Genomic DNA, 115,343 nt, shown 5'->3' with positions numbered 1-115,343 from the left:
CGAACTGGACGCCCACCAGCGTCCCGATTACCACCAGCAGGTCGCCGGCCGCGGGCATCCGGTCGAGCCCCCAGCGCCGCCGCAGATCACTCGTAAACGGCCAGGTGATGGCGACGAGCCAGGCGGTGGGAATGAGGGCTGCGTAGAGCGCGACAGAACCGCCGACGCCCATCGAGGCGCGCGGCGGACGGGCCGGCGGCCCTCGCTTCTTCTTGCGCTTTGCGATGCGCGGCGCATCTTCAGCCGCTATCTCCGGATCCGGGTTGTCCCCGCCTCCGAGCAAGGTCTGACCGCCTTCCCTCACCTGCACGACGATCTGCCAGGCGAACAGAAGGTTCAGATAGACGAGCAGAAGGGCGGAGGTCATAAACGTGACCTCCTTGGTGGCGAAGCTCAGCGCCAGGATGCCGGCAATCAGGTACAGGTACAGCGACTTCCTTTCGGACAGGTAGCGCCACGTGCAGACCACGATGGCAAGCGTCCAGAAGCCGATGTAGATGTCGTTGCGGGCAAAGCGGCTGAAGAAGAGGAGGACGGGCGAAAAGGCGAGGAGCAGCGCCGCCACCAGCGCTCCAACGCGTCCTATGTGGCCGCGCAGGAAGTAAGGCAGCCCGACGATCGCTGTCCCGAAGATTGCCGGCAGCAGGCGACCGGTGTAATCGCTCGGACCGCCGTCGATCCAGTTGGTGATAAACGGGGCCTGGGCCACGAAGTCCGCGGCTTTGAAAATGAAGGCGTTAAACACGAACTGGAACGGCCCGTGCATCATCGGGTCGTGTTCGTAGCCCCTGCCTTCGTAGAGATACCAGCTGTACTGGGCGTGAAGACTTTCATCGTGGTTGTAGGCGCGGGAACCGAGGTCCCACAGCCGCATGCCCGCCGCGACCGCCATCAGCAAGACGAAAGCGCCGATCTCCCAGTAGCGGGGCCAGTTGGCCTCAAGCCAGAGCCTCGCCCGGGTCAGCGGGGCCTCCTCGACGACTGCCGCCGGCTCGTCAGAAACCGCCATCAGCAGTGGCATCTCCTTCGCGAACAGTATACGGGGAGATATGACATCGCTCTACCCTTCATGCTTTAGGGACGCGCCTCGCCCGCAGTTGTTCCCCTCACCTGGTAGACGACCACGTCCCCCGATTGGTATACGGGATCGAGCATGCCGGCAAACTTATCGAGGGCGGCCGCGCTGTAGGTCCGTCGCTCCAGCGTGCCCACGTAAACATAGTCAATCCCGTAGCCGGCGATTATCCGCCATGCTTCGTCGGCGTCCTCTGTGCTGTACAGCCGTTCGACATCTTCCTGACGACCCGCGAACGGCTCGTAGCTGCCGCGCCACTGCCGCTGGTGCGCCGGCCAGGCGAGGATGGTGGGAATACCCGTCCAGCCCGAGATGCGCCCGGCGATCCCGTACTCGTAGCCGACCTCCTCGCTGCCCACCATCTCGACCATCACCGCCGAGCGGTCGGCGTTCTCCTCCAGCCAGCGAGCCGCGGCATAGTCGTCCGGATAGGCCTTTCTCGACCAGGCCAGGCCGTCGAGCGTCCGCTCTCCGTCGAAGTCGTTCGTCCTGCTAAACGTGCCGCCCAGCGGGTACAGCATCGCGGGGGCAATCAGCAGGACGGCGCCGGCCGCCCACGCGCTCTGCCAGCGCACCCGTACCTGCGGGCGAGGCAGCGCCCAGCGCGCCACCAGGTAGTACAGGGCGAAGCCACCCCCGGCAGCAAGCAGTATCCACGCCTGGTAGTAGAATTTGAAAACGGTGTTCATGCGGTTGCCGAAGACATCCTTGACGAAGAAGAACTCGGGCCCGACGATGAGGAGTACCGCCAGCGCGCTCAGCGCCAGCGAGACGACGACCGGCATCTCCCGTCCGTCCGCTTCCTTCGCTTCGATCTCCCGCAGCAACGTCATCAGGAGCAGCGAAAGCAGCGCGAGGAGAATTGCCATCGTCAGCCAGGCGCTTCCCCTCTCGGACACGGCATCGCCCAGGCTGCCGCCGGCCGCGTTCGCGAACAACCAGAGGAACACAACCACTCCCGCCGGCACGAGCGCCAGGAGATCGCGGTCACGCAGGGGCTGTCGGCGCAGCGACGCCGCCAGCCTCTGCACGGCGAACGGGATTACGATGACGGCAAGCGGCCCCCACATGATCAGGGCATGGAAGGGAAGCGTCCCCATCTCCGAGACGGGCGCGATCCCCTCTGCCTGGCTCGCGAAGCCGAACTGGGGCACGAACGCCTTGTGATACGGCACGTATGCAAGCACGGACGCGATGACCAGCGGCGCCGCGAAGCCCGCGGTGGCAAGGATGAGACGCCTGTCCCAACGGCCGAGGGTCAGGTAGTTGCGGACCGCGGCCACCACGATCAGCAAAAACAGAAAGGTCGGGAAGTCCCACGTGTTAAGGAACGAAAGCCCGCCCACGAGCACGGCGAAACCCGCGAGCAGCCACGTGTGCCTCTCCCAGAACGAGAGGTCGAGCGGCTCCGGTTCTTGCAGAAGGCGCACCGCCGCGCCCAGCGTCAGCACGACGAACGGTATCGACATTACGTGCGGGTGAAGGTCGCCGAGAAGAAAGCTGAAGAAGGGGAACTCGGTGATCGTCTCCGGGGCGTCAGGCGGGACGATACGAGCGGCACGCCACCACCACCAGTGCTGGCTGGGATACCAGCCCTCGTTGTCCCGCACCGCCTGGAGATTCTTGATGTCGACCCATTGCCAGAACCCCGTGGAGCCCACGTTGTGGGCAGCTAGGAACTCGAAGAGCCCTTCCAGGTTGCCCATCACAAGCAGCAGCACGGAAGCGGCAAGCCCGAAGAACAGCGGGCGCGGCAGCAGCGGAACGCTTCGTGCGGGAGCGACCGCCGGATTGGACTTTTCTCCGGCGGCCGGACGGTCGTGGATAGCGACGAGGTTGTACACGAGGCCGAAGACGGCGACAGCGGCCAGGGCGGCGATCATCGCCAGGCCCAGGTTGTAGCCGACGCTCGTCTCGACCTGCGCCAACTTGCCGATCATCGCGACCAGAAAGTAGCCACCGTAGTAATAGCTTATAGCGTGTCCCGAGAGCCACGGGTCGTTGGGAGGGAAATGCTCGCTGCGGGCGGAGGCGTTCAGGAACGCGAAGTCCATCGGCTTCTCCGTCCCCGCGATATCGGGCGTATAAGAGCGGAGGAAAGCAGCGACGACGAAGGCGACGAGGAACAGCCCTTCGATCGTGAGCAGTGGCTTCCACTGCCGCTGTACGAAGGCGATCAGCTCGTCCTGCTTTCGCCGGGCGACGATTGCGGCGGCGACACCGACGATTAGCAACGTCCAGACGATCCCGCCGAAGGTGTTTCGCAGCACCCACGCCGAGCCTAGTATCCAGAAGACATATCCGACAATGAGAATGCCGAAGACCTTGGCGAACGCGTAGCCGCGGTCGGGCAAACGGGGGAAGAAAAGGAAGACGAAGGGAAAAGCAATGAGACCGATAACGGTGACGGCCAGCCACCAGGAGAGCGTCTCAGCCATCTTCCCGCCTTCGCCTTACCTTAATAACACAAACGCTAAGTGCATCAAAATGGAACGTTAGCAGACGGCAGGCTAGCGGAAAAGGGCTTCAACGAACTCCTCAGGCGAAAACAGGCTCAGGTCCTGCAAACGCTCGCCGGTGCCGATGAACCGCACGGGGATGCCGAGCTGGTCGGAGATGGCAAAGACAATGCCCCCCTTCGACGTGCCGTCGAGCTTGGCGAGGCAGATGGCCGTGACGTCGACCGCTTCCATGAATGCCTTCGCCTGCGTGAGGGCGTTCTGCCCCGTCGTCGCGTCGAGCACGAGCAGCACCTCGTGGGGCGCGTCCGGGTGCTTGCGCTGGATGACGCGCAGTATCTTCCGCAGCTCTTCCATGAGGTTTGATTTCGTGTGCAGGCGCCCCGCCGTGTCGATGATGACGACGCCCGCGCCCCTGCGGTCGGCCGCCTCCAGCGCGTCGAAGACGACGGCGCCCGGGTCGGCGCCCTGCTTGTGCGCGACCACCTCCGCGCCCGCGCGCTCGCCCCACTCCTTCATCTGCTCGACGGCGGCGGCGCGGAACGTGTCGGCGGCGGCGACGATGACCCTGCAACCGTCCTCGCGATAGGCGTGCGCCAGCTTTCCGATGCTTGTCGTCTTGCCGGTGCCGTTCACGCCCACGACCAGTATCACCGCCGGCGGCCTGGGCGGCTCCTCGGAACCATCGCGCCAGAGGGTACCACGGGGCGGCGTCGACCTCAGAATGTCGACGAGCTCCTGCTTGAGAGCGTTGCGCGCCAGCGCCGGGTCCTTCACCCGCTCGCGCTCCACCAGGTCTCGCACGTCATCGAGCACCTTCTGCGTGGTGGCGACGCCGGTATCGGCGGCGATAAGCAGCTCCTCGAGTTCTTCCCAGAGTGACTCGTCAATCTGCGACCGATCGAAGAGGCCGCCGAGGCGCGAGAACCAGCTCTTTCGCGTTCTCTCCAGCGCTTGCTCGGTGGTATGGGCTTCTTCTTCAGGTTCAGGGGAACGGCGGAAGAGGGGCAATGCGTGGGCCTTTCGTTCGCGGGGTTTAACAAATCATAGCATCGGGCGGATAGCGGAATCAAGGAGAGCCTGTCGTCGCGTTCGAAGCCAGACGGTGCTTGCTTGCAGCCGGACCTCCCGTTGGCAGATAGACGCCGCGATGCTTGCGGCCCGACGTTGCATCAGCAGAAGGGCAACCGCGCCGCTTCACTCCAGGGCGCAGGATTCATCCTGCAGAACCGTATAACAACGGACGCCTGCTCGACCATCCGTTTGTCCGTTTTCTATCCGTTGACAGGTCGCCGCTGCTAAAATGATGGCAGCCGGGGTATCGGGAACGTCCGAGACACGCGGCCAAGGAGCGCAGCCATGACACTCAAAACAGGTGACGAATACATCGCTTCCCTGAAGAAACTGGGGCTCGAAGCGCAGATCCTCGGCAAGAAGACCGGCGACCCGCAGGAGCACCCCGTGGTCGCGCCGTCCGTGCGCGCCGTCGCCGCCACATTCGATTGCGCCCACAGCGAGGAGAGCCGCGCTCTCTTCCGCGTCCGCTCCTCCCTGACCGGCGAAGAGATCAACCGCTTCACCCATCTCCATCAGTCCGCGCAGGACCTCATCGATAAGGTGCTGATGCAACGCTACTGCGGCAACGTCACATCCTGCTGCTTTCAGCGCTGCGTCGGCCTCGACGCCGCCAACGCCGTCTTCAGCGTGACCTACGAGTGCGACCAGGCGCACGCCACCGACTACCACCGCCGTTTCCGCGATTACTGGGCGCACGTGCAATCGAACGACCTCGTGGTCGACGGGGCGATGACCGATCCCAAGGGAGAGCGCGGCAAGCGCCCTAAGGAGCAGCGCGACCCCGACCTCTACCTGCGCGTCGTCGAGCGGAAGAGCGACGGCGTCGTCGTGCGGGGCGCGAAGCTGCACCAGACGGGCATGCTGAACTCGCACGAGATCATCGTCATGCCGACGATAAACATGCGCCCCGGCGAGGAGGAATGGGCGGTATGTTTCGCCGTCCCGACGACCACGCCGGGCATCCGTTACATCTACGGACGCCAGGCCAGCGATACGCGCAAACTGGAGGAGCCGCCGTTCGACATCGGCAACCTGCGCTTCGGCGGCCAGGAGGTGATGACGGTCTTCGACGACGTCTTCGTGCCCGAGGAGCGCATCTTTCTCAACGGCGAGGTCGACCAGGTGGGCAAGCTGGTGGAGCGCTTCGCCGCCTACCACCGGCAGAGCTACGGCGGCTGCAAGGTCGGCGTGGGCGACGTGCTCATCGGCGCGACAGCGCTCATCGCGCGCATGAACGGCGTCGAGAACGCGGCCCATATCCGTGACAAGCTGGTCGAGATGGTCCACCTCAACGAGACGATGTTCTCGTCCGGCATCGCCTGCTCGGCGCTCGGCCACCCGACGGCGGCGGGCAACTACGAGATCGACATGCTGCTCGCGAACGTCTGCAAGCTGAACGTGACCCGCTTCCCCTACGAGATCGCGCGCCTGGCGACGGACATCGCAGGCGGGCTGCTGGGCACCATGCCCTCGGCGAAAGACCTCGACGACCCCGTCTCCGGCGCTTACATCCGCAAGTATTTGGCCGCCGCCGAGGGAACGGACGTGACCGACCGCATGAAGGTCCTGCGCCTCATCGAGAACCTGGTAGCGGGCGCGGGCGCCGTCGGCTACCTTATCGAGTCGATGCACGGGGCGGGGCCGCCGGCGGCGCAGCGCATCATGATCGGCCGTCAGGGGGACATCGAGGGTAAGATCGGCCTAGCGAAGCGGCTGCTGGACATCGCGTGAGCCCACCAGCCACGACAGCACCGCCGGTGATCGCCACGTGCAGGAGGAGCCATGGAGACCTACAGCACCATCGTCAGCAAGCGCGACACGCGCCAGTACACAGACAGGCCCATCTCCGACGAGTCGCTGCGCCGCATCCTCCAGGCGGGGCGCATGGCCGGCAGCTCCAAGAACTCGCAGCCCTGCCGCTTCATCGTCGTCCGGGACGCTGAGCGCAAGAAGGAGCTATCGGCCTGCGGGCAGTTCGCAGCCTACATCCCGAGCGCGCCCGTCGTCATCGTCGTCGCCATGTCGCCCGATGGCCGCGACTTCGACGCCGGACGCGCGACCCAAAACATGATGCTGGCAGCCTGGGCGGAGGGAATCACTTCCTGTCCCGTCACTCTGCATGACGCCGCCTGCGCGCGCCGCGTCCTCGGTCTGCCCGAGGGCCACTGGGTCGCTATAGCCATCCCCTTCGGCTATCCTCCGGAGGGCGCGCTGCAGACGTTGGGCCAGCGCCGTCTGCCGCTGGAAAATCTCGTCCACTACGAGCGCTGGTAAGAGCGCTCAGGGCGTTCCGCTGCTCCTCCTACAAGACGCGGATAGCCCGCACGACTAGCCGGTTGCTGTAGTTGCGTGTGGCCGGGTCGAACGTCCCTCCGCAGGTGACGATTGTCAGTATGTCTTCGCCCGTCCTCACGGCAAACCGCGAGAAGTTGTCGTTGTGCGGTATCCAGCTCGTCCACTGCACCGCGTAGCGCACGAGCGTCCCATCGAGCAGATAGACGTCGATTATGTCGCCGGGCACCAGTTGCCGCAGGTCCCAGAACACGGCCGTGTAGTGGGGATGGTAATCGACATGGCCGGAGAAGAGGGCGTTCGTCTTCGGCACGCCGGGGAAGCCGCCCATGCCCGGGTACATGCCGAAATCGTACCAGATGACGTCAAAGCGGCCGTTGGGCGAGCCCATCACGCCATCGGGCCCCACGACGCGCACGTTCACCGGTGCGTTGACGCCGATACGGGGGATCACCATCCTCATGCCTGCCGGCGGCGCCTCGCCCGTGCCCGTGCCGCAGGCGGGAGTAGTGAATGTTCCCGCGAAAGACGTGTACCACTGCCCGTCTATGAGCGTATTGATGCGCCAGTGATGGACCGCGTTCGGCACAAGGCCCGGCCAATAAAGGCTGTTCTGCGTCAAAGGCATTGGACCAACGCCCAGGAATTGACCGGGCGGGAAGGTACTGTGAAAGCTCAGGTCAAGATACTGGATTCCGTTGCCCGTCGACGCAGGTGTCCAGTGGAAAGTGACATCGACAAGACCCGGGCTCGTCGCGCTGCAAACCTGCTCAACCGGCCCCACGGACGCCCATTTGCACCCCATGAGGGCGAAGGCCGGCAACACCGCAAGCAGCCCCAAGAATAAGAACCTTCGCTTCATGATCCACCCCCCTCGTTAGAAAGATGCTCCCACAACCTTTTGGGGACGTGCAGACGTCGGGAAAACAGAACGCCTCGCCACGTTTGCCGAATCGTATCACGTCCCAGAATCTACAGGGAAGACGGAAAACCAAGTCCGACGAAAAAAAGCCGCCGCTCTGCCGCAGCCGTACACCGGCCGCTCCCACCCGCGCCCCCCATCGAATACGCTTGACACCTCCCGACGCTCTTTCGGACAATCTACTCACTCGACATGACGACCGCTTTCGCCGGAAGGAGGCCCGCTTGAACCCCGATAACGCTGCCGCCACCGTCCGCTCATCCCTGGGAGAACTCCCTCTCGACTCCTCCGGCGCGCCCATCGGCGCCGCCCGCATCGATCCGCAGAAGTCGTATGCTGAGATTCCCGCGCTCCTGAAACAGGTGATCGACGAGGACAGCGCCGCCGCCTGGGCGTCGATCAGGGAGAAGATCGACTACACGTATGAGGGCATCGACGCCGCGCTCGGGTCGCTCGATGAGGCGACCGGCTTCGACGCGTGGCTGCGCGACGAACTGCGGTGCGGCAAGAAGCTGCTGTTCAAGCCCAACCTGGTCACGCCCATGTGCATCGACCCCATCACCCACGGCGAGGGACTGGGGCTGGTGGCCTGCACCGCCTGGCCGTTCGTCGCCGCCCTCATGCGCTGGTTCCACGACAGGCTCGACGTCTCTTACCACCAGATGGCCCTCGGCGAGGCGCCAAGCGCCCTCTCGGGCATGGCCGGCAGGTTCAGCATCCTCAGCGGCAAGCGCGTGACCACCGAGGCTGCGATTGAAGGACGCAGCGGCGACTTCTACGGCGGATGGGGCTTCTACTTCGTTCGCCGCTACCTGGCAGAGACGCACGATTCCTCGCATGATGACGACCCCATGAAGGGCTACGAGGACAGCGTCGAGGGACGCTACCTCCCGCCCGGTCGGGCGAACGACCGCCTCCCCGTCTACGACCTCAACCGCATCCAGGACATCCCCTCGAAGGGGCGGGACATACCCGTACCTCACCCCGCAAACTTCGACAGCATCACCATCCACAAGGCGGTTGTCGGCGGAGAGCCCTCCGATGACGCCGACATGCGCGACTATCCCGGCTGCGTGCTCGTCAACGTCCCCAAGCTCAAGGTGCATGCCCTCGCCCTCCTCACCAACGCTGTGAAGAACCTGGGGATAGGCCTCTACCCCATGGAGGCGGCCGGCAACGACGATGTCGCCAGCACGCAGTGGAAGTACAGCTCGCCGCTGGCGCCGGTGCCCGGCATGAAGAGCCGCGTCCCCCACGCCGTCTGGGTGCTGGAGGCCGATGACGAGACCGGCCTCCCGAAACGCGACGCCGCCGGCAATCTTATGGCAAAGCGGACTGAAGGACTCTCCGGCACGATGGTCGACATCATCGAGGCCGTCCAGGACCAGGGTGTCTTCATCATAAACGCGGTGGACGCCATCGAGGCTACGAACGTCGACCACACATCCGGGATCATGGGGCTGAAGGCGCCGGAGGGGTACGTCTTCGCCTCCCTCGACGCCGTCGCCCTCGACCTCCTGTGCGCGCGCTACATGTTCAAGACGGTGCCGGCGGCAGAGGCGAGGCGCATCCAAAAGGAGCGGGGGCTTGCCTCCGAGTTCCTCCAACGCGTGCCGCTGCCGCGGGTCGATGGGCAGAACATAGTCACCGATACCGGCGTGGACTCACCCCTTTCGCGCTACAAACTGTTCGACTATGCGCGCAAGCGGGGCATCGGCGGCCCCGACTATCATGTGATCGGCCGTGACCTGGTCGCGGGCGGACGCCTCGCCTCGCTGCAGGGGCACCTGGGCCGGGTCGACGGGTCGCGGTTCGACGAGCTCATCACCGATACCTTCTTTTTCGATGCGAGCAAGATACTCTGGGACCTGCAAGCGACGGTGCTCGCTTATGCCGCCGCCAACGACGCCCTCACCGGCTCCGACTACCACCGCTCGTTGGTCCGCGCCTTCGACGAGAACGGTGACGGCGTCATCGATTACGACGAGATAGGAAAGAAGGGCATCGTAGAGGTGATGCTCTTCAGCGGCGGCAGCGGTGTCCACCTGATGGCAACCGATCCGGCAGGCATGCTGCGCGGCGCCTTCCGCTCACGGGCCAACACCATCCGGTGGGGCCGCCCGGAGTTCAACCAGGGCGGCATCGACGTGCTGAAAGAGTACCAGGATGCCGCGCTGGCCATGATCGCGTACAGGATGTCGCAACTCGAAGCCGAGGCGGCGGACCCCTTCTGCCCCGGGCTGACGTGGGGCAACGGAAAGTGGCCGACCGTGCAGCTTGCCCGCCACATTGCGCTCGGCAGCACGATTTACGGTCTCGGCTACCCGCTGAGCATGAACATCATGTCGCTTTACGGCGCCGCTTTCCAGCATGCCGATAGGGTCTACAACGGGGGACGCTACACAGGCGACTTCTCTCTGCTCGCCGATCCCGCCAGCCTGGACAACTACCTGAACGACGTCAAGGCGGGCAAAGACGCGCTGCCGTTTACGCTGTACGTCCCCAGCGGCTATGGCCAGTGCGCCGGCGGCCCGGCGCCCAACGTCGTCGAGACGGACGACGTCGAGATGATGTTCTCGGCCGCGTTCGCCGGCGGACAGGAGATCTGGTAGGCGCAGCCCAACTGAGGGGCACGCACCCCTTGACAGGCCTGAATGCGAAGCATAGACTTAACTTAGGCCCGGAAAACCGGGGAGCTCAATCCGAAAGGAGGGATGCTCATGGTGAAAGACCGGGTTCTTTGGGGAGTGTGGCAGGTTGACTCTTAGGGCCCTGCCCGGACGGGCAGGGCAGCGAAAGCCAAGGCCCCACTTTCGCGGCGACAACCGCCCATTTCTCAACTGAAGGGCGCCGAAAAGGGGGGTTCTCCCCCTGATGGGGCCGAAGGCAAACATGAAGGCCGTATCCAAAAGATGCGGCCTTCTTTTTCATTTCGTCGCGCTGTCGTCAGGCTTTCTCCGTTACCTTGTATTCCAGCCGCTTTCCGAGCATCAGCCGTATTTGCGCGTCGAGAGCCGGCAGCGCCGAAAAGAAGAACGTGATCGCCGCCATAAGAAACCACTGCCCGTACTGCACCGGCAGCAGCCACAGAGGGAAGTGCCGCGGGCGCGGTGGGCGCATGAACGTGTCGTAGCCGGCCATCACGGCCAGGGGCACGATGCACGGAAAGAGTATCTTCGCCGAAAGCGGGCTGAACCATTCCGGCACCGCGTCCATCCCAATGACGATAGCCACCACCGCCGGTATGAGACGCCCCACCGTGATAAGGAACCACTGGCTCGACCACAGGACGTGGTTCTCAAAGACGCTCCACGTCCTCCGCAGCCGCTTCAAGAGCGGTATCTCAGGGTGGGCGAAGCAGTTGCGGACCGCATAGGAAATATCGATTGCGCCCCAGCAGTGGCGCCGCGCTTGCTCATAGTGGGCGAAGAACGTCTTGAAGTAACCCTGGCTGCGGACCCCATCGTTGCCCAAAGGTAAGTGGATGGGCTCGACCTCGACTTCTCCGTTCAGACGGAAAAAGCACTTCAGGAACATGTGCCAGTCTTCGGGGATCACGTCCACGTCCCAATAACCGACTTCGTCGGCCATACGAAGACTGAGGCTGTACGTGGACTGCGGGAAGCGCACGGCGTACCGGCGCGTGAGCCGCACAAGATGGTTAAGCGAACCGAGGGCATTTGGCAGCCGCAGCGGAGCCGGCACATCCCAGATGTTGTTGTAGAGGAAGACGGGCGCCTGCCAGAAGCGGCGGTACCGCTGAGGGTGAGTGGCGAACTTGTAGGTGAGGCAGGCGTAGTAGTTGACAGGAAACTGAGTGTCCGCGTCGCAACTGGTGACCGTGAGATGATCGATATCGTAGCCCATCTCGTCCACGAACTTCCGTTTCGCGTGACGGGCCGCCCACGCTTCGTTGGAGGACTTCCCGCGGACCTCGCCGTGAATGTTGGGCGGATGGAACGTGGCAAGAAAGAAGCCGAAACGTTTCCCGTACTTCTCCTCGAGCACGGCTGCCTTGTCCCTCGCGCCCTCCTCGGCTCCCTCGAGCGCCAGGACGACGAATATCTGCCTTCCGCCGAGCGACTGGCCGGCGAGTGTCTCCAGCGTCACGGAGAGCTTTTCGATGCTTTCCTTATAACTGGGGATGATGACCACGTGGCGCACGTCTTCCCAGCGGAGGTAGGCTTTGCCCGCCGCCTTCGCCGCTTCGTAGCGTTCGCGCCAGTCCACCTTTGCTTCCCGCTTGAGCACGGAATGGCCTCGCACGATATGGATGGCGCCGTTGACCGACCGCCACAACCAATAGACATCGAACGCAAGCAGCATGATCGCCAGGGGCAGCGGCACCAGGAACGTGCCCCAGACGAGCGACGTGATGAGGAACAGCGCTGCCGCGCCGGGAAGAATCTCGAGGAGCCGCTGCGCGAGCCGTTCGCGCAGCTCTTTGCCCACCGGGAAAGCGATGGCGTCGGCGCCGGGAAGGGCGACCTGCGGCGCAGGCCACGTCGCACTAATTGCCGCCGGCCCTGTGACAGCCACCGCATCACGCGCAGACGCGAGGAATGGAGACGGCCAGGAGCGGGAGGGGACGGCTGCAGATAGCAGCGTACGTTCATCGAAGGTGATTGCTTGTGGCTCCGCGTCCTCGAGTGCCGTTGGCACGTCAGGGTCGCGCGCCGGCATCCAGGCCCGCGCGGGGGGCGATCCGGAGGAATCGCTTGTATCGCCGTGTCTTATGGCATGCACTGTCCTGCCCTCTCCTCTTGCTTCGCTTCCATGCCGAGGGATTTCGGGCAAGAAAAAAAGGTCGGTGGCCGACCTTTCACACGCCTACGAGGTTAGCTGACGGGTTAGGGCCGAAAGGCTGCCCTTCCCGGCTCCGCCGGGATTAACCCCCCAATCTGGTTCCCCCGTCCGCGATTGCTCGCGATTCGGCGACTATGTTTATGTCGAGCTCCAAGGCTCCCGTATATACTACGCAAGCAGCTTCCCCCTGTCAAGACCTGCCGGCCCACCGCCGCCGCCCGGGCCAGTGCCGTCACCGGCCACCGCCAGCGGTCAGGGCTGCTTGAGGACGGCGCCCGTGCTCGCCGACGTCACCAGTGCCGAATACCGGCGCAGGTAAGGCAAGACATTCTCCTTTACGGGAGGCGACCACTCGCTGAGCCGCCGCTCGATCTCCGCCTGCGGCAGCCGCACGTTCAGCGTCTTCGCCGGTATGTCGATCTCGATGACGTCCCCCTCTTCGACGACCGCGAAGGGTCCGCCATCCATCGCTTCCGGCGAGACGTGGCCGATGGCGGCGCCTTTCGTCGCTCCCGAGAAACGCCCATCGGTCACGAGCGCCACCTCGGCATCCTGCGCCATGCTCACGATGGCGGAAGTCGCCCACAGCATTTCGCGCATGCCGGGGCCGCCCTTCGGCCCCTCGTACTTTATGACCACCACCTCGCCGCTCCGTATCGCGCCCCCCAGGATAGCGTCGCGCGCGTCCTCCTCGCAGTTGAAGACGCGGGCGCGGCCGCTGTGCCGCATCATCTCCGGCGCCACCGCCGACTGCTTCACCACCGCGCCCTCGGGAGCGATGTTCCCGCATAGTATGGCCAGCCCGCCTTCCGGATAGAACGGGTCGGCCGCCGGCCGGATGACGCTGCGATCCAGCACGCGCGCCTCCTCGATGATCTCGCCCACGGTGAGGCCGCGAAGGGTCATCGCATTGAGGTGCAGCAGCCCCTTGCCGGCGAGTTCCTTCATGACGCCCTGGATTCCACCCGCCTCGTAGAGGTCCTCCAGGAAGTGCTGGCCGGCGGGGCTCAGATCGCAGAGGCGAGGCGTGTTGCGGCTGATGCGGTCGAAGGTGGCGAGGTCGAGCTCGACGCCCGCCTCGTTCGCTATCGCCATCAGGTGAAGGATCGTGTTGGAGGAGCCGCCGATGGCCATGTCGACGGTGATGGCGTTCTCGAACGCCTCGTGGGTCAGGATTGAGCGCGGCAGAATTTCTTCGCGGAAGAGCTCCATCACCCGCATTCCGCTGTACTTCGCGAGCTCGCGGCGCTTGCCGTAGACGGCGGGAACCGTGCCGTTCCACGGTAGGGCGAGCCCGAGGGCTTCGGCCATGCAGTTCATGCTGTTGGCGGTGAAGAGGCCGGCGCAGGACCCGCAGGTCGGCGCCGAGCGCTCGACGCCGTCGAACATCTCCTCCGCCGTCAACTCGCCTTTGGCGCGCCTGGCCCCCAGCTCCGCGATCTTGCTCACGTCCAGGCGCTCGTCGCGGAACTTGCCGGCGAGCATCGGCCCCCCGCTGATCAGTATCGACGGCACGTTGAGGCGCGCCATCGCCATCATCATGGCGGGAGTGATCTTGTCGCAATTGGTGATGAGCACCATTGCGTCGAGGGCATGAGCAAGCATCATCGCCTCGATGGAGTCGACGATGAGCTCGCGGCTGGGCAGCGGATAGCACATGCCCGCGTGACCGTTCGCCCAGCCGTCGCAGATGCCGATGCTCGGGAACTCAAACGGGGTGCCGCCGTACGCGATGACCCCTTCGCGGACTGCCTGCGCCACCTGATCGAGGTGCTCGTGCCCCGGGATCAACTCGTTCTGCGAGTTGACGACGGCGACGAACGGCTTTTCCATCTCCTCGCGCGTCCGTCCCATCGAGACGAAGAATGGGCGACGCGACTTCACGATATCGCTTCGCATCTGACGCTCCTTCCCCCTAGCGCGGATGCCTCAGTTTAGCCCTTCCTCGCTTCATTGAAGAAGGGGATGCTAGAATGTTGGCCGGGACCGACGCTTGCCGGTGAGGGATCCGACGGCGAAGTGAGAGCAGCGAGGGACGCCATGAATCGTGACTGGAATGGGAGGCGGGCCGGAACAAACGCGCCGCTCTGCCTGACAGCCGTGCTGCTGCTCGCCGGCGCGCTGCTCCAGGCCTGCGACGGAGACGGCTCGGGCGCGCCTTCGCCCACAGCGATGGTGCCCACCGCCGCCGATCCATCGCTCCCCGGCCCCTATCCGATCGGCGTCACGGAGCTTACATTCATCCGGGAGTCGAGCACGACCGGCGAGGAGCGCATTCTCAAGACCCTTGCCTGGTATCCGGCAGACGAGAGCGCGCGCGAGCAGCTAGTAGAGCCGTCGCTCGGCGGCGTAATCGACGCGGAGATAGCGACCGACGGCGCGCCGTTCCCCGTCATCATCTTCTCCCACGGCAGCGGCGGCATCCCCCAGCAGTCGACGTACTACACGGGACACCTGGCAAGCCACGGCTTCGTGGTCGCCGCGCCACCGCATCCGGGAAACACCCTCAACGATTGCTTCCCCTGCCGCGAACAGGCGGGACTCCTCGACTCGTTCCTCAACCGTCCCGATGACGTCCGCTTCGTGCTCGAATCGCTGCTGGCGCTGAACGGCGACACCGAGTCCATATTCTACGAGGCACTCGACTCGGAGCGCGTGGGCATGAGCGGCCACTCGTTCGGCGGCCTGGTAACGATGCAGCTTGCGCAGGAAGACAGCCCGTTCTCGGCTGCCCTGGCGATGGCGCCGCCGGGAGGGAGCCTGGCGAACCTCACGATCGACGTCGCCGTTCCCACGCTAATAATGGGCGGGCGTCTCGACAGGGCGACGCCGGCGGAGCAGCAGGAGGACTACTTTGATGCGATTGAGGGCGTCCCCCACTTCCTGCTGTTGTTCCCGCAGGGAGGCCACCTATCGTTCAGTGACGTCTGCGTGCCCGCGCTGGGCGGCTGCGAGGAAGGGCTGTCGCAGGAGAGGGCGCACGAGTTGATCAACTTCTACGCCACTGCGTTCTTCAAGACGTACCTGACGGGGGAGAAGGGTTACGAGGACTACCTGACGCCGGAGGCCGCGGCGGGAAACTCCGACATCGAGTTCTTCGCTTCGGTGCCCGACTAGGCCGCTAGCCTCCCTCTTCTGTCTCCTCCACGTCCGGCGTCCGTCTCGCCCGACGCCGCTTCTTCAGCCCCGTCAGCGCATCGAGGGAGATGACGCCGGGGCCGGTAAGAGCAAGCGCGCCGAAAGCGCCGGAGAGCGCAGCCGGGAACTCGTATCCCCCTTCGCCGTAGAAGCCCGTCCTCCAGTGCACGTACTTGATCGCGACCGCGAGGTCGAAGATAGCGACGGCCGCCGCCAGCCTCGTCTTCAGGCCGAGAACGATTGCGAGGCCGCCGAAGAACTCGCCCAGCCCGGCCAGATAGGCGCCGACGTACGGCTGCGGGATGCCTATCGATTCGAAGAACGCGCCGGTGTTCCGTGGCCCGCCGCGTTCCACCGCCCGCGGAAAGTTAGGGCCGAAAGCGGCTGTTAATACTTCGGGCGCGCGCTTGCCGGCCCCGCCGAAGAGCTTGGGGTAACCGTGCGCCGCCAGCGTGCCGCCCGCGACGAGCCGCAACAGGAGGAGTCCCAGACTGCGCATCTCTCACCTCCGCTTACATTGTCGGACGATAGGGGACGGAGAAGACCGATGAGAAGCATACGCGAAGGCTGTGCAACGGCCGTGAGGGCGACGCTTTCCTGCGTGCCATTTGCGTGAAGAGAAGGCCAAACGGCAAGACAACCCTGGGCCTACTTGCGGAACAGCTCTAGAGAGTGTTGCCGCGACCACCTGCCCTGAAGTCACCGCCGGATCTTTCGGTCTGACTCTTCCGAAGCTATTCCTCTCGCCACAGCGACGGCCCGTCTGCTAGACTTCGGGCGAATTCCATGGACGAGCAGTTGATCGGCGTAGACGTGGGCACGACGGGCCTCAAAGCCGTCGTCGTGGGGCCGGACGGCCGCCTCCTGGGGCAGGCCAGCGCCCCCTACGATACGCTCCGGCCCCAGCCGGGCTGGACGGAGCAGCCGCCCGAATGGTGGTGGGAAGCCTGCCGCTCGGTGCTGGGAGCGCTTCGCGCAGGCGGCGCGCTCAGGCCGGAAGCAGCCATCGCCATCGGCCTCACGGGACAGATGCACGGCTCCGTCTTCCTCGACGAAGCGGACCGCGTGGTGCGCCCCGCGATCATGTGGAACGACCAGCGCACCGCCGCCGAGTGTAAAGAGATCGAGCAGCGCGTGGGACTCCAGCGTCTCATCGACCTTACGGGCAACCGGGCGCTCACCGGCTTCACGGCGCCCAAGCTCCTCTGGCTGCGAAAGCACGAACCGGAAAGCTACGCCCGCACACGCCACCTGCTGCTCCCGAAAGACTACGTCCGCCTGCGCATGACCGGCGAGCGCGCCACCGATGTCGCTGACGCCTCCGGCACCCTCCTCTTCGACGTCCGCTCGCGGAAGTGGTCCTCGGAGGTCGTCGAGGCGATCGAGGTGCCGCCGGAGTGGCTGCCGCCGGCGCTGGAGTCGCCGCAGGTCAGCGGGCGTCTCACTCCACAAGCCGCGAGCGCCCTCGGGCTGCCCGCGGGCATCCCCGTCGTCGCCGGCGCGGGCGACCAGGCGGCGGGAGGCGTCGGCAGCGGCGCTGTCGAGGAGGGGGTCATCACCGCCAGCCTGGGCACCTCCGGCGTTGTCTTCAGCGCCACGCTCCAGCCGCGAGTCGACCCGCAGGCCCGCCTGCACTCGTTCTGCCACGCCGCGCACGGACTGTGGCACCTCATGGGGGTCATGCTGGCCGCCGGCGGCTCTTTCCAGTGGCTGGCCGATACGCTGCGCCCGTTGGCGGAGGGCGAAAGGATGGAAGAGAAGCTGAGCGTTCTCGCCGCGGGGGCCCCGACGGGCTCCGGCGGGCTCGTGTTCCTGCCGTATCTCGCCGGCGAACGCACCCCCCACGCCGATCCCTTCGCGCGGGGGGCCTTTGTCGGCCTGCGGGCGGAGCACGGACTACCGCACCTCGCGCGGGCGGTGATGGAAGGCGTCGCCTTCGGGCTGCGCGACTCGCTTGAGCTAATCCGGGAGATGGGCGTATCGGCTACGGAGGTCCGCGCCATTGGCGGCGGCGCCCGCAGCAGGTTGTGGCGCCAGATTCTGGCCGACGTCTTCGCCTGTCCTGTCGTCAGCCTTGAGGCCGATGAGGGGCCCGCTTTCGGCGCGGCGCTGCTGGCCGGCATCGGCGCGGAGATCTTCGCGAGCGTGTCGCAAGCCTGCCACACAACGATACGGTTGGCGGAGCGACTGGAGCCGGAGAGGAAGGCCGTCGAGGTCTACGAGGGGCTGTACCGGCGCTACCGCGAACTCTATCCGCTGCTCCGCGACACCTTTCACGCTCTGTCCGGCTTCGACGCCGCTTCCGGCCGCTAGACACTGTTTCGACGCGAGGGCCATGCCAGATCTTTTGAAGGCGGCGCTGCTCGGCATTGTGCAGGGACTCACCGAGTTCCTGCCCGTCTCGTCCACCGGGCATCTCGTCCTCCTGGAGGACTGGCTCGACGTGTCGCAGGACAGGTTCGGGCTCACCTTCGACGCGGCGATCCACCTCGGCACGTTGGCGGCAATCCTGGTCTACTTCCGGGGCGTTATCGTCGGCCTGGCCGTCGCCTGGGCGCGCAGCGTCCGGTCGCTGCGGTGGGACGCGCACAGCGACTCGCGTCTCGCATGGTTGATCGTGATCGGCTCGGCGCCGGCGGCCGTTCTGGGTTTCTTTTTCGAGGACATCGTCGAAGATGAGCTGCGTGAACCGGCAGTGGTCGCAGTCACGCTGATCCTGTTCAGCGGCATCCTTGTGCTGGCGGAGCGCCTGGGCGAGAAGCAGCGCGACGCGACGCGTCTGGGCGTTGCAGGCGCGCTGTTCGTGGGGTTTGCGCAGGCCGTGGCTTTGATACCCGGCGTCTCGCGTTCCGGGATCACAATCTCCGCCGGCCTGTTCGCAAAGCTGAGACGTCAGCAGGCGGCCTTTTTCGCCTTCCTGCTCTCCGCGCCGATCATCGCCGGCGCCGGCCTCAAGCAGGTCTTCGACATCGTGGACGAGGTGCGCGGCGGTCTGCTGGACGGCGACGACCTGGCGTTCTTCCTCACCGGCCTCGTCCTCGCCGCGGTGACCGGCTACCTGACGATACGCTTCCTGCTCGCCTTCCTGCGAGAGCATAGCCTTTACCCGTTCGTCGCCTACCGATTGGCGCTGGGCGTTGCCCTCCTGCTGGCCATCCCCCTGAGCTAGCTCCGTGCTGCGCGCCGCTTGCCTGCGGCGGGACGCCGCTTCAGCCGATGCGTCGTTTCGGTGCTTGCGGCGAAACGCCACTTGCGGACTGAGACAGCGTTGTGCAATCATTCGGGCATCGTTCGGGCACAGCGCTAAGGAGCGACCATGTTTGTCGAACTGAACACAACACTCAGTGAGGAAGAGCGCGCCGTAAGAGACCAGATACACCGGTTCGCCGAAGAGGTCATGCGGCCCGCCAGCATCGCCCTCGACAAGCTCGCGGACCCGGAGGACGTCATCAAGGAAGGGTCCATCTTCTGGGATGTCTTGCGGCAGCACTACGAGCTGGAGCATCACCTCAGCAGCATGCCGGAGGAGCTTGGCGGCTCCGCCATGCGGGGCGTAGCGGCGAGCATCCTCGCCGAGGAGATGGGATGGGGCTCCGCCGACTTCTCGATCTGCTTCGGCGTCGCGGGAATGCCGTTTTCCATGGCGCTGATGGCCTCGCAGCTTACCGGCAACCAGCGCTTGATGGACGAGTTCGTGATCCCCTACACCAAGGACCGGCAGGGCAAGTACATCGGCTGCTGGGCCATAACCGAGCCCCAGCACGGCTCCGACTGCCTCGCGTTCAACCTCGGCGAGGTGAACGACTCGCGCACCGCCTTCGACACATACGGGCGCAAAGACGGCGACGATTGGATCTTGACCGGGGCCAAATCGGCATGGGTCTCCAACGGCACCATTGCCACCCATGCCATGATGCATTTCGCCATCGATCGCTCGAAAGGAATGCCGTCAAGCGCAATCGCCCTCGTCCCCCTCGACCTGCCCGGCGTGTCGAGAGGGAAGCCGCTCAACAAGCTGGGGCAGCGCGCGCTCAACCAAGGCGAGATCTTCCTTGACAGCGTCCGCATCCCCAAGGACTACGTCTTTGTCGACCAGGATCTGTACATTCTGGCCGCCGACACGATTCTCGCCGCTGCCAACGGCGGCATGGGCTCGCTGTTTACCGGCGTTGCCCGCGCCGCTTTCGAGGAGGCGATGAACTACTGCAAGCAGCGCGTTCAGGGTGGAAAATGCCTCTGCGAGCACCAGCTGGTGCAGCGCAAGCTCTTTGACATGTTCATCAAGGTGGAGTCGTCACGGCAACTGGCCCGCGCCGTCGCCGGCTACAACTCGCAGGCGATGCCGCCGCTCTCGCGCCTCGGGATCGCCGCAAAGGTCTACGGCACCCAGGTGGCGTTTGAGGTGGCCAGCGACGCCGTGCAGCTCTTCGGCGGATACGGGCTATCGAAGGAGTTCTACATCGAGAAGCTGTTCCGCGACGCCCGCGCCTCGATGATCGAGGACGGCGTTAACGACGTCCTGGCTCTGGCCGGCTCGCGTCAGCTAATCGATTCCTGGCTGTAGCAACCGCGCGCCGCGAACAAGCGGCCGGACTACGCCAGCTCAACCGCCACCTGCAAATAGTCCAGGGGGATCTTCCGTTTGACGTCTTTCACTTGACTGAAAGGCGTCAAACATATCTCATCTTTCACCTGCCCCACGATAAGGTCCCGCTTGCCCTCGATGAGCGCATCCACGGCGCTGACGCCGAGCTTGGTCGCCAGAACGCGGTCGGTTGCCGTCGGCCTGCCGCCACGCTGCACGTGGCCCAGCACCGTAACGCGCGACTCACGTTCAAGTTGCGGCTGAACGCGCTGGGCGATAGCGAAAGCGCCCCCCGCGACATCTCCTTCGGCTACGACGACGAGTATGCTGCGGGCCCTGCGCGCGCGGGCGCTCTTCAGCCGTTCCAGCAGTTTCTCCGTGTCAGATGCTACCTCGGGAACGAGAATGGCATCGGCGCCGGATGCGATACCCACTTCAAGCGCGATAGCGCCCGACGCCCTGCCCATGACCTCGACGAAGAAGACGCGCTCCGTCGCCTCTGCCGTATCCCTTATCCTGTCCACGGCCTCGACGGCGGTGTTCACGGCGGTATCGAAGCCGATCGCGATGTCCGTCCCCGCCATGTCGTTATCGATCGTGGCGGGGATGACAACCGTCGGCACTTCCCACTCGCCGGTAAATGCCATGGCCCCCAGCAGGGTGCCGTCGCCGCCCAGGGCAACGAGGCCGTCGATCCGGTTCTGCCGGATGACGGCGGCCGCCTTCGCGCGGCCCTCCGGCAAGCGGAACTCCTCAGACCGGCCCGCGCCCAGAAAGATGCCGCCCCTCTGGATTATGTTGCTCACCGACCGGCGGCTCAGACGTCTTACGCGCCCCTCGATGAGTCCGCCGTAGCCGTCGTATACGCCAAACGGCTCGAGGCCGTGTCGCAGGGCCCGGCGCACGACGGCCCGCACGCAGGCATTCATCCCCGGGGAGTCCCCACCGCTTCCGAGCACAGCTATGCGCTTCATCGCTTTCCAGCCTTTGCTGCTAGTCGCCCGCGCCGTCGGCGGTCGCGCCGCTGCTATACGTCGAGCAGGCTCGCCAGCAGGCGCATCTCATCTCTGATAAGCCTCGGCGTCAGGAAATGCTTGCGCACGTGCTCCTGGCCCGAGCGGCCCAGCGTCTTCCGCTCCTCCGGGGCCGACAGGAGGTGCAACACCCGCTCCACCATCTCATCCGTGCTGTCGACCAGGTAGCCGCCGGCGCCGCCTTCCATCTGGAGTGGTATCCCGCCCGCCCGGTTGGCCACGACCGGCGTCCCCTTCCACAGGCTCTCCGAAATCACCAGCCCGAACCCCTCGCGAATCGATTTCTGCAAAATGACGGTCGACAGGCGCTGAAAGGCGTTGACCTCCACATCGCCCACGCCCACCAGGTTCGTGCGCACGTGGATATCGGGGTCCCCCTTGGTCGCCTCCGTCACCTGCTTGTGGAGGTCCCAGCCCTGAGGATCATCCAGCGCCATCGAACCCAGCAGCGCGAGCTGCAGTCCCGGCATCTCCTTCCGTATAAGGTTGAACGCTTCTACCACTCCCATCGGGTCCTTCCAGGGGTCGAAGCGGGAGACTTGCGTCAAGAGCGGACGCCGCGGGTTCACCCCCAACCAGAGCAGGATCGTCTGGCTCATGTCCTCGGGAAGGGTCATATTCTTGGGGCTGACGGGGTCGATTGCGGGCGTGATTATCTCAAGACGGGGATGTTCCACTATCGGCGGGACGAACTCACGCATCGTGAACACGATAGCGTCGTATTCGGATATGTATTCGAGGAGAAACAGGAGATGCTCTTCATGAGGACTGGATGTGTCGATGTGGCAGCGCCACACCCATTTGGCCCGGCCGTTTTCCCTGAAGCGACGCATCGCTAGTGGCTGCGGGTCATGAACAACGATGACGTCGTAGTCGTCCTCAATCTGCTGCGCGTTCAGCCGGTTATAGTTGAGGTAGGTCTCGCGAGCGCTGCTCGTGAGATCAATTCGTGCTCCCTGGAGCGCGTTATGGAACGACTTCGTGATAGTGAAGAACTCCGGTGCCCCGGAGATCAGAAGCCACTCCGCGTCAATGCCGAGGCCGCAGTAAATCGGGACGATGGAGCGAAGGAGTTCCGACACACCGCCGCCGAAAGGGGTCGCGTTGATGTGGGCGATGCGCCGTCCCTTCAACCGGTTCGCGAGACTTCGCACCTCCTGCGCCAGTTCGCGGTCCGTGTAAGGCTCGTAGGCGCCAAAATCGACAGCGCCAACGTCCACCTGTTCCAGCATGCGAATCCTCCCTGATGGCCTGGTCGTGCTCCTTCTTCCTATCTTAACGCCTTTCCGCTGTCAAGTAGCTGCCTGGGCGCGCGCCGCCGGCCGTCGGATGGCGATATAATTGAAATCGAAACCGCATGTCGTTAGGGAGGAGCCCGATGCAGCAGCGAGCGCGAGTCCGAAAGCCCCCTCCACACGAAGTCGACGTCCTGCTCCGCGACGGTTCAACCGTCCATCTGCGGCCCATAAGTCCCGATGACGACGAGGCGATGATCGCCCTCTTTAACCGCCTCAGCCCGCGAAGCGTCTATCTGCGGTTCCACCACGTGATTCGCGAGATGACGCGCGATGAGGTGAGGCGCTACACGAACGTAGACTATGAAGACACCTACGCCTTGGTGGCCACCTTAGGGGAGCCGCCGGACGCTAGGATAATCGCCGTGGGTCGCTACTCGCGGCTGGGCAATTCCGACAGGGCAGAGGTGGCCTTCGTCGTGGAAGACACCTATCAGGGACGCGGCATAAGCTCGCATCTGCTGCAGCAGCTCGCGATCGCCGCCAGAGAACACGGCATTCGCATCTTCGAGGCCGAGGTGCTGGCCGAAAATCAGCTCATGATGGAAGTGTTTCGCGATAGCGGTTTTCCCCTCGAGACCACGTTCGAGGACGGGACGTTCCACGTCGTGTTCTCGATTGAGGAGACCGCCCAGACGGAGGCAAAGACCGAGCTGCGCGAGCAGATCGCGGCTACCGCGTCGATCCGCGCCTTCTTCTACCCTTCGCGGGTAGCCGTCATCGGCGCGTCGCATGAACGAGGGACCATAGGGGCAGAGATCTTTCACAACATCCTCCGCGACGGCTTCAAGGGGATAGTCTACCCCGTCAACCCCAACTGGCCGGTCGTCGGTTCGGTCCGCGCTTATCCTACCGTGCTGGAAGTGCCCGACGATGTCGACATGGCGGTGATTGCCGTGCCGGCGGAGCATGTCGTCGAGGTTGCCGGGCAGTGCGCGCGAAAGGGGGTGCGCGCGCTCGTCGTCATATCGGCGGGGTTCAAGGAGATCGGCGGCGAGGGCGCGGTGCGCGAAGACGCCCTGCTCGCCCGGGTACGCAGTTACGGCATGCGGCTTGTCGGGCCCAACTGCATGGGCGTCCTTAACACCGACCCCGAGGTCAGCCTGAACGCTACCTTCTCGCCTGTCTTCCCGCCGCGGGGAAACGTCGGGCTGCTGTCGCAGAGCGGCGCCCTCGGGCTGGCCCTGCTCGATCACGCCCGAAAGCTGAACCTCGGCCTGTCGACTTTCATCAGCGTGGGCAACAAGGCCGACGTCTCGGCAAACGATCTCATCCAGTACTGGGAGCAGGACGAGTCGACGGACGTCATACTGCTCTACCTTGAATCGTTCGGCAACCCGCGGAAGTTCGGCCGCATCGCGCGCCGCGTCTCCCAGACAAAGCCCATCGTCGCTGTCAAGAGCGGACGCACCGCCGCGGGCTCCCGCGCCGCTTCCTCGCACACCGGCGCACTCGCCGGCCTCGACGTGGCGTCGGAAGCTCTCTTCGAACAGGCGGGAGTGATACGGACGGACACCCTCGAGCAGCTTTTTGATGTCGCGACTCTCCTCGCTCACCAGCCCATACCCAAAGGCCGGCGCGTCGCCATTATCACCAACGCCGGCGGGCCCGGCATCCTTGCCGCCGACGCCTGCGAAAACCTCGGCCTCGAGCTGCCGACGCTCAGCCCCCGGACTCAGGCGGCGCTGCGCGGGTTCCTCCCGCGGGAGGCGGCCGTGTCCAACCCTGTCGATCTGCTCGCTTCAGGCACCGCCGATGATTACGGGCGCGCCTTGCGCCTCCTCTTCCAGGACGAGGGCATCGATTCTCTCATCGTCATCTATATTCCACCGCTGGTCACCAGGCCGGAGGCTGTCGCTAACCGCATCTGTGAGGCGGCGAGCGAGTTCTGGGGCCGCAAGCCCATCCTCACCTGCTTCATGAGCGCGGCGGGGGCGCCGCGGGAGCTCAGTCCGGAGGGCAAAGGCTTTATTCCATCTTTCGCCTTCCCCGAAGACGCTGCGCTGGCGCTGGCCAAGGCCTGCGGCTACGCGGAGTGGCGCGCCAAGCCGAAAGGGACCGTCCCCAGGCTTTCCAGCATCGACAGCGCCGCCGGTCGTTCCATCGTCGACGCCGCGCTCGCGAAAAGCGACGGCAGCGCGTGGCTCTCCTCGACAGCCGCCGCCGGCCTGCTGCAGGCCTACGGCATCCCTTCCGCGCGCGTCGCCATCGCGAGGACCGCGGAAGAGGCCGCCGCCGCCGCAAAGGAGATCGGCTTCCCCGTAGTCGTCAAGATCGCCTCTTCGACGATCCTGCACAAGACCGATCTCGGAGGCGTCATCCTTGACCTCCGCTCCGAAGAGGAGGTCCGCGGCGCGTTCGAAGCGATCGAAGAACGCCTTCGCGCCGCCGGCCGTCTCTCCGAGATGGAGGGCGCAGTGGTGCAGCAGATGGTATCCGGCGGCACCGAGGCGATAATCGGGGTAACGCAGGACCCATCGTTCGGCCCGCTCATCATGTTCGGACTGGGCGGAATATACGTCGAGCTATTGAAGGACGTGGCTTTCCGCATCCATCCCCTAACGGACGTCGACGCGCGGGAGATGGTGGAGTCGGTGAAGGGGTTTCCCTTGCTCCGCGGCTGGCGGGGCGCCGAGCCCGCGGATATCGCCGCCCTTGAGGACGTGCTGTTGCGCGTTTCCGCGATGGTGGAGGATGTCCCCGAGATCGGCGAGATGGACTTGAATCCCGTGAAGGTGCTCGCCGCCGGCCGCGGGTGCACCGTCGTCGACTCCCGCATTCTGCTGAAGCAGGTCGAGCCGGGCCCCTGGTCTGCCTGAGAGCTGACGAACCGCCGGCGAGCCATTCTGCCCATCGCCTTGCTGCCGCGCTGCCTCCGACGGGGCGAATCGTTCATATTCCACTTATTGAACCGCTTAAACGCTTGACCAAACTCGATTTGCCCTTTAGAATCTCGCTAAGCTTCATTGCCTCAGAGGCAATGCCTGCGCTGGTCCAAGGCGCAGTCAAGTCGGCAGTAATCCAGAAGGGAGGTCAAAGGAAAGCATGCATAGAACTACTAGGGGGAGCAGTAAGGCAAAGCGCTTGCTTCTGGTCTTACTGACTCTGGTCTCGCTGTTCGCCCTCGTCATGGCGGCGTGCGGCGAGGACGAAGAAGAGGCAGGCGAGACGCCCTCGGCCGAAACGCCGTCCGGCGGCAAGACGCCCGCCGCAGAAGGCACGTTAACAATCGGTATCCTTTTCGACTTCACGGGCGACCTCGCTGAATTCGGGCCTAACATGGAGAACGGCGCCAAGCTGGCCGCCAAGCACATCAACGACGCCGGCGGCGTGCTGGGGAACGACATCGTGCTCAAGCGGGCCGATTCGCAGACAAACCCCACGGCCGCAGTACAGGCCGCGCAAAACCTGGTGAACACGGAGGGGGTACAGGCGATAGTCGGCTCGCTCTCCAGTGGCGTTACGCTGGCGGTGGCGGAGGCCGTCACTGTGCCAGAAGGGATCATTCAGATCTCCCCGGCTTCCACGTCTCCCGCTCTCAGCGCGGTCGATGACAATGACTTCCTCTTCCGCACAACGCTGTCCGACGCCGCCCAGGGGCTCGTCCTCGCCCAGCTGGCCAACGAGCTCGGCTACAAGAAAGTCTCCACTATGTACGTGAACAACCCCTATGGCGAGGGGCTGTCCGAGAACTTCAGGGCGGCATTCGAGGAGCTTGGGGGCGAAGTGCCCGCCGAGGTGCCTCACGAGCAGGAGCAGGCCTCGTACCTGTCAGAGCTTCAGCAGGCGGCTGAGGGCGACCCCGATGCTCTCGCCGCGCTGAGCTATCCTCAGAGCGCGACCGTTTACCTCAAGGAAGCGATCGAAAACGACCTCTTTGACACGTTCCTGTTCTGCGACGGCACGAAGTCAGAGGACATCGTTGAGGCGGTGGGCGCTGAGAACGTCGAGGGGATGTACGGCACTGTTTCGGCAGCGGCGGAGATCCCGGCGCAGTGGCGCTCCGAGTTCGAGGCCGAGTTCGGCGAGCTCCCGCCTCTGCCCTACATCGCTGAGTCCTACGACGCGGTGATCATGATCGCCCTCGGGGCCGCGAAGGCGGGCTCCCTCGATCCGGCGGAGATCCGCGACGCCATGAGGGAGCTTAACGACCCCAACGGCGAGAAAATCGGCCCGGGCGCCGCAGACATTAAGAAGGCGCTGGAGCTCATTGCCGAGGGCAAGGCGATCAACTACGAAGGCGCTTCCGGCTTCAACGGCTGGGACGAGAACGGCGACGTGCCTTCCGGCTACATCGAGATCTGGAAGTACGAAGGCGGCGAAATCGTCACCGTGCGCACCGAGCCGGTGACCGTCGAATAGTCGCGCCACGATAAGAAGCTAGCGGCCCGGACTCTCTATCCGGGCCGCTACTTTTCCTCTGTGTTCCCGAAGCGCTACCCCGGTTCGCCGCTTCCGACCGGCGCTACCGCCGCCCCTTCTTCTTCCTCCGTCTCCCTGTGCTTCACCTCCTTGTCCTCCTTCCCGGCAAACAGCGACACTACCTTCTCCTCGCCCAGAAGTCCCTTCGGGCGCAGCAACAAAACAATCACGATGAGGAGCCCGATCAAGAGATTGCGCACGTAGAAGATGCGCGTTTCCAGCGCTTCCCCGGAGTGCCCGATAATCCAGTTCGTCCTGTCCCATATCAGCCAGACAACGAACGCTCCCAGAATGGCGCCCTTGCTATTCCCGCTGCCGCCAACGATCAGCATCACCCAGATGAGGAACGTGCCGAAGAAGGGCGTGAACGTGTCGGGCGTAATGGCGCGCACGTAGTGGGCGTACACCGCGCCCCCGATGCCCATGATCACCGCCCCGAAGACGAACGACTGCATCTTGAACGAAAACACGCTCTTCCCGCTCGCCGCCGCCGTGATCTCGTCCTCGCGGATCGCCCGCAGGACGCGGCCCCAGGGCGAACGGATCCCGCGCTCGATGGCGACGTACACGAGGATGACAATAACGACGACGATCCCCAAATAGATGTACTTGTAGTCGGACGGGTCCACCAGATCATGCAGCGGCTGCGGGATGCCGATCATCCCCCGCGTGCCGTTCGCCAGCCAGCGCTCGTTGATGAAGATGCGCCGCAACGTCTCCGCGACGCCGATGGAAGCGATGGCAAGGTAGTCCTCACGCAGGCTGAGGGTGGGTATACCGATGATGAACGCTATCACTCCGCATGCGAGGCCCGCACCCATTACGCCGACAACAAACGGCAACTCGTACCCGCCGATGTACTCGACGTACTGGCCGGTCGAAGGGCCCTTCGTCAGGATGGCCGTGGTGTAAGCGCCAACCGCGAAAAACCCGGCGATGCCGAAGTTGAAGATGCCCGTGTAGCCCCAGTGAACGTTCAGGCCGAGGGCAAATATGGCGTAGATTCCCACCAGAATCAGGAACGAGGCCAGGTAAGAAAGGCTGAAAAAGTCGGTGAAGAAGTCGATCATGCCTTCGCTCCGAAGAGACCCGTCGGCTTGAACAGCAGGATCGCGAAGAGCAGCATGAACGCCACCGCCGGTTTGTAGGCCGGCGATAACCACTCCGTCGACAGTTCCTGTGATACGCCTACGATGAGCGCCCCTACCAATGCGCCCTGCGGGCTGCCCACGCCGCCAAGGATCGCCGCCGAGAAGAGGGGCAGCAGGAAGATGAAGCCCATCTCCGGCATCAGGTGCGACTGAATCCCCAGCAGAACGCCTGCCAGCCCGGCGAGCGCACCGCCGATCGCCCACGTCCAGATGACGACTTTCTCCGTATCGATTCCCGACACGCGGGCCAGCTCCATGTTGTCAGCGGTGGCGCGCATCGCCTTCCCCAGCTTCGTGCGGTAGAGCAGCAGATAGACAAGCGCCATCACGCCCAGCGCCGCGCACCCGATGAAGGCCTGGTCGGGCTTGAGGCGTATCCCCAGTGGCAGGCTCATCGCCTTCTGTATGCCCAGCACGTAGAACTGCTGATCAGGGCCCCATAGCAGGTAGACCATGCTCCGCACGACCATCGCCATGCCCAGGGATGACATCGCCAGGATGACGAGCCCCGCCTTCCGGTTGCGCAGCGGGCGGTAGACAATGCGGTCAATGGCGACCGAGAGGACGCCGACGCCGATCATCGCCGCCAGGATCGCGGGGATCATACCGTAGCCGAAGGAAAGGGGGCCGAGGCGGTCGTTACCGAAGAAGATGAAGAGGGCGATGTAAGCGCCGGCCGTCATCAGATCGCCGTGCGCGAAGTTGGCGAACTTCAGCACACCGTAGATAAGTGTCAGCCCGATCGCCCCCAGCGCAATCACGCTGCCCACAATGAGACCTACGACCACTAGCTGGGCCACTGCGCTCCCGTCTAACCCCCGAGATACAGCCTTCCCACATCTTCGCTGCTGAGCAGGTCCTGCCCTGAGCCTTCCAGCGCGTTCTTGCCCATCACCAGGACGTATCCTCGATGACAGAGGTTGAGTGCCTCGCGGGCGTTCTGCTCCACTATCAGTATGGCCACTCCCAGCCGGTTGATGTTGCGGATCATGGCCAGGATATCGCCGACCATCTTCGGCGATAGGCTGGCGGTAGGCTCATCGAGCAGGAGCAGGCGCGGCTCCAGCATCAGGGCGCGGGCAAGGGCGAGCATCTGACGCTGGCCCCCGGAGAGCTTGCCCGCGCGCAGGTGCGGCCGCTCGGCGAGGGGCGGGAAAAGCTCGTACATCTCTTCGCGCTTTCTCTTCAGCCCATCGCGGCGGATGAAGGCGCCCATCTCCAGGTTTTCTTCGATGGTGAGGGAGGGAAAGACGTTGTCGCTCTGGGGCACGTAGCAGATCCCCTTTCGCACCATGTGCTGAGGCGCAAGGTTCGTCACTTCAGCGCCGTTGAAGACTACCTTGCCCTTCCTGATCTTGAGCAGGCCGAAGATCGCCTTCATCAGGGTCGACTTACCGGCGCCGTTAGGGCCGATGACGGCGACGATCTCCCCCTTGTCCACCATCACGGACACGCCGTGAAGGATATCGACTTCGCCGTATCCCGTTACGATGCTGTCGGCCTCGAGGACTGTCACCGGTACTGTCCCCCCAGGTACGCTTCAAGGACCCGCTCATCGCGCACGACCTCTTCGGGCGTGCCCTCAGCAATCCGCTCGCCACTGCTCATCACGATTACGGGGTTGCACAGCCGGGCGACGAGGTCCATGTCGTGCTCGATGAGGAAGAACGTGATCCCCGCCTCATCACGGAGCCGCTCGATAAGGGTAACGAGGCTCTTCATAAGGGTAGGGTTCACGCCCGCGCCCGGCTCGTCGAGAAGGATCATGCGCGGGCCGCACATCAGCGTGCGCGCCAGCTCCAGCAGCTTCTTCTGGCCCGACGACAGGTTGGAGGCGTATTCGTCACGCAGGTGCCAGAGGTTGACGAACTCCAGCACTTCCAGCGCCTTCTCGCGGATCTCGCGTTCCTGTCGGCGCACGGTGAACGGCATGAACCACGACCTCCAGAGGCTCTCGCCCGCCTGCGCGGACGGCACCAGCATAAGGTTCTCCAGCACCGTCATCAGCTTCAGCTCACGCGGTATCTGGAAGGTCCTCACCACCCCCTTGCTGAACACGCGGTGCGGCGGTAGGCAGTCGATTCGATCGCCGCCGAACACGATCTCGCCCGCGGTGGGCTTGAGAAAGCCGGTTACCAGGTTGAACAGCGTCGTCTTGCCGGCGCCGTTAGGACCGATGAGGCCGGTTATCGTGCCCTCTTTCACGTTGAGCGAGCACTCGTTCACCGCCTTCAGGCCCTCGAACGCCTTGGTGACGCTCCGAACCTCCAGCAGATCACCGTTCATGCTTCCCAAACGACTTCTTCCCTATCTGCGTCAGATTTGCAGACTCTACTATACAAAAACTCTGCTCAGGCCGCCAATACTATAGCCGTGGAGGAAGACGCCGCAGCGGCCGCGCTGCTTTCGCTGCCGGAACAACGGGCGGCGGGGCCTGGTTTGGCGCCATGCCTCCTCATATCTGCTGCCGTTCCCAAGAATCCCGCGGTGTCTTCTCTTGCTCCGGAACGGCGCCCGCCCGCTTCCTACCTATTCGGATAGATAAACAACGCTTGCTTTTCGCCGACTATTAAGAGGTGACTAGAGATTCGCACTTGAGCCAAGAGGAACCCTATCGGCGAGACACAAACGGCGACAGGTACGCGACTATCGGATGTTAAGACCACGATCGGCGCGCGGCTGGGCCTTGTTGGCCAACCTCCTGCTTCTTCTGCTGCTTAGCGGCATAGTCGTGTTGATGGCCTGGCGCGTCCGCAGCGACAGGGAAAGGAATCATACGCTTGAGGAGAGGGCGAGCGCCGTCACTGCCCTCCAGAACGCGCGCGCCGAGTTCTTCCGCGGCGCCATCGCCCTCACTTCCGCGGCAGTTGCCCCCGACGCCCGCCCTCTCGTCAAGATGTATTACAACGCTCAGGTACAGGGGGACAGGGAGCTAGCGCGCGCCCGCACCGCACTTGAATCGCTCGGCGCGACGGCGCAGGTGGCGGCGGTCGAAAAGCTGTCACGGCACCTTGGAGAGGTGCGCGCCGAAGTGGACAGCGTGCTCGCCTGGTCCCTGGCCGCGGATCAGTTCACCCGCACCTCCGTGAGCCAGCAGTACCAGCCGCTACTGTGGCCGCAGGTCGAGCAGATGATGGCGATTCTCGACGACATCGCCGGAGAGCTTGATGCCGATCTGGCGGCCGGCAGAGCCGAGGCAAACAGCGCTCTCAACCTGACCCTGTGGCTCCTCGTGGCCTCCTGCTTCGCCGTCCTTGTGTTTTCGATAACGACTTTCGGCTTCGCCACTGCCCGAATCGTGCGCCCCCTCGCGGCTTTACAGAGGAACGCGCGCGCGATCGCCTCCGGAAACCTCGAGGCCCGCGCCCATGTCTCCGGCCCGGAGGAGGTCACGGCCCTCGCCGACGACTTCAACCACATGACTGAGGCGCTGCTGGAGCGGACGGAAAAACTCCAAATCTCCGAGCAGAGCTTCCGCAACGTCCTTGATGTATCGCGCGACATCATCTACAAGCTCAACCATCAGGCCCGCACCTACGAATACATGAGCCCTTCCGTCCTTTCGATTTGCGGGTTCACCCCTGAGGAGCTCATCGATATGGGGCTCCGAGGAACGACGAAAAGGGTCCATCCGGACGATCTCGAAAAGTACCGGACGTCCCCCGATCAGCTCCCCAGCTCGCCGGCTCAACACCGGGACGGCCCGATTATTGAGTACCGCTGGAAGTGCAAGAACGGCGAATACCGCTGGCTCAGCGACAACCGCGCACTTATCCGCGACGAAAAAGGGCGTCCGCTGGCGACAGTCGGCACTGTGCGCGACATTACCGACTGGAAGAAGGCGGAAGAAGCGCTGCGCGAGAACGAGCAGAAGTTCCGCTCTCTCTGCGCGCTCGCTCCGGTCGGTATCTTCCTCACAGATTCCTCGGGCAACTGCGTCTATCTAAACGAGTACCTGCAGGCCATCGGCGGCATGACAGCGGAGGAATGCCTCGGCCATGGCTGGACAAAGGTTCTCCATCCCGACGACCGCGACGAAACGATAATGGAAACTGCATCGGCGGCAGAGGAAATGGGCGAGTTCGCCCGCGAGCTGCGCATCGTCGACTCTGTGGGCAGAACGCGATGGGTCCGAGTAATGACCAGACCGGTAATCTCGCCGGAAGGAAGACAGACCGGTCGGATCGGGGTGGTAGAGGATATCAGCGAGCGGAAGCGGATCGACGAGGAGAAACAGGGCGCCTACGAGACGATTGTCACGCTCCTCGCAGCAGCCGCAGAGGCGCGCGACCCCTACACCGAAGACCATCTCAGCAGGATTCGCGGCTACTCCGAGGCAATCGCCGACGAGCTCGGCCTGCCGCCGGACGAAAGCGCCAAGATCGGCCTTGCCTCACTTCTTCACGATATCGGCAAGTTGCGCGTCCCCGACTCAATACTCACCAAGCCGGGCGACCTGACGCCCGAAGAGTGGCAGGTGATGAAACTCCACACGGTCTGGGGCGATGAGCTTCTCGCCGGCCACGTCTGGCTGGAGAAGGCGCGCCAGATCGCCCGTTGGCACCACGAGAACTGGGACGGCAGCGGCTACCCTGATGGGCTGAGCGAAACGGAAATACCGATCAGCGCTGCTATCGTGGCCGTGGCCGACGGCTTCGACGCCATGACGAGCGACCGACCGTACAAGAAGGCCTGGCCCCCAACGAAAGCAGTCAGGGAGATCCAGTCGCAGAGGGGAAAGCGCTACTCACCGCAGGTGGTCGATGCCTTCATGCGCGCGCTGGAGAAGGGACAGATCGAGAAGATCGCCCTGCGCACCTTCGAAGAAATGGCCGCCTGAGCTTGCGCGCCCGCCGCGCTGCAGCCGGGACCTGATCCCCTCCGCCGATCGCAGCCGCGCCCATCTGCTTCTCTCTTGAGGCGGACAATCAGACGGGACGCATGGCTTGCACGCGCCCCGTCCCGTCGATACCGCGCCCGATTGCCGTCACCAGGGGCATGGCAGGAGATTGCCCCAGCCATCGTACTCGACGGCCATGTCGTCGATTCCTGCCCACGACCCGTCGGGGAACTGCTCCAGCAGTATCCACGCCTCGGCCTCAGAGAAGGCCAGTCCCACGAGATAGAGCCGCTCCATGCCCCGGTCCTCCGCCAGCATGGAGCAGTAGGACCCGATGTCGTCCTCCGTTGTCCAGTAGCAGTCGCCGCTGTAGCCGAGGCCGAGACCGTACATGTACACGCCGATGGCTTCTTCAGGCGTCGAATAGCCGGCGGGCGACGCCGGCGGCGGGGGCGCCGCTGGAGCCGGCGGCTGCCTCGGCGGCGCGACAAGCCCCATCTCATAGGCCAGCAGGTCGCTCTGGGCGCCGGCGAGATACGCCAGCCCCTCATACGACATGCCCTCTTCCAGCGTCAACACTCCCACGACAGCGAGCACGTTGCCCTGCCGGAAGCCGGTGAAGGCAAGCAGCAGCGGCGGCTCACCGGGCGAAGATACGATCTCTTCCGTCGCAAAGGTGCAGCCCTCGTCCCCCAGCATGGGGTCCGACAGGTATTCGGGCTCGTAGAACTCGAAGCCCACCGCGGTCACGAACTCCCAGGCCGTGTCAAGAAACTCTTCGCAGCCTGAGGTCGCGCCGGCGGCCCCTCTCTCCGTCTCATACAGATCGAGTTGCGCGAAAATGAAGACGGGGATATCGCCCGCCCGTTCCGCGGCGTCGATGTTGTCGAAGACACGCCTTACCCCGCCCACGCGGCCGTACGCCTCGTAGAACGCTATCGCCTCCTCGGGATCGAGGTACCACGATGCCCGGTCCTCGTTTGTGAGGAAGACCTCCTCTCCCAGAACGAAACCGGGGCCGATGTCTTCGGCGGCCAAGAGCGGCAGGTCCAGCTCGTAAATGTCCGGTGAAGACTGCTGCGGCCGCGGGATGACCGCCGCTTTCGTCGCTTTCGCCTCCTCCAGGAGCTCGAACGCAAGGTCGATGGGACGGATGCGTCCCGAGCCTTCGAGCCCCAGCTCCTCGACGTAGTAGACCGCGCTGGGCACGCCCACCAGGTAGCCCCGTTCGTCGAAGGCGCCGCCACCGCTGTTGCCGGGCGCGAGGCGGGCGTCCGTCTTGATCCACGCCTGCTTGCGTCCTTCCCCGGCGACGAAGCCGCTTACTGAGCCTTTCGTGAGCTCGAGCGAACCTTCGCCGATGGCGGGATAGCCGAGAATGGTGAGCGGAGCGCCGATCTCGAGGTCATCGACGCTGCCCAGCCTGATTTCATCGAGGTCGAGCGCGGAAGCGTCGATCTCGATCCCGTTGCGGTTACGGGTGATGCGGATGACGGCGAGATCGATCTCCTCGTCCCAGGCTGCAAGACCGCCGAAGTACGTCAGTTCCGGGACTTCTTCGGGCTCGCCGGCCACGTATATGCCGATGTCTTCGTATTCACCGACGGAATCCGGGTCGACGACGTGGAAGTTGGTGAGTAGAAGCCCGCTATCGTCGATGATCGTGGCGGAGCCGCTGGCAACGGGCTCGAAACTGCGGCCCTCGTAGATGCCCGGCGCCACCATTACGACCGAACGCGAGAGGTCCTCCACATCCAGTCTCTCCGGCGTCTCCACCGGCGCCTGGGGCGGCCGCGGCCCTTCGCCTCCGCCGTCGCCCCCGCAGGCGGCGGCCGCGGCGATCACCGCGGCAAAGACGCCGCACATGATCTTTAAGCTCTTCATTTCTCTAACCTCTTTTCGAGCGCGCCGGCCTGCGGCCGGACGCAAAATCTCCCGTTATCGGGCACTCGTCTGCCTCCCTGAAGTAATTGTCGGTAGACGACGGCGGCCCGCCATCCGTCTTTGGGGGATGCGTGCCGGTCCGCCATCAGGAGCGGCCTCATCTGATTGATTGATAGCGTACCTCTGCACTAGACTTGCCTCGTCCACCCCTGTCTGTCTTGTTAGAGAGGAGCATGCAATGGAGGAGGTTGTCCTCGTAAGCGGAGCGCGCACGGCCATCGGCAGGATGGGCGGCGTCTTTCAGAACGTCCCCGCCTCCGACCTAGCGGCTGCCGTCTTCAAAGCGGCGATGGAACGGGCGGGCATCGCCCCTTCGCAGGTCGACCAGGTGGTGCTCGGTTGCGTCGGGCAGGTACTCGAGGACGCCTACATCTCCCGGCACGCCGCCGTAAAGGCCGGCCTCCCCATCGAAGTCCCCGCCTACAACGTCAACCGGATATGCGGCAGCGGTCTCGAGGCCATACATACGGCCGCGCGCTGGATCCTGTGCGGCGATGCCGAGGCAGTTCTCGCGGGCGGCGCGGAGAACATGAGCATGCTCCCCTTCTATGTCCGCCACGGGCGCTACGGCTACCGGCTGGGCCACGGCCAGCTCGAGGACGGCATACTTATGGTGCTCAGCGACCCCTTCAGCAAGGCGCACATGGGCGTGACGGCCGAAAACCTGGCCAGGAAGTACGGCGTTTCCCGGCAGGAGCAGGACGAGCTGGCGCTGCGCAGCCACCAGCGGGCCGTAGCCGCGATCAACGCCGGCCGCTTCAAGGACGAGATCGTGCCCATAGAAGTGAAGGTGGGGCGCGAGACGAAGATAGCGGATACCGATGAGACACCACGCGCCGATACAAACATGGAAGCCCTCAGTCGCCTTCGGCCCGCCTTCCAGGAGGGCGGCGACGTGACCGCCGGCAACTCCAGCGCCATCAACGACGGCGCGGCCGCGGTGGTGGCGATGAGCCGGCGCAAGGCCGATGAACTCGGCATCCGTCCGCGTCTGCGCCTCGTCTCGCGCGGCGAGTCGGGCGTGGAGCCGTCGCTCATGGGCGAGGGGCCGGTTCCCGCCGTCCGGAAGGCGTTGCAGCGCGCCGGCCTGACCGCCGACGACATGGACGTGATTGAGCTGAACGAAGCGTTTGCCGCCGTCGCCTGCGTCTGCATCAAAGAGCTGGGTCTCGATATCGAGAAGACGAACCCCAACGGCGGCGCCGTCGCCCTCGGACACCCGATCGGCGCCACCGGCGCCATCCTCACCGTGAAGCTCATGTACGAGATGGAGCGGCGGAACGCCCGCTACGGCCTTGTGAGCCTCTGCATCGGCGGTGGACAGGGGATCGCCAGCGTCTTCGAGCGCATCTCCTGAGACCATCGCTGCCCTGGACGATTGTTCCTCCTGAGGGTATACCCCGATGGGCATACTCCTCTCCTGATCCGAGAATCGCACAGGCAGCCTGCGGGGGTTGCCTGTGTTCGCTTGAAATTGCGCAGCCGCAAGGAAAAGGCAATGAACAACGGCGCAAAGAGAATAGCCGTGCTCTCGAGCGGCGGCGACGCTCCCGGCACCAACGCCTGCATCCGCGCCATCGTGCGAGTCGCCGCCAGCGAGGGGGTCCACGTGCTGGGAGTGCTCAGGGGCTATCAGGGCCTCATAGAATGGAAGACCCTCCCCCTCACGCAACGCACCGTCGGCAACATCATCCAGCGCGGAGGGACGATTCTCGGAACGTCGAGGTGCCCCGAGTTTACGACGCCGGAAGGCCGGGCAATAGCAGCCGCGAAACTCCTGGAAGCTAAGGTGAACGGCCTCATCGTCCTCGGCGGCGACGGCTCTCTACGGGGCGCGGTAGCCCTTTCCAACGAATGCGGCATACCCATAATCGCCGTGCCCGCCAGCATCGACAACGACATGCCGGGCACCGAGTACACGCTGGGCTTCGACACGGCGGTGAACGTCGCCCTCGAAGCCATCGACCGCATCCGCGACACGGCTGAGTCCTTCGAACGCATCTTCTTCGTGGAAGTGATGGGCCACACATGCGGCGCCATCGCCCTGGAGGTAGGCGTGGCCGGCGGCGCCGACGACGTGTTGGTGCCGGAAGCGCCAGTCGACATAGATTTTCTTTGCGAACACCTCCAAAAAGGCTTCCAGCATGGGCGGCGAAGCAGCATAATCGTGGTGGCGGAAGGAGGCGAGATGGGCGGCGCCTTCGGTATCGCCCACCAGGTGTGGACGCGCCTGCGCTGCGAGTACCGCGTCTGCGTCCTCGGCCACATCCAGCGCGGGGGCACGCCGACCGCGCGCGACAGGGTGATGGGGAGCAAGTTCGGCGCCCTCGCGGTCGACACGCTGCTCTCAGGCAAGAGCGGCCTGATGGTCGGCGAAGTCGCCGGCAGGCCGCATCTGACGCCGCTCGACGAGGTGCTGTCCGGCCGACGCCAGATCGATAGCTCCCTCCTTGAGTTAACGCGCCGCCTTACCCGCTAGTCCAGAACAGGTGACGGTTGTCGGTGGCCATCTCTCATCAATCAAAAGAAGAGTTGAAGCGCAGCCTTGCCGGCATTCTCGCCTTCGAGGAAGAACGAGTCGCTGAGGTTACCGACCCGGCGCGCCTGCGCGATGAGGCGATAGACGGACTCATCCGGGCCGCCGTTTTCGCGCCCACCGACGCTGTCCGTGAGTTTGCTCGGCAGACCATACGCCAGGCAGCCGCCCTTCTGAACGCCACGCCCGCGTCCATCCAGCGCCTGTACGCGGCGATGGGCCGCGGCGAGGAGGGCGGGTTCACCGTCCCTGCCCTCAACCTGCGCATTCTCCCCTACGACGCCGCCCGCGCCGTCTTCCAGGCCGCGAGCGACTTGGAAACGGGGCCGATCATATTCGAGATCGCGCGCTCGGAGATCGGCTACACGGCGATGCGTCCCGCTGAGTACGCCGCGAATGTTGAGGCAGCGGCCATACGTGAGGGCTACTCGGGCCCGCTCTTCATCCAGGGCGACCACTTCCAGGTCAACGCCTCCCGCTACCGCTCCGACCCCGAGACCGAGCTGCGGTCGCTGCGCGAGCTGACGGACGAAGCCGTGCGGGCCGGCTTCCTCAACATCGACGTCGACAGCTCGACGCTGGTCGATCTTTCACAGCCGTCTATCAGGGAGCAGCAACGGCCCAACTTTGTAGTCGCAGCGGAGATGATACGCTTCATCCGCTCGATCGAGCCGCCGGGCGACCCCATATCAATCGGCGTCGAGATCGGCGAGGTGGGCGGCAAGAACAGCACGCCGGAGGAGTTGCGCGCCTTCATGGACGGCCTGCGCGCGGAACTGGGCAATCTGACGGGGCCGAGCAAGATAAGCGTGCAAACCGGGAGCAGCCACGGCGGCGTGGTGCTGCCCGACGGCTCGATGGCGGAGGTCGCAATCGCCTTCGAAACGCTGGAGGAGATGTCTCGCGTGGCCCGCGAGGAGTACGGCATGGCCGGGGCTGTGCAGCACGGCGCATCCACGCTGCCTGACGAGTTGTTCCATCGCTTCCGCGAGGTCGGCACGGCAGAGATACACCTCGCCACTGCTTTCCAGAACATGGTCTACGACAGCCCGCTCTTCCCCGAGACGCTTCGTCAGGAGATACACGCGTACCTGAAGGAGAAGCACGCGGAGGAATGGAAGCCGGGGCAGACGGAGGCGCAGTTCATCTACAGCAACCGAAAGCGCGCACTGGGGCCCTTCAAGCGCCAGATGTGGGAACTGCCCGAAGACGCGCGGTCGGATCTGCGCCGCGGGCTAAAGGAGCGCTTCGCCTTCCTGTTCCGACAGCTCAGCATAGACGGCCGCCGCGCCCTCCTCGACAACTACGCGTAGGCACGGCTCTCCCCTCAACGCGACCGCTTCTCGCCCGCCGGCGTACTCGCTCTCTCACCCGGAACGTTTCACTCAGCCGACTTCTGAGCTACAATAGCGGCAACCGGGGCCGAGTCGACGGGGGCGTTCGATGGTCGTCAGCATGGACGACGTGTTGGGCCAGATCGAAGAGAAGGAGGGCCTTCTCATCGGGCCCTGGCGCCAGCCCGTGAACCGGAGCATCGATCTCAAGGGCAGCATCCACGACGACGAAGCGGCCGGCCGGCTCGGCTTTCGCGGCGGCACCGTCGCCGGCTCGATCCACTCCGAGCTCTTCCCGCCTCTGCTCCTCAAAGCCTTCGGGCAGCGCTGGTTCGAGCGCGGCAACCTATCGCTCTACTTCCTGGAAGCGACCACCGACCGCGAGGAAGTGCGCGCCGTCGTCGCCGCGCCGCCGGCGGGCGCGGCCGATGCGCAGGTGCAGGTCTGGGGGAAACGCCCTAACGGCAACCGCATCGGCGAGGGGACGGCCGCCGCCGGCTCGCCCGACGCGGTCTCCGCGCTCCTCGCCCGCGACCTCAACCGCTTTCCGCCCGGCGAGCTGCGCATCCTTGCGCCGTCCGCGGTAGGTGACCGCTTTCCCGAAGTCGAAGTGAGCGTGACGCAGGAGGCCATCGAGGAGCGGTTGCGCCTCAGCACCGACCCTCTCCCCTGGTACGCCGGCCCCTCTCCCTGGGGAGGCGCCATCGCCACCACCTGCAACATGGTCGACGTCATGTGGCTCGCGCTCGTCGCCTACCTGGCAGAGAAAGAGATCGGCGAGGCGGTGCCGCTCTACGGCGCCATCGAGCTGCGAAACGTGAACGGGCCCGTATTCGTAGCTAGACCGTACGTCGCCGGCGGCGAGGTGATAAACCTCGGGCAGACCGCGAAGACGGAATACCTGTGGTTCGACTCGTACCTGAACGAGAAGGACGGGCGAAGGGTGGCGGAGATGCGGATGATGTACCGCTTCATGAAGGACTCTTCCCCGCTGTACGCCTGAAGGCGAAGGCAAGCGGAGGCAATCAAAACGGCGGTCGGGCCCTCACCGAAAGGAGCAAATCATGGACTTCGGAGACAATGAGGAACAAGCGGCGTTTCGCCAGGAGGTGCGCTCTTTCCTTCAGGCTGAGCTGCCGGATCGCTTCCGGAACACGCGCATCGAGACCGAAGAGCTGGTCACGATGTTCGATGCTTTGGCGGAGTGGCGCGGCAAGCTGGCGAAGAAGGGGTGGATAGCGCCCGCCTGGCCGAAGGAGTACGGCGGCGCCGGCCTCTCGGTGATGGAGCAGTTCATCATGAACGAGGAGTTCGCCCTGATGCGCGCCCCGAGCGTAGGCGGAATGGGTGTCGCCATGCTCGGCCCCACGCTCATCGTCCACGGCAGCGAGGAGCAGAAGAAGGAGCACCTGGGGCGCATCCTCTCCGGCGAGGTGATGTGGTGCCAGGGGTTCAGCGAGCCGGAAGCCGGCTCCGACCTCGCTTCACTGCGCACACGCGCCGTCAAGGACGGCGACGACTATATTGTCAACGGACAGAAGATATGGACGAGCTACGCCAAGTACGCGCACTGGATGTTCCTCCTCGTGCGGACGGACTTCGAGGCCCCCAAGCACAAAGGGATAAGCTACCTTCTCGTTGATATGAAGAGTCCCGGCGTCGACGTGCGCCCGCTCCCTGACATGGCAGGCGGCGCGATATTCAACGAGGTCTTCTTCGACAACGTGCGCGTTCCCAAGCGCAATCTCGTCGGCGAGGAGAACCGCGGCTGGTACATCGCCGCCACCACGCTGGACTTCGAGCGCTCGAACATCGGCTCGGCGGTGGCCGCCCGCCTCACTGTCGAAGATATGATTAAGCTGGCCAAGAAAGGCGGCCGGGCCAGCCCCTTTGCCCGCAACCCGTCGCTCCGCTACGAGCTCGCAGACCGCCGCATCGAGGCGGAGGTCGCCCGCATGATGTCTCTCCGCATCGCCACCATGCAGGCGCGCGGCCTCATCCCAAACTACGAGGCATCGATGGCGAAGACGTACGCCTCCGAGCTTGGGCAGCGCATCGCCAACACCGGCGTCAAGCTACTCGGGCTCCACGGCGGGTTGCGCGGCAAGGACGCGCCCGAAGAAGGGCGGTTCAGCCGCGCCTATCTGGCAACCGTCGGCTCGACGATAGCCGCCGGCACGTCGGAGATTCAGCGCAACATCATCGCCACCAGGGGTCTGGGGCTGCCGCGACAATAGCCGCAAGCACGCCCCGCCCCCACCCGCGGAACCGCTCTCTGGCCGGTTCTTGTTGTCCATGATCGAGACATTGAGGCAGAATGGAGAGAGAAGTGAACAGCATCGTCATCGTACTGGATAGCCTGCGCGCCGATCACGTCGGCTGCTACGGCAACAACTGGATCAAGTCCCCCACGCTCGACGCGCTTGCTGCAGGAAGCATCACGTTCACGCGCGCCTTCCCCGAATCGCTCCCCACTATTCCCATGCGGCGCACCCTCCACACCGGACTTCGCACGTGGCCGTTCAGGAACTGGGTCCCCCAGCGAGGGGACATCGTCCGGTCCTACGGCTGGCAGCGCATCCCCGAGGAGCAGACGACGCTGGCGGAAGTCCTCAATGGAGAGGGCTACCAGACGGGCTTCGTGACCGACGCCTACCACCAGTTCAAACCATCGATGAACTTCCACCGCGGCTTCAACCAGTGGCGATGGATCCGCGGCCAGGAGATGGACTCATACGGGCCGGCGGCGACAGTCGACCAGCAGGTGTTGGAGCGCCACACGCCGGAAGGCATCTCCGGATTCCGCCGCGAGTGGTTGCAGACGCTGCTGGCGCGTCACTTCGCTAACCAGATGGAGCGAAAGGGCGAAGAGGACTGCCAGGCGCCGCGCGTCTTCCGGGAGGCGATGCGCTGGCTGGAGCAAAACCGCAAGGCGGGAAAGTTCTTCCTTGTCGTCGATTGCTTCGACCCGCACGAGCCCTGGGACCCGCCCGCCGAGTACATCGACATGTATGACCCCGGATACACCGGCCGCGACATCATCTCCCCCAGTTACGGCCCCAGCGACTACCTCTCAGAAGCGGAGCTGCGGCACATGCGCGCACGCTACGCCGGCGAGGTGACCATGGTCGATCGCTGGCTCGGGCGCTTCCTCGATTGCGCGCGCGACCTCGGCATGCTGGAAAACTGCCTCCTGATCGTCACATCCGACCACGGCCACCAACTGGGCGAGCACGGGGTCACGGGCAAGGTATCGTGGGGAATGTGGTACGAGCTCATGGACGTGCCGCTGTTCGTGCGGCTGCCGGACGGCGCCGGCGCGGGCAAGCGGGTCTCGATGTTCGCGCAGCATCAGGACATCGTGCCCACCGTGTACGCGGCGCTCGGCATCGAGCCGCCCGCCCCGCTTGACGGCGTCGACCTCGCGGCCCTTGCCCGGGGAGACGTCCGTCCCCGCGACTTCGTTGTCTCCGGCTTCAACAACTACGTCTGGTACCGCGACGACCGCTGGGTCTACATCGGCAGGAACGACGGCAGCCAGCCGCAACTCTTCGACCTGAGCGCCGACTCCCTCCAGCAGGACAACCTGGCGGAAGAGGAACAGGGCGTTGTGGAGGAGATACAGCGACGGGTCCTTGCAGCGGCAGGCGGGCCGCTCCCTGTCTACGGCGAGGTGCTCAAACAGATAGACAGCAGTTGGTACAGGGTCTGACAGCCTCAGCGCGGGTTGACTTTCCCCTGCAATCATCAGATCATGTAATTGCGCTCGTTCCCTTCGTCCCGCAGCTCAGGCGCATCTTTCATTTGCAGCCACAGTCCCCGGACTGTCATAGGCGCAATGGTCTCGTTGGGGCGAGAGGAATAGCAGGCGAATACTACGAAGGAGTCAATAGACTTGCGTATCGGCGTACTAACAGGCGGCGGCGATTGCCCGGGGCTTAACGCCGCCATACGCGGCGTCGCACAGCGTGCCTGGTCACTGCAGGATGAGGTGCTGGGCATAAGACACGGTTGGGCGGGACTGCTCGACAACGGCGAGGTCAACCACCTGAGTCGGGATGACGTGCACGGAATAATCCAGCTCAGCGGCACCATCCTCGGGACTTCCCGCACCAATCCCGGCAAGAGAGAGGGTGGCCTCGACGAAGTGGTCCGTAACCTTGGACGTCATCAAATAGACGGCCTGGTCGCGATCGGCGGCGACGACACGCTTGGCGTCGCGGCCCGCCTGGCAGAGCGTGGTGTGAAGGTCGTGGGAGTCCCCAAGACGATCGACAACGACATCCCCCATACGGACTTCTGCATCGGCTTCGACACCGCCGCAAACGTTGTGGCGGAAGCGCTCGACCGTCTCCAGGGAACGGCCAGGTCGCACATGAGGACGATGGTCGTCGAGGTTATGGGGCGCGAGGCCGGCTGGCTCGCCATTGTCGGCGGCATGGCGGGCGGAGCCGATTTCATCGCCATTCCCGAGGTGCCGGTGAGCATAGACGACCTGGTGGCGCACGTAAGAAGGCGCCTCCGGAGCCGGCGATTCTCCGTGGTCGTGATCGCTGAGGGCACAGAGGTCATAGGCATCGAGAAGCCGCCCGTCAGGCCCACCACCATCGACGAATTCGGGCACGTGCGCCTGTCGGAGAGGGGCATCGCCCAGCGCGTCGCCGACCACGTGGAGCGCATCACAGGCACAGAGACGCGGGTTACCGTTCTCGGCCACCTGCAAAGGGGCGGCACGCCCACGGTGCGCGACCGCTACATGAGCATTCTCGTCGGCTCGGCCGCGGTCGACTTCCTGCATCGCGACATGGCCGGTTCGATGACGGCCGTCAAGGGGCACGAAATCGTGCCGGTCCCCCTTTCGGAAGTCGCAGGGAAGACCAACCTTGTGCCGCCGCAGCTTTATGAAATGGGCAGCCGCTTCTTTCTCTCGATGACCATGTCGGAGCGGGCGCGACGAAGAGCCGCCCCCTGAGCGCCGGTTCTCCGGGGGTAAGCTGCTACGGGTCGTCGCCCTTCCCGTAGTCCCAGGAGATCGTCCGCTTGGGCCGCAGCCGTCCGATAATGACGCGCGTACCTTTTACCGACGCGGCGTACCGTTTGCCCGCCCTCTCTCCCAGGTAGTGCGCGGCCATCCGTTCCGTCCGTTCGTCGTCCAGCCCCTCGAGCAGATCGACCTCGCCCTCGACGATCACGGCCTTGTAAGGCGGGGTCCTCGTATCGATGCAGAGAGAAGCCCTGTTGTTGCGAAGAAGGTTCCGGTAGCGCACCGACGTCGGCCCCATGTGAAAGACGAACTCTCCGTCATCGTACTCGTACCAGATGGGCACGGCGTGAGGCCGCCCGTCCGGCCGGACCGTCGCCATTACCGCGATGTTCGGCTGGCCGAGGAACACACGTATCTCTTCGGAAGTGAGCGCCATGTGTTGCCTCCTTTCTCCCTTGCCGCATCCACGGCCGCTCGGCAATTAGTCTATCCCATAGATCGCGGCCTCGCACCAGCCGCAGCCCGGCCAGGCGCAGAGAAGCATTTACGTTCCGTTAACGCCTTTGCCTTTTTCTTCACCAATTTGTTATGGGACCGACCTAATATGACGATCAAGAACGCAACCTTCCGCGAGAGGATGAAAGGAGCCACGCTATGGCGAAGACGACGGCCGACCTGCTCATCGAGCGGATCATCGACTGGGGAGTGGACACGATCTTTGGGCTGCCCGGCGACGGCGTGAACCCTCTCTTCGAGGCGCTGCGCAAGCGCCAGGACAAGATCCGTTTCATACAAGTGCGCCACGAGGAGTCGGCTGCCTTCGCCGCCTGCGGCTACGCCAAGTTCACCGGCCGCCTCGGCACGTGCATCGCCACCAGCGGTCCCGGCGGCATCCACCTCCTGAACGGCCTCTACGACGCCAAGCTCGACGGTCAGCCCGTTCTCGCCATCACAGGGCACACTTTCCACGACCTCATCGGCACACGCTTTCAGCAGGACGTCGACCTGGAGCGGCTCTTCTCCGACGTCGCCGTCTACAGTGAGCTCGTGACGGGCCCCGCCCACGTCGACAACGCCGTGGACGAGGCGATGCGGCGCGCCCTTTCGATGCGCGGCGTCTCCTGTCTCACAATACCAAAGGACGTGCAGGCGCAGACTACCTCCCACGAGCACCGCTCACCGGGGAATATCCGCGGCCACAGCGCGGACATATTCGGCCGCATCCACGGCTGTCCCCCTCTGGAAGACCTACAGGAAGCAGCGCGGATCTTGAACGAGGGCCGCAGGGTCGCCATTCTTGCGGGACAGGGAGCTCTGAACGCGGGAGCCGAACTGGAGCAGGTGGCCGAACTGCTCGCCGCCCCCATAATCAAGGCACTGCTGGGAAAGAGCGTAGTGTCCGATACCAGTCCTTACACCACAGGCGGCATCGGGCTTCTGGGCACCCTCCCATCTCAGGAGGCGATGGAGGAGTGCGACACCCTGCTGATCGTGGGCAGCAGCTTCCCTTACCTTGAGTACTATCCCAAGCCCGGCCAGGCGCGGGCGGTGCAAATCGACATCGATCCGTCGCGCATCGGCCAGCGCTACCCCGTCGAGCTGCCGCTGCCCGGCGACTCCCACGACGTCCTGCGTTCGCTCATCCCCTTCCTGCAGCGGAAAGAGGACCGCAAATTCCTGGAGAAGGCGCAAAACGGGATGCGTAACTGGTGGGAGCTCATGGAGGAGCGGGGAACCCGACGCGACATGCCGATGAAGCCGCAGGTGGTAGCGCACGAGCTCGACAAGCTGTTGACCGACGACGCGATCGTCTCGGCAGACAGCGGCACGATCGCCACCTGGGCCGCCCGCCACATCCGGATGCGCAACGGGACGAAGTTCTCGCTCAGCGGCAACCTGGCCACCATGGCGAACGGGTTCCCCTACACCATCGCGGCGCAGGTCGCCTTCCCCGACCGTCTATGCGTAGCGGTCGTGGGTGACGGCGGCTTTACGATGCTCATGGGCGAGCTCGCGACCTGCGTCAAGTACGACCTGCCGGTCAAAGTAGTCATCTTCAAGAACAACTTCTACGGTGAGATCCGCTGGGAGCAGATGATCTTCGAGGGCAACCCCGAGTTCGCCGTAGAGCTGCAACCGGTCGATTTCGCGATGGTCGCGCGGTCATTCGGGGCGGCGGGTTTCACCATCGAAAGGCCCCAGGATGCAGGCCCCGTGCTGAAGGAAGCGCTCAGTTACCCCGGGCCGGCTGTGGTCGAGGCGCTTGTAGACCCGAACGAGCCGCCGTGGCCGCCGAAGATCACGCTCGCGCAGGTGCGGGCGTTCGCCGAGGCGCTCGCGCGCGGCGAGCCGAACCGCACGAAGATCGTGCTTACAGTCCTCAGCGACAGGGTCCGTGAAATAATATGAGGCGTCGCCTCATTCACGGTTATCATACTTCTACAAGTCTTGCCGATGCCCCGTCTCCGCCCGGCGGGTGCTCCGGATCACGGAGGTCGCATGTCAGACGCGCCGTCGACCGCTCCTCGCCTTTTCAACGACGGATAGCGCCGCTATGAGCCTCACTCCAGCTTGGCTATGAGCTCCGCCATGCGCTCCATGCTCTCGACGGCGCCGCTTTCCATACCCGATTGGACAGCCGCATCCCGGTCCTCGACGGTCTGGAAGACCACCCTGTCCGTCGCCTTCGTCTTGTCGCCCATCTCTTCGAACGTAACGGTCTCGAGCATCACGTGTCCGGGCTCGCCTTCGTGCTCGAACGTGTTGACGACGCGCTCAGGGCGTGAAACGTCGTGATAAACGCCTTTGAAGGCGAACTCGTTTCCGTCCGCGTCGCGCTGGACAATCCGCCACTTCCCGCCTGCCCTCACGTTCATCCTGTCGACGGTAGTCGTCATCGTTTTCGGCCCCCACCATTCCGGTATCAACGCGGGGTCCGTGAACAACTTGAACAGGCGCTCTCGCGGCGCGTCGTATATCCGGCTGACGAGTACCGTCTGACTGCCCGGCTCGGCAACGAAGCGCGTCCCCAGCCTCATCTCCTCTTGCAGCAGTTCAACGAGTTTGTCGAAACTCTCGTTCCAGCCCTGCTCCATGTCGCGCCGCGCCTCGGCGCTCACCGCGCCCGTGCCCCCGTGCCTGAGAGTGAGCCGCGTCCCGCCTTCGTCCTCTTCCAGCCTCACCGATATCAGCATCTCGATGGGCCAGTCCCGACCCATCCCGTAGTATGAGGCCGGCACGATGTTCCCCTTCTCGTCCGCGAAGGAGTCCGTCATCACCAGCCGCTCCGGCGCAACCAGCTCACGGCAGACGCCCTTGCTCCAGTAGTCCTGCCCTTCCGGCGACCTCATTGAACTGAGAAACTGGCCGCCGGGACGGGCATCAATCTGACAAAACGGGGTAGTGTAGCCTTTCGGCCCCCACCATCGTCGGAACAGACCGCAATCCGTCCACGCCTTAAAGACGAGCTCACGCGGGGCATCGAATACACGGCTGATAACGACTTCCCATTCCTCCGGCCCAGGCGCCGGCTCTCTCTCCGCTACCATTTCCTCCTCCTTCTGCGACCGTCACGGCTTCACAACTCGAAGCTGCGCCCTCTCCTCGCAATCTTGACGGGCCCCCGCGTTCGCCGGGCCCGTGTCTTCCTTTAATTGTCCCGCCGCCGGATCACACAAGCATTGCCCGACAGACAACCAACCGCCACGAGTCGAATCAGCGCAAAGGTGACAAGGTGGGATTGGAAAAAGGAGTGGAGCGGGGGACGGGATTCGAACCCGCGACGTCCTGCTTGGAAGGCAGGAGCTCTTCCGCTGAGCTACCCCCGCTCTCAGTCACAGAGGCGGCGCCCTTCCCTCGCGGCGCCTTCACCATTCTACACGATGCGCTCTCCCGCCTCAATAAGAACGCTTCCCCGCGAGGCGCCGCGCGTGATGCTATAATCGAGCCGTAGGCCCGAGCTCGAAAGGAATCGAGATGTCGAACATCTTCCTGGTAACGCTGGCAATCCTCATAGGGCTCCTCTGGTCGGGCGTTATCGACGCCCAGATGAAGTGGACGGCAACCATGTTCGGTCTGTCGCTTGCCGCGCTCATGTTCGCGAGCGGCGAGCGCGCGCGTCCGCGCCCCAGAAGAGAGCGCGAGGCCAGGCCGAAGAGCGAATCCGGCTGATGACGAGCGGATGGGGGAGAGAAAGCCGGGGCGGCGCTACCAGGTCAGGCCGGCGGGCTTGCAGTACTTCAGCAGCATCCAGACATCAGGGTTGGTGACGCCGTACCGCCACGCCGACACGCTGCTCATCCCCAGTTGCGACGCCCTCACCACGAAGCGCTTCCACTTCTCGATCGTCGACGCGCCCTGGCCGATGGGAATTATCGGCAGCCCGTAGCCGCCCAGCACGCTCTGCGTCACGTCGAGCAGAAACTCCGGCGTCACGCCCTCCGGTCCGGGAGGAAAGCCATGTTGCTGGAAGAGCCTGACGTTCTCCGCCGTGTTGAACGACTCCCAGTAGACCATGGGCACGACGGCCTGACTGAAGGACGCAAACTCGGCCGCGGGCACCCGCGAGAGCTGCCACGGCCGGGGCTCGACGCAAAGGTGCAGGACGCCACCCGGCTGCCTGCGCCGGAACTCCTGACCGAACGCAATCGCCCCCTCCGGCGTGCCCCGCCAGTACCCGTCGTACGGCTCCAGGTCGACGATGACGCTTCGCGCGCCGGCGCTGGCGACGTCCGCGCACATCTCCGCCTCCCGTACCGGGTCGACGCCGTGGAGCACGCAGTACGTGTGAAAGGGGATACCGTAGCTCTCGAAGTAGTCCGCCAGCACCGCGACCTGCACCGGCCCTGTGACGGCGTAGGGCGACGTGTCCTGCGTCGACATCCACTGCGTGCCGGTATGAGTCTTGAGAATGATGCCCAGGTTATGCTGCGCGAGTACCGAGGCGACCTGCTCGGGCGGGCCGTCGACGGCGAACTTCCAGGCCCACGCCAGGTGGCAAGGGCCCTGGGCGCGTCCGCGCAGAGGGACGGCCGGCGAAGGCGGCGGAGGCCGGCAGGAAAGGCCAAGGCCGGCGGCCGCTCCCGCCATTGCCGTCAGAATGAGAAACCGACGTCTGCTTATATGATGTCCGAGCACCATACAGGGCCTCCGAAAGAATCCCGACTGGAAGGAGGCCCGTCCCCGCTGTCCCTGCCTCCTCACCCCTTGGGGCTCATACAGTAGCCTTCGGAAAGCGCGGGGTCAAGAGGGAAGGGTCTGAGAGAAGTGAAGTCCACTCCATGTAGGCTTGACGTCGCAGATTCAGAACGCGCGCTATTGTTCACGCAGCCTTCACGCCCCACGCAGCGCGCTTCATTTTTTCTCAATAGCAGCCTCCTATGATGTAAGATGATGTCGCCACCGGAGGGCCTTTCGGTACCCCGCCACTGAAACGGCCCCCGGCAGGCGGCAATATCATGAGAAGGAGCTTCACGATGCGCCTTCAGCGCTGGATTGACCTCGCGAAGACCTTTATCAAAAAGATATCCGGTAACGATCTGAGCGGCCTGGCCGCCGAGATGTCGTACCGGTTCTTCCTCGCTCTCTTCCCGTTCTTCATCTTCATCGCCGCTTTCGCCGGGTTCGTGACCGACGTCTTCAATGTCGACGACCCGACCGATCGCATTATCAACGCCATCGGCGACACAATCCCTGACGACGCCGCCAGCGTCCTCCGCGAGCAGTTGGACAGCATCCTTGCCGGCACCAACCCCGGCCTCCTCTCCATCGGCATCATCGGCGCTGTATGGGCCGCCTCCAGCGGCGTCAACACGATTATCAAGGGGATGAATCGTGTGCACGACGTGGAAGAGAAGCGCCCGCTCTGGCGTAAGTATCTCCTCGCGCTCAGCCTGACGCTGCTGGCAGGCGCGGCCGTCATACTCGCGTTCCTGACCCTCGTCGTCGGGCAGGCGGCGGGCGTGGATATCGCGGAAAGGATGGGCCTCAGCGGCGCAGCGACTACGCTATTCACCTTCGTGCGCTGGCCCCTTGCCATCGCCGCCATCCTGCTCGCTATCGCTTTCCTGTACTGGGCCACGCCGAACAAGAACCTTCCGTTCAGATGGATTACGCCTGGCTCGGTACTCTTCACCGCCGGCTGGCTTCTCGCGACCCATCTCTTCGGCCTCTACGTATCCAACTTCGGGTCGTACAACTCCACCTACGGCGCCCTGGGAGGCGTCGTCATCCTGCTGATATGGCTCTACCTCACCAGTTTCATATTCCTGCTCGGCGCCCAGGTTAACGCGGTGCTGGAGCAAGAGAGAGTCGGAGGCGGCCCTGCTGAGAAGCCGACGCCACAGCCACAGGCGCGGCCGCTTCCTTTCCGGAGGACGCCGGCTTCCCGGTCCGGGCCGCCCGCGGACTCTCGTTCAGGGCGCACGAATGCCGCAGTGACACCGTTGCCGGCCGGTTGGTCGGTTCTGGCGGGAATGATGGGCGGACTCTCGGTAATGGAACCCCGAAAAAGAACACCGGCAGCCCGCGGTCAGAGCAGGACCAGCAGCGGCGTTCCTTTCTCCACCTGCTGGCCCACGCTGACGTATATCGCCTTCACCTGGCCGCCGTGACGCGCGCGCAGCTCATTCTGCATCTTCATGCCCTCAATTATCATCAGCACCTCACCCGGTTCCACCACGTCGTTCAGCGACACGAAGATCTTTTGCACGACTCCCGTCATCGGCGACGACAGGACCCATTCGCCCTCGGCCGTCGGTGCGGCGGCGATGTCGCCGGGCGCGGGGCCGCGCGAGGACGTGCGCAGAGTGACTACGTTGTAGCTCCGACCGTTGACGATCAGGCAGTAGCCGTGAGGCGTCTGTTCGGCGAAGAGACGATACGGGCGTCCATCAATGATCAGCGAGTACTGAGCGCTGTCACCGATCCGCTCGATGCTTATGTCGTGCCAGGCCCCGTCGATGGAAACGCGCGTCCCGTCCGCGGCATCCTCCACCTCGGCCTGAATATCCTCTTCCCCCAGCTTCAGCCGATACTTCTTCCCCACTGCGGACCTCTCGGCCAGGTCGTCGCTCTGGCTTCTGCCAGCCTGCCTGCCGCGCGCCATCGGCTGCCGTCATCGTATTCCGGCGTGGGCGCCCGGTGGTTTGTCTTCTGATGGGTGAGGACGGCAGCGGCCGCCAGGGCGGCGTTCCGTTCGTCATCCTGCTCGGCGGGAAACATCGTGAAGTCGTCAAGGAAGCGCGTGTGAAGCTGCCCGTCCAGGAAGCGCCGGTCGTCGAGCAACTGCAGATGGAAGGGTATGTTCGTATCAACGCCCACAACTACGAATTCGCGGAGAGCCCGCCGCATACGTCGGATTGCTTCGTCGCGCGTGCGTCCCCAGGCGATGACCTTGGCAACCATGGGATCGTAATAGTACGGGAGATCGCAGCCGGAGTAGAGCGCGCTGTCAACGCGGATCCCCGGGCCGTGGGGCTCGCTGACGTAATCGACGCGGCCCAGCGAGGGAAGGAAGTCGTCGTACGGGTTTTCGGCGGTGATGCGACACTCCAGCGCCCAGCCGCTCAGGACGATCTCCTCCTGCCGTCGCGAGAGCCCCTCGCCAGCGGCGACGCGGATCTGCTCCGCCACCAGGTCCATGCCGCTTATCATCTCCGTCACCGGGTGCTCCACCTGTAGCCGGCTGTTTATCTCGAGAAAGTAGAAGTCGCCGCCCGCATCGAGCAGGAATTCGACCGTGCCCGCGTTGGCGTAGCCCGACGCCCGGGCGACGGTGACGGTGGCGCTGCACATGCTCTCGCGCTGGGACGGACTGAGAGCCGTCGACGGCGATTCCTCAACGAGTTTCTGATGGCGCCGCTGTATTGAACACTCGCGCTCCCCGAAGACGAGGACGTTGCCGGCGCCGTCGGCCACAAACTGCACCTCCACGTGACGCACCGGATCGAGCAGCTTTTCGATGTAGAGGTTGTGGTCGCCGAACGCGCTCGCCGCCTCGCTGCCGGCGATGCTCAGGGCCGCTTCCATGTCGCGCACGCCGTGCACGACGCGGATGCCCTTCCCCCCACCACCGGCGACCGCCTTTATGAGCACCGGATAGCCGAGCCGCTCCGCCGCCGTCAGCGCCTCAAGCGCCGTCCTCACGTTGTCCTCACCCGGCACTACGGGCACACCCGCGCTCGCCACCAGACGCCGCGCCGCCACTTTGTCGCCCATAATCCGCATCGTCTCGGAAGATGGCCCGATGAAGACGATGCCGTTCTCGTTGCACGCGTCGACAAAGGCGGCGTTCTCCGCAAGAAAGCCGTACCCGGGGTGGATGGCCTCGGCGCCGCACCTCCGCGCGATCTCGACGATGCGTTCGATGTTGAGGTAGCTCTCTTTCGGCGCGCCGGAACCCAGCAGGTACGCTTCGTCAGCGTAACGGACGTGGAGGGCCGCACGGTCGACGTCGGAGTAAACCGCGACGCAGGAGATGCCCATCTCACGGCAGGTGCGCATCACTCGTAAAGCGATCTCGCCACGGTTGGCGATAAGGAGCTTCTTGAACACCTTCACCCTCCCTGAAGGCGACCGCAGAACACCTTTCGTGGTGCCACGAACAACTCCTTCTTAACATACAAAGCCTCACCCTGACAAGGCGAAGCCGTCGCGGGGCCGCTCCGGTACAACACGAGAGATGCTTGCGCCAAACGTCGCTTCAGCAGACGAACGGTGCTTGCCCGCCTGCCGGCCGGGCAGGCTTGCGGCTGAACGACGCTTCAGCAGGAAGACCGGTTCCAACTCTGGCTGCGGGACTCCGTCCTGCAGCCGATAGATCGGGCCGGGCCCGACCCTCCCACTGCTGCGCCACTCGCCACCTCACCCGTTTATCCATTCCTATTCGGTGACTGGTTATCCGGCTCACCGACCGGCTGTCCCCTGTTTTGGTCTCGGTCCCTTCCCTGCTATACTCGCGAAGGCAACCAGGCCCCCGATAGAAAGGAGTTCCATGGAAGGCAAATGGTTCACGAAGAGCTACCGGCGCAACCTCGTCGACATGCACATCGACGATTGGGACGACAGCTTCCTCTCGAAACTCGACCCGCAGACCTACGTCGAGCTGCTGAAGACCGCCAACGTCAAGTCAGCTATGGTCTACGCCAACTCGCACGTCGGCTACTGCTACTGGCCGACGAAGACAGGGCAGATGCACCGGGGCCTGCGCGGCAGGGACGTACTGGGCGAAATCACCGACCTCTGCCATCGCGAAGGGATCGATGTGATCGCCTACTACAGCCTCATCTTCAACAACTGGGCCTACGACAATAACCCCTCCTGGCGCATCCTCGACGTCGACGGGAAGCCGTCCAGGGAGCGCGGCGGAAGGGCGGGCCGCTACGGCGTCTGCTGCCCCAACAACGTCGACTACAGGGCGTTTGTGACCGCGCAGGTCGAGGAGCTCCTCGCCGCCTACCGCTTCGAGGGCATCTTCTTCGACATGACGTTCTGGCCCGGTGTCTGCTATTGCCCCGCCTGCCGCGCCCGCTTCGAGTCCGAAGTCGGCGGCGACATGCCGGACGTCATCAACTGGGAAGACGACCGCTGGCTGACGTTCCAGAAGAAACGCGAGGAGTGGCTGGTGGAGTTCGCAGCCTTCGCCACCAACACCGCGCGGCGATGTCGGCCGGAAATAACGGTCGAGCACAACTCGGCGCCCCTCACCCAGAGCAGCGTCATCGGCACGACGCTGGCGCTGCGCGAGCACAACGACTACATCGGCGGCGACCTCTACGGCGGTTTCGCGCAGCAGTCCCTCATCTGCAAGCTGTACGACAGCATCACCCCCAACAAGCCGTTCGAGTTCATGACCTCCCGCTGCTACCCCAGCCTGCGCGACCACACTACGGCTAAGTCCAAAGAGATGCTGGAGGTCCACGCTTACCTGGCTATGGCCCACAACGGCGCCTTCTTCTTCATCGATGCCATCGACCCCGTCGGGACCCTGAACCCGCGCGTCTACGAGACGATGGGCGAGATATTCTCCCGTTCCCGCGAGTACGAGCCCTTCCTCGGCGGCGACCTCTGCCAGGACGTTGCCGTCTACTTCAGCCTCGACTCGAAGATGGACTTCGACGACAACGGCAAGCGGGTGACCGCCGCCGGCTGGAGGGTGCCCCACCTCGATGCGGCGTTAGGCGCGGCACGGAGCCTGCGCGAAGCCCATATCCCCTTCGGCGTCATCAGCAAGAACAACCTCGCCGACACGTCGAAGTACCGCGTCATCGTCCTCCCGGAGTTGCTGTTCCTCGATGATGAAGAGGCGCAGGCGCTGCGACGGTTCGTCGAAGACGGCGGCGGCCTGTACGCCAGCGGACGCGCCCCTTTGGCCCGCCTGGCCGACCTCTTCGGAGTCGAAACCGAGGGTGACACGGCGGAAAACGTGACCTACATGAGCCCGACTGAGAGCGGTCGCTCCCTTTTCCCCGGCATCGAGCCCGCATTCCCGCTGAGCATCTTCCGGCCGCAGGTGAAGGCGCGCGCCCACAACAGCGACGACGTCGCCGCCACCTTGACGCTGCCCTACACCGACCCCTCCGACGGCTCGCGCCTCGCATCGATCCATTCCAACCCGCCCGGCATCGCCACCGACTACGCCTCGCTCGTGCGGCGTCGCGCCGGCAAAGGCAGAGTGGCGTGGGCGGCGGCGCCCATCGAGGCAGCCGACCAGCCCCCCCACAAGCAGGCGTTTGTGCAGATCGTGCGCTCGCTGGCGGCACAGCCCTTCTCGTTCGACGCCGACGCGCCGCCTGCGGTCGAAGTAACGCTCTCTCACCAGCCGGAGCGGAAGCGCTACCTCGTCTCCCTGATAAACGAGCAGGAGCTGCTTCCGCCCGTCCCTGCCCACAACTTGAAGGTAAGGGTAAAGCTAGACGGCAAGACTCTCCAAAGGGCCGCCTTGCTGCCCGCGGAGCAGCCTCTTTCGTGGCGTCGCGAAGGCGACTACGCGGAGGTGGAGTTCCCCGAACTCAACATCTTCCACATGGCCCTCCTGGCATATGCATGAATGCGTTCCTCGCCGCGGAAGGCCGCCGTATAATCGAGGCGTTATGTTAAGCGCGACTTCCCGTCTTCGCCCACTCGTCCTGGCCGTCGCGGGCGCCCTCGCTCTTGGCCTGCTCGCCGGCTGCGGCAGCGAACAAGCGCTGCCTGTCCCCACCGGTGAACCAGCGGCCGCTACTCCCACTTCGCCACCCCGCTCCACCCCGACACCTCCTAGTGGCGCCCCCACTTCGACGCCCGCCCCGCAGGACCCGACACCGCTCGCGCCCATCCCGCCCGTCGCCAGACCGCCGCTGGACTTGTATTGCGGACAGGCAGCAGTCGAGGCGCGCATCGGCGACCAGACCCGGCGGGCTATCGCCCTCACCTTCGACGCGGGAGCCGACAGAGGCTACACGAGCGATATCCTCAACACGCTGGCCCAACAAGGCGTGACAGCCGCATTCGGCCTCACCGGCGTCTGGGCGGAACAAAACCCCGGCCTCGTGAGCGCAATCGCCGCCGGCGGCCACCTCATCATCAACCACTCGTACGGCCACCCCTCGTTCACTGGCTTCTCGACCGGCACGGCGCCGCTAACCCGCGACGAGCGGATCGACCAGCTACAGCACGCCGACGCCGTAATCCGCTCCATCACCGGCACAAGCACACGTCCCTATTTCCGCCCGCCCTTCGGCGACCTCGACCAGTCGGTGCTCTGCGATATCTACGCCGCCGGGTATACCTACGCCATCAACTGGACGATCGACAGCGGGGGCTGGGCAGGCGCCGGCGCCGGCGAGATCGCGCAGACGGTGCTTTCACGGGCTCGGCCGGGGGCAATCGTCATCATGCACGTGGGGTCGGAATCACAGGACGCCGCGGCGCTGCCGGAAGTGATCGCCGGGCTGCGCGCCGCCGGGTACGAGCTGGTGGCGCTGCCCGATCTGCTTCCCTGACGTCAGATCCTGCGCTTACCAGGGAGGCGGCTCGCCGAATATCAGCTCCGCCGCCTCGACGACGGCCCAGCGGCCTTCGCTCTCCTCCACCAGCAGCCAGGTATCGCCCTCCGAGAAAGCGAGGCCGATAGCGTAGATATCCCCATCCGACCGCTCTTCCCACAGGATGGAGCAGTACGAGCCGATGTCCTCGTCCAGGCTTATCATGTCGCAATCGCCGGCGTACTCGACCCCGCGCTCTGCCAGAAAGGCCCCTATTGCGTCTTCAGGCGAGGAATGGCCTGCAAGCGCCGGCATGGTCGCGGTCCGCGGAACGGTCGTGACAACGGTGGGTTCGACGCCGACGGTGGCGGTCGCACGATCGGCCACCGCGCTCTCGCCTCCCGCCCCACCGTCTCCCCGGCCGACCAGCGCGTAAGCGGCGGCGCCAAACACAATCGCTACCGATAGTACGAGCGCCCCACCGAGATACGGACGGAGCTTCCTCGATTGAACCCCTCGTTTCGATGTCCCACGCGTGAGCAACGTCGCCGCCAAACGCGCACCGCACGCCTCGCAGAAGACGGCGTCGGCCTCGTTCTCGGCGCCGCAGTCCGGGCAGTAACCCATGCGCTTCCTCCGTCAGGGGCCAAACGTGACCCCATGATGGAGCATCAGCACTCGGCAGGTCAACCGGTAACCATAACGGGCTGCAGGACGGAGTCCTGCACTCAATAGATCGTTCGGGAGTCTCCGTCTTGCTACCAGGCCAACGACGCGTTTGCGCCGTCACGCCAGAAGCACTGCGACACTCACCCCTACGACAGAAGCCGTCAGCAGCTTCAGCGCCCGCTCCTCCACCCCCAGCGCCCAGCCGCGGTCTATCGCTTCGATCCCGCCGTCCGCGTAGCGCACCGTGCCCTCGATGCCGCTCACCCTCCGCCGCACTGTGCGCACCCGATGGCTCAACGTTCTCTGAGCGAGGCTCAAGAAGAAAGCCGCCGCGGCACCGGCTAACGCTGCCGGCCCCACTTCTTCCGCATTGACCCAGTAGGATGTGACGAGCGGGAAGCTCCCCCACGACAGCGCGAACCACGCGTCGGAGTGAAATCTCCCGCCGAACCACTCCAGATTGTAGGCCGGTGCTATGAAAGCGCCGAAACATATGAATGCCAGGAGCCACGGCGTCACCAGCACGGCGCCCGCCATCCCCAGCCCGATTGCCCCGCAGAGGCCCAGCACCGCGATTGCCTTCAGCGCCTCCTCCGGAATGCGCGTCTTCAGCGGCCGCCCCGATAGCTCGTCGAGCGCGTGCGCCCCGAGGCCCATCGCCAGCAGAAACGCCGCCAGCGACGCCGCCAGCCGGTCCCAGTGCACATTCGGGGCAATGGCCGCCCCCAGCACGACGTAGCTCAGGTGCCACAACGTGTAAGGCAGATGGAACAGCGTCACATAATCACGCCACCCTCCCGGACTCAGCGCGTAGAAAGCGGGGCTCAACTCGCGCACCCGACCCAGCGCCATGGCATCCGTGGCCCGCTGCCAGCCCTTCATCATGCTCTCCTCCCCCATATCACTATCGCCCCGCCCAAAGACAGACGCCGCGCCTGCACGTCGACGAGTCCGCTCCTCGCCCACTCCTCCAGCAGGCGCTCCTCCGGCCACCGCTCATAGAAGCCGCGTATGCTGCGCCCCAGAAATCCGCTCGCCTCCTGCCAGGCCTTTGAATAAAGTCTGCCGCCCACAGGCAACAAGAGCCCCGTGTAGAGGCGCCACAGGGGATAGGCAAGCCCCGACGGCACGGCGAAATCGAGCGAGACCATCGTGCCCGCGGGCTTCAGCAGCCGAACGAGCGCGCGCAGGGTGCCCGGCACGTCGGAGACATAGCGGAGCAGATAGGCGAAGAGGAGTGCATCGAAGCTCTCGTCGCGGAAAGGCGCCGCTTCAGCGTCGCACTCCACCAGCTCGAGGCGCCTGCCCGTGCCGTCGCGACCCGCCCGCGCCTGTGCCTCCCGGAGCATCGCGCGCGTTATGTCCGCGCCCACTACGCGCAACCCCTCCATTCGCTCCAGCAGGTCGAAGGCGAGCGCGCCTGTCCCGGTGGCCACGTCCAGCACCCGCGTCTGTCTGTCGCGCCTCGTCAGACCGTCCGGATCCAGCCGCGACAGCATGAAGCGGCGCCAGCGCCTGTACTGAAAGAGGCTGAGCGTGAGCGCGGGCCGTTCGTAGTTGTGCGCGATCGGCGAGAAGAGGCGTCGCGGAACATGGGGGCCCGTCAGTTCCTTCATCGGCCCACTCATCTTGGGGTCTTGATCCATTCTAGCACGCCGCAGAGCGCCCGCTCCGGCCATTCAGTCAAAGACACGCCGTGGCGCTTCTGCTATTCTCAACAGTAGTGCCGTGATAGCAGGATGTCTGAGATGAAGAGTCTGCGGCTGCTCTTTCCCGCCCTCCTTCTCGCGGCCGTTGCTGCCATCCTGTCCGTCTCGTGCCGCGACGGCGGCGGCGACAACGGTAATGGCGAACCGGCAAACATCGTCACGAGGACGGTGGAACCGCCGCCGGGCGCGCCCCCGGTCACGAGTCCCGCAGGAGAAGGCCCCGAGGAGAACGCGTATCGGGTCGTCCGCGCCGTCGAATCGGCCAACTTCGGCCTGATGCTTGGCCTGGTCGCGATCCCGGACAGGGAGGGCGAAGCTGTCGTCCTGACGCAAGACGGCTTCATCTGGCGCGTCTCGCTCACCGATTCCTTCGCGCCGGACCTGTACGCCGACCTCTCTGATCGAGTCGGTAGAGAAGGCTTCGAGGACGGCCTGCTCGGCCTTGCCTTCTCCCTCAACTTCCCCACCGACAGGCAGGTCTTCGTCTACTACGTCTCCAGGGAACCCCGCCGCGACGTCCTGTCGCGGTTCACGGTGGGCGACATCCAGCTCGACCCCGACAGCGAGCAGGTACTGCTGGAAATCCCCGATCCCTTCACCAACCATAACGGCGGCCAGCTCGCGTTCGGCCCCGACGGCTACCTCTACCTCAGCCTCGGCGACGGCGGCGGCGCGAACGACCCCCTGGGCAACGGGCAGAACCTGGGGACATTGCTGGGGTCCATTATCCGCATTGAAGTGACGCCTGAAGGCTACTCCGTCCCCGACGACAACCCGTTCGTCGACGTAGAGGGCGCTCGCCCCGAAATCTACGCCTACGGCCTCAGGAATCCCTGGCGCTTCAGCTTCGACCGCTCCACGGGCGCGATCTGGGCGGGCGACGTCGGCCAATCGGCATGGGAGGAGATCGACTTCATTGTCGCCGGCGGCAACTACGGCTGGAGCCTAATGGAAGGCTTCGAGTGCTTCCAGACGCCCGCCTGCGACACGCAGGGGCTCGCCCTGCCTCGCGCCGCCTACGGCCACGATCTCGGCTGCTCGATTACCGGCGGCTACGTCTACAGGGGCGTCGCCATGCCCGAGCTCGCCGGCTGGTACGTCTTCGGCGACTATTGCAGCGGCCGCGTCTGGGCCCTTAATCCCGCCGACGACAGTAAGCCGGTGCTCCTCGTCGAGAGCGGGCTGCCCATCACCTCCTTCGCCGAGCTGCCCGACGGCGAGCTCCTGATAATCACCCAGGCCAACGCGATCTATCGTCTCCAGCCCAAATAACGTGACTGCTTGCCACAAGCCCGTCCCGCGTTCCATACTCCCAGCAAAGGTAACGGGAGGCAGACCTTGTCGAGACAACAGGCCGGCGATAAGGGGCGGGATCTGGTAGGGCGCGCCTTCAGACCCGAGGAAATGGTCCAGCACCAGGGGGGCTCCATCGTCAGCCGTCAGTTGGTTAGCGGCAGCGGCGGCAACGTCACGCTCTTTGCCTTCGATGCGAAAGAGGGTCTCTCCTCTCACACCACCCCCTTCACCGCCCTCGCCTACGTTCTTGAGGGGGAGGCGGAGATAACGGTCGCCGGCAACGCCGTCGTCTTGAAGCGGGGCGAGATGACCCTCCTCCCGGCGGACACGCCGCACTCTGTCTTGGCCCTTACGCCCTTTAAGATGGCCCTGATTATGATAAAATCCTGACGCACTCGTCCTGTCCCCGTCGCCGCCGGGTAGCGGTCTTTATTCAGAAGGAGGACGCCGACATGAAATCACACAGCCGGATACTGATCGTCCTGTTCGTTCTCATCGCGGCGTTTGCGTCGCAGCCCACGCTGGACTCGGTGGAGGCGGAAGACGGGTGGACCACGCTTGAGGTCGGAGGAGTGACCGCGCGCATCTACCGCGATGAGTGGGGCATCCCCCACATCTTCGCGTCCACCAACGCCGCCCTCTTCGAAGCGTACGGCTACACGGTGGCGCAGGACCGCCTCTGGCAGCTCGAGCTGCACCGGCGGGCAGCAACGGGAAAGCTCGCCGAGGTCTTCGGCCCGTCCTTCCTCGAAGCGGACGAGGAGGTTCGTCGCGACGGCTACACCGACGCCGAGCTCGACTATGTGCTCACTCAGGTCAGCGAAGAAGAACGTGTCATTTATACGGCCTACGTCAACGGCATCAACCGCTACATCAAGGAGGTCGTCCGCAAAGACCCCTCTAAGATGCCGTACGAGTTCCATTTCCTGGGCTTCTCGCCCGGCCTCTGGACGCTGCGCGACTCTGCCGCCTTTGGGGCCTTCATGGTGAGGCGGTTCGGCGAGATCGGCGGCGGCGAACTCAAGAACCAGGCGCTGCTGGACGAGCTCATCGCCAGGAACGGTGAAGCCGCAGGCTGGGCGATGTTCAACGACCTCCGCTGGACCAACGACCGCGATTCGCCGACCACCATTCCCGCGCCCGGCAGCCCGCAAATCGCCCCCGGCACAACGGCGTCAGCGCTGCCCGCCGGCCTGGAAGCGCAGCTTCGAGGCGTGGGCGCCGCCGTCGCGACGGACGGACTGGAGAGGGCGAAGGAGCTGTGGGCCTCGCTGGGCATCCCCACGAAGCTCGGCAGCTACGCCTGGGCCGTCCGGCCGAACAAGAGCGCCGAAGGCGCGGCGATGCTCTACGGCGGCCCTCAGATGGGGTTCGACACGCCCGCCGTCATCCACGAGGTGCAGCTCAAAGGCGGCAGCGGCTTTAACGTCACGGGCATGGCCTTCGCCGGCGTGCCGCCCGTCCTCATCGGCCGCAACGAGGACATCGCGTGGACCTCGACGACCGCCACCGGGGACAACGTGGACACGTACGTCGAGACGCTTTGCGGCCCGACATCTTACATGTTCAACGGCGTCTGCACGCCAATGGAAGCGCGGCAAGAAATCATCAAGATGAGGGTCAGCCTGCCCGGCGTCCCCCTCAAGACTACAGACGTGGCCTACGACGTCTACCGGACGGTGCACGGCCCCGTCATCGGCTTCGACCACGAGAAGGGCGTGGCGTTCAGCCAGAAGCGTGTCCACTGGATGCGCGAGTTCGAGAACACGCGTCCGTTCCTGATGTTCGGGCGCTCGCACACCCCGCAGCAGTTCGAGCAGGCGGCCAGACTAATCGTCACGGCGCACAACTTCATGTACGCTGACAACGAGGGCAACATCGCCTACTGGCAGACCGGCGAGGTGCCGTTGCGGCCCGCCGGCTACGACGCGCGCCTGCCCCTGCCCGGCACGGGGGAGGCCGAATGGCCCGGCGGCTTCCGCCCCATGCCCGTCTCGATCAACCCCCTTCAGGCCTGGCTCGCGAACTGGAACAACAAGCCCGCCGTCTGGTTCGACGACCCCGATGGTCAGCGCTTCGGCAAGCAGAACCGCGTGCTCGAAATCCAGGACAGGCTCGCGGGGCCGCAACTCATCTCGCTGGAGGACATGTTCGACATCCCGAAGGACATCGGGCGCGTGGAAACGATGGGGCGAGAGTCGCGCTTCCTGCTGCCGTACCTCATGCGCGCCCTCGATGCCGTGCCGTCGGCCCATCCGCTTGTCCCGCAGGCGCGGCAGGCGCTGGAACAGTGGGACGGCTCCGCCATCAGCGACGTTATCACCAGCAAGCAGTACCAGCTCGGACACGTGGTCTTCTGGGTGTGGCAGGACAAGATGAAACACGCCACCTTCGGTGACGAGATGGGTGGCGCGGTAAAATCTGTCGACGCCAACGTCTTGCTGCATGCCCTCGATGGCGGCGCGAGCGCGGTCCCGCCTCACTTCGACTACTTCAACGGCGCCGACCCCAATGTGCTGATGGTCCGCAGCCTCGAAGAAGCCCTCGATTCCATCGCGTACCTGTTCCAAACAAGCGACATGTCGCGCTGGTTCGTTCCGCGCGAAGAGACGGTATTCCGGCACCCGCTCGGCATCGAGTTCGGCCGCATCCCCCTGTCGAACCGGTCAACCTACGCGCAGGTCGTCGTCCTGAAGAAGCCGACGATCGAGGCCTACAACATCATCCCGCTCGGGCAGAGCTCGTTTGTTGCGCCCGACGGCACGTTGGGGCCGCACACCACCGACCAGCTCGATTTGTACCGCCTGTTCCAGTACAAGCCGATGCGTCTGTTCGTGAACCTTCGCCTCGAAGAATAACCCGCAGCGTCGCAGGCAAAGCGTGAAGGGGAGGGCGATAAGGCCCTCCCCTCGCTATTTAGGACGCGTGTAGCGCAGTCAATCAGCGGGCGGAGGCGGCGGTAGTAGAATGGAATTGAAGGACGGAGCGATGGGAGGAGAATAATGATGAACACGACACGACCGGCAGCGGCCGGCGAAACGTCAGGGAACCTGAAGCCCGATGAGGACATAGACGCTCTGATCGATCGTCTCCGTTCGGCAGACTACGCGACCCGGCTGGAGGCGCGCAGGCGGCTGACCGCTGCCGGGAGTGCGGCCGTGCCTGTGCTTATCGCCACGCTTCGGGAGCGCAACTGGCGCCTGCGCTGGGCGGCGGCCAAGGCCCTCTCCGAAATCCGCGACCCGCTGTCGGCGCCCGCCCTTGTCCACCGCCTGTGCGACCGCCGCTTCGGCGTCCGCTGGCTGGCCGGCACGGGGCTCATCGCGCTGGGCGAGCATGCCGTCGAGCCTGTGCTGCGCCAGTTGAGAAGACGTTCCTCCTCGACCTTTCTCAACGGCGCCGAGCGCGTACTGAAGGGAATAATAAGGCAAGGCGCCACTCCGGAGACTGAGGAGACGCTACGGCCCGTGATAGCGGCGCTGGAGGGCCTCGAGGCACATCTGACCTCCCCCATCGAGGCGAAGCGCGCGCTCGACCAGTTGGGCGAGCGGCGGAAGGGGCGTCAAGCCGCCTGAGCCCTGCAAACGGGCCGCCTCCGCCGGCAAACCACGCTCATGCACTCAACTGCCGTCGGAAGGTATGGCCTCCCTTGTCTCCGGGTCGAAGGCGTGCAGGTCTGATACGTCGAAGACGACCTGTATCTTGCGGCCGGCCCTCGCCTTCGTCCTCGGGTCGACGCGGGCCAGGAAGTTCTTCCCGTCGCTTATCAGGTGGAGGAACACCTCATTGCCCATCAGCTCGAGAACGTCTACCTCCGCCTCCACCGGCACCGGCTCGACGCCCGGGCGCGGGAATTCGGGGTCGTGTATGCTTTCCGGCCTGATGCCGACGATGAGCCGCTTGTCCACGAAAGGCGCAAGTGCGCGCGCTCTCGCGGGTGGCACCGGCATCTGGAAGGGGCCGGCATCGAGAAGCAGGTTATCAGGGCCGCGCTTCACAACAACGTGGAAGAAATTCATCGCCGGGCTGCCGATGAAGCCCGCGACGAACAGGTTCTTCGGGTGGTCGTACAGTTCCTGCGGCGCACCCACCTGCTGCAACACGCCGTCGTTGAGGACGGCGATGCGGGTCGCCATCGTCATCGCTTCCACCTGGTCGTGCGTCACGTAGACGAACGTCGTTTCCAGCCGCTCATGCAGCTTGCTGAGCTCGGCGCGCGTCTGCACACGCAGTTTGGCGTCGAGGTTCGAAAGCGGCTCGTCGAACAGGAATACCGCCGGATGCCGAACGATTGCCCGTCCCAGGGCCACCCGCTGCCGCTGCCCTCCCGAAAGCTGACGCGGCTTGCGCTTCAGCAGCTCCTCGATCCCCAGGATCTGCGCCGCTTCCCGCACCCGCCGGTCGATCTCGTCCTTGGGCACGTGGTGCAGCGAAAGACTGAACGCCATGTTGTCACGGACGGACATGTGCGGATAAAGGGCGTAAGACTGGAAGACCATCGCTATGTCGCGGTCTTTCGCCGCCACATCGTTTACCAGCCGGTCGCCGATGTAGACCTTGCCCTCCGTTATCTCGTCGAGCCCGGCAAGGAGCCGCAGCGTTGTCGATTTGCCGCAGCCGGAAGGCCCGACAAGCACCAGGAACTCCTTGTCCGGTATTTCGAGCACGAGGTCCTTGACAGCAACAACGTTCTCAAAGCGCTTGGTCACGTGATCGAAGGTTACGGATGCCATCGAAATGTCTCCCCAGGTGCGTCCAGATTCATTCTATCACCGCAGGCCCCAACCGGCTCTAGCCTTTCACCGCGCCGGCAAGAATGCCCTGCACGAAGTAACGTTGGAGCGCGAAGAAGATGACCAGCGGCAGGGCCATCGAAATGAACGCGGCCGCCGTCAGGAGCTGGTACTGCGAGCCAAACGAGCTCACGAGGTTCGTGATCGTGAGCGTCATGGGCGCGAGGTCTGCGCGTCCGAGAAGGATCAGCGCTACCAGCAGGTCGTTCCACACCCAGAGGAACTGGAAAATGGCCAGCGCCGCAATCGCAGGAACGGACAGAGGGATGATAATCCGGAAGAAGACGCCCACATCAGAGGCGCCGTCGAGGTAAGCGGACTCGATGAGATCGCGCGGCAGCGAGCCAAAGAAATTGCGTAACAGGAATATGGCGAACGGCAGCCCGTATGCCGTGTGCGCGACCCATATGCCGGGAAAACTGCTGACACCGAAGAGGTTGCCTCCAATCAGGGGCACCTGAGTGGTGATGGTTATATTCGTGTAGAGCCGCAGCACGGGGATGAGCGTCATCTGCAGCGGAACGACGAGAAGCGCCACCATCACCAGGAAAAGGATGTTCCTCCCCGGGAACCGCATCCAGGCGAACGCATAGGCGGCGAAAGCCGCCACCATGATTACAAGCACCGTCACCGGCGCCGAGATGATGAGACTGTTCGTAAACGCGCGCCCCATCCCCCGCTGTTCGAGCACGCGCTGGTAGTTCTGAAGCGTGAACTCGAAGGGCGACGTAACGGCATTCCACCACCCGTTCGCGGCAATAGCTATGGGGTCTCGGAAGGAGCTCACGAGCAGCGCTATGGTCGGGATACTCCATACCGCCATGAGCAGGACGATCGTGGCGTGCAGAGGGAGGCGGACGAATAAGCTGCGGACTTCGTGGCCCACCGCTCTGGGGATGCTTCTTGCTGCCCTGCGGTAGCCGGCCGGCATCTTCACTGCCTGCACTATCGTATCTCCTCCTGGAACTGGAACCGCCGGATGCTGATCAGCATGACGGGCACGACGAGCAACAAGAGGACGACGGCAAGGGCCGCTCCTACCCCGAAATTGCGCACCACGAAGGCCTCCTTGAAGAACAGCGTGGCCACCACATCGGTTTGAAAGCGACCGCCCGTCATCACCCAGATGAGGTCGAAGAGCTTGAGCGCGTTTATTACCAGGGTGGTGGCGACCACGGCGATGGTAGGCGAGAGGATGGGGACAATAACGCGCCAGAATATCTGCCACTCGTTCGCCCCATCGACGCGCGCAGCCTCCAGCACCTCCGTCGATATTCCCTTGAGCCCCGCCGACAGCACGACCATCGCGAAACCCGTCCACATCCATACGCCCACGGTAATGAGGGCGAAGTTGTTGAGCTGAATCGGCCCCGGCAGCGTTCGCGGCCCTTCCTGGATAAGCCAGTAATAGGGCGCGTTTGTGTTCTGCAGCCAGGCCGTCGCGTCTCCTCCCAGGCGCGTGATAAGGGCGTTCACGGTGCCGATGTTGGCGTTGAACTCATACATGAACCGCCATATCACGGCGGCGGCGACAAACGAAATCGCCATCGGGATAAATATCGCCGCCTTGGCGGCAGTCTCATAACGCACGCGGGACGTCAGCACAGCGATTACCAGGCCCAGGCTGACGGTAAGGGCCGTGAACAGCACCAGCCAGAGGAAGTTGTTTAGCAGCGCGGAATGCGTATCGGCGACGAACGGCAACGGGTTGCGAATAATGAAATCGTAATTGTCAAACCCAACGAAATCCTGGGAACGGGCGTCGAGGAGGCTCCGGCGAAAGGTGTCGATCGAGGGGTAAACAAGGTAGGTGCCCAGAAGCACGATTGCAGGAGCGAGCCACAGCCAGGGCGCCCACCAGCGTCGTCCGATCATCGTTCCATCCTTCCATGGAAGGGCAGCCTGTGTGCCAAGGCTGCCCTTCCGCGTTCGTTACTGTTCAGCTCCCTGCAAGCTGTTCTTTCTATTCCTACTGCCCCCGGCTCGCCTCAATGTTTTGCAGGATGCTGTCCAGGTCTGCCGGGTTGGCCAGGTACTGCGTCACACCCTGGAAGTAGGCCTGCTGGAAAGCGCCGCCAACCGCGTCATCAAGGTCGAAGCGGAACACTTCGGCGCCCGTGAGCTGCTCGGCCACGTTGCGCGACACCTCATCCGGGTATGCGCTGAGGTCAACTTCCGTGTTGACGGAAGTGAACCCGCCGCGCTCGATCCAGATGCTCTGGGCGTCCGCGCCAGCAAGGTACTCGAGGAAGGAACAGACGGTGGGGTTGGTGTTAAACGCGTAGACGATGTTCGCGCCACCAGTCACCGCTCCTCCCGGCCATGTGAAGAAATTGAAATCGCTTCCGGGCACGGCGTCCGGGAACTGGTCCTGAATGAAGCCGGCCGCAAAGCTGCCAAGGTACGTCATGGCGGCGCGCGGCGGCGTCTCGAACGGCGGGTACGTGGCGTCCTGGAAGTTTGTGGCGTTGATGCCTGCGCCGCCGCCTTGCACGACAAATCCCGGCGTCAGGGCGATCTCACCGAACATTTCCCAGGCCGACTTGACCCTGTCATCAGTGAACGGGATCGAGCCATCGATTATCCCGTCATATACACTCTCGCCCGACTCGTTGAGGATGATCTGCTGTATCCAGTCCGTCCCCGGCCAGCCGCTGGCCTCCGCGCTCTCCACACCGATCGACCAGGGAGCGACCGTGCCGCTATCCAGGATCTGGTTCGAAAGGCCCACGAGATCGCTGAAGCTGCTGTCCGCGCCCAGCGGCTCCCAACCGTTTTCGTCGAACAGAGTAGGGTTGTACCAGACCGTCGCCTTCGAGTCCGCTTTCATGAAAAAGCCGTAGAGCGTGCCGTCGACAGTTCCCAGGTCGAGGAACGCCTGCGGGTACTGGCTTCTGACCATCTCCTCAAGGCCCGGGCAACTCGAGAGCGGTTGCAGATCGCCCGCCCGGGCAAAGTCCTGGAACAGGCCGATTTCCGCGGGTATCGCGACATCGGGTGGGTTTCCGCCCTCCACGCGCAGCGTCAGGTCGGCGGTGATGTTGCGGGTGCCCGTGAACTCTACGTTGCCCCCGGTCTCCTGCTCCCAGGGCGCCACCATCGCCTCGAAGCTGGACAACTCTTCGCCGCCCCAGATGCCCAATACGTTGACCGTTCCCAGAGGCCCTCCCGCCCCCGGCGTGCCGGGTGTCTGTCCCGGAGGCGTCGGCGTCCCCTCTTCTTCCTCGCCGCCGCAAGCGACCGCGAGTGAGAGCGCGCCGACCAAAAGCACCGCCGGAATCAACCAGTGATACTTCGACCTAAACATGTTTCCTTCCTTTCACTACCCCTCCCGTTCTTGCGGCAAGCCGGAAACGAAGACTGCCCTCGCTGCCCACTCGCCGAGGCGTCCATGTGTGGGAGAGACCCTCCCTGGCTTCAACGTCTCTCCCGGCCACTTCTCCCGCGACGCCACCCGGAAACCCTTCCCGGGTTGGTCGCCGCTTCCAGTCCGAAAAGGTGACGCTCAGTTAATAGTGGACGAGCCGCGTGGAGCGCCTATGAATTCTGTCCAATGGAGCGTGAAGGAAACGTGAAAGTTGAAGAGAAAGGACGAGCAGCCGCCTATCGATTGTGTGACCGATTCGTGAACTGCCGCTCGCCGCGCCCGGCTCAGATGTCGGGGTGCGCAGCGGGGCGCTACGTCTTCGCAGCGACCTCGTCTTGCATGCGCGCGATTAGTTCAGTAAGCGACAGCGCCCCCAGCGTCTCGCCGCTGCGCAGCCGCACGTTCACTTCGCCCGAGCCGGCCTCGCGGTCGCCGACGACAAGCATGTACGGTATTTTCTGGAGCTGGGCGTCGCGGATTTTGGCGTTCATGCGCTCGTTGCGGTCGTCCACCTCCGCTCGCAGGCCCGCCGCTTCGAGCGCCGCCGCCACCTCCCGCGCGTACTCGACGTGCCGGTCGGCGATGGGAATGACGGCGGCCTGGACCGGCGCCAGCCACAGGGGGAACGAGCCCCCGTAGTGCTCAATAAGCACCCCCAGAAAGCGCTCCATCGAGCCGAGGAGAGCGTGGTGCACCATGTAGGGCCGGCGCTGACGGCCGTCGTCGCCGACGAACGTCAGGTCGAAGCGTTCCGGCAAGTTGAAATCGAACTGGACAGTCGTGCACTGCCACTCCCGGCCCAGCACGTCCCTGATCTTAATATCGATCTTGGGGCCGTAGAATACGCCGCCGCCCTCGTCTACCTCGTATGGCAGCTTCGCCGCATCGATGGCGCGACGCAGCGCTTCCTCGGCCATGTCCCAGTCCTCCAGCGTTCCCACGTACTTCTCGGGGCGCGTCGACAGGTAGACGCGGAAGTCCTGGAAGCCGAACGTGCGCAGGAGGAAGACGGCAAAGCTCACGCAGCGCAGGATCTCGGCCTCCATCTGATCGGGGCGACAGAAGATATGGGCGTCATCCTGAGTGAAGCCCCGGACGCGCAGTAGACCGTGCAGAACGCCGGAGCGCTCATAGCGATAGACCGTGCCAAGCTCGGCAAGGCGCATCGGCAGGTCGCGGTAACTGCGTATCTGGCTGCGGTAGATCTGTATGTGGAAGGGGCAGTTCATCGGCTTGATGTAGTAGTCCTGCCCGTCCACGTCCATGGGCGAATACATGCTCTCCTGGTAGAAGCCGAGGTGGCCGCTTGCCTCCCACAACGCCGCCTTGCCGATGTGAGGCGAATAGACGATCTCGTATCCCGCCCGATAGTGCTCGCGCCGCCAGAAGTCCTCTATTATCGTACGGATGCGTGCCCCCTTCGGGTGCCAGTAGACGAGGCCGGGGCCGTACTCCTCGTGGAAGCTGAACAGGTCGAGCTCGCGCCCCAGCCGGCGGTGGTCGCGCTGCGCCGCCTCTTCCACGCGCCGCAGGTAATCGTCGAGCTCCTCCTGCGTCTCGAACGCGGCGCCGTAGATGCGCTGGAGCATGGCGTTGCGCTCGTCGCCGCGCCAGTAAGCGCCCGCTATGCCCGTCAGCTTGAAGGCGCCGATCTCGCTCGTGCTCTTCACGTGAGGGCCGGCGCAAAGGTCGATGAAATCGCCATGCTTGTAGATGGTCACGCTCTCGCCCTCAATATCGTCGATCAGCTCCAGCTTGTACGGCTGCCCGGCGAAGATGCGCCGCGCCTCCTCCTTCGACACGCTCTCGCTCACGAACGGGCGGTCGGCGGCGATGCTCTCCCTCATCTTCTCCTCGATCGCCGTCAGATCGTCGGGCGTGAGGGCGCGCGGCAGATCGAAGTCGTAGTAAAAGCCGTTCTCGATGGGCGGCCCGATGGCGTACTTCGCTTCCGGGAAAAGCGAGAGGACCGCCTCCGCCATGACGTGCGACGCCGAGTGGCGCATCGTGACCACGCGTTCGTCTTTATCGCTCATCTCTGTCCCCCTGTCATTTCGGCCCAAACCGGCGAAAAGAAAAGCCCCCCGTCCGGGGACGGGAGGCGTGCCGTGGTTCCACCCCGATTCTCCCGACGACTCGTCGGGACTCGTTCGGCCGCTAACGGGTGCCTCCGGGGACGCCTACTCGCACCGCTTTCGACGTCCGGCTCGCAGGTGGTATTCGCGGCGTTTGGGCGGAGCGCTCGCACCGTTGCGCCCCTCTCTGGCGCCGTCCCGCCGCGACCGGCCGACGGGGCTCCCCGTCCGGCCCATCGCCCTGGTCTTCGCTTTTCTCTATGGTGGGCGATACTGGATTTGAACCAGTGACCTCTGCGATGTCAACGCAGCGCTCTAACCAACTGAGCTAATCGCCCGCGATGAGCATGATAGCAAATCGCCTATCGCCCGTCAACGCGACCCGCCGGTCTTCACGGCCCTCAGGCCCCGGAGCCGCCCACGCTCTCCTTGACAAGCGCCGCCTGCAAACTATGATAGGTGAGCAGGACGGTAGCATCGCACAGGAGGCGAGACGATGACAGTACACGGATACGTACTGGTGGACGCCGAGGTCGGCAAAGCGAAGTCGATAAGCGAGACTCTGGCCGGCTTCAAGCACCCGGACGCCAAAATCGTCGCGGTCGATACGGTGACTGGGCCGTACGACGTGATCATCCAGCTCGAAGCGGAAGACCTCGACCGGCTGGGCCGCTTCATCACTGAGGGCATCCAGCGCGTCGATGGCGTGCAGCGGACGACCACCTGCCTCGCCGTCCGCTACTAGCCGGCCGTCCGGAACAGCTCATAGGGCGGGCATCTTGCCTGCTCCCGAATGCGTTGCCTCCTCGGCGCTGTGGATTCACCATCCTTTGCTACCGGTCTCCTGTCCCTCTGAGATTCGCCTAAGTGTCCCACAACAACGATTCCTGTATCATTGAATGAGACCTCCTTAACGGAGCCCGCTTGATGATCAGCGTTGAAGAAGCGCTCGAACGTATCCTCGCCTCCGTGCGCGTCCTCGAGCCGGAGACGAAACCCCTGCTCGACGCCCTCGGCCAGGTGCTGGCGGAAGACGTCTTCTCCGACATCGACATCCCGCCGCTCGACAACAGCGCCATGGACGGCTACGCCGTCCGCGCCGCCGACACAGAGGGCGCCTCTCCTGACACGCCCGTCCGCCTGCGCGTCATCGGCGAGCTGGCCGCCGGCGGCCTGTTCGACGGCGAGGTCACGCCCGGCACCGCCGTGCGGATCATGACCGGCGCGCCCGTGCCCGCTGGGGCCGATGCCGTCGTCCCCTTCGAGGACACCGACGAGGCCGAGGGGCGCGCTTTCGGGGCGTTCGCCAAGTCGCTGGATTCGGTCGGCATACGCGCGGCTGTTAAGACAGAAGAAAATGTGCGAAGGGCGGGCGAGGATATTCGACGGGGCGCTCGCGTCCTGCCCAAAGGCACGCTTATCCGCGCCGCCGAGGCGGGCGTCCTGGCATCGCTGGGGCGCAGCGAGGTCAGCGTCATCCGCCGCCCCGTGGTTGCCGTGCTCGCCACCGGCGACGAGCTGGTGCCCCTGGGCGAGCCGCTCCTGCCCGGAAGAATACACGACAGCAACACCTACGCCCTCGCCGCCCTCGTCAGGGAGTGCGGCGGCATCCCCAGGGTGCTGGGCATCGCGCGGGACAACGTAGAGGACCTGACGGCGAAGATACGCAGCGGCCTTGACGCCGACATGTTGCTCACCTCGGCGGGCGTCTCCCGCGGCGATTACGACGTCGTGAAGGACGTCCTTGCCCGCGAGGGGGAGATCAACTTCTGGACGGTGCGCATGCGGCCCGGCAAGCCGCTCGCCTTCGGCGCGTTCGCTGCCGGCGACCGCCGCGTGCCCCATATCGGCTTTCCCGGCAACCCGGTCAGTTCGATGCTCTCGTTCGAGCTCTTCGCGCGGCCCGCCGTCTTCAAGATGATGGGCAGACAGGACTGGCAGCGGCCCACCATTCGCGCCGTGCTGGAAGACCGCATCACGAACAGAGACGGACGCCGCACCTTCGCCCGCGCGGTCGTCACGAAGAGAGAGGGCCGCTATTACGCTTCGCTCACCGGGCCGCAGGGCTCCGGCATACTGATGTCAATGGTCGTCGCCAACGGCCTCGTCGTCGTCCCCGAGGACGTGCGCGCGCTCGAGCCGGGCGACGAGGTCACGGTGATGATGCTGCACGGGTCGCACGAAGGCGACGTCTAGGAGGGAACGCCAATGGAGCCTGTCGTGTGCGTGGTCGCCCGCAACCGTGAGGACGCCCCTCCGGTCGTCGAAGCGCTGCTCAGGGAATTGACAGCAAAGGGACTGAAGCTGGCCACGATCGTCGAGGAAAAGCGGGACTTCGCGACGGAAGGGCTATCGGAGACGACGGCCCGCTATCAGACGGCGGGCTGCGACGCCGTGATCATGCGGGGGCCCCGGTCGGTCGCGTCGGTTCGGCGCCTGACGGATGAGCTGCCGCTTGACGCGCTCGTGTGGGAGATGCGCGATGAATACGACGTCATCCTGGCCGACGGCTTCCGGCACGCCAGCTACCCCAAGATCGAGATACGCAGGCCGGACGAAGAGCTTCTCTGCCACAAGAACGAGCTGCTTGCTGTCATCGGCGAGAGACCCGAGGAGATCGATATCCCATCGTTTGCTGCAAGCAACCTCGCGCCGCTTGCCGACCTGATCCGCCGACGCTTCATGACGTCCGAGGTCAGCGAAGACGCCGCACTGTTCATCGACGGCGTACGCCTACCCCTCCACCTGTTCGTGCGCAAGATGGTGGCGAGCACGATTCTGGGGATGGTGCGGGCGCTCAAGGGCGTCGAGGACCCAAAGAGCGTGGTCGTCGCGGTGAAGAGGCGACCGCCGGACGAGACCCAATACGGGGCGTCCACACGCTCCCATGTCCGTCCTGACTGAAGCGCGCAACAGATTGTAACGGAAGGACAACCCCGAAAGGAGAGAGCTGTGCCGTACCAGGACCTCATCTACGAGAAGAAGGATGGCGTTGCCATCTTGACGTTCAACCGCCCCGAGGCCATGAATGCGGGCACCGTTCAGAGTTACGCGGAAATGGGAGCGGCGGTCACAGAGGCGGCCGAGGACGAGGATGTGCGGGTTCTCATCGTCACCGGTGCAGGCAGAGCTTTTCACGCCGGTGACGATGTCAGGCAGATATTTCTGGGACAGGACCAGCAGGAGAGAGAGGCGCAATGGCGGATCCGGCGCGTCAAAGGCGTGATTACCTCGCCGCTGCCGCCGTTGCTCGCCTTTCCCAAGCCAACGGTCGCGGCGGTGAACGGCGCCGCCGTGGGCGAGGGCATGGAGATCGCTCTCTGCTGCGATATCCGTATCGCATCGGAGAACGCTCGCTTCGCCGAACTGTTTGTCCGGCGCGGCTTGGAGCCGGACTTCGCCGGGTTCTACCTCCTGTGGCGTATAGTGGGGCTCGGCCGCGCCTATGAGATCGCTCTCACCGGCGACTTCGTCGATGCTGCCCAGGCAGAGCGGATAGGGCTGGTAAACAAGGTCGTCGCGCCTGAGCGGTTGATGGACGAGGCGATGGCAATGGCGGAGAGGCTCAAGAAGGGGGCTCCCCTTTCGCAGATAGCCATCAAGCGCGGCATCGCGAAGAGCTTCTCAACTGAGTGGCGCACGATGGCGGAGTACCTCGATAGCATGGAGGCGCTTCTATATCAGACAGAAGACCACATCGAAGGGGCCCGTTCATTCGTTGAGCGCCGCGAGCCGCAATTCAAGGGACGCTAGAGCGCGGGCAGGGCAGTCCGCAAGAACCGGAGGCCTATAAGTCAGCGGGAGGACGTCCGCCCCCGAAGCGCGACACCGAAGACCGGCCGTCACCGTGTCTCCCCACGTCGGCGCGAAGAAGTCCTGCGCCACTTCGAAAGTCCGATAGCTGCCTGATTGATTCGGAGACCTTCTGCCCCGCGGGCCGAAGCCGACGGCAAGATCCCTAGTACGCCACGTCGAACGTCTGGTAGTTCCCTGATTCGTCCGACCACGACGCTTCGACCTCATCGACGCGCGCCATGTACGGCCCCCGGTGCAGATGGCGCAGCAGCTCTTCCAGCGCCGACGCCGGCCCCTCGGCGACGACCTCCACGCTCCGGCCGTCGTCTCCATTGCGCACGTAGCCGGCGAGCCCCAGTCCGCTCGCTCGCATCCAGACGAACTGCCGGAACCCGACCATCTGCACGAGCCCGCGCACGGTCGCCCGCAGCGTTCGCACTTGTTCTCTGTCCTGCTGCTCGCGCGTCATTCGCTTCCTGTTGCCGGCCCTGTCCTATCCGAGCACGGCGTCCAGCGCCTCCGCGACAAGCGACGCCGGCACGTCGCTGCGGAGCACCGGATGCCCAACGTCCGCCAGCAGCACCCAGCGGACGGACTCCCGCTCGACCTTCTTGTCCAGTTCCATCGCCCTGACGACACGTTCTGCTCGCAGGCCGGACGCCCTCACCGGCAGCCCGAAGCGCTCCAGCAGCGCCCGCTGCCGCTCGGCCAGCGCCGGCGGCGTCACGCCCAGCCTGCGCCCGATCTCGGCTGCAGCGACCATGCCCACCGAGACCGCCTCGCCGTGCAGCAGCGCCTCGTACTCCGACGCCGCCTCCAGCGCATGCCCGACGGTGTGGCCGTAGTTTAGGATCGTGCGCCGGCCCGTCGTCTCCCGCTCGTCCTCGCTCACGACCTGCGCCTTCAGCGCCATCGACCGCCGCACCACGTGGGCCGTCGCCTCCGGCTCGAGCGCCAGAAGACGTTCCCCCTGCCGCTCCAGCGCCTCGAGCAGCGCCGCGTCCATTATCAGCGCGTGCTTTATCACCTCCGCCCAGCCCGAGACGAGCTCCCGCCGCGGCAGCGTCGTCAGCAGCGACACGTCGGCGAAGACAAGGCGCGGCTGGTGGAACGCGCCGATGATGTTCTTCGCCTCACGGTGATTGACCGCCACTTTGCCGCCGATAGAGGCGTCGACCATCGCCAGGAGGCTCGTCGGCGCCTGCACCAGCGGCACCCCGCGCAGGTACGTGGCGGCCACGAAACCCGCCAGGTCGCCCACCATGCCGCCGCCGAACGCTACGATGGCGTCGCCCCGCTCCGCCCGCCGCGCCGCCAGCCAATCGTACAACATCGAAGCCGTGTCGAGCCCCTTGCTTGCCTCGCCGGCGGGCACGACGCACGAGTCGCACTTCAGCTTCGCTTCACGCAACGCCGTCTCCAGCGCCGCGCCGTGCAGTGCCCACACGTTGGAATCGCTGACCACGTGCGCTCTGCCGCCGAGGCCCGCCTCCTTCATCCGCTTGCCCAGGTCGGGCAGACTTCCCCACGCAGCGTATACGGGATAGCGAGCGGTCTCGGTGGCGACCCAGGCGGCGATCTCCGGCTGCGACGGTTCGCTCACTTCTCCTGCCGGGAGAACGAACCGGTCAGGGAGAAGCGAAGCGCCCGACAGCCGCTCCCACGCGCGCACGATCTCGTCGGCGACCGCTTCCGGCGACAACGTGTCGGTGTGGACGGTGTGGTCGGCCAGGGCATAAAGGGTCTGACGCAGCGCCTTGAGGTGCCGGATTCGCGCCAATGGATTCGCGCTCTTCAGCAGCGGCCGCTCTGAGCCTTCGACGCCTGCCTGCCGCATGCGGCGCAGCACCGTCTCCGGCCGCGCCTCCAGGCAAACGACGACGCCGCGCTCGCCCATCAGTCGCCGGTTAGCGTCGGCGAGGACTATGCCCCCGCCGGTCGCGACGACGACATCGCGCTCGCGGCAGACCTGCGCCAGCGCCTCGCTCTCGCGGCGCCGGAACCCGGACTCGCCCTCGTCAGCGAATATCTGCGCCACTGGCTTGCCCGCCGCCGCCTCGATCAGGTCGTCGAGGTCGAGCGCGCGCCAGCCCAGCGCCCGCGCGACGAGCGGCGCCACCAGCGACTTTCCCGTGAATGAGAAGCCGGTAAGGAGGATGCGGCGCGGCGTCTCAGTCATGGCCTCCCTGCCGAGGACCGACACTCCCGATGTAGGCGCGGTAGTTGCGCAGAGTCTCGTCCATGTGGTCGCCGCCGAACTTCTCGAGAACCGCGCCGGCGAGAACGATGGCGGCCATCGCCTCGGCGATGACGCCCGCCGCCGGCACAACGCACACGTCGGCGCGCTCGTAGTGGGCCTCGACCGGCTCGCCCGTGACCAGGTCGAGCGACTGCGGGGCTTTGGGCAGCGTCGATATCGGTTTCAGCGCCGCGCGAAGGACTATCGTCTCGCCGTTGCTTATGCCGCCTTCGATGCCGCCCGCCCGGTTGGTCGCGCGGCGCCAGGGCCGGCCCGCCCACTCTTCGACGGGGAGGAATAGATCGTGGGCCTGCGAGCCCGGCGTCTCCGCCACCCGGGAGCCCTCGCCCACTTCGACGCCCTTGACCGACGGGACGCTCATCAGCGCCTGCGCGAGCAGTCCATCGAGACGGCGGTCCCAGTGGACGTGGCTCCCCAGCCCGATGGGGACGCCGCTCGCGCGGACCTCCGTCACGCCGCCTAGGCTGTCGCCGTTCTCGCGCGCTTGGTCGATGGCGGCGGCCATGCGCTTTTCAGCGGCGGCGTCAGCGCAACGCAGCGGCGACGCCTCGACCTTCTGCCAGTCCGGATCGCTTTCGATCTTCGCCTGAATGCCGCCGATGGCGACCGTGTGGCTGTTAATCGATACCCCGATCTCTTCCAGCAGGCGGCGGGCGACAGCGCCCACAGCCACGCGCGCGGCTGTCTCGCGGGCGCTCGCGCGCTCCAACACCGAGCGGACGTCGTCGTGGCCGTACTTCATCGCCCCCGCGACGTCGGCGTGGCCGGGACGCAGACGCGTCACCTTCTCGACCGGCACGTCGGCGGGCTCGATGGACATCGTCTTGCGCCAGTTCTCCCAATCGCGGTTGCGGACTATCAGCGTGATGGGGCTGCCAAGGGTGAGGCCGTGGCGCACGCCGGAGAGGATTTCGGCGCGGTCCTCTTCGATCTGCTGGCGGGCGCCGCGACCGTAGCCGCCCTGGCGACGCCGCAGGTCGCGCGCTATGTATTCCTCCGAAAGCGCCAGCCCCGCCGGTACCCCTTCGACGATGGCGGACAGCGCCCTGCCGTGCGATTCACCGCCGGTGAGAAAACGGAAGGTTCCCATCACTCCGTCCTACCGTCCTCCCTTTGTCATTTCGCGCCTTCGGTCACACTCCCCGCCTGGCAACGCCCTGAATGCTCCGCGTTAGTGCCCTATCGAGGCGTCGGCGAGGTCGCCGTAACATGAGCGCCTGTCTTCCCACCCACCCGCCCGCTAGGCGTCCTGAAGAATCTGGGGGACACCCCCAGACCCCCGCCTGAGGGGGCATGCCCCCTCAGGACTCCCCCATCACCGTGCTTTCTGCGCAGGAAGACTGTTGGCGTGAAACCTCATAAATGGCCCTTCTCAGATACTGCAAGTGCGCGGCGGCCCTCGTCAAGCATCTCGCGCTCCGGCGCCTCGAGGCCCGTCCACAGCTTGAAGGAGGCCGCCGCCTGGTAGACCAGCATCGCCAGCCCGCCCGCCGCGCGCGCGCCTCGCGCCGCCGCCGCTTCCATCAAAGGGGTGGCGGCTGGATTGTACACCAGGTCGAACACCAGCGAGCCCGGCGGAATGAGCGACACATCGACCGGCACGTCGCGCTCGACGGGGCTGTGGCGCATGCCGAGCGGCGTGCAGTTGATCAGCAAGTCGCACGAGCGCACCGCTTTCGACAGGGCGTCACCGGCTGGTTCGACGGCGGTCGCCGCAACCAACGCTGAGAGCCGCGAAGCAAGCGCCTGCGCCCGGCCCGGGATCACGTCCGTCAGCACGATCTCACCCGCTCCCGCCTCCGCCAGCGCGACGCCGACGGCTCTCGCCGCTCCGCCAGCGCCCAGCAGCACCGCGCGCCGACCTCGGGGCTCGAACCCTGTCTCCTCCAGCGCCCGCCGGAAGCCTTCGACATCCGTATTATGACCTTCAAGCCGGCCGCCGCGATTAACGATCGTGTTTATCGCCTCCGTTTTCCGCGCCGTCTCCCCCAGCGAGTCGACAAACGGGACCACTGCCTCTTTGTAGGGTACCGTCACGTTCGCGCCCAGACAGCCGTCTGCCCGCAGCGAACGCACCCGCGCTTCGAGGGCATCGGGCGCCGTGTCCCACAGCTCGTAAGCGGCATCGAGACCGTGCCGCGCGAATGCCACCGCGTGGATCTGCGGCGACAGCGAGTGTGCGAGAGAAAGACCGATGAGTCCCACCGACTTCACAGCGATGACCCCTTACCGCACGTACTCTTCGACGTTGCGAAGATGCTCGTCGAGCGTCTCCGCGAACACGTGACTGCCGTCGTCCCGCGCGACGAAGAAGAGGTAGTTCGTGCGCGCCGGCCGCACGACGGCCCGGATCGAGTCCAGCCCCGGGCTGGCAATCGGCCCCGGCGGCAGGCCGACGTACTTGTAGGTATTGTAGGGCGACTCGACCTCGAGGTCGGCAAACGACAGCTCCTTCTTCCAGAAGCCGTAGCGCTGGACGTTCTCCTTGTCGGATGCGAGAGCGTACTGGACGGTGGGGTCGGCCTGGAGCGCCAGTCCCACCTTCAGACGGTTGAGGTAGACGCTCGCGATGAGCGGCCGCTCTTCCGGCTTCCTCGCTTCGCGCTCGACAATCGACGCCAGCGTTATCACTTCGTGCAGGTCGAGTTCGCTCGCCGCGATCTCCGCCACGATCTCCGGGACCACCTGCTTCTGGAACGCCTCCAGCATCTGTCCGATCACCTTTTCGGCAGTCGGGTTTCGGGAGAAGCCGTAAGTGGCGGGAAAGAGATAGCCTTCCAGCGTCGCGCCTTCCGGCCGTCCGGAGAGGAAGGCGAAGGCGTAGGCGTCATCCGCTGCGGCGAGGAAATCGGCGGCGGATACCACGCCCTTCTCTTCAAGAAGGGCCGCCACTTCTTCCAGGCGCAATCCCTCCGGCACCGTCACCACGTTGGGCGCCGTCACCCCCTGGTGGATGCGGTCGATCACCACCAGCACCGGCATGTTCGTGTCGAACTCGTACTCGCCGGCCTGCAACTCGTCCTCAATGTCCATAAAAGCGACGAGCACGCGGAAAAGACGCGCGCTGCTGATCACTCCCTCCTTCTCGAGCGCTTCCGCCATCTCCCTGGCGCCATCGCCCTCCTCGATGACGACGACCACCGGTTCCGACATCTGCGCCCTCGGCCCCAGGAACTCGCCGGCCGGCGCTCCGGGGACGGTGTTGGGAGCAACGGCCACGGCGAAGGCCAGCGCGCCCGTGGCGGCGATGGCGAGAAAGGCGACCGTGGCGGGCAGGAATCGCGACATGTTCACTCCGATGAGGCGGCTTCCCGGCCGCTATCGAGATAGCCCTGGAGGATGATGGCGGCCGCGAGGGCATCCGGCGCCCCTTTCTCGCGTCTGTGCTGCGGCCGGTCGCGTCTGAGAAGCCGCTCCGCCTGCGCCGTCGACAGCCTCTCGTCCCAGAGCCGGACGCGCAGTCCCACGCTCTCGAGACGTGCGGCGAACTCGCGCGCCCGCCGAGCCTGCTCCCTCTCCACGCCATCGAGCGAGACCGGCAGTCCCACCACCGCTTCGCCCGCGTCCTCCGATGCGGCGAGCCGCGCTATCTCAGCGACGTCGTCCTCGGGGGAGCGCCTCTCCAGCGCCGTCAGCGGGACGGCGAATCTGTTGTTGGGGTCGCTTATCGCTATACCGATGCGCTTATCTCCCACGTCGAGGCCGAGCACGCGCATCTCCTAAGAGCCCTTGACGCCTTTCAGACCGTCGACGGCCAGCTTTCGGGCGAGCTTCAGCGCTTCGTCCAACCGTCCGGCGTCCCTGCCGCCGGCCTGCGCCATCCCCGGCCGGCCGCCGCCGCCCCCGCCGGTGACCTGCGCCACTTTGCTGATGAGCTCGCCCGCATGCAGCCCCCGCTCCGTCAGGTCGGCGGTGACGACGGCAAGGAAGCTGGGCCTACCGTTCGCGACTGTTCCCAGGACGATGACGGCGCTCCGCAGATGGTCGCGCAACCAGTCGCCCATCTCGCGCAAGGCCTCCGGGCTCGTCACCGGCACCCTAGCGGCGACGACGGCGCTGGCGTCGACGCGCTCCGCCTGATCGGCGAGCAGCTCCGCGCTGCGCCGTCCCAGCTCCCGTTCGAGAGCGCGGACGCGCCGCCCCAGCGACTCCGTCTCGCCCAGCAGCGACTCGACGCGCTGCTCCAGCTCAGCCGCCCCACCGCTGACGCCCAGGCGCGCGCTCAGCCGGTTGAGGGCGGCGATACGCTCGCGCACGTACTCGTCGGCGCCGCGCCCCGTGAGCGCTTCGATGCGCCTCATGCCCGCGCCGATGCTCTCCTCACCCACGATGATGAAGCTGCCGATCTGGCCCGTGGAGTCGACATGCGTGCCGCCGCACAACTCGGCGCTGTAGCGGCCGTTATCGATCTCCGGCACTTCGATGACGCGCACCTCGGCGGCGTACTTCTCGCCGAAGAGAGCGATCACCCCTGCCTTCATCGCCTCTTCGTAGGAGGTCCACGTCTTACGCACGGGCGCGTCCTCGCGTATCTTCTCGTTCACTAGCGACTCGATGGCGGCGACCTCTTCCGGCTTCAGCGGCTCAATGTGGGTGTAGTCGAAGCGCAACCTGTCGGGGGCGACGAGCGAGCCCGCCTGACGGGCGTGGGGGCCCACCACCCGGCGGAGGGCGGCGTGCAGAAGGTGCGTCGCCGTGTGGTTGCGCATAGTGTCCCAGCGCTTCGCGGCGTCGACCTGCGCCACGACGTCGTCGTTGACGGCGATACGCCCCTCGATCACGCGGCCGCGTTGGAGGACGAGCCCGCCCTCCGTGCGCTGCGTGTCCTCGACGCGGAAGCGGCCATGAGCGCCCGCTATCTCGCCGGTGTCGCCCACCTGGCCGCCGGCCTCGGCGTAGAACGGCGTCTCATGGAGCACCAGCTCCGCCTCCTCACCTTCCGCGACGCTATCCACCATTGCGCCGCCCGATACGATGCCGAGGACGCTGGTCTCGTGGCGCATCGTCTCGTAGCCCACGAAGCGGGTGCGCGCCTGAGCGAGGGCGGCGTAGGCCTCTGCCATCTCCGCTTCCGTGGCGCGGAAGCGTCCGGCGGCGCGGGCGCGCTCTCGCTGCGCCTCCATCTCCCGCTCAAACCCCTCCTCGTCGACGGCAAAGCCGCGCTCGGCCGCCAGTTCCACTGTCAGCTCGAGCGGAAAGCCGTAAGTGTCATAGAGGTAGAACGCGTGAACGCCGGGGAGCCTGCTTTCCTTACCTGTACCGAGGCCGGTCAAGAACGCGGTTAGCTGCGCCTCTCCCTGAACGAGCGTATTCTGAAACTTCTCCTCCTCCAGCGACACGATTCGGGTCACAAGTTCCTTGTTCTCTTCCAGCTCGGGGTATTGAGGGCTGTAGTGCCGAACGACGGCATCGGCGGTGGAAGCGAGGAACGGCCGCGTCAGCCCGAGCCGTCGCCCGTACGCAATCGCCCGGCGCAGGATGCGGCGCAACACGTATCCGCGGCCTTCGTTTCCGGGCATGACGCCGTCCGCGAGCAAGAACGTCACCGCGCGCGCGTGCTCGGCGATTATTCGCTTGCTGCGCGCGACTGGCACCCCCGATGGGCTCTCCTCGCCGCTCATCCCCGTCCTGCGGCCGTCATGGTCCGGACCCATGCCCGATATTTCCTCGATGAGTTCGATAAGCGGACGGAAGAGGTCGGTCTCATACACGGTGCGTACGCCTTGAAGGACGCTCGCCCAGCGCTCCAGCCCCGCGCCCGTGTCGATGTTCCTCTGCGGCAACTCGGTCCGCGAGCCGTCCTCGTTCTGGTAGTACATCGTGAACACGAGGTTCCACAGCTCGGTAAAGCGCCCGCAGCCGATCTGCGGATGGCACGTCCCCGCCTCGCACTCGGGGCAGCCCGGCGTCGGGCCGTAATCGTAGTGGATCTCGGAGCAGGGGCCGCAGGGCCCGACGTCGCCGGAGAACCAGAAGTTGTCCTCCTCGCCGTAGCGCCGGATGCGCTCCAGCGGCACACCCAGGTCTCGCCAGTACGCCTCGGACTCGTCGTCGTCTAGGTAGACGCTGACCCAAAGCTTCTCGTGCGGAAGCCCGACGCCCTCGTCGCCATCGGTCACGAGCTGCCAGGCCCACTCTATCGATTCCTTCTTGAAGTAGTCGCCCACACTGAAGTTGCCGAGCATCTCGAAGAACGTCAGGTGGGTCGCGTCGCCCACGCTGTCGATGTCGCTGGTGCGGAAGCACTTCTGGACGGTGACCATGCGCCGGGCAGGAGGCTCGGCCAGTCCCATGAAGTAAGGCTTGAACTGCACCATGCCAGCGGTGGTGAAGAGCAGCGTCGGGTCGCCGTGGGGGACAAGCGACGAACTGGGTATGGGCTTGTGCCCCCGCTTCTCGAAGAACTCTACGAATTTGCGACGGATCTGCTGGCTATCCATATCGATCTACAAGTCTAACAGATATCGACGCCCTGACACTATTCGACAGCTCCTACCCGCAATGAGGCGCAGCTTTGCGCGAATTGTATTGGCCGCGTCGCGGGGGTGTCAATTACTGACAGCCCTCCGCTGTATGCCACCTCGCGAGCGGAGGCACCGGCGGCGCCTGTGGGGCGATTTCGATCCACAGGAGCTTTCGCTCGACGGCCGCCGCCTGATCGCGCTTGCGGAGAAGGCGCCGCCACTTGACAGGCCGGTACGCGCGTCGATACTATTCTTAGATGGATGTTCCCTGAGACAAGAGTCGGAGGGCGTCCGGCCGGAGGACTTCCGGCGAAGAGGGAGCCTATCCCTTCCGTGAACGAAGACGACCCATCTGAAGGCGGCGACGGCACTCATAAACGGGCCGATGCCGTCGCAACATCGGCGGTACGACGTGTCGAAGACATGGTCGGCGACCGCTTTTTTCTTGCCCCCACTGCACATCAGGAGTAGGAGGCGATGAAGGCTGTCCGGCGTCGGTCTTCGTCGCCTTACGTTTTGAAATGCGTAACAGCAACTGGGTGACCGTCATCCTCGCCGCCGGCCTCGGCAAGCGGATGAAATCGAAGGTGCCGAAGGCGCTGCACTCGATAGCCGGCAAGCCGATGGTGCGGTACGTGCTCGAGGCCGCCCGCACTGCCGCCGGCGACGATGCGCATTGCGTCGTGGTCGTCGGGCACGGCGCCGACCAGGTGAAAGCGGCGCTCGGCGACGGGATCGACTACGCACACCAGGCGGAGCAATTGGGCACCGGCCACGCCCTCGCGCAGGCGCAACCCCTCGCATCGGCGGCCGAAAACGTGCTCGTGCTGAACGGCGATATCCCGCTCATTACGCCGTCCACCATCTCTAACCTGATGCGACGCCACGTGGAAGAGCAGGCCGACCTGACATTCCTCACCGCTCGGCCGTTAGACCCTAGCGGCCTGGGACGCGTGGTCCGCGACGACGAGGGACACGTCACCCGCATCGTCGAGGAAGCGGAGTCGCAAAGCCTTGCCGCCAGCGACGTCGAGGTGAACGCCGGTGTCTACTGTTTTCGCAGCGAATGGCTCTGGCCGCGCCTCGGCCGCCTGCCGAAAAGCGCCGTCGGCGAGTATTATCTGACGGACCTCGTGGGCATGGCCATCGCTGAGAGGTCGAAGGTGGCAACGGTGCAAACGGACGAACCGCAAGAGGCGATGGGGATAAATGACCGCTCGCAGCTCGCCCGCGCCGAAGCCGTCGTGCGCGAGCGCATCCGGCAGCGTCACATGCTGGCGGGCGTGACGATCGTCGACCCCGCGACCGCATACATCGATGACGGGGTCGCGATAGAAACGGACGTCATCATCTATCCCAACACGATTCTCGCCGGCGACACGCGCATCGGGCCCGACTGCACGGTCGGCCCTAACAGCCGCCTGGTTGACGCCGCCCTCGGTGCGCGCTGCCGCGTCACCGAATCGGTGGTCGAAGGCGCCACGCTTGAGGACGATGTCGATATCGGGCCGTTCAGCCACCTCCGCCCGGGCTCGTATATCTGCCGGGGAGCGCACATCGGCAACTTCGTGGAAGTGAAGAACTCGCGCATCGGCGCCAATACCAAGATCGGCCACTTCAGCTACATCGGCGACGCCGAGGTGGGCGCAGGTGTGAATATCGGCGCGGGCACGATCACCTGCAACTACGACGGACGCGTGAAGAGCCGCACCGTCATCGGCGACGGCGCCTTCATCGGCAGCGACACGATGCTCGTCGCGCCCGTGAAGGTGGGCGCGAACGCCCGCACGGGCGCGGGCTCGGTCGTCAACCGGAACGTGCCCGCCGGCGAACTCGTGGTGGGCGCGCCCGCGAGGATAAGCAGGAAGGTCAGGAGCAAGTAGACTTGGAAGCTGACTTATGGGTCGGCCTCGTGCTGCTTATCGCCGCGCTGGCGCTGCTCGTGCTGGTGACGGCGGCGGAGGCCGGCGTCGTGTCGATTAGCCGCTCGCGTGTCCGCTCGGCGGCCGGCAAAGGCAGGGCCGACGCCCTCGAAGCCTACCTGAACGACAGGCGCGCCGTCCTCGAATCGCTGGCCGTCGCCCGCGACGTCGCGCTGGTCGCCAGCATCGCCATCGGCGTCTTCCTGGTCCTCCGCGAGACAGGCCACACCTGGGCCGCCCTCGCCGTGACCGCTTTCGGCGCGCTGCTCGTCTTGGCGCTGTTGCAGGCTCTCCCCCGCCTGCTCGTGACCGCAAGCCCCGAGCGCTGGAGCCTCCGGCTGGCGCCGCTGGCGCGTGCGCTGAAGGTCGCCTTCGCCGTCCCCGCCTGGCTGTTGCGGCTGCCGGGGAGAGCGCTGATGCGACTCCTCAGACGGGAGCCGGAGGCGGCCGAGGAGGTCTCCGAGAGCGAGGAGATCGTGCGCATGATGGAGATCGAGGAGGGCAACGGCCCCATCGAGGAGCCTGAGCGCCGCATGATCCGCGCCATCATTAACCTGGAAGAAACGAGCGTCCATGAGATCATGGTGCCCCGTATAGACATCGCGGCCGTGCCCACCGACGCGACCCTTGAGGACGCGACCCAGATCATCATGGAGAAAGGGTTCAGCCGCGTTCCCCTCTACGAGGAGACCATCGATAACGTCGTCGGCGTGCTCTACGCCAAGGACATTATGAAGTTCCTCGCTTCCGGCGGCACGGACCGCTCCGCCCCCAACCTGCGCGACCTGGCGCGGCCGCCCTTCTTCGTGCCCGAGTCGAAGAAGGTCGACGAGCTTCTCGCCGATATGCGCGCGAACCGCGTCCACATGGGCATCGTCGTCGACGAGTACGGCGGGACGGCGGGCCTCGTCACCATCGAGGACCTGCTGGAAGAGATCGTGGGCGAGATCGAGGACGAGTACGACCGCGAGGAGCCGACGGTCGAGAAAATCGACGAGAACGAGCTGGTGGTCGATGCCCGCGTGGGCATCGACGACCTGAACGAGCTGCTGGGGCTGGAAATTGAGGGCGAGGACTTCGACACGGTGGGCGGCTTCGTCTACCACCACCTGGGGAAGATACCGATCGTCGGCGAAGAGGTGCAGGCCGACGGCGTGCGGCTGAAAGTGTTGTCGGTGGCGGGCCGCCGCATCAAGAAGGTACAGGTGCGGAAAGAGGAGCCGCCGCCCTCAAACGACAACAACCCGAAGCACAGTTAGGCGGCCTGGTCTGGCTTAGTCACCGCCGCCCGAAGTGCAACGCGCCGATCCCAATCACCGCGAACGCGGCACTCAACCCCACAGCCAGCGCCGCCCATGTCCCCGCTGTCGGGCCAGAACCTTGGCTCGACGTGGCAAAGTCCGCAACGAGGCCGGCCGGTGGGAGCCTGACCGTTCCGCCAACACCTGATGGCGTCGCGTGGGGCGTAGGCGTCGGGCCGGGCGTTGCCGTGGGTTTCGGTGTCGGCGTAGCGGTGGGCGTCGGCGGCGGAGCGCAGGGAGGATCGCCCTCGCGCACGTAGTCGGTGAATTCGACTGATATCCGGTCGTGCGAGGACTCCCAGTTGGGCACGTTCACCACCTGCATGTGGCCCTCGTCGCCCCGCGGCGCATTCGCCAGACAGATCGTCCCGTTGGGCGGCGTAGTCGCGGGCATGACGATATCCACGCCGGTCTGGAACGGCAGCGCAAAGAAGAACTCGTCCGGCGCGCTGAGGTCGGTCACGCCGTCGGAATTATTGTCGAAGGCGTGGATCACGATGGGACGGTGCGAGATCGGGCATGTCGCCGCGTTGATGACGTTTGTCCCGTTGATTTCGAGGATGTCGTTTTCTCCGCCCGGATCGTCGCCCCACCATTCCTTGTACCTGAGAATGGCAATCGTCGCATGATTCGGGCCGGGCTCCTCCTGCGCCGAGATGGGCGAATCAGGCGGCAGCGAGAGCAGGCGGATGAGGTAGTTGCTGCGGATGAACCGCTGGAAATAGAAATGGTGGTCCATGGCGTACTCGCGCCTCAGGACCATCTCGTAGTACTTCGAGCCATCGGCCGCGAACGGGCCGAACGCTCCATCGGCCCCCAGCACGTACGTGGCCTGCGGGCTGCCGCCGATGCGCGCGCCGGTCGTGCCGTCTACCTCCCAGATTTCCAGGGTGGCCCCATCCCATCCGCTGTTGAGAGGGAAGTTTACCGCCCGCCCGGCCAGCTCAACGTTTGCCTCAGGCAGTATATCCAACGTCGTGGGCGAGTGGCCGGTGAGAAACTCATATTGCGCTGCGAACGATTCGGGTGAGGTCACGGCCTCCGTATGCGTCTGGTTGGGCAGGTAGACGTTAGTCGCTCCCACTATTTGACGCGTAGGGTCTCCCATTCCCCAGATCGCCAGCGTGGGCACGCCTCCCGGCAGCGCGTCGGCGGTCCGGCCATCCAGGTTCACGTATTTGCACACCCGCGCCGCCCGTTCGGGCGCGCTGTTCAAGTAGTCCAGCATCACCGTCGTGCCCAGCGAGTGCGCCGCGATGTGCACGCAGTCGGCGTCGAATTTCGTGCGCACACTATCGATATAGGCGTCCAGAAGCGGCCTCATGACCTCCGGAGACGAGTCCAGTGAATTGTAGTCGAAGGCGCTGATGTGATCGGCGGGGTAGCCGTTGCTGGCGAAGCGCATCGCCTGTGACTGGTACTGCGCCCCCGAGCCCACAAAGCCGTGGACGAAGACGATGGGAACGAACTCCGCGTCCGCGTTCGCGGGTTGCGGCGCCGTGGAGGCCAACGCGGTCCCCAACAACGCAAAGACGCCGATTATGACGGCCAGCGCGAGCGCTTTCAGCCTGCCTGCCAAGAGTCCCATGACTTACTCCTTTTCCTAACGCGGGGTGCAGTTATGCCACGCTCAACAGCCGGGCGGATCGCAAACAGCGGCGCCCGCTCCGGGTTGCGTCGAAGGCGACCGCCGGGGCACAAATAGCAGACCGACGGCCGCGGCCGGGAGGCGCAGCGAACACCCTTCACGTCCCGCACCCTCTTATGCTGCGGCGGGGATATCAGGGAAAGACCACCAGTGCCGCCATTATACTTTCGCTCACGTTCTTGTCAAGCGGCCCAGCCAGGCCCGACTCGCCTCGGATCGTCCGTCGCATCTCGTTGTCCCGCGCGAAACCTCTGTGCTAGAATGCCCGCCGATGGCGAGCGACGACGCCGATCTCAAGTACTGGGTCGCACTCGGACGCGTCCCCCGCATCGGACGCGCCCGTTACCTCCTGCTCGAAAAGCACTTCGGCAAGCTTGAGAACGCCTGGACGGCGTCCGCGGGCGAGCTCCGCGCCGCCGGCCTCGACCAGCAGGCAATTACGGCCATCCTCTCTCACCGCGGCGAGATATCGCCCGACGAGGAGATGGAGCAGCTCACTCGCCAACGGGTCCGCGCCCTCACCTGGAACGACGACGCCTACCCCGCAAAGCTCAAAGAGATATACGACCTCCCGCCCGTGCTCTACGTGCGCGGCGAGCTCCAACCGGCCGACGAGTGGGCCGTCGCCATCGTCGGCACGCGGCGCGCGACCCCCTACGGACGGCAGGTCGCGGAGCAGTTCGCGACCGAGCTCGCGGGAAGCCGCGTCACGGTGGTGAGCGGACTCGCGCGCGGCATCGACGCCATCGCCCATCGCGCCGCCCTCGCCGCCGGCGGCCGCACCATCGCCGTCATGGCCTGCGGCCTCGACATCGTCTACCCGCCGGAGCACGCCAAGCTGGCGCAGGAGGTGCTTGAGCGCGGCGCCCTCGTCTCCGATTATCCTCTGGGGACGCAGCCGCGCGCCGACTACTTTCCCCGTCGCAACCGCATTATGAGCGGCATCAGCCTCGGCGTATTGATGGTAGAGGGTGACGTGAACAGCGGCGCGATGATTACCGCCCGCCTGGCGCTGGAGCAGAACCGCGAGGTATTCGCCGTGCCCGGCAGCATCTACGCGCCGACCTACCGCGGGAACAACAAGCTGATCCAGGAGGGCGAAGCGAAGCTCGTCGGCCGCGTCGAGGACGTGCTCGAGGAGCTGAACCTGACGATGGTGCCGCAGCAGATGGAGATGAAGGAGCTCATCCCTGCCGACGAGACGGAGGCGCGTCTCCTGCGGCGTCTATCGTCGCAGCCGCGCCATATCGACGAGGTGCGGCGCGAGTCTGGGCTGCCCATCGCCGTCGTCAGCAGCACGCTCGCGATGCTCGAGCTGAAGGGGATGGTGCGACAGGTGGGCCGGATGAGCTACGTCCGCGTCCGCTGATGCCTCTCCCCGTCCCGACCGATAATGTGGGCGGGCCGGTGCCCGCCCTGTCATAACGGGTATGATAAGCTTTACATAGAGAGCGTTATGGCGAAGAAGAAAGAGAAGAACCTCGTAATAGTTGAGTCGCCGGCCAAGGCGCGCACCCTCGCCGCCCTCCTCGGCTCTGACTACAGAATCCAGGCGTCGGTCGGGCATGTACGCGACCTCCCGAAATCGCGCCTCGGCGTTGATATCGATACGGGCTTTCAGCCCAGCTACGTCGTCCCGCGCGAGAAGCAGGCGGTCGTGCGCGAACTCAAGCAGGCCGCGGCCACGGCAGCCACCGTCTTTCTCGCCACCGACCCCGACCGCGAGGGCGAGGCCATCGCCTGGCACATCGTGGAGGCGACCGGCCTCGGTAAGGTGCCGCACCGGCGCGTCGTCTTCCACGAGATAACGAAAGAGGCGGTGCAGAACGCCTTCCGCCACCCGCGCGACATCAATCAGAAGCTCGTCGACGCCCAGCAGGCCCGCCGCATCCTCGACCGGCTCGTCGGCTACCAGATAAGCCCCCTGCTTTGGAAGAAGGTGCGCCGCGGCCTCTCGGCGGGACGGGTGCAGTCGGTGGCGCTGCGCATGGTCGTCGAGCGCGAGCGGGAGATCGAGCGCTTCCGTCCGCAAGAATACTGGACGATCGACGCCACGCTCGCGAAGGAGACGGCGCCCGACGAGACGTTTGTCGCCCGCTTCGTCGGCGCTGCCGGGAAGCGCAAGAAGCTGGAGATCGGCTCCCGTGAGCAGGCAGACGCGCTGCTGCATACGTTGCGGTCCGCCCGCTACAGCGTCGGCGCCGTCAATCACAAAGAGCAGCGGCGGCGCCCCCAGCCTCCCTTCATAACCAGCACGCTTCAGCAGGAGGCATCGCGACGCCTCGGCTTCTCCGCCCGTCACACGATGGCGCTGGCGCAGCAGCTCTACGAAGGTCTGCCTCTGCCCGGCCAGGGACAGGTCGGCCTCATCACGTATATGCGCACCGATTCGACGCACGTCGCGGAGTCGGCGCTACACGAGGCACGCGCCTACGTCGCCGAGAGGTTCGGGCCCGAGGCGCTGCCGCCGACCGCGCGCGTTTACCGCAAGAAAGCAAAAGGCGCGCAGGAGGCGCACGAGGCCATCCGGCCCACCTCGCTGCGCCGCGACCCCGAGTCGCTGCGGAGTGTCCTCAAGCGCGACCAGCACCGGCTCTACAGCCTCATCTGGCGGCGGATGCTTGCCAGCCAGATGAAGGACGCGGTTTACGACGTGACGTCGGCGGAAATCGAGGCCGCGCCGCAAGAAGGCGAGCCTTTGCTCCTGCGCGCCTCCGAGACCACCCTCCGCTTCCCCGGTTACCGGCAGGTCTATCAGGAGTACAGCGACGAAGCCGACGACGACGGCAAGCGCTCGCTGCCCGAGCTCACGAAAGGCGACGTCCTCCGCCTCCTCGACCTGCTGCCGGAGCGGCACTTCACCGAACCGCCCCCTCGCTACACCGAGGCCACTCTCGTCAAGGCGATGGAGGAGAACGGCATCGGGCGGCCCAGCACCTACGCGCCCATCCTTTCGACCATTCAGCAGCGCGGCTATGTCGAAAGGGAAGGACGCTATCTCAAGCCGAAAGAGCTGGGCTTTGTGGTCAACGACCTCCTCACAAGCTACTTCTCCGACATCATCGAGGTCGGCTTCACCGCCGAGATGGAGGAGGAGCTCGACGAGATCGCCGGCGGGCAGCGTGAGTGGCAACCGGTCGTGCGCGACTTCTTCGAGCCGCTGCAGTCGGCGCTGGCGAAAGCGGCAGAGGCGCCGCCCCTGCAGGAAGAGACCGGCGAAACGTGCCCGGAGTGCGGCCGTCCCCTGGTCGCGCGCTGGGGGCGGTTCGGGCGCTTCCTCGCGTGCAGCGGCTTTCCGGAGTGCCGCTACACCCGCCCGCTGGAGAAAGAGGAAGAAGAGGCGCAGGAAGCTCCCAACGAGTTCTGCAACCTCTGCGGCAGCCCCATGGTCATCCGCCGCGGGCGCTACGGGCGGTTTCTCGCCTGCTCCAACTACCCGCAGTGCAAGGGGACGCGCCGGCTGCTGGCGAAGGTGGGCGTCGCCTGCCCCGACTGCGGCGGCGACATTGTCGCCAAGCGCACGCGCCGCGGCAGGACGTTCTACGGCTGCTCGAACTACCCCACGTGCCGTTTCACAAGCTGGTCGCGCCCTCTGCCGGAGAAGTGTCCTCAGTGCGCCGGCCCGCTGACGGCGCAGGCTGGCGGCAAGGCGCGATGCCTGAAGTGCTCCTGGAAGGGACCGCTTCCCAGCCGCCTTGTCGAGGTCCCCGCCTGATCGGAGGAATATCCAGCAAGGAGTGAGCGTGACGCAGGACAGGGACGAGTCTCTGCTACAGGAGTACGTGCAGGTGCTGCGGTCGGAGCGGAACCGCTCGCCCTACACCCTCCGCAACTACGCAACCGACCTCCGCGCCTACTTCTCGTTCCTGGCCGGCGAGGGACTCGACCTCCTGACGGCCGACCGGCACACTGTCCGCTCCTACCTGGCGTCCCTCGCTGAAGGCGGATTCGCCCCCGCAAGCGTGGCCCGCAAGGTGAGCACCATCAAGTCGTTCTACCGTTACCTGCTCCAGCGGGGAGTCGTCCGCGCGAACCCCTGCGCCGCCGTCCGCGGCCCGAAGCGACCGCGCCGCCTGCCGCGGTTCCTCGACGAAGAGGAGATCACGGCCCTCGTGACGGCGCCGGACGCCGACAGCCCGCAGGGGCTGCGCAACCGGGCGCTGCTGGAGCTGCTGTACGCCGCCGGCACCCGCGTCAGCGAGGTCGTCGGCCTCAATACGTCCGATGTGAGAACGGGCGAAGAGGGAGGCATGCTGCGCGTCCGCGGCAAGGGGAACAAGGAGCGCATTGTCCTCATCGGCAGGCCGGCGGCGCGCGCGCTCCACCGCTATCTGCGACAGGGCCGGCCGCTTCTGGCGAAGGGCGCCGAAGAAGCGCTGTTCCTGAACCGGAAGGGTGACCGCTTATCGGCGCGCGCCGTGCAGATCATCGTCCGCAAGGCGGCGCTCGCCTGCGGCCTCGGCAAGCGGGCACACCCGCACCTGATACGCCATACGTTCGCCACCCACATGCTCGACGGCGGCGCCGACCTTCGCGTCGTCCAGGAGCTGATGGGGCATGCAAGCGCCAACACAACTCAGATATACTTGCACGTAACCGAGGCGCGACAGCGCCAGGTCTACGACCAGGCATGGGACGCCATGGCCCAGAGCTACGAGCGGCTGCTTCAGGAGCGGAAGAAGACAAGAAGCCGAGAAGAGGAGGACAGGCCGGCAGATGAGGATACTTCTGATTAACGGCCCCAACCTGAACCTGCTTGGTACGCGCGAGCCGGAGATCTACGGCACACTCACCCTGAGCGACATCGAGGTGCTGGTGCGCAAGGAGGCGCAGGTCCTGGGCGTCGAGACGTCGTTCTTTCAGTCGAATCACGAAGGCGAGATCATCGATTTCATCCAGTCGCAGGCGCCCGACGCCGACGGCATCATCATCAACCCCGGCGCTTTCACTCACTACAGCCTCTCCCTGCGCGACGCCCTCGCCGCTTGCGGGCTGCCCGTCATCGAGGTGCACATCTCGAACATCCACGGCCGCGAGCCTTTCCGGCGCCGCACCGTCACCGGCGAGGTCGCCCGCGGGCTCATCGCAGGGCTCGGCTGGCGGGGATACGTCGCCGCCCTGCGTGCCCTCACCGAACTCATCCGCGAGGAGCAGGGCGGAGCCGGATCATGACCGCAGACCGCCTCACAAAGCTGCGCGAGAGGCTCCACGAGCAGGAGCTCGACGGTCTTCTCGTCTCCCATCCTCAGAACCGGCGCTACCTCTCCGGCTTCACGGGCTCGGCGGGCCATCTTCTCATCACGGAAAGCGCCGCGCTCATCGCCACCGACTTCCGTTACTTCGAGCAGGCCGGCAAGCAAGCCCCCGGCTTCCAGCTCGTCCCCATCACCAGCACCGCCGTCGAAAGCTGGCTACCGGCGCTTCTCGTCGGACTCGGAGGCAGGAAGATCGGCTTTGAGGCCGACCACCTGAGCTACGCGAACTACAGGCAGTTCTCCGAAGTCGTCCGGGAGCTGCCGGAGCCCGACCGGCCCGGCCTCGTTCCCGCGCAGGGGCTCGTCGAGGGACTGCGCGCCGTCAAGGAGCCGCAGGAGATCGAGGCGATACAGGCCGCCGTCGACCTCGGCGATGGAGCCTATGCCCACCTGCTGGCGACCGCGCAGCCGGGATGGACGGAGCGACAGGCGGCGTGGGAGATCGAGAAGTACATCCGCGAGCACGGCGGCGAAGCGGTCTCCTTCGATACGATCGTCGCCGGCGGCGAGTGGAGCGCCCTCCCGCACGCCTTCCCTCGCGACCAGGCGCTCCCCCAAAGCGAGCCCATCATCGTCGACCTGGGGGCGCGCGTCGACGGCTACTGCTCCGACATGACGCGCACGTTCTGTCCCAGCGAGGGGAGCGAGCGCTTTCGTATCATATATGATATAGTACTGGCGGCGCAGCTTGCCGCCGAGGAGCTTATCGAGGCGGGCATGACCGGAGAGCAGGCGCACATGCTGGCCCACCGCGTCATCGAAGAAGCGGGGTACGGCGAGAACTTCGGGCACGGCCTCGGACACGGCGTCGGGCTGGAAGTGCACGAGGCGCCGCGCCTGGGCCGCGGCTCGACGGACGTGCTGGCCGACGGCATGGTCATGACGATCGAGCCGGGGATATACATATCGGGCTGGGGCGGCGTCCGCATCGAGGACGTGGCGGTGATGGAGAACGGCCGCCTCCGCGTGCTAACGCGCGCCCCCAAACTCTAGCAGACAGGGCATAGGAGATGATTGAGACAGGTGATCTGAAGAAAGGCATTACACTCGAAATCGACGGCGTACTCTACCAGGTGCTCGACTACCAGCACATAAAGATGGGACGCGGCACCGCCCAGGTCCGCCTCAAGCTGCGCGACGTGCGCGGCGGCCACACAATCGAGCGCACGGTGCAGGCCGGCGAGCGCTTCACCCGCGCCCGCGTCGACAGGCAGTCGGCGCAGTACCTCTACGCCGAGGGTGACCTCCATCACTTCATGAACACGGAGACGTACGACCAGATCGTCATCAACAGCGACCGCCTCGGCGACGCCCTCAACTACCTGCGCGAGAACGCCACCTGCGACATCCTCACCTACGGCGACGAAGCGATCGGCGTCGAGCTGCCCGCCGCCGTCGAGCTACAGGTCACGGAGACCGACCCCTGGGTGCGCGGCGACACGGCGCAGGGCGGCACGAAGCCCGCCCGCCTCGAAACGGGGCTGATGGTGCAGGTGCCGCTCTTCATCAATACCGGCGACACTCTTAAGATCGATACGCGGAGCGGCGAATACCTTGAGCGCGTCTCTACATGACCTCCATGCACGTCCATAGCGTCAGCAACGTCGCCACCTACCTTCGCGAGCTGCTCGACAGCGACGTCCACCTCGCCGACCTCTGGATAAGCGGCGAGGTCTCCAACCTCTCGCGCTCCAGCGCCGGCCACCTCTACTTCACCCTCAAGGACGCCAACGCCCAGCTCCGCTGCGTCTTCTTCCGCGCCGCATCGCTCCACGCCGAGCTTGCGTCGCTGATGGAGAACGGGGCGCAGGTGGTCGCGCACGGCCGTATCTCGCTTTACGAGGCGCGCGGCGACTTGCAGTTTTATGTCGACTTCATACAGCCGGAAGGGATCGGCGTCCTGGCGATGGAGTTCGAGCGGCTGAAGGCGCGTCTCCAGGAGGAAGGGCTGTTCGATGAGACGCGCAAGCGTCCGCTGCCGCCCTTCCCGAAGTCCATCGGCGTCGTCACCTCGCCGGCGGGCGCCGTCTTTCACGACATCTGCTCCGTGCTGTCGCGGCGCTGGCCCCTCGCCGAGGTCGTCCTCGCCCCCACCGCCGTCCAGGGGCTCGAGGCCGTCCCCGGCATCGTCGCCGCCATCTCGCGGCTGAACCAGGAGCCCGCGCTCGACGTCATAATCGTCGCCCGCGGCGGCGGCTCGCTGGAGGAGCTGTGGGCCTTCAACGAGGAGGCGGTAGCGCGCGCGATCTACGCCAGCCGCCTGCCCGTCGTCTCCGCCGTCGGCCACGAGACGGACTTCACGATAGCCGACTACGTCGCCGACCTGCGCGCGCCCACGCCGTCGGCTGCGGCCGAGATGGTCGCGCCGGACAAGCGGCAGGTGCTGGTCCGCCTCGCCGTCCAGGCTGCCTCGCTCACTGCGGGGGTGCAGGCGCTCGTCCGCGAAGGCCGCGAGGACGTCCGGGCGGCGGTGCACCGCATGGAGCGCTGCGGGCCGTCGGTTGACCGCGAGCGCCAGCGGGTAGACGATCTTCTGCGCGGGGCAACGAGCGTGGTGGAGCTTACCCTGAGCGGCCAGCAGAATAAGCTCAACGGCTTTTGCGCCCAGCTCCGCTCGCTGCATCCGCAGGCCACGCTCGACCGGGGCTACGCGCTCGTCCAGAGAAACGGCGACATCGTGAGCAGCGCGAGGGCCGTGAAGAGCGGCGAGCGACTCGGCGTCCGCGTTAGCGACGGGTCGTTCCCCGTGCGCGTCGAAGGCGCGGGCGGCCGCAAGAAGAGGACGGCAGCCGCGGCGACTCTGCAGCCGTCCCTTTTCGGGGCGGACGAAGGCGAAGAAGATGAGCGAAAAGAAGACTGAGAGCTTCGAAGAGCTTTTCGGCCTCCTCGAGGAAACAGTGGCAAAGCTGGAACAGGGCGGCCTGCCCCTCGAGAAGTCGCTGGCGCTCTACGAGGAGGGGATGCGCCTCGCCCAGCGCTGCCAGGAGATGCTCGATTCCGCCGAGCTTCGCGTCAGGCAGCTAAAAGAGTCTTTCGCCGCCTACGCCGTCCCGGAGCCGGATGAGCTTGACGAGCAAGAGCCTCTCTAGCTCCCGGAATCCTCCAACAGGAACGCTACCCAGCCTGAAGGCCGGGGCATGACGGTGAGACTGGCGCCGCGGGCTTCAGCCGACGGAATCGGGGATAGTCAGCGCAACAAAGACATGCTCAAAGCCGACCTCCACCTTCACACCGATCGCTCGCCCGACAGCCTCATCTCAGTCGCGCGGCTCATTCAGCAGTGCGTTGCCCGCGGTATCGATTGCGTCGCGATCACCGACCACAATACGATCGACGGCGCCCTTGCCGCGCGGGAGATGGCGCCCTTCAAAGTCATCGTCGCCGAGGAGGTGAAAACAACCGAGGGCGAGATCATCGGCTTCTTCCTCAGCGAGGAGATACCACGGGGACTCTCGCCGGAAGAGACGGTGCGGCGGATCAAGGAGCAGGGCGGCCTCGTGTGCATACCGCACCCATTCGACCGCCTGCGCCGCGAACCGCTGCGCGCCGCCGCCCGCGAGCGCATCCTGCCGCAGGTCGACATCATCGAGGCGTTCAACGCCCGCGTCACCTTCAAGAGCGACAACGAGAAAGCGCGCGCCCTTGCTGAGGAGCGCGGCCTGGCGATGAGCGCCGGCAGCGACGCCCACTCGCTCGCGGAGGTCGGGCACGCTTACGTGGAGATGCCCGCGTTCGATACCCCGCAGGAGTTCCCGAACGCGCTGCGGGCGGGGAGGATCGTCGGCGGCCTCAGCAGCCCGCTTGTCCATCTCGCCAGCACCTGGGCCAAGCTCCGGCGCCGGTCGCGCGCGAGGTAATATTCGCTGGGCCAATTGTAAGCCGGCGCCCACGCTGATATAATTCGGCACTGCAATGAACGAAGACTCTTCTTACACCGGGGAAGTGCTTCTCTGCCCCGACTGCGGCACCCCTTACGATCCTGCGGACGATTTCTGCCGCAGGTGTGGCGCCCCCTTGTCGGACCGCAGGCTTCCGGCCGTCCGCCGCGACTACCAGCCGGTGGCCTGGCAGCCGCCCGTTCCCGCGATAGTCCAGGGGGCGGCCGTGCTCGCTGCCGGCACCGTAGCGGAGATACTCATCCGAAAGCTCATCGGACGTTTCTTCCGCCCTCGTTCCCTGCTGCCCATCCTCCGGCGCCCGGGCAAGCGGCCGCTCGAAATCGTTCCGCGGGACGATGAGGAGATGGAGGAGATGGAGCCGGAAGCGCAGATCGAGAGCCAGACGGTCGTCTTCCGTCGGGTAAGGCTGCGGCGCCGGCGCTCGCAGTAGCGTCGCTCCGGGCAGGCGCGGATGATCTACAATAAAACGATAGGTAGATTCATTCTGTCGAGGTATTGAACGATGGCGAACGTCGTCGTAGTGGCCGACATGATCCGCGGCTTCATGGAGCCCGGCTACCCGCTCTACCTCGGAGACGAGGCGCGGAAGGTCATCCCGAACGTGCGCCGGCGCCTGGAAGAAGAGAAACGCAAGGGTTCGCGCATCATCTTCATGGCCGACAACCACGAGCCGGACGACCGCGAGTTCCAGATGTTCCCGCCTCACTGCATCAAGGGGACCGTGGAGACCGAGGTCATCCCCGAGCTGGCGGACCTGCCGGACGAGATTTTGCCCAAGACCCGTTACAGCGCTTTCTACGGTACGGCGCTGGCGGACCGCCTCCGCGAGCTCGCGCCGGAGAAGGTGGTGATATGCGGCGTGTGCACCGATATCTGCGTGCTTCACACCACCGCCGATGCCCGCAACCGCGATTACGTGGTGGAAGTGCCGGCGGACTGCGTGGCCACCTTCGATGAAGAGGCCCACCGGTTCGCACTGAAGCACATCGAAAGGGTGCTGGGGGCCGAGGTCAGCAACAAGCCGGAAGGATAGCCGCCGCAGGCTCAACGCAGGGAAGCAGGTTGGACGAAGAGTTCCCCATATCGCCCGCGGTCGTTGCCGGTGACACAGCGGACGTCTACTTTCTCCGCACACGCGAGGTGCTGGAGAAGGCGGGGCTGAATCCTCGCGCCACGATGGAGGTCTTCCCCGCGCGCGACGGCCTGCTCTGCGGCATGCGAGAGGTGGTGTCGCTTCTCCGCACAGCGCTCCCCGAAGGCTCCGAAGTCTGGGGCCTGCCCGAAGGCCAGAGCTTCGTTCGCAAGGAAGTGGTCCTCCGGATAACCGCTCCCTACCAGTCTTACGGCATCTACGAGACGGCCATCGTGGGCTATCTGGCGCAGGAGAGCGGCTGGGCGACGGCGGCCCGCGAGTGCGTCGAGGCGGCGCAGGGGGTCCCGGTCATCAGCTTCGGCGCCCGTCACGTCCACCCCGACGTTGCGGCCGTGATGGACTACGCGGCCGTCGTCGGGGGCTGCCTCTCATGCTCCTCGGTGCTCGGCGCGCGGCTAGCCGGCATCGAGCCAGCGGGGACGATGCCCCACGCGCTCATCATCTGCTTCGGTGATACGGTCGACGCGGCGCTCGCCTTCGATAAGTTCCTGCCACCCGAGGTGCCCCGCACCGTCCTCGTCGACACGTTCCATGACGAGGCTGAGGAGGCGGTACGGGTGGCGTCGGTCATGGGAGAGCGCATCCGCGGCGTCCGCCTCGACACGCCGGGAGAACGCGGCGGCGTGACTGCTGAACTGGTCAAGGAGGTCAGGGCGCGGCTGGACCAGGGCGGCTACGGACACGTTGAGATATTCGTTAGCGGCGGCGTGACGCCCCAGCGAATGCGCGAGATGCGCGAAATAGGCGCGCGCGTCGACGGCTTCGGCGTGGGAAGCTACATCACCAGCGCGCCGCCTATCGATTTCACTGCCGACTTGAAAGAGGTGGAAGGCAAGCCCATCGCCAAGCGCGGGCGCATCCCGGGGATCACCCCCAACCCGCGCTTGATCAGGCTCATCTGACGGGCCCACAAGGCGCCTTCTCACCCTGCAATACAGGCGGGGGCAACCACCGCTCCCAAAGGCAACCCGGCGCGGAAGAAGGCCGGCAGGACTCTCCTGCAAGGCCCCCTTCTGCTCTCACGGAGCTCGACCGTGCGGACTCTCCTGTACGTGCTGCTTCTCGCTGCTGCGCTGGCCGCCGTGCGCTTGCTGACACCGATCAGCGCATCGCAACTCCTGGAGAACGGAGGTTTCGAGGAAGGCACGCGCGCATGGGCCGCGTCCGGAGGACTCGAGATCGTCTGCGGTCAGGGCATCGCCGTCGAGGGCGGCTGCTCGGCCCTTCTTACGGCGCAAGTTGCCGGCAGCACGATGCTCCGGCATACGACAGTGCCGATAGAGCCGGGCGGGACGTACACGCTTTCGGCCCACGTGCTCAAGAACGACGCCCGCGCGGAGGCCGTCTATCTGCACGTCGCGTGGAGAGACGAAGACGGCAACGAGATCGAACACGACCACTGCGAGCTTTCGCAAAACGGGCCGTATTTCCGGCACCTGTCGACGGGCCCGGTGCAAACAGCGCCGAACGCGGTCTCTGCCGCGGTCTCCGTCTACCTCCTTTCGTACAGAAGCGGAGCGCAGGTCTATGTCGATGACGTCCGCCTGGACGGCAACGCGCCCCCTCCCTCGACGCCGACCGCGGCGCCCACGGACACCGCGTCTCCGGCAACCGCGACGCCTGCGCACACCGCTGCGCCGTCCGCAACCGTTACCGCTGTCGCCTCAGCCACGCTCATCCCCACCCCGACCGGCACGCCCAGTCCTACGCCTGCGCCGCCGACCATACCCGAAGGCTATCTGTTGAATGCGGGCTTCGAGGAGACCGCAGGGGACGCGCTGCTGGCCTGGCAGAAGTACGGCGGCATCCTCGCCCAGACTGGCGAGAAGCGCCGCAGCGGCAGCTTCTCCGCCGTCTTCTTCAGCGATACGGAATCGACGAAATGGGTCTACCAGACGGTCCTGGTGCGCGAGGACAAAGCATACGTCTTCGAGGGCCACGTCCTGCTCGATGACCCCGCCGTCGAACGGGTCTACCTCCGGGTGTCCTGGTACGCCAGCAGCGACGGCAGCGGCAGCGCCATCAGCGCCGCCGACTCCGTCGAGCGGCTGGCTTGCTGCGATCCCACGTTCCGCCACATCAAGACGGAGCCCCTTTCGCCGCCGCCGGGGACGCGCTCCGCCCGCTTCCGGATCATGCTCGACCCCGTCTCGGCAGCCGGGGCCCGCATCTACCTCGACGACATGGCCCTGCGCGAGACGGCTCCATTCGCCCCGCCGCTGCCGTCGGCCACTGTCCCGACGGATACGGCACCGGACGGGGAGACACACGAGACCCTCTCCGCTCCGACATGGACGCCGGCCCGCCGCACGCCGGTTGTCAACGGCTTCCCGCTGCCGTCTGCGGAGAAGTCGCCCTACCAAGTGAAAATCAACGAAGTCATGTACGCGCCGGCCGAAGGCGGCTGCGAGTGGTTCGAGCTGTACAACGCGGCCGATGCGCAGGTTGAGATGGAGGGCTGGACGGTGGCCGACAACCACGCCACCGACGCCCTCCCTTCGCTGACTTTGCCGGGCCGTTCGTTTGCCGTAGTGGCCGCCGATGAGACGGCCTTTCGCAAGGCCCATCCGGGTTTTGCGGGGGCGCTGCTGCTCGTCGCCGACGGCCGCATCGGCAACGGACTCGCCGACAGCGGTGACAGGCTCGCGCTCCGGGACGGCGGAGGACGCATCGTGGATAGTCTCTCGTACGGCGGAGACGCATCCGTATTCTCGACTCCCGTCCCGGCGGTGGCGATCGGGCACAGCATCGAGCGCTCACCCGCGGGCGCGGACAGCGACAGCGCGAACGACTTCGTCGACAATCCGAGTCCGTCGCCGGGCGCCGCCATTGACGCCGAAGCGCCGTCATCGTCCGTAGCCGGCATGTCGGTCGCCTCCTCGCTCGCTTCACCGGCCGACCTCGAGGTTCCGCCAGCATCGACGGGCAGCGGCTTCCCCTGGCTCCCCGTCGCCCTCGGCAGCGGCCTGCTCGCTCTTGGCGCCGGCTGGGGCGCCGCCGCCTTCCTCTGGCTCCAGGCGCGTCGCCACGCGAACTAGTCGTCCCATCTGTTCCTTGCCCCTCTGCATCCGCGCTGCAATAATGAATTAGTCATGGAGACGAAGCAGAACCAAAAAGGGGCGGCCCTTCGCCCACGCCCACCGACAATCGCCATCGATGGGCCGGTGGCCGCCGGCAAGACCGCCGTGGGAGCGGAAGTGGCGCGCCGCCTCGGCTACCGCTTCCTCGATACCGGCTCCATGTACCGCGCCTTCACCTGGTTCATACTCGAACGCGGCATCAACCCCGACGACGCAGAACGGCTTCAGCAAGCGGCATCCAGCGTGCGCCTGACTGTCACAGGCGTCAACGAGCACGCGCGCATCCTTGTGGACGGAGAAGACGCCACGCCCCATCTGACTTCCGCTCGGGTCGAAAGCGCGGTATCGCAGGTCTCCAGAGTGCCGGCGGTGCGCAGGGCGATGGTCGATATCCAGCGCGCGGCTGCGGCCGGCGGCGGCGTGGTTATGGCTGGACGCGACATCGGCACGGTCGTCCTGCCGGACGCCGGACTGAAGGTCTATCTGAACGCGTCCCGCGAAGAACGGGCGCGGAGACGGCAGGAGCAGATGGCGCTCCGGGGCGAAGAGACATCCTTCGAAACCGTTCTGGCCGATCTCACCCGTCGCGACGCCATCGACAGCAACCGCGAGGCGTCGCCCCTGCGGCCGGCCCGCGACGCCGTCATTATCGATTCCGACGGGCTCACGCTCGAGCAGGTGGTCGAGCGCGTGATTTCGCTACTGCCATGAGATGGCTGGTGCCCATCCTCTACTGGCCGGGCCGCCTAGTGGTGAAGGCGGTGGTGCTGCTCCTCGTCGACCTCCACGTCACGGGCATCGACAAGGTCCCGCGCCACGGGCCCGTCATCATCGCCTCCAACCACCTGAGCAACGCCGACCCTCCTGTGCTGGGAACGAGCGTCGGTCGCCGTGTCGTCTTCATGGCAAAGCAGGAAGCGATGGGCTGGCCGATCCTCGGGCTCCTCATCCGTCTGAGCGGCGCCCTCCCCGTCCGGCGCTTCGAAGCCGACCTCGGCGCCCTCCGCAAAGCTACAGAGGTGCTGCACGACGGGAAGGCCCTTGTCATGTTCCCTGAAGGCACGCGCTCGCGACAGCGACAGCTGCAAACGGGGCACCCGGGCACGGCGCTCATCGCCCTCCGCAGCGGCGCTCCCATCGTCCCCGTCGGCATCAGCGGCACGGAGAACATCCGCTTCCCCGGCGTGATCTTCTCACTTCTGCGCCTGCGGCGTCCGAAGGTATTCCTCGCTTTCGGCGACCCCTTCTTCCTGCCGAACGTGACGCGAATCTCGTCCGACGAGGTCAACCGCTGCACCGACCAGATCATGCGCCGCATAGCCGCTCTGCTGCCGCCGGCCTACCTGGGGCCGTACGCGGACGAAGCCGATGTCCCGCCGCAACAGACGCGGACCGAAGAGGTGGGGTGAACCCCCGATGGAGATAATTCGCGCCGCTGACATGGGTTTCTGTTTCGGCGTGCGCCGCGCCGTCGAGACGATGGAGCAGGCGGCGGCGCGCCTCGGCCGCATGACCAGCCTCGGCTCGGTAGTGCACAATCAGCAGGTAGTGGAGCGCCTGGCCCGCCTGGGCGTCGAAGTAATCGGCGCGCCGGCAGAGGCCGACAGCCGTCCCATAGCCATCACCTCGCATGGCGTGGCGCCGCAGGTGCTGGAAGAGATCCGACGGCTCGGCGTGCAGGTGGTCGACACAACGTGCCCCATCGTCGCCCGGTCGCAGCAGTGGGCGAAGCGCCTGTCGCGCGACGGCTTCACCGTGCTCATCTTCGGCGACCCCGACCACCGCGAAGTGCGCGCCGTCGCCGGCTGGGCGGGCGGCAAGGGAATGGCCCTGCCCAACACAGAAGCGCTCGACGCCGTCATCGAACGTCTCCCCGCCCGCGTCGCCGTCCTCTCGCAGACCACGGAGACTAAGGAGCGCTTCGCCTCGTTCGTCGGCCACCTGATGAGTAACCGCCTCAGCCACATCCGCGAGCTGCGCGTCATCAACACCCTCTGTCACGCGACCACGAACCAGCAGGCGGCGGCGCGAGAGCTGGCCCGGCGGGTCGACCTTATGATCGTCGTCGGCGGAAGGGAGAGCGCGAACACCCGTCACCTGGCCGACGTGTCGCGGGAGGAAGGCGTGGAGACGCACCACATCGAGTGGGCGTCGGAGGTGGACCCGCGGTGGCTCGCGGGCAAGCGCAGCGTCGGCATTACCGCCGGCGCTTCCACCCCGGACGAAACGGTAGACGCGGTAGAGGCCCGCCTTCGCGAGCTGGCAGATGAGCGAAACGACAGCCGGAAGGCCTAAGGGCGGCCTGATCAGCGCCGTGCGCGGCGGCCTGGCGGCGCGGGCCGGACTCCAGCCCGGCGACGTAGTCCTGGAAATCGACGGCCGGCCCCTGCGAGACGTTATCGACTTCCAGCTCTACGCGGCCGAGGACGCGTTCCGCCTCACGCTCCGCCGCGACGGACGTCGAGTCAACATCGCGGCGACGCGCGACCGCGGCGAGGAGCTGGGCATCGAATTCGCGCAACCCGTCTTCGATGCCGTCCGCACCTGCAACAACGACTGCTTCTTCTGCTTTCTCAAAGGTCTCCCCGAAGGCATGCGCCCGTCCCTCTACTTGAAGGACGACGACTACCGTCTCAGCTTCTATCACGGCAACTTCGTCACCCTTACCAACCTGACGGAGAGCGACTGGCGGCGCCTGGCGGAGCAGCGGCTGAGCCCGCTGAACGTCTCCGTGCACGCCACCGACCCCAAGCTGCGACAGCGCATGCTCGGCAACCCCCGCGCTCCGAACGTGATGGGGCAGTTGCGGCGCCTCGCCGCCCTCGACATACGGGTCAACGCTCAGGTCGTCGTCTGCCCCGGCGTCAACGACGGCAAGCATCTCGAGCGCACGATATCAGACCTGTCGGCGCTCTACCCCCACGTGCAGTCGATAGGCGTCGTGCCCGTGGGAATGACGCGGCATCAACAGCCGCGCGTTGCGAGCGGCGAAACGCCCGTGATCGCGCCTTGCACGCCGCCCTACGCCGCCGCGCTCCTCGCGCAGGTGCGGCGCCGTCAGCGCGAATTCCGGCGGCGCCTGGGAGCGGACCTGGTCTACGCCGCCGACGAGCTCTACCTGCTGGCGCGGCGCCCCTTCCCTGCCGCCTCCCGCTACGACGGCTTCCCTCAGTACCACAACGGCATCGGCATGACCCGCGCCCTCATCGACGACTGGCGCCGCCTGCGCCGCAAGCTACGGCGCGCTCCGTTGGAACCGAACGCCCGCTCCGCGCTCCTCGCCTGCGGCACGCTCATCGCGCCGGTAATCCAGAAGATCGCCGCCGGGCTTGCCACCGCGACCGGCGTCGACATGCGGGTCCGTCCTGTCGAAAGCGAGTTCTGGGGGCCGAGGGTCACCGTGTCCGGCCTGCTCACCGCTTCCGATTTCATCCGCGGTCTGCGCGACGCGCCCTGCGCCGACGCCGTCTTCCTGCCGCGCGCTTCGCTCGACCATGCGGGCGAGCGCTTTCTCGACGGCGGCACGCCCGATGACCTGCGCGACGCGCTGGACGCTCCCGTCGTCTTCGTTGATAATGCGACAGAACTGGCCCGCTGCTTGACCTCTCCTTTAGAATGAAACTGGTGGCGGGGAAGCGGCCGAAAAGGTCGACCGCCGTCCCCGGCCGGAAGGAGAAGGGAGGCCCTCTTCTGTGTGCGGCATCGTCGGATACGTAGGTCGGCGGGAGGCTGCGCCGATCTTGCTCAAGGGGCTCCAGTGCCTGGAGTACCGCGGCTACGATAGCGCCGGCATCGCCGTCCTCGGCGGCAACGGCGACCCTTGCGTCGTTAAGTCCACCGGCAAGCTCCGCACTCTCGCCTCCTGCCTGGAGGGCGTCTTCCCTGAGGGCTGCGTGGGCATCGGCCACACCCGCTGGGCCACCCACGGCAAGCCCAGCGACGCCAACGCGCATCCCCATCTCGATTGCAGCGGCGACGTCGTCGTCATACACAACGGCATCGTCGAGAACTACCTCACCCTTCGAAGCGAGCTGCTGGCAGCCGGCCACGCCTTCCGCTCCGAGACGGATACCGAAGTCATCCCCCACCTTATCGAAGCGAACCTGAACAGCGGCCTGCCGCTGGTCGAAGCGGTGCGCCGCGCCCTTCCCCGTCTGGAGGGGGCGCACGCCATCCTCGCCGTCTCAAGAAGCCAGCCCGATAGGATCGTGGCGGCCAGGGTGGGCAACGCGGGCGGGGTCGTCATCGGCTATGGCGAGGGCGAGATGTTCCTCGCCAGCGACCTGCCGGCCCTCCTGGAGCATACGCGGCGCGTTGTCTTCCTCTGCGACGGCGAAGTGGCGGAGGTGACGTGCAACGGCGCCAGCTTCCGCGACCGCGACGGCGCCGAGCAGAACCATCCCCCGCAGACCGTCCCCTTTGACCCAATGGCGGCGGCCAAGGGCGGCTACAAGCACTTCATGCTCAAGGAGATAATGGAGCAGCCGCAGGCGGTCCTCGACACGATACGCGGCCGAGTTCAGTTCGAGCCGCTGAGCCTGCAGCTAGAAGACATGCCCCCTGGCGAAGCGCTGCGCCGGATTCAGCGCGTCGTCCTCATCGCGATGGGGACGAGCCTGCACGCGGCGATGGTCGGCAAGCATTACATCGAGCAGATAGCGGGGATCGCCGCCGAGGTCGATAACGCCTCCGAGTTCCGCTATCGCAACCCGATAATCGGGCCCGAGACCCTCGTCATATCCGTCGCTCAGTCCGGCGAGACGGTCGACACCCTGGAGGCGATGGCGGAAGCTAAGAAGCGGGGGGCGCTGCAGATTACCGTTTGCAACACCCCGGGCAGCCAGGCGACTCGCATCGCTGACGGCGTGGTGTACATTCGCTGCGGGCTCGAGATCGGCGTCGCGAGCACGAAGACGCTGCTGGGCTCCATCGCCGCGCTGTACCTGCTCGCCTGCTACCTGGGGCAGAAGCGCAGACGCCTCAGCAAGGGCCGACTAGAGGAGCTGCTGTCGCCGCTGGCGCGCATCCCCCAGCTAATCGGCTCCGTCGTCGGCAGGTCGGACGAATACGAGGAGCTGGCCCACAGTCTCTTCCGCTGCCAGAATTTCCTCTACCTCGGCCGCGGCATTCAGTATCCGGTCGCGATGGAAGGGGCGCTCAAGCTTAAGGAGGTAAGCTACATCCACGCCGAGGGCTACCCCGCCGGCGAGATGAAGCACGGGCCCATCGCCCTCATCGATCAGGACATGCCGGTCATCCTCATCGCCGTCCGCGACGGGCTGCGCGACAAGATGATATCGAACCTGCAGCAGGTGCGCGCCCGCGACGGGGTCGTCATCGCCCTCGGCAACGAAGGAGACGAGGAGCTGGCCGGCATGGCCGATCACGCCATCTTCGTCCCCGAAACGACGCCCCTGCTGATGCCCCTGCTGACGGTCGTTCCCCTGCAGCTCCTGGCCTATCACATCGCCGTGCGCCGCGGCTGCGACGTCGACCAGCCCCGCAACCTCGCCAAAACGGTCACAGTGGAATAGAGACCCGCGACGTCGAGAGGAATCGATAATGTCTCCTGTTCTCTTGTAGGCAGCTGTACGGTAGAATCTGCTGAACACGATATAATGACAGTGTGCGCCGAAGCCATCTGTGCATGATGCGGCAGTGATTGGCCGGGGCCAGTAGACTCACGGAGGCAGAACTCACATGAACAATCGGGACGTGGTCAAGTTCGAAGAGGTAGGCCGGGGCGATATCGCCCTCGTCGGCGGGAAGGGCGCAAACCTGGGAGAGATGCTGCGCGCCGGTATTCCCGTTCCGCCGGGATTCATCGTGACCGCCGAAGCCTACTCCCGCTTCATCGAGCAGTCCGGCCTTGCCCCCAGGATAACCGAGATCCTTTCCGCGCTTGACGTTCACGACAGCGATGCCCTCCAGGCGGCGTCGAAAAAGATCAAGCAGATGATCGTCGACACGCCGATGCCGGACGACATCGCCCAGCAGGTAAGACAGTACTATCGCGAGATGGGCGCGCCGCCCGTTGCCGTGCGCAGCTCCGCCACCGCGGAGGATCTGCCGGAGGCTTCCTTCGCCGGCCAGCAGAGCACCTTCCTCAACGTGCTCGGCGAGGACAGGGTGGTGCTGGCCGTCAAAGAGTGCTGGGCGTCTCTCTTCGAGGCGCGCGCCATCTTCTACCGCGTGGAAAACGGCTTTGAGCACATGAAAGTCAAGATCGCCGTCCCCGTCCAGAAGATGGTCCAGGCCGAACGCTCCGGCGTCATGTTCACTGTCGAGCCCGTAACCAGCGATCGCTCGAAGATAACCGTCGAAGCCATAGCCGGCCTCGGTGAGGCGCTGGTCTCGGGAGAGGTCAGCCCCGATATGTACATCGTCGACAAGGCCAACCTCTCCATTCTGGAGAAGAACATCCAGATACAGGACCGGCAGCTCTTCCGCACGGAAACGGGCAAGGGGAAGGGCTACGCCGACATCTCCTGGCAGCCCGTTCCCGACGCGGTGCGCGACGGCCAGAAGCTGAGCGACGAGGAGATCGTGCGTCTGGCCGAGATCGGCAAGCGCATCGAGGACCACTATGCATTCCCCCAGGACATCGAGTGGGCAAGCGAGAACCACGAGCTGTACATTGTCCAGACGCGGCCCGTTACCACCCTCGTTGAGGTGTCGGAGGAAGAAGCGGAAGCAGTCGAGGAAACTGCCCCCGTCATCCTCAAGGGCTCGCCTGCCAGCCCCGGCGTCGCGGCGGGCGTCGTGAAGATTACGCTTGACCCATCGGAGATCGGCAAGGTGCTGGCGGGCGACATCCTTGTGGCGGAGATGACGACGCCCGACTTCGTGCCGGCCATGAAGCGCGCCGTCGCCATCGTCACCGACCGCGGCGGACGCACCGCTCACGCCGCCATCGTCAGCCGCGAGCTGGGCATCCCCTGCGTCGTCGGCACCGGCGAAGCGACGGGAAAGCTGCGCGACGGCCAAACGATAACGGTCGACGGCGCCCGCGGCCTCGTCTATGACGGCCGGGCGGAAGCGACCCTCGCCGCCTACGAGCGAGAGCGCCTGCGGGCCACTGCCGCCGCCGCCGCAACGAAGACGAAGGTCTACGTCAACCTGGCGCAGCCCGAGCTCGCCGACCGCGTCGCCGCCCGAAACGTCGACGGCGTCGGTCTCCTCCGCGCCGAGTTCATCATCGCCGACATCGGCGAGCACCCGCGCTACGCCCTCGAGCAGGGGCGCGGCGAGGAGTTCACCGCTAAACTCGCGGAGGGGCTCACCAAGTTCGCCGCCGCCTTCGACCCGCGGCCCGTCGTCTACCGCACGACCGACTTCAAGACAAATGAGTACGCTAATCTCAAGGGCGGCGAGAAGTACGAGATGCCGGAAGAGAACCCCATGCTCGGCTATCGCGGCGCTTCCCGCTACATCCGCGACATCGATGTCTTCCGCCTGGAGCTTGAGGCCATCAAGCGCGTGCGCAAGCAGCACAAGAACCTGTGGGTGATGATCCCCTTCGTCCGCACGCCGGAAGAGATGGCAGGCGTTAAGAAGGTGATGGAACAGGAGGGGCTCAAACAGTCGGACGACTTCAAGCTGTGGATGATGGCGGAGGTGCCTTCCAACGTCATCCTTCTCAACGAGTTCATCGACGTCGGAATCGACGGCATCTCCATCGGCTCCAACGACCTCACTCAGCTCGTGCTCGGCATCGACCGCGACAACGAGGTGCTGGCGAAGGAGTTCGACGAGCGCAACCCCGCAGTGATGCGGTCGCTCGAGCAGCTCGTGACAACGGCGCGGAAGCGCGGTATAACATCGTCCATCTGCGGCCAGGCGCCGTCGGACTACCCGGAGCTGACGGAGAAGCTGGTCGAGTGGGGCATTACGTCCGTATCGGTCAACCCCGACGTCATCGACAAGACGCGCAGGATCATCGCCGACGCGGAGTCGCGCCTGGGAACGAAACCGTAGGCGCATCGAAAGGTCAACGTGCCGTGGGGGCGCACGAACATGCGCCCCCACATCTTGCACTCAATCATCCGGCGATCGGGCCCGCCGTCCTTGACACATACGCTCCCGCCCGCGAATATGAGCACTGGTCTGGCGCATGACACGACTCCGACTTATCGCCTCAATCATTCTGCCGGCAGCCGGCCTCGGCTGTCTTCTAGCTGCGGCTGCCTGCGGGGGCAGCGGCGACGCCCAGGCGCTGATCGCTTTCCAGTCGGACCGTGACGGCAACCCCGAGATCTACCTCACGCACCCCGACGGCAAGGGCTACACCAACCTCAGCAACAACCGCGCTCCCGACTATTCGCCGTCGTGGTCGCCCGACGGCTCGCAGATCGCTTTCGCCTCCGCGCGCGATGGGAAGCTTGAGGTCTACGTGATGAACGCCGACGGCACCGGCCAGAAGGCGCTTACCCTCAACGCGGCGAACGACTACGCCCCCGCCTGGTCGCCCGACGGCTCAAGGATCGCCTTCATATCCGACCGCGACGGGAATCTCCAAATATACGTCATGAACGCAGACGGCTCAAACCAGCAAAACCTGTCTCAGACCGCCGCTTCCGACTGGGGCGTCGACTGGTCGCCGGACGGCTCGCAGATCGCGCTGGCGACCGGCCGCGACGGCAACCACGAGATCTATGTGATGAACGCGGACGGCTCCGGCGCCACCAACCTTACTAACAACGAGGCGAACGACTACGCCCCCGCCTGGTCGCCCGACGGCTCGCAGATCGCCTTCGTCTCCGACCGCGACGGCAATGCGGAAATCTACCTGATGCGCGCCGACGGGTCGGAGCAGCGCAATCTCTCGAACTCCCCGAGCTTCGATTGGGCCCCCGCGTGGTCGCCGGGCGGCTCGCAGATCGCCTTCGTCTCCGACCGCGACGGCAACCCCGAAATCTACCTGATGGATGCCGACGGCTCCAACCAGGCCCGCCTCACCTTCAACCCCGCGGAAGACATCGAGCCGGACTGGACCACTGCCTCCGGCCGCTGAACCTCAGCCTCGGCAAGATGGTCGACTTGAACCAGGTGCGGATAAGGCTGGAGCAACGCGAAGAGTCGCTCTCGCCCTTCGCCGCCCGCAGCGCCCGCAACCGCGGCCGTCTGCGCCCGGAAACGCCATCGCCCCTGCGCACCGATTTCCAGCGTGACCGCGACCGCATCATCCACTGCAAATCGTTTCGACGCCTCAAGCAAAAGACGCACGTGTTCATCGCGCCCGTCGGCGACCACTTCGTCACGCGGCTAACACACACTCTGGAAGTAGCGCAGATTGCCCGTACAATCGCCCGCGCGCTGAACCTGAACGAAGACCTGACGGAGGCGATCGCGCTCGGGCACGACCTGGGGCATACGCCCTTCGGCCACAGCGGCGAGGAAGCGCTGGCGGCGCTCCTGCCCGAAGGCTTCTTCCACAACGAGCAGAGCCTGCGCGTCGTCGACCTCCTCGAACGCGGCGGCACCGGACTCAACCTCACCTGGGAAGTGCGCGACGGCATACTCCATCACTCGAAGTCGAGGGCGGGCATTCTCGCCGAGGGCGACGAGTTGCCCGCGACGCTGGAAGGGCAGATCGTGCGCATCGCCGACAGCGTCGCCTATCTGAACCATGACGTCGCCGACGCCATCCGCGCCGGCCTCCTGACCGAGGACGACCTGCCAGAGCGGGTGAAAGAGGTCATCGGACGCGGTCACTCGCAGCGCATAGACGCCCTTGTCTCCGACATCGTCGCCAGCTCTTGGGCAGCGACCGGCCTCTCAAAAGGGACGCCTGTCATCACCATGAGTGGCCCCATGCTCGCCGCCGCCGACGAGATGCGCGACTTCATGTTCGAGCGCGTCTATCTGTGGGAGGCGTCGCGGCGGGAGACGCAGGGCGCCAAGCGCATTGTCGCCTTCCTGTTCGAATACTATACGAGGCGCCCGGAGGAGATCGTCTCCGACTTCACGCTGCCGGTCGATCCGCCGGCCCGGAGAGCCGCCGACTACATCGCCGGCATGACTGACGGCTTCGCTCAGGAGCTGGCGGCTTCCCTCGGCTTCGTTCCTTAGCGCGCCGCGTCTTTCCCACTGGCAACCCTATGATCGGCGGTCCGATTCTGCTAGAATAACGCGACAGGAAAACAAACTTCCAGGTCGCGGACACTGTCATGATGCCCCCAAGCCGTGGCGGCTCCCCCGTCTTGCGCAGCCCCGTCATACTGGGCGGCCTCGCTGCCGTCGTGATCGCAATTGCCGCCATTATCGGCATGGGCGTTATGTCAGGCGGCGGCGACGACAGCGGCACCAACGGCCCGGCGAAGACCACCGCCACCCCTAAACAGACGAAGGTCGCGGGGAAGCTGATGGGCAAGGCAAAGGTCACCGTTAGCGTTCGCAGCGATCCCGGCAACGATTACCAGATCCTCGGCGTGCTCCGCAGAGGTTCGGAGGTGGAGATAGTAGGGAAGAGCGACGACGGCGAGTGGCTCCAGATAATCTATCCTCCCGGGTCCGATCTGCGCGGCTGGGTGCTCGCCGAATCGATGGAGATCGAAGGCGACTTAAGCGCGCTGGACATCGCGACGCCGGAACAGATGGTCGAGCCGCAGCCCACGCGCGAACGCGCGGCGACGGAGCCGCCCCCGAGCGACACGCCCCCTCCCGAAGAGTCACCGACACCGGAGACTACGCCCCTTCCGTCGCCCACGGTTGCGCCCCTCCCCGACCTCGTGATAGGGGGCGCGATGGTCTCCGGAAACGTCATCATCGTCACGATTACCAACCAGGGTGCGGGCCCACTCGCCGACGCTGTCATCGACGTGACGATCTTCGACGTGACTGGAAGCGAGCTTCTGTACTCGCTGACTACCGGGCCTCATGCGCTGCAACCGGGCGGGAGCATCGATATCAAGACCGATTACTCTCTCCCATCGGGGCTGTCGCAGCTACTGATCCGGGTCGACTCCGCGGGCGCGATCCAAGAGAGCGACGATGCCAACAACAGCTACAGCATCGCGATAAGCAGCAGCGCCGGCGGAGGAGGGATACAGCAGCCGCAGCCGTAGCCCCTTGGCCGGCCGCGCGTCCTACTTTGTCGGCCCGGCAAAGGGCGGAGGGAACCGGAATCGACCACCGCTTATGAGAAAGACTTCTCCCTCCACCAGGCCGGGCAAGGGTGCGCTCAGAGGTCTTCTTGAGGGGACGCGGAAGCGCCTGTTCGACTCAATCAGCCGGCTTACCGAAGAGCAGATGTATCGTCGTGTCGAGGCCGGCCTGCCGTCGATCGCGGAGGTGCTGGCACACCTGCCGCAGGCGGAACGGGCGATGCGCGCCGAAGCGGAGGCTGTGGCTCGCGGGGACCGCCGCGCCGTTGCTTTCCCGTCTCCTCAGCAGGAGCGGGAATGGGCGGCGGCAGCCGAGCGTATGGTGCCTCCGCAGATGGTGAACGACCTGGTGGGCGCTCGCTGGCAGACGCTCCGTTTTCTGGACTCGCTCAACAGCCGCGACCTCTCGAGGAAAGCGGAAGCGTCTGGTTCAGTTCTTACCGTCGCCGAGATGGTCCGTCGCATCGCCGCGCACGAAGACGAGCACGCCGAGCAGATAATGCGGCTGAGACAGCAGTTCGAACAGGGAACGCACCCGAGGAGGGAAGAGCAGAGACAGGCACAGAAATGACGGAGCTCGACGAGATAAGGCAGCGGACTGACATCGTCGACATCATCGGCGAGACGGTGGCGCTTCAACGGGCCGGCCGCAACTTCAAAGCGCTCTGCCCGTTCCATCCGGAGAAGACGCCGTCATTCATCGTTTTCCCCGACCGGCAACGGTGGCACTGCTTCGGCGCCTGCGCCACCGGCGGCGACGTCTTCACGTTCGTCATGCGCCGCCACAATCTCGATTTCGCGGGCGCGCTCCGCTTCCTCGCCGAGCGCGCGGGCGTGAGTCTGCGGAGGGCATCGGGAAGAGGCGAACGGGCGCAGAAGGAGCGGCTGCGCCAGGCCAACGAAGCGGCGGCCGTATTTTTTCAGAATGCCCTCTTCAACAGCAGCCCCGGCGCCCTCGCCCTCGACTACATGACCATGCGCGGCATTGACAGGGAGACGGCGGAGGCTTTCCAGTTAGGGTACAGCCCCGATTCCTGGGACGCGCTGCGCGAGTACCTGCGCGCGCGCGGCTTCAATGAGGTGGAGCTGCTGCGGGCCGGCCTGCTCGTCGAGGGAGACGCCGGGCTGTACGACCGCTTCCGCGACCGGCTGATGTTTCCCATCCGGGACGAGCAGGGACGGGTCCTCGGCTTCGGCTCCCGGCGCCTGAAAGAGGCGGAAAACGAGAGCGACGAGTCGCCGAAGTACTTGAATACGCCCCAAACGCCGATTTTTGATAAGGGTTCGATCCTTTACGGGCTCGACAAAGCAAGAGAGCATATCCGGCGGGCCGGCCAGGTGATCGTAGTGGAAGGATATATGGACGTAATAGCCGCCCACCAGCACGACAACCGGAACGTGGTGGCCAGCATGGGTACCGCCCTCACGGAGCGGCAGGTAGCCTTCCTGCGCCAGCTCACGGAGAACTTCGTTCTCGCCTTCGACCCCGACGTGGCGGGCCAGGCGGCCAGCGAGCGCGGGACGCTGATCGCCTACGAGAAGGGGGCAAACATCCGCGTCATCAATCTGCCCGAGGGAAAAGACCCCGACCAGATCATACGCTCGTCGCCCGACACCTGGCGTCAGCTTGTAAAGGAGGCGATTCCGTATCATCCGGCTCGCCCGCCCGTTGGATCATTGGGGGAGCGCCGCGCATCCGTCGCAAGGCATCGACCGGAGACGGCAGCGGACGCGGGCAGGAGCGAGGAGCTCTGCCTTGCCCTGCTGCTGCGCTTCCCTGAACTGCGTGAGAAAGGCCTGGGCATCGACGAAGCGCTCTTCTCGTTGACGGAGAACCGCCAGCTATTCCAGTACTGGGTCGAGGTCCCCGAGCAGGAGACCCTGGGGGAAAAGTTGCCGGAAGTCTTGTACGAACGCTTTGAGCGTATCGCGGGCAAGAGTCTCGATGCTTATGCAAAGTCGCCGGAAGCGGCGCTTGACAGTTGTATTCGGCACCTCACAAATCGTACACTAGAATTGGAGCTTGAAGCGAATACGGTTGCCATTTCAGAGAAGGAACGGAAGCTGGGGCTGAACCGCGCCATTAAAAGCGCTTACACTTCTCTGAACGAGGGATCGCAAGGTGACACACTTTCCCCCGAAGAAGCGGAGTTGAACTATCTCATTCTCCGAAATCAGGAGATCAGCCGAAAACTGCATGCAGGGCGGCGGGGCAAGAGAGAAACGCAATAATCTTGAGAGTATCCGGTGATGATAATGAACGGCGATTTTGACGACATCGAAGAGCACGATGATCTGATCGAGGAGGCCAAAGACAAGGGCCTCCAGATCGAAGACCACGAAGACGACATCCAACCGCTCGAAAAAGTATATACCCGGCTCTCGGACAGGGGCCTGTCGGTAATCGAGAGCGACAGGGAACTGGCTTCTGTTGAACCCCCGGCCGCTGAGTGGCACGAGGAGGAAGAGGAGGAAGAAGAGAGGCCCAAGGTAGAGAGGGGCGAGGAGGTCCCCCTGGAGGAGCAGGAGGGGATCGATGATCCCGTACGCATGTACCTTCGCGAAATCGGCAAAGTGTACCTCCTGACCGCCGAAGACGAAAAGCGCCTGGCCCGCGCCATGGAAGAAGGGAAGCACATCCAGCGCATCGAGAGACGCTGGCTGGAGGAGCACGGCCGCAACGCTACCGGGGTCGATGTTTTCCTCACGTTGCTGGGCGAGCTGCACGACATGCGCAGGATCATGAACGCCATCGTGAAGGAGCTCAACCTCGGCAAACAGTCGCTCTCGCAGCGTATCGCCGACCCCGTGCTCCGCTCGGCGCTTGACGGCGAGCTCGACCAAGACCTGGCGACCGCCCTTTCGCAGACCTTGCGCTTGCAGCCCGGCCAGGCCGACCAGACGCTCGTCCGGCTGTCCATCGTTACGCACATCCTCACCCCCGAACTGGTGAGGATTGCGGCGGAAGCGGCAGGCGGCGAAGGCAAGCTACTCCCGCCTCCGTGGGACAAGTACGAAGCGCTCTCCGCCCACGAATCGCTATTCCGCGCCCGCTTCGAGCGTCTGAAAGACGAGGGGTTCAAGTCGGAGAAGCGGCTGACGGAGGCCAACCTGCGCCTCGTGGTCAGCGTCGCCAAGAAGTACATCGGGCGCGGCATGTCGCTCCTCGACCTCATCCAGGAGGGCAACATCGGCCTCATCAGGGCGGTCGAGAAGTTCGATTACCGCAAGGGCTACAAGTTCAGCACTTACGCGACCTGGTGGATCCGCCAGGCGATAACCCGCGCCATCGCCGACCAGGCGAGGACGATACGCATCCCCGTGCACATGGTGGAAACGATCAACAAGCTGGTGCGCGTCAGCCGCCGGCTCGTCCAGGAGTACGGGCGTGAGCCCACCAGCGACGAGATCGGGCGCGGCATGGAGATAGCTCCCGAGCGGGTGCGCGAGATAATCAAGGTGTCGCAGGAGCCTGTATCGCTGGAGACGCCGATTGGCGAAGAAGAAGACAGCCACCTCGGCGACTTCATCGAGGACTCGGCCGCGCTCGCCCCGCCGGATGCCGCGTCGCACCAGCTACTGAAGGACCAGGTGATGGAGGTGCTGGCGAGCCTGACGCCGCGCGAGCGCAAGGTGTTGGAGCTGCGCTTCGGTCTGGAGGACGGCCGCAGCCGCACGCTGGAAGAGGTGGGACG

General features: G+C 65.3%; 93 protein-coding genes, 2 tRNA genes, 1 pseudogene and 1 riboswitch (2 of these 97 cut by a window edge). Of the genes and pseudogenes, 58 read left to right on the top strand and 38 right to left on the bottom strand.

The features are described from left to right. From QME71_07470 to ftsY, 3 genes are all read right to left on the bottom strand, one after another. Positions 1 to 1,009, bottom strand: partial view of a TIGR03663 family protein gene (locus QME71_07470; protein MDI6858131.1) — the 5' end (the start) only. 2,438 nt of this gene lie to the left of the window's left edge; only the first 1,009 of its 3,447 coding nucleotides appear in the window; its start codon is at positions 1,007 to 1,009; the stop codon falls past the left edge of the window. A gap of 65 nt (positions 1,010 to 1,074) precedes the next feature. Next, positions 1,075 to 3,513, bottom strand: coding sequence for a DUF2298 domain-containing protein (locus QME71_07465; protein MDI6858130.1), 2,439 nt, complete (start codon positions 3,511 to 3,513; stop codon positions 1,075 to 1,077). 72 nt (positions 3,514 to 3,585) lie between these two features. After that, entirely contained in the window at positions 3,586 to 4,545 is a 960-nt protein-coding gene (ftsY, locus tag QME71_07460) for a signal recognition particle-docking protein FtsY (GenBank protein ID MDI6858129.1), read from the bottom strand. Positions 4,546 to 4,893: 348 nt separating this feature from the next. Here ftsY and QME71_07455 point away from each other — a divergent pair, with 348 nt between their 5' ends. Next, positions 4,894 to 6,342 (top strand): 4-hydroxyphenylacetate 3-hydroxylase N-terminal domain-containing protein, encoded by a 1,449-nt coding sequence (locus QME71_07455; GenBank protein MDI6858128.1) that lies wholly within the window; start codon positions 4,894 to 4,896, stop codon positions 6,340 to 6,342. Positions 6,343 to 6,393: 51 nt separating this feature from the next. After that, complete coding sequence (locus QME71_07450) at positions 6,394 to 6,885, top strand: nitroreductase family protein (GenBank protein MDI6858127.1); 492 nt, start codon at positions 6,394 to 6,396, stop codon at positions 6,883 to 6,885. 28 nt (positions 6,886 to 6,913) lie between these two features. Here the strand turns inward: QME71_07450 and QME71_07445 are convergent, their stop codons facing one another. Then, positions 6,914 to 7,531, bottom strand: coding sequence for a class F sortase (locus QME71_07445; protein ID MDI6858126.1), 618 nt, complete (start codon positions 7,529 to 7,531; stop codon positions 6,914 to 6,916). 518 nt (positions 7,532 to 8,049) lie between these two features. Here QME71_07445 and QME71_07440 point away from each other — a divergent pair. Beyond that, complete coding sequence (locus QME71_07440) at positions 8,050 to 10,437, top strand: DUF362 domain-containing protein (GenBank protein MDI6858125.1); 2,388 nt, start codon at positions 8,050 to 8,052, stop codon at positions 10,435 to 10,437. 334 nt (positions 10,438 to 10,771) lie between these two features. On the opposite strand, the gene QME71_07435 is transcribed toward QME71_07440, so the two are convergent. Both QME71_07435 and ilvD read right to left on the bottom strand, forming a co-directional pair. Next, a complete protein-coding gene (locus QME71_07435; protein MDI6858124.1) occupies positions 10,772 to 12,364 on the bottom strand; it encodes a glycosyltransferase family 2 protein in 1,593 nt (530 codons plus the stop codon). A 275-nt stretch (positions 12,365 to 12,639) separates the two neighbouring features. After that, a riboswitch (cyclic di-AMP (ydaO/yuaA leader) is annotated at positions 12,640 to 12,772 on the bottom strand. A gap of 111 nt (positions 12,773 to 12,883) precedes the next feature. Next, positions 12,884 to 14,530, bottom strand: coding sequence for a dihydroxy-acid dehydratase (gene ilvD, locus QME71_07430; GenBank protein MDI6858123.1), 1,647 nt, complete (start codon positions 14,528 to 14,530; stop codon positions 12,884 to 12,886). Between the two features lie 141 nt (positions 14,531 to 14,671). Between ilvD and QME71_07425 the strand changes: the two genes are divergently transcribed. Continuing rightward, on the top strand, positions 14,672 to 15,748 hold the full coding sequence (locus QME71_07425; GenBank protein MDI6858122.1) for a dienelactone hydrolase family protein: 1,077 nt from the start codon (positions 14,672 to 14,674) through the stop codon (positions 15,746 to 15,748). 4 nt (positions 15,749 to 15,752) lie between these two features. Here the strand turns inward: QME71_07425 and QME71_07420 are convergent, their stop codons facing one another. Then, complete coding sequence (locus QME71_07420) at positions 15,753 to 16,268, bottom strand: DoxX family protein (GenBank protein MDI6858121.1); 516 nt, start codon at positions 16,266 to 16,268, stop codon at positions 15,753 to 15,755. Between the two features lie 287 nt (positions 16,269 to 16,555). Here QME71_07420 and xylB point away from each other — a divergent pair, with 287 nt between their 5' ends. The 3 genes from xylB (at position 16,556) to QME71_07405 (ending at position 20,333) form a co-directional block, all read left to right on the top strand. Next, positions 16,556 to 18,082, top strand: a complete 1,527-nt coding sequence (gene xylB / locus QME71_07415; GenBank protein MDI6858120.1) for a xylulokinase — start codon at positions 16,556 to 16,558, stop codon at positions 18,080 to 18,082. A gap of 22 nt (positions 18,083 to 18,104) precedes the next feature. After that, entirely contained in the window at positions 18,105 to 18,938 is an 834-nt protein-coding gene (gene uppP, locus QME71_07410) for an undecaprenyl-diphosphatase UppP (protein ID MDI6858119.1), read from the top strand. 147 nt (positions 18,939 to 19,085) lie between these two features. Beyond that, positions 19,086 to 20,333 carry an acyl-CoA dehydrogenase family protein gene (locus QME71_07405; protein MDI6858118.1) on the top strand — a complete coding sequence of 416 codons (1,248 nt, stop codon included), beginning with the start codon at positions 19,086 to 19,088 and terminating at the stop codon, positions 20,331 to 20,333. Between the two features lie 29 nt (positions 20,334 to 20,362). On the opposite strand, the gene pfkA is transcribed toward QME71_07405, so the two are convergent. Together pfkA and QME71_07395 are read right to left on the bottom strand one after the other, a co-directional pair. Then, positions 20,363 to 21,328 carry a 6-phosphofructokinase gene (gene pfkA / locus QME71_07400; protein MDI6858117.1) on the bottom strand — a complete coding sequence of 322 codons (966 nt, stop codon included), beginning with the start codon at positions 21,326 to 21,328 and terminating at the stop codon, positions 20,363 to 20,365. 53 nt (positions 21,329 to 21,381) lie between these two features. Then, a complete protein-coding gene (locus QME71_07395; protein MDI6858116.1) occupies positions 21,382 to 22,620 on the bottom strand; it encodes a glycosyltransferase in 1,239 nt (412 codons plus the stop codon). Between the two features lie 146 nt (positions 22,621 to 22,766). Here QME71_07395 and QME71_07390 point away from each other — a divergent pair, with 146 nt between their 5' ends. Next, complete coding sequence (locus QME71_07390) at positions 22,767 to 25,502, top strand: GNAT family N-acetyltransferase (protein MDI6858115.1); 2,736 nt, start codon at positions 22,767 to 22,769, stop codon at positions 25,500 to 25,502. A 265-nt stretch (positions 25,503 to 25,767) separates the two neighbouring features. Continuing rightward, on the top strand, positions 25,768 to 27,045 hold the full coding sequence (locus QME71_07385) for an ABC transporter substrate-binding protein (GenBank protein ID MDI6858114.1): 1,278 nt from the start codon (positions 25,768 to 25,770) through the stop codon (positions 27,043 to 27,045). A gap of 74 nt (positions 27,046 to 27,119) precedes the next feature. Here the strand turns inward: QME71_07385 and QME71_07380 are convergent, their stop codons facing one another. The 4 genes from QME71_07380 to QME71_07365 are packed head-to-tail and all read right to left on the bottom strand — an operon-like array spanning position 27,120 to position 30,542. Beyond that, positions 27,120 to 28,175, bottom strand: coding sequence for a branched-chain amino acid ABC transporter permease (locus tag QME71_07380; GenBank protein ID MDI6858113.1), 1,056 nt, complete (start codon positions 28,173 to 28,175; stop codon positions 27,120 to 27,122). Beyond that, positions 28,172 to 29,056: a branched-chain amino acid ABC transporter permease gene (locus QME71_07375; protein MDI6858112.1), complete on the bottom strand. Its 885-nt coding sequence runs from the start codon at positions 29,054 to 29,056 to the stop codon at positions 28,172 to 28,174. The genes QME71_07380 and QME71_07375 overlap by 4 nt, the downstream gene beginning before the upstream one ends. A gap of 11 nt (positions 29,057 to 29,067) precedes the next feature. Next, positions 29,068 to 29,772, bottom strand: a complete 705-nt coding sequence (locus QME71_07370; GenBank protein MDI6858111.1) for an ABC transporter ATP-binding protein — start codon at positions 29,770 to 29,772, stop codon at positions 29,068 to 29,070. Further along, positions 29,769 to 30,542 carry an ABC transporter ATP-binding protein gene (locus QME71_07365; protein MDI6858110.1) on the bottom strand — a complete coding sequence of 258 codons (774 nt, stop codon included), beginning with the start codon at positions 30,540 to 30,542 and terminating at the stop codon, positions 29,769 to 29,771. Before QME71_07365 ends, QME71_07370 begins: the two co-directional genes overlap by 4 nt. 403 nt (positions 30,543 to 30,945) lie before the next feature. Between QME71_07365 and QME71_07360 the strand changes: the two genes are divergently transcribed. Continuing rightward, positions 30,946 to 33,096, top strand: a complete 2,151-nt coding sequence (locus QME71_07360) for a PAS domain S-box protein (protein MDI6858109.1) — start codon at positions 30,946 to 30,948, stop codon at positions 33,094 to 33,096. A 147-nt stretch (positions 33,097 to 33,243) separates the two neighbouring features. Here the strand turns inward: QME71_07360 and QME71_07355 are convergent, their stop codons facing one another. Then, the gene (locus QME71_07355; GenBank protein MDI6858108.1) at positions 33,244 to 34,980 is read right to left on the bottom strand and encodes a serine protease; all 1,737 of its coding nucleotides are present in this window, start codon (positions 34,978 to 34,980) and stop codon (positions 33,244 to 33,246) included. A gap of 238 nt (positions 34,981 to 35,218) precedes the next feature. On the opposite strand from QME71_07355, the gene QME71_07350 reads away from it, so the two are divergent. The 7 genes from QME71_07350 (at position 35,219) to QME71_07320 (ending at position 43,882) form a co-directional block, all read left to right on the top strand. After that, positions 35,219 to 36,397 carry a thiolase family protein gene (locus tag QME71_07350; protein MDI6858107.1) on the top strand — a complete coding sequence of 393 codons (1,179 nt, stop codon included), beginning with the start codon at positions 35,219 to 35,221 and terminating at the stop codon, positions 36,395 to 36,397. 141 nt (positions 36,398 to 36,538) lie between these two features. Beyond that, positions 36,539 to 37,519 carry an ATP-dependent 6-phosphofructokinase gene (locus QME71_07345; GenBank protein ID MDI6858106.1) on the top strand — a complete coding sequence of 327 codons (981 nt, stop codon included), beginning with the start codon at positions 36,539 to 36,541 and terminating at the stop codon, positions 37,517 to 37,519. 23 nt (positions 37,520 to 37,542) lie between these two features. Further along, a complete protein-coding gene (locus QME71_07340) occupies positions 37,543 to 38,889 on the top strand; it encodes a class II fructose-bisphosphate aldolase (protein ID MDI6858105.1) in 1,347 nt (448 codons plus the stop codon). 130 nt (positions 38,890 to 39,019) lie between these two features. Continuing rightward, entirely contained in the window at positions 39,020 to 39,913 is an 894-nt protein-coding gene (locus QME71_07335) for a hypothetical protein (protein MDI6858104.1), read from the top strand. A gap of 61 nt (positions 39,914 to 39,974) precedes the next feature. After that, entirely contained in the window at positions 39,975 to 41,147 is a 1,173-nt protein-coding gene (locus QME71_07330) for an acyl-CoA dehydrogenase family protein (GenBank protein ID MDI6858103.1), read from the top strand. Positions 41,148 to 41,227: 80 nt separating this feature from the next. After that, the gene (locus QME71_07325; protein MDI6858102.1) at positions 41,228 to 42,622 is read left to right on the top strand and encodes a sulfatase; all 1,395 of its coding nucleotides are present in this window, start codon (positions 41,228 to 41,230) and stop codon (positions 42,620 to 42,622) included. Between the two features lie 183 nt (positions 42,623 to 42,805). Next, positions 42,806 to 43,882 (top strand): ATP-dependent 6-phosphofructokinase, encoded by a 1,077-nt coding sequence (locus QME71_07320; GenBank protein MDI6858101.1) that lies wholly within the window; start codon positions 42,806 to 42,808, stop codon positions 43,880 to 43,882. Positions 43,883 to 43,907: 25 nt separating this feature from the next. Here QME71_07320 and QME71_07315 read toward each other — a convergent pair whose 3' ends face one another. Continuing rightward, on the bottom strand, positions 43,908 to 44,330 hold the full coding sequence (locus QME71_07315) for a PPOX class F420-dependent oxidoreductase (protein ID MDI6858100.1): 423 nt from the start codon (positions 44,328 to 44,330) through the stop codon (positions 43,908 to 43,910). Between the two features lie 218 nt (positions 44,331 to 44,548). Between QME71_07315 and QME71_07310 the strand changes: the two genes are divergently transcribed. Further along, the gene (locus QME71_07310; GenBank protein MDI6858099.1) at positions 44,549 to 46,303 is read left to right on the top strand and encodes a thiamine pyrophosphate-binding protein; all 1,755 of its coding nucleotides are present in this window, start codon (positions 44,549 to 44,551) and stop codon (positions 46,301 to 46,303) included. A 152-nt stretch (positions 46,304 to 46,455) separates the two neighbouring features. On the opposite strand, the gene QME71_07305 is transcribed toward QME71_07310, so the two are convergent. From QME71_07305 to QME71_07295, 3 genes and pseudogenes are all read right to left on the bottom strand, one after another. Then, on the bottom strand, positions 46,456 to 46,932 hold the full coding sequence (locus QME71_07305; GenBank protein MDI6858098.1) for an SRPBCC family protein: 477 nt from the start codon (positions 46,930 to 46,932) through the stop codon (positions 46,456 to 46,458). Positions 46,933 to 46,950: 18 nt separating this feature from the next. Continuing rightward, positions 46,951 to 47,442, bottom strand: a pseudogene (locus QME71_07300) (SRPBCC domain-containing protein). Positions 47,443 to 47,646: 204 nt separating this feature from the next. Beyond that, a tRNA-Gly gene (locus QME71_07295) sits at positions 47,647 to 47,721 on the bottom strand. 148 nt (positions 47,722 to 47,869) lie between these two features. Here QME71_07295 and QME71_07290 point away from each other — a divergent pair. Next, positions 47,870 to 48,064, top strand: a complete 195-nt coding sequence (locus QME71_07290) for a hypothetical protein (GenBank protein MDI6858097.1) — start codon at positions 47,870 to 47,872, stop codon at positions 48,062 to 48,064. Positions 48,065 to 48,100: 36 nt separating this feature from the next. Here QME71_07290 and QME71_07285 read toward each other — a convergent pair whose 3' ends face one another. Then, positions 48,101 to 49,033 carry a twin-arginine translocation signal domain-containing protein gene (locus tag QME71_07285; GenBank protein MDI6858096.1) on the bottom strand — a complete coding sequence of 311 codons (933 nt, stop codon included), beginning with the start codon at positions 49,031 to 49,033 and terminating at the stop codon, positions 48,101 to 48,103. Positions 49,034 to 49,350: 317 nt separating this feature from the next. Here QME71_07285 and QME71_07280 point away from each other — a divergent pair, with 317 nt between their 5' ends. Continuing rightward, positions 49,351 to 50,505, top strand: a complete 1,155-nt coding sequence (locus QME71_07280; GenBank protein MDI6858095.1) for a YihY/virulence factor BrkB family protein — start codon at positions 49,351 to 49,353, stop codon at positions 50,503 to 50,505. Here QME71_07280 and QME71_07275 read toward each other — a convergent pair. Continuing rightward, on the bottom strand, positions 50,424 to 50,939 hold the full coding sequence (locus tag QME71_07275) for a biotin/lipoyl-binding protein (GenBank protein ID MDI6858094.1): 516 nt from the start codon (positions 50,937 to 50,939) through the stop codon (positions 50,424 to 50,426). The two genes, QME71_07280 and QME71_07275, sit on opposite strands and share 82 nt — an antisense overlap. Next, complete coding sequence (locus tag QME71_07270) at positions 50,918 to 52,447, bottom strand: acetyl-CoA carboxylase biotin carboxylase subunit (GenBank protein ID MDI6858093.1); 1,530 nt, start codon at positions 52,445 to 52,447, stop codon at positions 50,918 to 50,920. The genes QME71_07275 and QME71_07270 overlap by 22 nt, the downstream gene beginning before the upstream one ends. 439 nt (positions 52,448 to 52,886) lie before the next feature. On the opposite strand from QME71_07270, the gene QME71_07265 reads away from it, so the two are divergent. After that, entirely contained in the window at positions 52,887 to 54,941 is a 2,055-nt protein-coding gene (locus QME71_07265) for an alpha-L-fucosidase (protein ID MDI6858092.1), read from the top strand. A 43-nt stretch (positions 54,942 to 54,984) separates the two neighbouring features. After that, complete coding sequence (locus QME71_07260; GenBank protein MDI6858091.1) at positions 54,985 to 55,875, top strand: polysaccharide deacetylase family protein; 891 nt, start codon at positions 54,985 to 54,987, stop codon at positions 55,873 to 55,875. A 15-nt stretch (positions 55,876 to 55,890) separates the two neighbouring features. Here QME71_07260 and QME71_07255 read toward each other — a convergent pair whose 3' ends face one another. The 3 genes from QME71_07255 to QME71_07245 form a co-directional block, all read right to left on the bottom strand. Beyond that, on the bottom strand, positions 55,891 to 56,484 hold the full coding sequence (locus QME71_07255; GenBank protein MDI6858090.1) for a zinc-ribbon domain-containing protein: 594 nt from the start codon (positions 56,482 to 56,484) through the stop codon (positions 55,891 to 55,893). 159 nt (positions 56,485 to 56,643) lie between these two features. Next, positions 56,644 to 57,411, bottom strand: coding sequence for a hypothetical protein (locus tag QME71_07250; GenBank protein ID MDI6858089.1), 768 nt, complete (start codon positions 57,409 to 57,411; stop codon positions 56,644 to 56,646). Next, the gene (locus tag QME71_07245) at positions 57,408 to 58,142 is read right to left on the bottom strand and encodes a class I SAM-dependent methyltransferase (GenBank protein MDI6858088.1); all 735 of its coding nucleotides are present in this window, start codon (positions 58,140 to 58,142) and stop codon (positions 57,408 to 57,410) included. Before QME71_07245 ends, QME71_07250 begins: the two co-directional genes overlap by 4 nt. Positions 58,143 to 58,274: 132 nt before the next feature. On the opposite strand from QME71_07245, the gene QME71_07240 reads away from it, so the two are divergent. The 4 genes from QME71_07240 to QME71_07225 all read left to right on the top strand — a co-directional run bounded on the left by QME71_07240 (position 58,275) and on the right by QME71_07225 (position 63,106). Beyond that, on the top strand, positions 58,275 to 59,507 hold the full coding sequence (locus QME71_07240) for a PQQ-dependent sugar dehydrogenase (protein MDI6858087.1): 1,233 nt from the start codon (positions 58,275 to 58,277) through the stop codon (positions 59,505 to 59,507). Between the two features lie 66 nt (positions 59,508 to 59,573). Beyond that, positions 59,574 to 59,921 (top strand): cupin domain-containing protein, encoded by a 348-nt coding sequence (locus QME71_07235; GenBank protein MDI6858086.1) that lies wholly within the window; start codon positions 59,574 to 59,576, stop codon positions 59,919 to 59,921. A 62-nt stretch (positions 59,922 to 59,983) separates the two neighbouring features. Next, positions 59,984 to 62,389, top strand: coding sequence for a penicillin acylase family protein (locus tag QME71_07230; GenBank protein MDI6858085.1), 2,406 nt, complete (start codon positions 59,984 to 59,986; stop codon positions 62,387 to 62,389). 147 nt (positions 62,390 to 62,536) lie between these two features. Continuing rightward, positions 62,537 to 63,106 carry a HEAT repeat domain-containing protein gene (locus tag QME71_07225; protein ID MDI6858084.1) on the top strand — a complete coding sequence of 190 codons (570 nt, stop codon included), beginning with the start codon at positions 62,537 to 62,539 and terminating at the stop codon, positions 63,104 to 63,106. Positions 63,107 to 63,151: 45 nt separating this feature from the next. Here QME71_07225 and ugpC read toward each other — a convergent pair whose 3' ends face one another. From ugpC to QME71_07195, 6 genes are all read right to left on the bottom strand, one after another. Then, positions 63,152 to 64,264 (bottom strand): sn-glycerol-3-phosphate ABC transporter ATP-binding protein UgpC, encoded by a 1,113-nt coding sequence (ugpC, locus tag QME71_07220; GenBank protein ID MDI6858083.1) that lies wholly within the window; start codon positions 64,262 to 64,264, stop codon positions 63,152 to 63,154. Positions 64,265 to 64,322: 58 nt separating this feature from the next. Next, a complete protein-coding gene (locus QME71_07215; protein ID MDI6858082.1) occupies positions 64,323 to 65,270 on the bottom strand; it encodes a carbohydrate ABC transporter permease in 948 nt (315 codons plus the stop codon). Further along, positions 65,270 to 66,199 carry a sugar ABC transporter permease gene (locus QME71_07210; GenBank protein ID MDI6858081.1) on the bottom strand — a complete coding sequence of 310 codons (930 nt, stop codon included), beginning with the start codon at positions 66,197 to 66,199 and terminating at the stop codon, positions 65,270 to 65,272. The genes QME71_07215 and QME71_07210 overlap by 1 nt, the downstream gene beginning before the upstream one ends. 94 nt (positions 66,200 to 66,293) lie before the next feature. Further along, positions 66,294 to 67,631 (bottom strand): ABC transporter substrate-binding protein, encoded by a 1,338-nt coding sequence (locus QME71_07205; GenBank protein ID MDI6858080.1) that lies wholly within the window; start codon positions 67,629 to 67,631, stop codon positions 66,294 to 66,296. Between the two features lie 371 nt (positions 67,632 to 68,002). Then, the gene (thrS, locus tag QME71_07200) at positions 68,003 to 69,727 is read right to left on the bottom strand and encodes a threonine--tRNA ligase (protein ID MDI6858079.1); all 1,725 of its coding nucleotides are present in this window, start codon (positions 69,725 to 69,727) and stop codon (positions 68,003 to 68,005) included. Between the two features lie 300 nt (positions 69,728 to 70,027). Beyond that, positions 70,028 to 70,104, bottom strand: a tRNA-Val gene (locus QME71_07195). 158 nt (positions 70,105 to 70,262) lie between these two features. Here QME71_07195 and QME71_07190 point away from each other — a divergent pair. From QME71_07190 to QME71_07175, 4 genes are all read left to right on the top strand, one after another. Further along, a complete protein-coding gene (locus QME71_07190) occupies positions 70,263 to 70,511 on the top strand; it encodes an Lrp/AsnC ligand binding domain-containing protein (protein MDI6858078.1) in 249 nt (82 codons plus the stop codon). Positions 70,512 to 70,693: 182 nt separating this feature from the next. Then, the gene (locus tag QME71_07185) at positions 70,694 to 71,962 is read left to right on the top strand and encodes a molybdopterin molybdotransferase MoeA (GenBank protein ID MDI6858077.1); all 1,269 of its coding nucleotides are present in this window, start codon (positions 70,694 to 70,696) and stop codon (positions 71,960 to 71,962) included. 12 nt (positions 71,963 to 71,974) lie between these two features. Beyond that, positions 71,975 to 72,670, top strand: coding sequence for a molybdopterin-guanine dinucleotide biosynthesis protein MobB (locus QME71_07180; protein ID MDI6858076.1), 696 nt, complete (start codon positions 71,975 to 71,977; stop codon positions 72,668 to 72,670). 48 nt (positions 72,671 to 72,718) lie between these two features. After that, positions 72,719 to 73,519: an enoyl-CoA hydratase/isomerase family protein gene (locus tag QME71_07175; protein ID MDI6858075.1), complete on the top strand. Its 801-nt coding sequence runs from the start codon at positions 72,719 to 72,721 to the stop codon at positions 73,517 to 73,519. Positions 73,520 to 73,724: 205 nt separating this feature from the next. Here the strand turns inward: QME71_07175 and QME71_07170 are convergent, their stop codons facing one another. The 7 genes from QME71_07170 to alaS all read right to left on the bottom strand — a co-directional run bounded on the left by QME71_07170 (position 73,725) and on the right by alaS (position 82,261). Beyond that, positions 73,725 to 74,000 (bottom strand): acylphosphatase, encoded by a 276-nt coding sequence (locus tag QME71_07170; GenBank protein ID MDI6858074.1) that lies wholly within the window; start codon positions 73,998 to 74,000, stop codon positions 73,725 to 73,727. A 54-nt stretch (positions 74,001 to 74,054) separates the two neighbouring features. Then, positions 74,055 to 75,740, bottom strand: coding sequence for a 3-dehydroquinate synthase (aroB, locus tag QME71_07165; protein MDI6858073.1), 1,686 nt, complete (start codon positions 75,738 to 75,740; stop codon positions 74,055 to 74,057). Continuing rightward, a complete protein-coding gene (gene aroC, locus QME71_07160; protein ID MDI6858072.1) occupies positions 75,733 to 76,911 on the bottom strand; it encodes a chorismate synthase in 1,179 nt (392 codons plus the stop codon). The genes aroB and aroC overlap by 8 nt, the downstream gene beginning before the upstream one ends. A 266-nt stretch (positions 76,912 to 77,177) precedes the next feature. After that, on the bottom strand, positions 77,178 to 78,035 hold the full coding sequence (locus QME71_07155) for a shikimate dehydrogenase (GenBank protein ID MDI6858071.1): 858 nt from the start codon (positions 78,033 to 78,035) through the stop codon (positions 77,178 to 77,180). Between the two features lie 12 nt (positions 78,036 to 78,047). After that, entirely contained in the window at positions 78,048 to 79,109 is a 1,062-nt protein-coding gene (gene mltG, locus QME71_07150) for an endolytic transglycosylase MltG (GenBank protein MDI6858070.1), read from the bottom strand. A gap of 2 nt (positions 79,110 to 79,111) precedes the next feature. Further along, positions 79,112 to 79,537 (bottom strand): Holliday junction resolvase RuvX, encoded by a 426-nt coding sequence (ruvX, locus tag QME71_07145; protein ID MDI6858069.1) that lies wholly within the window; start codon positions 79,535 to 79,537, stop codon positions 79,112 to 79,114. 3 nt (positions 79,538 to 79,540) lie between these two features. Continuing rightward, positions 79,541 to 82,261: an alanine--tRNA ligase gene (alaS, locus tag QME71_07140; GenBank protein ID MDI6858068.1), complete on the bottom strand. Its 2,721-nt coding sequence runs from the start codon at positions 82,259 to 82,261 to the stop codon at positions 79,541 to 79,543. Between the two features lie 357 nt (positions 82,262 to 82,618). Between alaS and QME71_07135 the strand changes: the two genes are divergently transcribed. The 3 genes from QME71_07135 to QME71_07125 are packed head-to-tail and all read left to right on the top strand — an operon-like array spanning position 82,619 to position 85,466. Next, entirely contained in the window at positions 82,619 to 82,756 is a 138-nt protein-coding gene (locus QME71_07135) for a hypothetical protein (protein MDI6858067.1), read from the top strand. 50 nt (positions 82,757 to 82,806) lie between these two features. Then, on the top strand, positions 82,807 to 84,168 hold the full coding sequence (gene glmU / locus QME71_07130) for a bifunctional UDP-N-acetylglucosamine diphosphorylase/glucosamine-1-phosphate N-acetyltransferase GlmU (GenBank protein MDI6858066.1): 1,362 nt from the start codon (positions 82,807 to 82,809) through the stop codon (positions 84,166 to 84,168). Positions 84,169 to 84,170: 2 nt separating this feature from the next. Beyond that, entirely contained in the window at positions 84,171 to 85,466 is a 1,296-nt protein-coding gene (locus QME71_07125; GenBank protein MDI6858065.1) for a hemolysin family protein, read from the top strand. Positions 85,467 to 85,485: 19 nt separating this feature from the next. Here the strand turns inward: QME71_07125 and QME71_07120 are convergent, their stop codons facing one another. Beyond that, entirely contained in the window at positions 85,486 to 87,096 is a 1,611-nt protein-coding gene (locus tag QME71_07120; GenBank protein MDI6858064.1) for an alpha/beta hydrolase, read from the bottom strand. Positions 87,097 to 87,427: 331 nt separating this feature from the next. Between QME71_07120 and dprA the strand changes: the two genes are divergently transcribed. From dprA to rpoD, 25 genes are all read left to right on the top strand, one after another. Next, the gene (gene dprA / locus QME71_07115; protein MDI6858063.1) at positions 87,428 to 88,525 is read left to right on the top strand and encodes a DNA-processing protein DprA; all 1,098 of its coding nucleotides are present in this window, start codon (positions 87,428 to 87,430) and stop codon (positions 88,523 to 88,525) included. A gap of 87 nt (positions 88,526 to 88,612) precedes the next feature. Next, positions 88,613 to 90,871, top strand: coding sequence for a type I DNA topoisomerase (topA, locus tag QME71_07110; GenBank protein MDI6858062.1), 2,259 nt, complete (start codon positions 88,613 to 88,615; stop codon positions 90,869 to 90,871). Positions 90,872 to 90,899: 28 nt separating this feature from the next. After that, positions 90,900 to 91,892: a tyrosine recombinase XerC gene (locus QME71_07105; protein MDI6858061.1), complete on the top strand. Its 993-nt coding sequence runs from the start codon at positions 90,900 to 90,902 to the stop codon at positions 91,890 to 91,892. After that, complete coding sequence (gene aroQ, locus QME71_07100) at positions 91,873 to 92,328, top strand: type II 3-dehydroquinate dehydratase (protein MDI6858060.1); 456 nt, start codon at positions 91,873 to 91,875, stop codon at positions 92,326 to 92,328. Before QME71_07105 ends, aroQ begins: the two co-directional genes overlap by 20 nt. Next, positions 92,325 to 93,404 carry a Xaa-Pro peptidase family protein gene (locus QME71_07095; protein ID MDI6858059.1) on the top strand — a complete coding sequence of 360 codons (1,080 nt, stop codon included), beginning with the start codon at positions 92,325 to 92,327 and terminating at the stop codon, positions 93,402 to 93,404. Before aroQ ends, QME71_07095 begins: the two co-directional genes overlap by 4 nt. A 17-nt stretch (positions 93,405 to 93,421) precedes the next feature. Beyond that, positions 93,422 to 93,985 carry an elongation factor P gene (efp, locus tag QME71_07090; GenBank protein ID MDI6858058.1) on the top strand — a complete coding sequence of 188 codons (564 nt, stop codon included), beginning with the start codon at positions 93,422 to 93,424 and terminating at the stop codon, positions 93,983 to 93,985. Next, positions 93,982 to 95,271: an exodeoxyribonuclease VII large subunit gene (gene xseA, locus QME71_07085; GenBank protein ID MDI6858057.1), complete on the top strand. Its 1,290-nt coding sequence runs from the start codon at positions 93,982 to 93,984 to the stop codon at positions 95,269 to 95,271. The genes efp and xseA overlap by 4 nt, the downstream gene beginning before the upstream one ends. Beyond that, positions 95,252 to 95,500, top strand: coding sequence for an exodeoxyribonuclease VII small subunit (gene xseB / locus QME71_07080; protein ID MDI6858056.1), 249 nt, complete (start codon positions 95,252 to 95,254; stop codon positions 95,498 to 95,500). Before xseA ends, xseB begins: the two co-directional genes overlap by 20 nt. A 114-nt stretch (positions 95,501 to 95,614) precedes the next feature. Beyond that, complete coding sequence (locus QME71_07075; GenBank protein MDI6858055.1) at positions 95,615 to 96,268, top strand: PHP domain-containing protein; 654 nt, start codon at positions 95,615 to 95,617, stop codon at positions 96,266 to 96,268. A 157-nt stretch (positions 96,269 to 96,425) separates the two neighbouring features. Next, positions 96,426 to 96,740, top strand: coding sequence for a hypothetical protein (locus tag QME71_07070; protein MDI6858054.1), 315 nt, complete (start codon positions 96,426 to 96,428; stop codon positions 96,738 to 96,740). Positions 96,741 to 96,812: 72 nt separating this feature from the next. Next, a complete protein-coding gene (locus tag QME71_07065; GenBank protein MDI6858053.1) occupies positions 96,813 to 97,343 on the top strand; it encodes an isochorismatase family cysteine hydrolase in 531 nt (176 codons plus the stop codon). A gap of 29 nt (positions 97,344 to 97,372) precedes the next feature. Further along, positions 97,373 to 98,365 carry a nicotinate phosphoribosyltransferase gene (locus QME71_07060; protein ID MDI6858052.1) on the top strand — a complete coding sequence of 331 codons (993 nt, stop codon included), beginning with the start codon at positions 97,373 to 97,375 and terminating at the stop codon, positions 98,363 to 98,365. 132 nt (positions 98,366 to 98,497) lie between these two features. Continuing rightward, positions 98,498 to 100,501, top strand: coding sequence for a lamin tail domain-containing protein (locus QME71_07055; GenBank protein ID MDI6858051.1), 2,004 nt, complete (start codon positions 98,498 to 98,500; stop codon positions 100,499 to 100,501). A 54-nt stretch (positions 100,502 to 100,555) separates the two neighbouring features. Beyond that, complete coding sequence (gene cmk / locus QME71_07050) at positions 100,556 to 101,254, top strand: (d)CMP kinase (GenBank protein MDI6858050.1); 699 nt, start codon at positions 100,556 to 100,558, stop codon at positions 101,252 to 101,254. An 8-nt stretch (positions 101,255 to 101,262) separates the two neighbouring features. Beyond that, the gene (locus QME71_07045; protein ID MDI6858049.1) at positions 101,263 to 101,952 is read left to right on the top strand and encodes a lysophospholipid acyltransferase family protein; all 690 of its coding nucleotides are present in this window, start codon (positions 101,263 to 101,265) and stop codon (positions 101,950 to 101,952) included. Between the two features lie 7 nt (positions 101,953 to 101,959). Then, a complete protein-coding gene (gene ispH, locus QME71_07040; GenBank protein ID MDI6858048.1) occupies positions 101,960 to 102,838 on the top strand; it encodes a 4-hydroxy-3-methylbut-2-enyl diphosphate reductase in 879 nt (292 codons plus the stop codon). Beyond that, positions 102,810 to 104,162 (top strand): DUF512 domain-containing protein, encoded by a 1,353-nt coding sequence (locus tag QME71_07035; GenBank protein MDI6858047.1) that lies wholly within the window; start codon positions 102,810 to 102,812, stop codon positions 104,160 to 104,162. Before ispH ends, QME71_07035 begins: the two co-directional genes overlap by 29 nt. 73 nt (positions 104,163 to 104,235) lie before the next feature. Beyond that, entirely contained in the window at positions 104,236 to 106,077 is a 1,842-nt protein-coding gene (gene glmS, locus QME71_07030; GenBank protein MDI6858046.1) for a glutamine--fructose-6-phosphate transaminase (isomerizing), read from the top strand. A 166-nt stretch (positions 106,078 to 106,243) separates the two neighbouring features. Further along, entirely contained in the window at positions 106,244 to 108,520 is a 2,277-nt protein-coding gene (ppsA, locus tag QME71_07025; protein ID MDI6858045.1) for a phosphoenolpyruvate synthase, read from the top strand. A gap of 136 nt (positions 108,521 to 108,656) precedes the next feature. Next, complete coding sequence (locus QME71_07020; GenBank protein MDI6858044.1) at positions 108,657 to 109,556, top strand: LpqB family beta-propeller domain-containing protein; 900 nt, start codon at positions 108,657 to 108,659, stop codon at positions 109,554 to 109,556. 17 nt (positions 109,557 to 109,573) lie between these two features. After that, positions 109,574 to 110,614: a deoxyguanosinetriphosphate triphosphohydrolase gene (locus QME71_07015; GenBank protein ID MDI6858043.1), complete on the top strand. Its 1,041-nt coding sequence runs from the start codon at positions 109,574 to 109,576 to the stop codon at positions 110,612 to 110,614. Positions 110,615 to 110,712: 98 nt separating this feature from the next. Then, a complete protein-coding gene (locus QME71_07010) occupies positions 110,713 to 111,609 on the top strand; it encodes an SH3 domain-containing protein (GenBank protein ID MDI6858042.1) in 897 nt (298 codons plus the stop codon). A 73-nt stretch (positions 111,610 to 111,682) separates the two neighbouring features. Further along, a complete protein-coding gene (locus tag QME71_07005; protein ID MDI6858041.1) occupies positions 111,683 to 112,219 on the top strand; it encodes a DinB family protein in 537 nt (178 codons plus the stop codon). After that, the gene (dnaG, locus tag QME71_07000; GenBank protein MDI6858040.1) at positions 112,216 to 113,880 is read left to right on the top strand and encodes a DNA primase; all 1,665 of its coding nucleotides are present in this window, start codon (positions 112,216 to 112,218) and stop codon (positions 113,878 to 113,880) included. Before QME71_07005 ends, dnaG begins: the two co-directional genes overlap by 4 nt. 24 nt (positions 113,881 to 113,904) lie before the next feature. Continuing rightward, positions 113,905 to 115,343: the 5' portion of an RNA polymerase sigma factor RpoD gene (gene rpoD, locus QME71_06995; protein ID MDI6858039.1), read on the top strand. 106 nt of this gene lie beyond the right edge of the window; 1,439 of the gene's 1,545 nt are visible here — the first part of the coding sequence; the start codon lies at positions 113,905 to 113,907; its stop codon lies off the right edge, out of view.

The sequence above is a fragment of the Dehalococcoidia bacterium genome (genome assembly GCA_030018455.1).
GTDB lineage: Bacteria > Chloroflexota > Dehalococcoidia > DSTF01 > JALHUB01 > JASEFU01.
Note: the sequence above shows the minus strand (reverse complement) of the source record. Positions and strands in the feature narration are given on the sequence as shown.

Excerpts from the sequence above, each read along its gene's own strand:
- mltG (MDI6858070.1), bottom strand. The coding sequence starts at position 79,109 with ATGTCGCGATTCCTGCCCGCCACGGTCGCCTTTCTCGCCATCGCCGCC.
- QME71_07225 (MDI6858084.1), top strand. The coding sequence starts at position 62,537 with ATGAACACGACACGACCGGCAGCGGCCGGCGAAACGTCAGGGAACCTG.
- aroC (MDI6858072.1), bottom strand. The coding sequence starts at position 76,911 with ATGGGAACCTTCCGTTTTCTCACCGGCGGTGAATCGCACGGCAGGGCG.
- ugpC (MDI6858083.1), bottom strand. The coding sequence starts at position 64,264 with ATGGCATCCGTAACCTTCGATCACGTGACCAAGCGCTTTGAGAACGTT.
- pfkA (MDI6858117.1), bottom strand. The coding sequence starts at position 21,328 with ATGAAGCGCATAGCTGTGCTCGGAAGCGGTGGGGACTCCCCGGGGATG.
- QME71_07445 (MDI6858126.1), bottom strand. The coding sequence starts at position 7,531 with ATGCCTTTGACGCAGAACAGCCTTTATTGGCCGGGCCTTGTGCCGAAC.
- QME71_07230 (MDI6858085.1), top strand. The coding sequence starts at position 59,984 with ATGAAATCACACAGCCGGATACTGATCGTCCTGTTCGTTCTCATCGCG.
- QME71_07355 (MDI6858108.1), bottom strand. The coding sequence starts at position 34,980 with ATGAAGAGCTTAAAGATCATGTGCGGCGTCTTTGCCGCGGTGATCGCC.
- QME71_07350 (MDI6858107.1), top strand. The coding sequence starts at position 35,219 with ATGGAGGAGGTTGTCCTCGTAAGCGGAGCGCGCACGGCCATCGGCAGG.
- QME71_07405 (MDI6858118.1), top strand. The coding sequence starts at position 19,086 with ATGTTTGTCGAACTGAACACAACACTCAGTGAGGAAGAGCGCGCCGTA.
- QME71_07005 (MDI6858041.1), top strand. The coding sequence starts at position 111,683 with ATGAGAAAGACTTCTCCCTCCACCAGGCCGGGCAAGGGTGCGCTCAGA.
- ppsA (MDI6858045.1), top strand. The coding sequence starts at position 106,244 with ATGAACAATCGGGACGTGGTCAAGTTCGAAGAGGTAGGCCGGGGCGAT.
- alaS (MDI6858068.1), bottom strand. The coding sequence starts at position 82,261 with ATGGATAGCCAGCAGATCCGTCGCAAATTCGTAGAGTTCTTCGAGAAG.
- dprA (MDI6858063.1), top strand. The coding sequence starts at position 87,428 with ATGGCGAGCGACGACGCCGATCTCAAGTACTGGGTCGCACTCGGACGC.
- ispH (MDI6858048.1), top strand. The coding sequence starts at position 101,960 with ATGGAGATAATTCGCGCCGCTGACATGGGTTTCTGTTTCGGCGTGCGC.
- dnaG (MDI6858040.1), top strand. The coding sequence starts at position 112,216 with ATGACGGAGCTCGACGAGATAAGGCAGCGGACTGACATCGTCGACATC.
- topA (MDI6858062.1), top strand. The coding sequence starts at position 88,613 with ATGGCGAAGAAGAAAGAGAAGAACCTCGTAATAGTTGAGTCGCCGGCC.
- QME71_07310 (MDI6858099.1), top strand. The coding sequence starts at position 44,549 with ATGGCGAAGACGACGGCCGACCTGCTCATCGAGCGGATCATCGACTGG.
- QME71_07075 (MDI6858055.1), top strand. The coding sequence starts at position 95,615 with ATGCTCAAAGCCGACCTCCACCTTCACACCGATCGCTCGCCCGACAGC.
- QME71_07315 (MDI6858100.1), bottom strand. The coding sequence starts at position 44,330 with ATGGCGCTCACTTCCGAAGAGATACGTGTGTTCCTCGGCCAGCCGAAC.
- xylB (MDI6858120.1), top strand. The coding sequence starts at position 16,556 with ATGGACGAGCAGTTGATCGGCGTAGACGTGGGCACGACGGGCCTCAAA.
- QME71_07205 (MDI6858080.1), bottom strand. The coding sequence starts at position 67,631 with ATGTTTAGGTCGAAGTATCACTGGTTGATTCCGGCGGTGCTTTTGGTC.
- QME71_07325 (MDI6858102.1), top strand. The coding sequence starts at position 41,228 with ATGGAGAGAGAAGTGAACAGCATCGTCATCGTACTGGATAGCCTGCGC.
- QME71_07095 (MDI6858059.1), top strand. The coding sequence starts at position 92,325 with ATGACCGCAGACCGCCTCACAAAGCTGCGCGAGAGGCTCCACGAGCAG.
- QME71_07015 (MDI6858043.1), top strand. The coding sequence starts at position 109,574 with ATGGTCGACTTGAACCAGGTGCGGATAAGGCTGGAGCAACGCGAAGAG.
- QME71_07345 (MDI6858106.1), top strand. The coding sequence starts at position 36,539 with ATGAACAACGGCGCAAAGAGAATAGCCGTGCTCTCGAGCGGCGGCGAC.
- QME71_07285 (MDI6858096.1), bottom strand. The coding sequence starts at position 49,033 with ATGGTGCTCGGACATCATATAAGCAGACGTCGGTTTCTCATTCTGACG.
- QME71_07455 (MDI6858128.1), top strand. The coding sequence starts at position 4,894 with ATGACACTCAAAACAGGTGACGAATACATCGCTTCCCTGAAGAAACTG.
- cmk (MDI6858050.1), top strand. The coding sequence starts at position 100,556 with ATGGAGACGAAGCAGAACCAAAAAGGGGCGGCCCTTCGCCCACGCCCA.
- QME71_07335 (MDI6858104.1), top strand. The coding sequence starts at position 39,020 with ATGGTCGTCAGCATGGACGACGTGTTGGGCCAGATCGAAGAGAAGGAG.
- QME71_07245 (MDI6858088.1), bottom strand. The coding sequence starts at position 58,142 with ATGAAGGAACTGACGGGCCCCCATGTTCCGCGACGCCTCTTCTCGCCG.
- efp (MDI6858058.1), top strand. The coding sequence starts at position 93,422 with ATGATTGAGACAGGTGATCTGAAGAAAGGCATTACACTCGAAATCGAC.
- xseB (MDI6858056.1), top strand. The coding sequence starts at position 95,252 with ATGAGCGAAAAGAAGACTGAGAGCTTCGAAGAGCTTTTCGGCCTCCTC.
- QME71_07260 (MDI6858091.1), top strand. The coding sequence starts at position 54,985 with ATGTTAAGCGCGACTTCCCGTCTTCGCCCACTCGTCCTGGCCGTCGCG.
- ruvX (MDI6858069.1), bottom strand. The coding sequence starts at position 79,537 with ATGCGCGTGCTCGGCCTCGACGTGGGAGATAAGCGCATCGGTATAGCG.
- QME71_07330 (MDI6858103.1), top strand. The coding sequence starts at position 39,975 with ATGGACTTCGGAGACAATGAGGAACAAGCGGCGTTTCGCCAGGAGGTG.
- QME71_07255 (MDI6858090.1), bottom strand. The coding sequence starts at position 56,484 with ATGGGTTACTGCCCGGACTGCGGCGCCGAGAACGAGGCCGACGCCGTC.
- QME71_07305 (MDI6858098.1), bottom strand. The coding sequence starts at position 46,932 with ATGAGGCTGGGGACGCGCTTCGTTGCCGAGCCGGGCAGTCAGACGGTA.
- QME71_07465 (MDI6858130.1), bottom strand. The coding sequence starts at position 3,513 with ATGGCTGAGACGCTCTCCTGGTGGCTGGCCGTCACCGTTATCGGTCTC.
- QME71_07240 (MDI6858087.1), top strand. The coding sequence starts at position 58,275 with ATGAAGAGTCTGCGGCTGCTCTTTCCCGCCCTCCTTCTCGCGGCCGTT.
- QME71_07290 (MDI6858097.1), top strand. The coding sequence starts at position 47,870 with ATGTCGAACATCTTCCTGGTAACGCTGGCAATCCTCATAGGGCTCCTC.
- QME71_07280 (MDI6858095.1), top strand. The coding sequence starts at position 49,351 with ATGAGAAGGAGCTTCACGATGCGCCTTCAGCGCTGGATTGACCTCGCG.
- aroB (MDI6858073.1), bottom strand. The coding sequence starts at position 75,740 with ATGACTGAGACGCCGCGCCGCATCCTCCTTACCGGCTTCTCATTCACG.
- xseA (MDI6858057.1), top strand. The coding sequence starts at position 93,982 with ATGACCTCCATGCACGTCCATAGCGTCAGCAACGTCGCCACCTACCTT.
- QME71_07035 (MDI6858047.1), top strand. The coding sequence starts at position 102,810 with ATGAGCGAAACGACAGCCGGAAGGCCTAAGGGCGGCCTGATCAGCGCC.
- QME71_07420 (MDI6858121.1), bottom strand. The coding sequence starts at position 16,268 with ATGCGCAGTCTGGGACTCCTCCTGTTGCGGCTCGTCGCGGGCGGCACG.
- QME71_07210 (MDI6858081.1), bottom strand. The coding sequence starts at position 66,199 with ATGATCGGACGACGCTGGTGGGCGCCCTGGCTGTGGCTCGCTCCTGCA.
- QME71_07425 (MDI6858122.1), top strand. The coding sequence starts at position 14,672 with ATGAATCGTGACTGGAATGGGAGGCGGGCCGGAACAAACGCGCCGCTC.
- ilvD (MDI6858123.1), bottom strand. The coding sequence starts at position 14,530 with ATGCGAAGCGATATCGTGAAGTCGCGTCGCCCATTCTTCGTCTCGATG.
- QME71_07010 (MDI6858042.1), top strand. The coding sequence starts at position 110,713 with ATGATGCCCCCAAGCCGTGGCGGCTCCCCCGTCTTGCGCAGCCCCGTC.
- QME71_07250 (MDI6858089.1), bottom strand. The coding sequence starts at position 57,411 with ATGATGAAGGGCTGGCAGCGGGCCACGGATGCCATGGCGCTGGGTCGG.
- QME71_07365 (MDI6858110.1), bottom strand. The coding sequence starts at position 30,542 with ATGAACGGTGATCTGCTGGAGGTTCGGAGCGTCACCAAGGCGTTCGAG.
- QME71_07020 (MDI6858044.1), top strand. The coding sequence starts at position 108,657 with ATGACACGACTCCGACTTATCGCCTCAATCATTCTGCCGGCAGCCGGC.
- QME71_07265 (MDI6858092.1), top strand. The coding sequence starts at position 52,887 with ATGGAAGGCAAATGGTTCACGAAGAGCTACCGGCGCAACCTCGTCGAC.
- QME71_07190 (MDI6858078.1), top strand. The coding sequence starts at position 70,263 with ATGACAGTACACGGATACGTACTGGTGGACGCCGAGGTCGGCAAAGCG.
- QME71_07390 (MDI6858115.1), top strand. The coding sequence starts at position 22,767 with ATGCAGCAGCGAGCGCGAGTCCGAAAGCCCCCTCCACACGAAGTCGAC.
- QME71_07065 (MDI6858053.1), top strand. The coding sequence starts at position 96,813 with ATGGCGAACGTCGTCGTAGTGGCCGACATGATCCGCGGCTTCATGGAG.
- QME71_07120 (MDI6858064.1), bottom strand. The coding sequence starts at position 87,096 with ATGGGACTCTTGGCAGGCAGGCTGAAAGCGCTCGCGCTGGCCGTCATA.
- QME71_07380 (MDI6858113.1), bottom strand. The coding sequence starts at position 28,175 with ATGATCGACTTCTTCACCGACTTTTTCAGCCTTTCTTACCTGGCCTCG.
- uppP (MDI6858119.1), top strand. The coding sequence starts at position 18,105 with ATGCCAGATCTTTTGAAGGCGGCGCTGCTCGGCATTGTGCAGGGACTC.
- QME71_07395 (MDI6858116.1), bottom strand. The coding sequence starts at position 22,620 with ATGCTGGAACAGGTGGACGTTGGCGCTGTCGATTTTGGCGCCTACGAG.
- QME71_07180 (MDI6858076.1), top strand. The coding sequence starts at position 71,975 with ATGGAGCCTGTCGTGTGCGTGGTCGCCCGCAACCGTGAGGACGCCCCT.
- glmU (MDI6858066.1), top strand. The coding sequence starts at position 82,807 with ATGCGTAACAGCAACTGGGTGACCGTCATCCTCGCCGCCGGCCTCGGC.
- thrS (MDI6858079.1), bottom strand. The coding sequence starts at position 69,727 with ATGAGCGATAAAGACGAACGCGTGGTCACGATGCGCCACTCGGCGTCG.
- QME71_07185 (MDI6858077.1), top strand. The coding sequence starts at position 70,694 with ATGATCAGCGTTGAAGAAGCGCTCGAACGTATCCTCGCCTCCGTGCGC.
- aroQ (MDI6858060.1), top strand. The coding sequence starts at position 91,873 with ATGAGGATACTTCTGATTAACGGCCCCAACCTGAACCTGCTTGGTACG.
- QME71_07450 (MDI6858127.1), top strand. The coding sequence starts at position 6,394 with ATGGAGACCTACAGCACCATCGTCAGCAAGCGCGACACGCGCCAGTAC.